Source organism: Mycobacterium sp. IDUB_28 (assembly GCF_055419285.1).
In genome coordinates this window covers 438,934-554,276 of sequence record NZ_JBVAXK010000001.1, presented here as the reverse complement: position 1 = coordinate 554,276, position 115,343 = coordinate 438,934, and the positions used below count along the sequence as shown (strand labels likewise).

General features: G+C 65.2%; 94 protein-coding genes, 1 tRNA gene, 1 pseudogene and 1 riboswitch (2 of these 97 only partly in view). Of the genes and pseudogenes, 51 read left to right on the top strand and 45 right to left on the bottom strand.

What is annotated here, in order from left to right; genetic code table 11:
• Positions 1-72 carry the 3' end of an iron uptake transporter deferrochelatase/peroxidase subunit gene (gene efeB, locus ACZYZ9_RS02550; RefSeq protein ID WP_463824623.1) on the top strand. Its footprint begins 1,212 nt before the window's first position, so the window shows 72 of its 1,284 coding nt (coding positions 1,213-1,284); the start codon falls outside the window, past its left edge; it ends in the stop codon at positions 70-72.
• Positions 73-125: 53 nt separating this feature from the next.
• The gene (locus ACZYZ9_RS02545) at positions 126-932 is read left to right on the top strand and encodes an MBL fold metallo-hydrolase (protein ID WP_463824622.1); all 807 of its coding nucleotides are present in this window, start codon (positions 126-128) and stop codon (positions 930-932) included.
• On the opposite strand, the gene ACZYZ9_RS02540 is transcribed toward ACZYZ9_RS02545, so the two are convergent.
• Genes ACZYZ9_RS02540 through ACZYZ9_RS02525 form a run of 4 tightly spaced genes read right to left on the bottom strand, consistent with a single transcriptional unit; the run spans position 929 to position 4,897 of the window.
• Positions 929-1,915 carry an alpha/beta fold hydrolase gene (locus ACZYZ9_RS02540; protein ID WP_463824621.1) on the bottom strand — a complete coding sequence of 329 codons (987 nt, stop codon included), beginning with the start codon at positions 1,913-1,915 and terminating at the stop codon, positions 929-931. The two genes, ACZYZ9_RS02545 and ACZYZ9_RS02540, sit on opposite strands and share 4 nt — an antisense overlap.
• An 18-nt stretch (positions 1,916-1,933) precedes the next feature.
• On the bottom strand, positions 1,934-3,253 hold the full coding sequence (locus ACZYZ9_RS02535) for a M23 family metallopeptidase (protein WP_463824620.1): 1,320 nt from the start codon (positions 3,251-3,253) through the stop codon (positions 1,934-1,936).
• A complete protein-coding gene (locus tag ACZYZ9_RS02530) occupies positions 3,250-4,122 on the bottom strand; it encodes a sulfurtransferase (RefSeq protein ID WP_463824619.1) in 873 nt (290 codons plus the stop codon). The genes ACZYZ9_RS02535 and ACZYZ9_RS02530 overlap by 4 nt, the downstream gene beginning before the upstream one ends.
• 40 nt (positions 4,123-4,162) lie before the next feature.
• On the bottom strand, positions 4,163-4,897 hold the full coding sequence (locus ACZYZ9_RS02525) for a hypothetical protein (protein WP_463824618.1): 735 nt from the start codon (positions 4,895-4,897) through the stop codon (positions 4,163-4,165).
• 108 nt (positions 4,898-5,005) lie between these two features.
• Here ACZYZ9_RS02525 and ACZYZ9_RS02520 point away from each other — a divergent pair, with 108 nt between their 5' ends.
• Complete coding sequence (locus ACZYZ9_RS02520) at positions 5,006-5,548, top strand: TetR/AcrR family transcriptional regulator (RefSeq protein ID WP_463824617.1); 543 nt, start codon at positions 5,006-5,008, stop codon at positions 5,546-5,548.
• Complete coding sequence (locus tag ACZYZ9_RS02515; protein ID WP_463824616.1) at positions 5,545-6,795, top strand: cytochrome P450; 1,251 nt, start codon at positions 5,545-5,547, stop codon at positions 6,793-6,795. The genes ACZYZ9_RS02520 and ACZYZ9_RS02515 overlap by 4 nt, the downstream gene beginning before the upstream one ends.
• Here the strand turns inward: ACZYZ9_RS02515 and ACZYZ9_RS02510 are convergent, their stop codons facing one another.
• Together ACZYZ9_RS02510 and ACZYZ9_RS02505 are read right to left on the bottom strand one after the other, a co-directional pair.
• Positions 6,796-8,388, bottom strand: a complete 1,593-nt coding sequence (locus tag ACZYZ9_RS02510) for a Na+/H+ antiporter (protein ID WP_463824615.1) — start codon at positions 8,386-8,388, stop codon at positions 6,796-6,798. It lies immediately after the preceding gene.
• Between the two features lie 21 nt (positions 8,389-8,409).
• Entirely contained in the window at positions 8,410-9,498 is a 1,089-nt protein-coding gene (locus tag ACZYZ9_RS02505; RefSeq protein ID WP_463824614.1) for a DUF5685 family protein, read from the bottom strand.
• A gap of 220 nt (positions 9,499-9,718) precedes the next feature.
• Between ACZYZ9_RS02505 and ACZYZ9_RS02500 the strand changes: the two genes are divergently transcribed.
• A complete protein-coding gene (locus tag ACZYZ9_RS02500; protein ID WP_463824613.1) occupies positions 9,719-10,144 on the top strand; it encodes a protease inhibitor I42 family protein in 426 nt (141 codons plus the stop codon).
• On the top strand, positions 10,141-10,839 hold the full coding sequence (locus ACZYZ9_RS02495; RefSeq protein ID WP_463824612.1) for a mycothiol-dependent nitroreductase Rv2466c family protein: 699 nt from the start codon (positions 10,141-10,143) through the stop codon (positions 10,837-10,839). Before ACZYZ9_RS02500 ends, ACZYZ9_RS02495 begins: the two co-directional genes overlap by 4 nt.
• On the opposite strand, the gene ACZYZ9_RS02490 is transcribed toward ACZYZ9_RS02495, so the two are convergent.
• Positions 10,819-11,964 carry an acyl-CoA dehydrogenase family protein gene (locus tag ACZYZ9_RS02490; RefSeq protein WP_463824611.1) on the bottom strand — a complete coding sequence of 382 codons (1,146 nt, stop codon included), beginning with the start codon at positions 11,962-11,964 and terminating at the stop codon, positions 10,819-10,821. The two genes, ACZYZ9_RS02495 and ACZYZ9_RS02490, sit on opposite strands and share 21 nt — an antisense overlap.
• A gap of 25 nt (positions 11,965-11,989) precedes the next feature.
• A complete protein-coding gene (locus tag ACZYZ9_RS02485) occupies positions 11,990-12,550 on the bottom strand; it encodes a TetR/AcrR family transcriptional regulator (RefSeq protein ID WP_463824610.1) in 561 nt (186 codons plus the stop codon).
• A gap of 81 nt (positions 12,551-12,631) precedes the next feature.
• Between ACZYZ9_RS02485 and ACZYZ9_RS02480 the strand changes: the two genes are divergently transcribed.
• The 5 genes from ACZYZ9_RS02480 to ACZYZ9_RS02460 all read left to right on the top strand — a co-directional run bounded on the left by ACZYZ9_RS02480 (position 12,632) and on the right by ACZYZ9_RS02460 (position 17,582).
• Entirely contained in the window at positions 12,632-14,119 is a 1,488-nt protein-coding gene (locus ACZYZ9_RS02480; protein ID WP_463824609.1) for a serine/threonine-protein kinase, read from the top strand.
• Between the two features lie 262 nt (positions 14,120-14,381).
• The gene (locus tag ACZYZ9_RS02475; RefSeq protein WP_463824608.1) at positions 14,382-15,608 is read left to right on the top strand and encodes a M24 family metallopeptidase; all 1,227 of its coding nucleotides are present in this window, start codon (positions 14,382-14,384) and stop codon (positions 15,606-15,608) included.
• Entirely contained in the window at positions 15,605-16,765 is a 1,161-nt protein-coding gene (locus tag ACZYZ9_RS02470; RefSeq protein ID WP_463824607.1) for a M24 family metallopeptidase, read from the top strand. Before ACZYZ9_RS02475 ends, ACZYZ9_RS02470 begins: the two co-directional genes overlap by 4 nt.
• Positions 16,765-17,217: a VOC family protein gene (locus ACZYZ9_RS02465; protein WP_463824606.1), complete on the top strand. Its 453-nt coding sequence runs from the start codon at positions 16,765-16,767 to the stop codon at positions 17,215-17,217. Before ACZYZ9_RS02470 ends, ACZYZ9_RS02465 begins: the two co-directional genes overlap by 1 nt.
• A 98-nt stretch (positions 17,218-17,315) precedes the next feature.
• A complete protein-coding gene (locus tag ACZYZ9_RS02460; protein WP_463824605.1) occupies positions 17,316-17,582 on the top strand; it encodes a hypothetical protein in 267 nt (88 codons plus the stop codon).
• A 23-nt stretch (positions 17,583-17,605) separates the two neighbouring features.
• Here the strand turns inward: ACZYZ9_RS02460 and ACZYZ9_RS02455 are convergent, their stop codons facing one another.
• The 4 genes from ACZYZ9_RS02455 to ACZYZ9_RS02440 form a co-directional block, all read right to left on the bottom strand.
• The gene (locus tag ACZYZ9_RS02455; RefSeq protein WP_463824604.1) at positions 17,606-19,177 is read right to left on the bottom strand and encodes a serine/threonine-protein kinase; all 1,572 of its coding nucleotides are present in this window, start codon (positions 19,175-19,177) and stop codon (positions 17,606-17,608) included.
• Between the two features lie 350 nt (positions 19,178-19,527).
• The gene (locus tag ACZYZ9_RS02450) at positions 19,528-20,883 is read right to left on the bottom strand and encodes a hypothetical protein (protein ID WP_463824603.1); all 1,356 of its coding nucleotides are present in this window, start codon (positions 20,881-20,883) and stop codon (positions 19,528-19,530) included.
• Complete coding sequence (locus tag ACZYZ9_RS02445; RefSeq protein WP_463824602.1) at positions 20,861-27,286, bottom strand: SNF2-related protein; 6,426 nt, start codon at positions 27,284-27,286, stop codon at positions 20,861-20,863. The genes ACZYZ9_RS02450 and ACZYZ9_RS02445 overlap by 23 nt, the downstream gene beginning before the upstream one ends.
• A complete protein-coding gene (locus ACZYZ9_RS02440; RefSeq protein ID WP_463824601.1) occupies positions 27,279-32,516 on the bottom strand; it encodes a RecQ family ATP-dependent DNA helicase in 5,238 nt (1,745 codons plus the stop codon). The genes ACZYZ9_RS02445 and ACZYZ9_RS02440 overlap by 8 nt, the downstream gene beginning before the upstream one ends.
• Positions 32,517-32,671: 155 nt before the next feature.
• On the opposite strand from ACZYZ9_RS02440, the gene ACZYZ9_RS02435 reads away from it, so the two are divergent.
• From ACZYZ9_RS02435 to ACZYZ9_RS02425, 3 genes are read left to right on the top strand one after another with little or no spacing between them, the layout of a single operon-like run.
• Entirely contained in the window at positions 32,672-33,295 is a 624-nt protein-coding gene (locus tag ACZYZ9_RS02435; protein WP_463824600.1) for an AIM24 family protein, read from the top strand.
• 9 nt (positions 33,296-33,304) lie between these two features.
• A complete protein-coding gene (locus ACZYZ9_RS02430) occupies positions 33,305-34,003 on the top strand; it encodes an AIM24 family protein (RefSeq protein WP_463824599.1) in 699 nt (232 codons plus the stop codon).
• A complete protein-coding gene (locus tag ACZYZ9_RS02425) occupies positions 34,000-34,764 on the top strand; it encodes an AIM24 family protein (RefSeq protein ID WP_463824598.1) in 765 nt (254 codons plus the stop codon). The genes ACZYZ9_RS02430 and ACZYZ9_RS02425 overlap by 4 nt, the downstream gene beginning before the upstream one ends.
• 22 nt (positions 34,765-34,786) lie before the next feature.
• Here the strand turns inward: ACZYZ9_RS02425 and ACZYZ9_RS02420 are convergent, their stop codons facing one another.
• Genes ACZYZ9_RS02420 through ACZYZ9_RS02410 form a run of 3 tightly spaced genes read right to left on the bottom strand, consistent with a single transcriptional unit; the run spans position 34,787 to position 37,226 of the window.
• On the bottom strand, positions 34,787-35,455 hold the full coding sequence (locus tag ACZYZ9_RS02420; protein WP_463824597.1) for a TerD family protein: 669 nt from the start codon (positions 35,453-35,455) through the stop codon (positions 34,787-34,789).
• Between the two features lie 31 nt (positions 35,456-35,486).
• On the bottom strand, positions 35,487-36,623 hold the full coding sequence (locus ACZYZ9_RS02415) for a DUF475 domain-containing protein (protein WP_463824596.1): 1,137 nt from the start codon (positions 36,621-36,623) through the stop codon (positions 35,487-35,489).
• Between the two features lie 27 nt (positions 36,624-36,650).
• Positions 36,651-37,226: a TerD family protein gene (locus tag ACZYZ9_RS02410; protein WP_463824595.1), complete on the bottom strand. Its 576-nt coding sequence runs from the start codon at positions 37,224-37,226 to the stop codon at positions 36,651-36,653.
• Positions 37,227-37,480: 254 nt separating this feature from the next.
• On the opposite strand from ACZYZ9_RS02410, the gene ACZYZ9_RS02405 reads away from it, so the two are divergent.
• The 6 genes from ACZYZ9_RS02405 (at position 37,481) to ACZYZ9_RS02380 (ending at position 43,803) form a co-directional block, all read left to right on the top strand.
• Positions 37,481-38,581, top strand: coding sequence for a hypothetical protein (locus ACZYZ9_RS02405; RefSeq protein WP_463824594.1), 1,101 nt, complete (start codon positions 37,481-37,483; stop codon positions 38,579-38,581).
• Between the two features lie 23 nt (positions 38,582-38,604).
• The gene (locus ACZYZ9_RS02400) at positions 38,605-39,765 is read left to right on the top strand and encodes an HpcH/HpaI aldolase/citrate lyase family protein (protein WP_463824924.1); all 1,161 of its coding nucleotides are present in this window, start codon (positions 38,605-38,607) and stop codon (positions 39,763-39,765) included.
• Positions 39,762-41,033, top strand: coding sequence for a phosphoribosyltransferase family protein (locus tag ACZYZ9_RS02395; RefSeq protein WP_463824593.1), 1,272 nt, complete (start codon positions 39,762-39,764; stop codon positions 41,031-41,033). The genes ACZYZ9_RS02400 and ACZYZ9_RS02395 overlap by 4 nt, the downstream gene beginning before the upstream one ends.
• Entirely contained in the window at positions 41,030-42,139 is a 1,110-nt protein-coding gene (locus tag ACZYZ9_RS02390) for a cysteine protease StiP family protein (RefSeq protein ID WP_463824592.1), read from the top strand. The genes ACZYZ9_RS02395 and ACZYZ9_RS02390 overlap by 4 nt, the downstream gene beginning before the upstream one ends.
• Positions 42,136-42,939: an HAD family hydrolase gene (locus tag ACZYZ9_RS02385; RefSeq protein ID WP_463824591.1), complete on the top strand. Its 804-nt coding sequence runs from the start codon at positions 42,136-42,138 to the stop codon at positions 42,937-42,939. The genes ACZYZ9_RS02390 and ACZYZ9_RS02385 overlap by 4 nt, the downstream gene beginning before the upstream one ends.
• A 162-nt stretch (positions 42,940-43,101) precedes the next feature.
• Positions 43,102-43,803, top strand: coding sequence for an HNH endonuclease family protein (locus tag ACZYZ9_RS02380; protein ID WP_463824590.1), 702 nt, complete (start codon positions 43,102-43,104; stop codon positions 43,801-43,803).
• A gap of 88 nt (positions 43,804-43,891) precedes the next feature.
• Here ACZYZ9_RS02380 and ACZYZ9_RS02375 read toward each other — a convergent pair whose 3' ends face one another.
• Together ACZYZ9_RS02375 and ACZYZ9_RS02370 are read right to left on the bottom strand one after the other, a co-directional pair.
• A complete protein-coding gene (locus ACZYZ9_RS02375; protein WP_463824589.1) occupies positions 43,892-45,886 on the bottom strand; it encodes a serine/threonine-protein kinase PknD in 1,995 nt (664 codons plus the stop codon).
• A gap of 396 nt (positions 45,887-46,282) precedes the next feature.
• Entirely contained in the window at positions 46,283-46,705 is a 423-nt protein-coding gene (locus tag ACZYZ9_RS02370) for a DUF6636 domain-containing protein (RefSeq protein WP_463824588.1), read from the bottom strand.
• Between the two features lie 85 nt (positions 46,706-46,790).
• On the opposite strand from ACZYZ9_RS02370, the gene ACZYZ9_RS02365 reads away from it, so the two are divergent.
• The 5 genes from ACZYZ9_RS02365 to ACZYZ9_RS02345 all read left to right on the top strand — a co-directional run bounded on the left by ACZYZ9_RS02365 (position 46,791) and on the right by ACZYZ9_RS02345 (position 51,473).
• The gene (locus ACZYZ9_RS02365; RefSeq protein WP_463824587.1) at positions 46,791-47,540 is read left to right on the top strand and encodes an Rv3717 family N-acetylmuramoyl-L-alanine amidase; all 750 of its coding nucleotides are present in this window, start codon (positions 46,791-46,793) and stop codon (positions 47,538-47,540) included.
• Between the two features lie 13 nt (positions 47,541-47,553).
• The gene (locus ACZYZ9_RS02360) at positions 47,554-48,411 is read left to right on the top strand and encodes a serine hydrolase (RefSeq protein ID WP_463824586.1); all 858 of its coding nucleotides are present in this window, start codon (positions 47,554-47,556) and stop codon (positions 48,409-48,411) included.
• A gap of 53 nt (positions 48,412-48,464) precedes the next feature.
• Positions 48,465-50,012, top strand: a complete 1,548-nt coding sequence (locus ACZYZ9_RS02355) for a serine/threonine-protein kinase (protein ID WP_463824585.1) — start codon at positions 48,465-48,467, stop codon at positions 50,010-50,012.
• 77 nt (positions 50,013-50,089) lie between these two features.
• Positions 50,090-50,818, top strand: coding sequence for a potassium channel family protein (locus tag ACZYZ9_RS02350; protein WP_463824584.1), 729 nt, complete (start codon positions 50,090-50,092; stop codon positions 50,816-50,818).
• 64 nt (positions 50,819-50,882) lie between these two features.
• Positions 50,883-51,473 carry a class I SAM-dependent methyltransferase gene (locus ACZYZ9_RS02345; RefSeq protein WP_463824583.1) on the top strand — a complete coding sequence of 197 codons (591 nt, stop codon included), beginning with the start codon at positions 50,883-50,885 and terminating at the stop codon, positions 51,471-51,473.
• A 5-nt stretch (positions 51,474-51,478) separates the two neighbouring features.
• Here ACZYZ9_RS02345 and ACZYZ9_RS02340 read toward each other — a convergent pair whose 3' ends face one another.
• The 3 genes from ACZYZ9_RS02340 to ACZYZ9_RS02330 all read right to left on the bottom strand — a co-directional run bounded on the left by ACZYZ9_RS02340 (position 51,479) and on the right by ACZYZ9_RS02330 (position 54,682).
• Positions 51,479-52,843, bottom strand: coding sequence for a flavin monoamine oxidase family protein (locus tag ACZYZ9_RS02340; protein ID WP_463824582.1), 1,365 nt, complete (start codon positions 52,841-52,843; stop codon positions 51,479-51,481).
• A 66-nt stretch (positions 52,844-52,909) separates the two neighbouring features.
• Positions 52,910-54,238, bottom strand: coding sequence for a cytochrome P450 (locus ACZYZ9_RS02335; RefSeq protein ID WP_463824581.1), 1,329 nt, complete (start codon positions 54,236-54,238; stop codon positions 52,910-52,912).
• Positions 54,239-54,331: 93 nt separating this feature from the next.
• Positions 54,332-54,682, bottom strand: coding sequence for an MmpS family transport accessory protein (locus tag ACZYZ9_RS02330; protein WP_463824580.1), 351 nt, complete (start codon positions 54,680-54,682; stop codon positions 54,332-54,334).
• Positions 54,683-54,776: 94 nt separating this feature from the next.
• Here ACZYZ9_RS02330 and ACZYZ9_RS02325 point away from each other — a divergent pair, with 94 nt between their 5' ends.
• Positions 54,777-55,874, top strand: a complete 1,098-nt coding sequence (locus ACZYZ9_RS02325) for an NAD(P)H-dependent amine dehydrogenase family protein (RefSeq protein WP_463824579.1) — start codon at positions 54,777-54,779, stop codon at positions 55,872-55,874.
• A gap of 121 nt (positions 55,875-55,995) precedes the next feature.
• Entirely contained in the window at positions 55,996-57,846 is a 1,851-nt protein-coding gene (locus ACZYZ9_RS02320) for an Hsp70 family protein (RefSeq protein WP_463824578.1), read from the top strand.
• Between the two features lie 6 nt (positions 57,847-57,852).
• Here the strand turns inward: ACZYZ9_RS02320 and ACZYZ9_RS02315 are convergent, their stop codons facing one another.
• From ACZYZ9_RS02315 to ACZYZ9_RS02300, 4 genes are all read right to left on the bottom strand, one after another.
• Positions 57,853-58,695, bottom strand: coding sequence for a hypothetical protein (locus tag ACZYZ9_RS02315; protein WP_463824577.1), 843 nt, complete (start codon positions 58,693-58,695; stop codon positions 57,853-57,855).
• 179 nt (positions 58,696-58,874) lie between these two features.
• A complete protein-coding gene (locus tag ACZYZ9_RS02310; RefSeq protein WP_463824576.1) occupies positions 58,875-59,822 on the bottom strand; it encodes an SDR family oxidoreductase in 948 nt (315 codons plus the stop codon).
• A 296-nt stretch (positions 59,823-60,118) separates the two neighbouring features.
• Positions 60,119-60,742 (bottom strand): MBL fold metallo-hydrolase, encoded by a 624-nt coding sequence (locus ACZYZ9_RS02305; protein WP_463824575.1) that lies wholly within the window; start codon positions 60,740-60,742, stop codon positions 60,119-60,121.
• Positions 60,742-61,827 (bottom strand): S-(hydroxymethyl)mycothiol dehydrogenase, encoded by a 1,086-nt coding sequence (locus ACZYZ9_RS02300; RefSeq protein ID WP_463824574.1) that lies wholly within the window; start codon positions 61,825-61,827, stop codon positions 60,742-60,744. The genes ACZYZ9_RS02305 and ACZYZ9_RS02300 overlap by 1 nt, the downstream gene beginning before the upstream one ends.
• Positions 61,828-61,941: 114 nt before the next feature.
• On the opposite strand from ACZYZ9_RS02300, the gene ACZYZ9_RS02295 reads away from it, so the two are divergent.
• The 3 genes from ACZYZ9_RS02295 to ACZYZ9_RS02285 all read left to right on the top strand — a co-directional run bounded on the left by ACZYZ9_RS02295 (position 61,942) and on the right by ACZYZ9_RS02285 (position 64,424).
• Positions 61,942-62,961, top strand: coding sequence for a class I SAM-dependent methyltransferase (locus ACZYZ9_RS02295; protein ID WP_463824923.1), 1,020 nt, complete (start codon positions 61,942-61,944; stop codon positions 62,959-62,961).
• Positions 62,958-63,797, top strand: a complete 840-nt coding sequence (locus tag ACZYZ9_RS02290) for a serine hydrolase domain-containing protein (RefSeq protein ID WP_463824573.1) — start codon at positions 62,958-62,960, stop codon at positions 63,795-63,797. The genes ACZYZ9_RS02295 and ACZYZ9_RS02290 overlap by 4 nt, the downstream gene beginning before the upstream one ends.
• 114 nt (positions 63,798-63,911) lie before the next feature.
• A complete protein-coding gene (locus tag ACZYZ9_RS02285; protein ID WP_463824572.1) occupies positions 63,912-64,424 on the top strand; it encodes a DUF3145 domain-containing protein in 513 nt (170 codons plus the stop codon).
• A gap of 10 nt (positions 64,425-64,434) precedes the next feature.
• On the opposite strand, the gene ACZYZ9_RS02280 is transcribed toward ACZYZ9_RS02285, so the two are convergent.
• From ACZYZ9_RS02280 to ACZYZ9_RS02270, 3 genes are read right to left on the bottom strand one after another with little or no spacing between them, the layout of a single operon-like run.
• Complete coding sequence (locus ACZYZ9_RS02280) at positions 64,435-64,947, bottom strand: Rv2253 family sensor-like surface protein (protein ID WP_463824571.1); 513 nt, start codon at positions 64,945-64,947, stop codon at positions 64,435-64,437.
• Positions 64,948-64,978: 31 nt separating this feature from the next.
• Complete coding sequence (locus ACZYZ9_RS02275; protein WP_463824570.1) at positions 64,979-65,932, bottom strand: diacylglycerol kinase; 954 nt, start codon at positions 65,930-65,932, stop codon at positions 64,979-64,981.
• Positions 65,929-67,509, bottom strand: a complete 1,581-nt coding sequence (locus tag ACZYZ9_RS02270; RefSeq protein WP_463824922.1) for an FAD-binding oxidoreductase — start codon at positions 67,507-67,509, stop codon at positions 65,929-65,931. Before ACZYZ9_RS02270 ends, ACZYZ9_RS02275 begins: the two co-directional genes overlap by 4 nt.
• A 47-nt stretch (positions 67,510-67,556) precedes the next feature.
• Between ACZYZ9_RS02270 and ACZYZ9_RS02265 the strand changes: the two genes are divergently transcribed.
• From ACZYZ9_RS02265 to ACZYZ9_RS02255, 3 genes are all read left to right on the top strand, one after another.
• Positions 67,557-68,129, top strand: a complete 573-nt coding sequence (locus ACZYZ9_RS02265; RefSeq protein WP_463824569.1) for a TetR/AcrR family transcriptional regulator — start codon at positions 67,557-67,559, stop codon at positions 68,127-68,129.
• Positions 68,129-69,664, top strand: coding sequence for a glycerol-3-phosphate dehydrogenase/oxidase (locus ACZYZ9_RS02260; protein ID WP_463824568.1), 1,536 nt, complete (start codon positions 68,129-68,131; stop codon positions 69,662-69,664). Before ACZYZ9_RS02265 ends, ACZYZ9_RS02260 begins: the two co-directional genes overlap by 1 nt.
• A 102-nt stretch (positions 69,665-69,766) precedes the next feature.
• The gene (locus tag ACZYZ9_RS02255) at positions 69,767-71,083 is read left to right on the top strand and encodes an MFS transporter (protein WP_463824921.1); all 1,317 of its coding nucleotides are present in this window, start codon (positions 69,767-69,769) and stop codon (positions 71,081-71,083) included.
• Between the two features lie 85 nt (positions 71,084-71,168).
• Here ACZYZ9_RS02255 and ACZYZ9_RS02250 read toward each other — a convergent pair whose 3' ends face one another.
• The 8 genes from ACZYZ9_RS02250 to aceE form a co-directional block, all read right to left on the bottom strand.
• Entirely contained in the window at positions 71,169-72,056 is an 888-nt protein-coding gene (locus ACZYZ9_RS02250) for a hypothetical protein (RefSeq protein ID WP_463824567.1), read from the bottom strand.
• Between the two features lie 149 nt (positions 72,057-72,205).
• Positions 72,206-73,627: an acyl-CoA carboxylase subunit beta gene (locus ACZYZ9_RS02245; RefSeq protein ID WP_463824566.1), complete on the bottom strand. Its 1,422-nt coding sequence runs from the start codon at positions 73,625-73,627 to the stop codon at positions 72,206-72,208.
• Positions 73,628-73,697: 70 nt separating this feature from the next.
• The gene (kasB, locus tag ACZYZ9_RS02240) at positions 73,698-74,951 is read right to left on the bottom strand and encodes a 3-oxoacyl-ACP synthase KasB (protein ID WP_463824565.1); all 1,254 of its coding nucleotides are present in this window, start codon (positions 74,949-74,951) and stop codon (positions 73,698-73,700) included.
• An 82-nt stretch (positions 74,952-75,033) separates the two neighbouring features.
• Positions 75,034-76,284 (bottom strand): 3-oxoacyl-ACP synthase KasA, encoded by a 1,251-nt coding sequence (kasA, locus tag ACZYZ9_RS02235; protein WP_463824564.1) that lies wholly within the window; start codon positions 76,282-76,284, stop codon positions 75,034-75,036.
• Positions 76,281-76,628, bottom strand: a complete 348-nt coding sequence (gene acpM, locus ACZYZ9_RS02230) for a meromycolate extension acyl carrier protein AcpM (protein ID WP_463824563.1) — start codon at positions 76,626-76,628, stop codon at positions 76,281-76,283. The genes kasA and acpM overlap by 4 nt, the downstream gene beginning before the upstream one ends.
• A gap of 75 nt (positions 76,629-76,703) precedes the next feature.
• Entirely contained in the window at positions 76,704-77,612 is a 909-nt protein-coding gene (locus ACZYZ9_RS02225) for an ACP S-malonyltransferase (RefSeq protein ID WP_463824562.1), read from the bottom strand.
• Between the two features lie 140 nt (positions 77,613-77,752).
• Entirely contained in the window at positions 77,753-79,066 is a 1,314-nt protein-coding gene (locus tag ACZYZ9_RS02220; protein ID WP_463824561.1) for a PucR family transcriptional regulator, read from the bottom strand.
• A gap of 64 nt (positions 79,067-79,130) precedes the next feature.
• Positions 79,131-81,920 carry a pyruvate dehydrogenase (acetyl-transferring), homodimeric type gene (gene aceE, locus ACZYZ9_RS02215; RefSeq protein WP_463824560.1) on the bottom strand — a complete coding sequence of 930 codons (2,790 nt, stop codon included), beginning with the start codon at positions 81,918-81,920 and terminating at the stop codon, positions 79,131-79,133.
• A 149-nt stretch (positions 81,921-82,069) separates the two neighbouring features.
• On the opposite strand from aceE, the gene ACZYZ9_RS02210 reads away from it, so the two are divergent.
• From ACZYZ9_RS02210 to ACZYZ9_RS02195, 4 genes are all read left to right on the top strand, one after another.
• Complete coding sequence (locus ACZYZ9_RS02210; protein ID WP_463824559.1) at positions 82,070-82,660, top strand: hypothetical protein; 591 nt, start codon at positions 82,070-82,072, stop codon at positions 82,658-82,660.
• Positions 82,661-82,843: 183 nt separating this feature from the next.
• Positions 82,844-83,266: a DUF3052 domain-containing protein gene (locus ACZYZ9_RS02205; protein WP_463824558.1), complete on the top strand. Its 423-nt coding sequence runs from the start codon at positions 82,844-82,846 to the stop codon at positions 83,264-83,266.
• Positions 83,266-83,727, top strand: a complete 462-nt coding sequence (locus ACZYZ9_RS02200) for a peroxiredoxin (RefSeq protein WP_463824557.1) — start codon at positions 83,266-83,268, stop codon at positions 83,725-83,727. Before ACZYZ9_RS02205 ends, ACZYZ9_RS02200 begins: the two co-directional genes overlap by 1 nt.
• A gap of 125 nt (positions 83,728-83,852) precedes the next feature.
• Positions 83,853-83,924, top strand: a tRNA-Val gene (locus ACZYZ9_RS02195).
• Positions 83,925-83,933: 9 nt separating this feature from the next.
• On the opposite strand, the gene ACZYZ9_RS02190 is transcribed toward ACZYZ9_RS02195, so the two are convergent.
• Positions 83,934-84,716 (bottom strand): NUDIX hydrolase, encoded by a 783-nt coding sequence (locus tag ACZYZ9_RS02190; RefSeq protein WP_463824556.1) that lies wholly within the window; start codon positions 84,714-84,716, stop codon positions 83,934-83,936.
• 90 nt (positions 84,717-84,806) lie between these two features.
• Here ACZYZ9_RS02190 and ACZYZ9_RS02185 point away from each other — a divergent pair, with 90 nt between their 5' ends.
• The 7 genes from ACZYZ9_RS02185 (at position 84,807) to ACZYZ9_RS02155 (ending at position 89,769) form a co-directional block, all read left to right on the top strand.
• Positions 84,807-85,550 (top strand): VWA domain-containing protein, encoded by a 744-nt coding sequence (locus tag ACZYZ9_RS02185; protein ID WP_463824555.1) that lies wholly within the window; start codon positions 84,807-84,809, stop codon positions 85,548-85,550.
• Between the two features lie 109 nt (positions 85,551-85,659).
• Positions 85,660-86,157 (top strand): hypothetical protein, encoded by a 498-nt coding sequence (locus ACZYZ9_RS02180; protein ID WP_463824554.1) that lies wholly within the window; start codon positions 85,660-85,662, stop codon positions 86,155-86,157.
• A gap of 13 nt (positions 86,158-86,170) precedes the next feature.
• A complete protein-coding gene (locus ACZYZ9_RS02175) occupies positions 86,171-87,340 on the top strand; it encodes a zinc-dependent alcohol dehydrogenase (protein ID WP_463824553.1) in 1,170 nt (389 codons plus the stop codon).
• Between the two features lie 69 nt (positions 87,341-87,409).
• A complete protein-coding gene (locus tag ACZYZ9_RS02170) occupies positions 87,410-87,661 on the top strand; it encodes a hypothetical protein (protein WP_463824552.1) in 252 nt (83 codons plus the stop codon).
• A gap of 58 nt (positions 87,662-87,719) precedes the next feature.
• Complete coding sequence (locus tag ACZYZ9_RS02165; protein ID WP_463824551.1) at positions 87,720-88,382, top strand: nitroreductase family protein; 663 nt, start codon at positions 87,720-87,722, stop codon at positions 88,380-88,382.
• A 78-nt stretch (positions 88,383-88,460) separates the two neighbouring features.
• The gene (locus tag ACZYZ9_RS02160) at positions 88,461-88,643 is read left to right on the top strand and encodes a hypothetical protein (protein WP_463824550.1); all 183 of its coding nucleotides are present in this window, start codon (positions 88,461-88,463) and stop codon (positions 88,641-88,643) included.
• Position 88,644: 1 nt separating this feature from the next.
• On the top strand, positions 88,645-89,769 hold the full coding sequence (locus ACZYZ9_RS02155) for an epoxide hydrolase family protein (RefSeq protein WP_463824549.1): 1,125 nt from the start codon (positions 88,645-88,647) through the stop codon (positions 89,767-89,769).
• 109 nt (positions 89,770-89,878) lie between these two features.
• On the opposite strand, the gene ACZYZ9_RS02150 is transcribed toward ACZYZ9_RS02155, so the two are convergent.
• Positions 89,879-90,694 (bottom strand): oxygenase MpaB family protein, encoded by an 816-nt coding sequence (locus ACZYZ9_RS02150; protein ID WP_463824548.1) that lies wholly within the window; start codon positions 90,692-90,694, stop codon positions 89,879-89,881.
• Between the two features lie 52 nt (positions 90,695-90,746).
• Here ACZYZ9_RS02150 and ACZYZ9_RS02145 point away from each other — a divergent pair, with 52 nt between their 5' ends.
• The 3 genes from ACZYZ9_RS02145 to ACZYZ9_RS02135 are packed head-to-tail and all read left to right on the top strand — an operon-like array spanning position 90,747 to position 95,353.
• Positions 90,747-91,778 (top strand): cobalamin biosynthesis protein, encoded by a 1,032-nt coding sequence (locus tag ACZYZ9_RS02145; protein ID WP_463824547.1) that lies wholly within the window; start codon positions 90,747-90,749, stop codon positions 91,776-91,778.
• A 21-nt stretch (positions 91,779-91,799) separates the two neighbouring features.
• Positions 91,800-93,569, top strand: a complete 1,770-nt coding sequence (locus tag ACZYZ9_RS02140; protein WP_463824546.1) for an ABC transporter ATP-binding protein — start codon at positions 91,800-91,802, stop codon at positions 93,567-93,569.
• A complete protein-coding gene (locus tag ACZYZ9_RS02135) occupies positions 93,566-95,353 on the top strand; it encodes an ABC transporter ATP-binding protein (protein WP_463824545.1) in 1,788 nt (595 codons plus the stop codon). Before ACZYZ9_RS02140 ends, ACZYZ9_RS02135 begins: the two co-directional genes overlap by 4 nt.
• A gap of 75 nt (positions 95,354-95,428) precedes the next feature.
• Here ACZYZ9_RS02135 and gjpA (ACZYZ9_RS02130) read toward each other — a convergent pair whose 3' ends face one another.
• Positions 95,429-96,655 carry an outer membrane porin GjpA gene (gene gjpA / locus ACZYZ9_RS02130; RefSeq protein WP_463824544.1) on the bottom strand — a complete coding sequence of 409 codons (1,227 nt, stop codon included), beginning with the start codon at positions 96,653-96,655 and terminating at the stop codon, positions 95,429-95,431.
• A gap of 145 nt (positions 96,656-96,800) precedes the next feature.
• Positions 96,801-96,983: riboswitch (cobalamin riboswitch) on the bottom strand.
• A 128-nt stretch (positions 96,984-97,111) separates the two neighbouring features.
• Positions 97,112-98,308, bottom strand: a complete 1,197-nt coding sequence (gene mrf, locus ACZYZ9_RS02125; protein ID WP_463824543.1) for a ribosome hibernation factor-recruiting GTPase MRF — start codon at positions 98,306-98,308, stop codon at positions 97,112-97,114.
• A 112-nt stretch (positions 98,309-98,420) separates the two neighbouring features.
• Between mrf and rpmB the strand changes: the two genes are divergently transcribed.
• The 3 genes and pseudogenes from rpmB to ACZYZ9_RS02110 all read left to right on the top strand — a co-directional run.
• Entirely contained in the window at positions 98,421-98,657 is a 237-nt protein-coding gene (gene rpmB / locus ACZYZ9_RS02120; protein ID WP_463824542.1) for a 50S ribosomal protein L28, read from the top strand.
• A complete protein-coding gene (rpmG, locus tag ACZYZ9_RS02115) occupies positions 98,657-98,821 on the top strand; it encodes a 50S ribosomal protein L33 (RefSeq protein ID WP_463824541.1) in 165 nt (54 codons plus the stop codon). The genes rpmB and rpmG overlap by 1 nt, the downstream gene beginning before the upstream one ends.
• A gap of 2 nt (positions 98,822-98,823) precedes the next feature.
• Positions 98,824-98,965: pseudogene (locus ACZYZ9_RS02110) on the top strand (uS14 family ribosomal protein); the annotation flags it as partial.
• Positions 98,966-99,199: 234 nt separating this feature from the next.
• Here the strand turns inward: ACZYZ9_RS02110 and ACZYZ9_RS02105 are convergent.
• From ACZYZ9_RS02105 to gjpA (ACZYZ9_RS02080), 6 genes are all read right to left on the bottom strand, one after another.
• Positions 99,200-99,934, bottom strand: a complete 735-nt coding sequence (locus tag ACZYZ9_RS02105) for a class I SAM-dependent methyltransferase (protein ID WP_463824540.1) — start codon at positions 99,932-99,934, stop codon at positions 99,200-99,202.
• Positions 99,935-100,135: 201 nt separating this feature from the next.
• On the bottom strand, positions 100,136-101,635 hold the full coding sequence (locus ACZYZ9_RS02100) for a PE-PPE domain-containing protein (RefSeq protein WP_463824539.1): 1,500 nt from the start codon (positions 101,633-101,635) through the stop codon (positions 100,136-100,138).
• Positions 101,636-101,693: 58 nt separating this feature from the next.
• Positions 101,694-103,205 carry a PPE domain-containing protein gene (locus tag ACZYZ9_RS02095; protein WP_463824920.1) on the bottom strand — a complete coding sequence of 504 codons (1,512 nt, stop codon included), beginning with the start codon at positions 103,203-103,205 and terminating at the stop codon, positions 101,694-101,696.
• Positions 103,206-103,533: 328 nt separating this feature from the next.
• A complete protein-coding gene (locus ACZYZ9_RS02090) occupies positions 103,534-104,196 on the bottom strand; it encodes a GAP family protein (RefSeq protein WP_463824538.1) in 663 nt (220 codons plus the stop codon).
• 79 nt (positions 104,197-104,275) lie between these two features.
• Positions 104,276-105,100 (bottom strand): class I SAM-dependent methyltransferase, encoded by an 825-nt coding sequence (locus ACZYZ9_RS02085; protein WP_463824537.1) that lies wholly within the window; start codon positions 105,098-105,100, stop codon positions 104,276-104,278.
• A gap of 95 nt (positions 105,101-105,195) precedes the next feature.
• Positions 105,196-106,386 carry an outer membrane porin GjpA gene (gene gjpA / locus ACZYZ9_RS02080; protein WP_463824536.1) on the bottom strand — a complete coding sequence of 397 codons (1,191 nt, stop codon included), beginning with the start codon at positions 106,384-106,386 and terminating at the stop codon, positions 105,196-105,198.
• A gap of 306 nt (positions 106,387-106,692) precedes the next feature.
• On the opposite strand from gjpA (ACZYZ9_RS02080), the gene ACZYZ9_RS02075 reads away from it, so the two are divergent.
• Positions 106,693-115,343 carry the 5' portion of an amino acid adenylation domain-containing protein gene (locus tag ACZYZ9_RS02075; protein WP_463824535.1) on the top strand. Its footprint extends 496 nt past the window's final position, so 8,651 of the gene's 9,147 nt are visible here — the first part of the coding sequence; it begins with the start codon at positions 106,693-106,695; its stop codon lies off the right edge, out of view.

The following is a 115,343-nucleotide window of genomic DNA, read 5'->3' as shown; positions in this document are numbered from 1 at the left end:
GGGTCGGCGATCTTTGCCGTACCTCCCGCGCCCAGCCAGGGGCACTACATCGGTCAGTCGCTGTTCAGCTGATTGGTTCAGCAGTAGGCGTTTCAGTTCCATTCCTGCGGGAACACGCAGCCATCATGGACATCACCGTGACCTTTGTCGGAAACGCCACGACGCTGATTCGTGCCGGGGAGATCACGGTGTTGACCGACCCCAATTTCCTGCACAGGGGTCAGCACGCGTACCTCGGCCACGGCCTGATCTCCAAGCGCCGCAAGGAGCCTGCTCTCTCCATCGAGCAGCTGCCGGCGGTAGATGTCGTTCTGCTGTCACATCTGCACGGGGATCACTGGGACCGGGTGACATCGAAACGACTGAATCGCGAACTACCGGTCCTGACCACGCCGCCCGCGGCGAACAGGTTGCGGACGAAAGGATTTGACCGGGCGACGGCACTATCGACCTGGCAGACCCACCACCTCGTCAAGGGTGACGTCCAGCTCACGGTGACGGCGCTACCGGGCCGGCACGCTCCGGTGTGGGCCAATCGGCTCCTTCCGCCGGTCATGGGCAGCATGCTCGAGTTCGGCTCCATCCACGCAGCAGAGAGCCGACGCATCTACGTTTCCGGGGATACCTTGCTCATCGACGAACTGGGCGAGATTCCGGTTCGGTTCGATGCCATCGATGTCGGCATACTGCACCTGGGCGGGACCCGGCTGCCCGCCGGTTCCCGATTGCCGTTCGGGCTCACCGTGACGATGGATGCGCAACAAGGCGCCGGACTTGTCGAGCTGCTCGACCTGCCGAAGATGATTCCGGTCCACTTCGACGATTACACCGTTTTCGCTTCTCCGCTGGCGGATTTCACGGCAGAGATGCAGCGTCGCGGCTGGGCGGACCGTGTCATCGAGATCGAACGCGGTGCAACGGTGTCACTTTAAGCCTTCTGATCCACCAACACCGCCCCCTCAGGTCGGTCTCCGAGTGTCTGCAGATGCAGGTTGATGTCTTTGCCCTGTGCGGTGAGCCGAAGGATGTGAGCGAGCTCGGCCGGGGCATCACATTGCAGGTAGTGATCGGCGGTCGGTATCACCCAGTAACGGCTCTGGCCCGGCATATTCCGCAGGTAGGCCTGCCAGACGTGGTTCGCGACCCGCAGCGGGGCTACGGTGTCGTGCAGGCCCCACACCAGAGTGGCGTTGACGGGGATCTTGGAAAGAGCCTCGAGCCAACGCTTTTCATCGGCAGCGCGCTCGTGCAGATACTGGATGGTGTCCGGCAGGACACGGATGCCGTCGTTGTAGGCAAAGCATTTTGCCAGGGCGGAGATCTCGGCATCCCCGGTGGTGCGGCGCGGCATGAAGGTGGTGATCCCGAGTCCGGCGGCCAGTAGCTCCGGGGTGGTTTCGGCGGCGGCTGCCCGTCCCGTTGCGGAGTCGAGCAGCGCGAGTTGGAACGCGGTGAGGTTGGACAACGGCAGGTAGATGTTTGCATTGGTGATGATGAGATCTACTGGCAGTGCGGACTTCTCCGCCAACAGGCCGGCCGCGATCATGCCGACGCTGCTTCCGCGGTCATGGGTGATCATGCGGTAGTCGGTCAGTTTCCAGACCTCAGTGATCGCGTGGACCAGCAGTCGTGCGTCGTCGTAGAGCGAGTAGACGTACGGCTCGGGTGGTTTGTCGGATACACCGTAGCCGGGAAAGTCGAGGGCGAAAATCTCGAAATCTTCGCTCAGTGCACGCGCCAACGGGTAGTAGTCGACACTGGACGTCGGGAAGCCGTGTACGCACACCAATGCGGGCGCCCCCGGTCTGCCGAACCGGCGCAAAAACACCGTGACCCGCTGCCCGTCGTTGGCATCGGTGGTCGATCGCCAGCTCAATTCCGTTCCGCCACTGTGCCATTCCACGAAAATGTCCATGATCTCGGCCTTTCGAGGTTAGGTGTGGGGGAAGGTCACGACGCCCAGCAGCAGGGGCAACTGATTGGTTTTCAGGACAGGTGCCGGCAGCATCGCGGGCCCGAAAAACGAACCGCTGAGGTAGTTGTCGGCATTCCACACCTGATTCGCGTCGAGCTGACCCTGGTAGCTGAAACCTTCGATGACGTACGGCAGGGCGTCGGCCTCGAACAACGACGGGCCGCTCATCAGCTGGAAATGCAGGTGCGGGGCATTGGAATTGCCGGTATTGCCCAATCTGGCGATCTGCTGACCCTTCTTGACCTGGTCACCGGGCTTGACCATCAGCGAACCCTGGATCAGGTGGGCATACATGGCATAGACGCCACTACCGAGATCCATGATGATGTGGTTGCCGTCGACATTGTCCACGGTCAGCTTCGCGGCCAGTTCGGGCACGGACGCGGGCAGGATGCCGGGTACGTTGGCCTCGAGAGCGTCCAGCGTCGAGACGATGGTTCCGTCGGCCACGGCGTAGATGCCCGAGCCGTAGTCGCTGAAGCTCTCGTTCCTGGTCCGGTCACCGGTATAGAAGTTGCCCTGGTCGTTCATCCGCATCCAGTCGATCGCGAAGCGCTGGCTGTTGTTCAGTTTCATGTTGAGCGGCAATATCGCGTCGCGATGCGCCCAGCCGGGATCGCAGCAGCCGTTGAAAGCCACCCAATTGTTGCCCCGCACCGGCGGCGCGATGGCACGCGGCGTGCCGGCCGAGATGTCGAACGGGGCGCCCAGCATGTCGATCGGGCCCGGAACCTTGGAGGCGCCCGGATTGGTCACCCCGGTTCCGTGCAGCCGCAGCATCACCGCCCGGGGGAAGTCGGTCAGCTTGTCCAGGCGGAAATCGAGCAGCAACGACCTGGACGTCGCGGGTGCGATGGTGAAGTCGGGTGCGGGTGCGGCTGGCAGGATCCGCAACCGGTTGCAGTTGCCGAAGGTGCAGGCGGGATCGACCAGCTGGTTGCCGGAGAACGACGCCAGCACGCGTTTGGGGTCGCGGGCGTCGACGACGTCGACGGCGGTCAGGGCGGAGGGTTCGGCACTGGAGTTGGTGACCTGCATGTCGAAGGCCAAGTGATATTTGTCGTCGGTGCCGGGAAACGGAAACGTCGGCCGGCTGATCGGGGCAACTGTCAACGGAGTGAAGGCATCGGGCACCGTGATTCCGGCCAGCGGATCCGTCCTATCCGGACTGCTCGTCCCGCCGGATTGTTTCGGAGAAGCTGCGCAGGCAGTGAGGGCGAGCACGAACCCGATGACTGCCAAGCTTTTCCGTGCTTGGCTGCGCCGATCGGACGTCATTGTGCCTCCTCGATCAACCCGGGTGAGCGTTGCACGGGACGCGTCGGGTCCGAGCTCCACTCCGACCACGAGCCGGGAAATAACGCCGCCGGATAGCCGGCAGCGGCCAGCCCGGCGACCACCACGGCGGCGGTCACCCCGGACCCGCAATACACTCCGACAGCCGTATCCGGTTCAATACCATTGTCGGACAGGTGTTTTCTCATAGTCTCTGTCTCGAGGAAGCTGCCCTCGGGGGTCAACAGTGTCCCGAACGGCAGGTTCTTCGCGCCGGGAATGTGGCCCGCGACGGGGTCGACGGGCTCGCTGTCGCCTCGGTAACGTTCGGGAGAGCGTGCATCGAACAATTGCACGCCGCCCGCACCTGCTTCCTCGGCCGTCAGGGTTGGTCGGCCGCCGGCGTACAGATCATCATGTGGCACAGTCACATTCCCGGCCGGCGGTTTGACAGGCCCGGTCTCTACTGCGCCCCCGCATGAGCGCCACGCAGCCAATCCACCGTCCAGGATGCGCACATTGGGCAGTCCCGCCGCGGTCAGCACCCACCACGCGCGGGCGGACCCGGCGCGGTTCCAGTCGTCGTAGACGACGATGAGCTCGCCTTGGTGGATACCCCACCGGCGCGCGGCCGCCTGCAGCTGAAATCCCGACGGCAACGGATGGCGGCCCCGGCCGGCCACCTGGTGGTCGCTGAGATCGTCTTCGAGCGAGACGTAAACAGCACCGGGTAGGTGTCCGGCCAGGTAGGCCGAAAGTCCGTCCGGGGTGCCGAGTTGCCAGCGGACGTCCAGGATGGTCAGTGGATCGCCGGCTTCGATGAGGTTGACCAGCTCGGCTGCACTGATCAGCACCTCGCTGCGCACGTTCACTGCTCAACTCTAGCGCCGGGCGCACGGCCAGTCCTGAGGGTCAATCTTCTTCGGGCCAGGCCTGCCAGCTGATCATGCTTCGCAGGGGACCGGCAAATAACGGTTGCACCGCATCGGAGCGCCAGCGCTCCTCGACCAGGGGTGCCACAGCAGCCGCGACAGCCAGCGGGTCATTGTCGAGGTAAACCACAGTGATGTACTGCGGCTCGGACCGCCAGCCGCGCGGCGCCGGATTCCATGTAGGTCCGAACATCCAGGCACCCGCGGTCCCGGGTGCCGCCAGCAGCGCCGGATAATGTTCGGCGACAGACCAGTTCAGCCACTGATCGAACCGCGGGCCGCGCGGTTCCTCGACGATCAGCAACACGCCGCGGTGCGGGCGGAACGGCACTACCTCGGCGGAGACCGCCGATTGAGGCGCGGCGTGGCACTGCAGTAGAGGCAGGCCGCCGATCTGCAGCAGCGGCCGCATGCTGGGCATGCGACCGATGTCCCGCAACGTCCGACCGAGGTCGATGAAGTCGTCCAACGTGTCCTGGACCGGGTCGCCGACCAGGTAGTGCACGGCGTTGCCGATCTGGCCCAGCGGGCCGTGCGACGCCAGGCGGGCCGATGGATAGGCACCGTCGGCGATCCAGCGCAGTCCGTACACGATGCCGGGCAACCGATACTGCTCGGGCATGTGGTCCAACAGGTGCCAGCGCAGATAGCTGCCGTCGTCACCGGGTGGCGCCGCCGCGGTGAAGCTGAAAATGCCCGCCTTGACGCGGTTCACGAGGTACTCACCGCGCAACACCCCTCGTGGAACTCAGTCGGCTTTGCGGTCCCGGTGCTCATCGCGGTAGATTCTAACAGTGCTCGAATTAATCCGAACGAGGATTCAATGACCTCCGCGGTACGCCGTCCGTACGGGGAGCTGGACCGTGACCAGGTGGTGGCCTCGCTGCACACTCTGGCGCGACGTGTCGGCGTGCAGCACGTCACCATGCGGGGAATCGCGGCCGAACTCGGGTCGGCGGTGCCGTCGGTCTACTACCACGTGCCGGGGAAACAGGCCGCTCTGGACCTGCTGGCAGAATCGGTACTTGCCGACATCCCGGTCCCGCAGGACGGCCCGTGGGATCAAAGGGTCGCCGAACTGTATTGTGCGGCAAGGGAAGTGATACTGGCGGTTCCAGGCATCGCGAACATTCTGCAGACCGGCGGGGGTGGGGAGCGGGCCCGGCGGTTGGACCGGTTGAGCCGCTCGCTGCTGGCCGAGGCCGGTCTCGCCAAACCCGTTGCCGCGGCCGCTCATACGGTGCTGTACACCTATCTGCTGGGTTCGGTCAGTCTGGATGAGACGCGGCCGTCCAAACGCCCGTCCACCGCGCGCTTCCGTGCCGGACTCGACGTGATCATTGCCGGGATCAAGGCCTCCTCATGACCGTTCCCAAGCTCGGCTCGTTGGTCGTCGAAAATCAACACGGCCCCGCCGACCGGGACGCCGCAACGGTGCTGGATCCCGACACCTTCGTCGTCGGCGCGCCGTTCGACGCCCTGCAGAGACTGCGAGCCACCGCACCGGTCCATCCGGTGCAATTGCACGGCCTGCCCCGGGCGTGGCTGCTCACCCGGCACGCCGACGTGCGACTGGTCAGCCGCGACACCAACACCTTCACCAGCAACAGAGGCAACACGCTGGTCGAGGTGGAGGCAGCCCCGACCTCGGCGATGCTGCCGGGGATCGACCCGCCGCGCCACGTCAAGATCCGCAAGCTGATCAACCAGGGTTTCACCGTCCGCAATGTGCAACGCCTGGAACCGCACATGCGCAAGGTCGCCCGCGACATCGTCGCCACTATCACCGACAAGGGTGAATTCGACGCTGTGCCAGACATTTCCGCGGAGATGTCGCTGCAGGTGATCGCCGACGTACTGGGTGTGCCGGCCGAAGACAGGTTGGACGTGTTCCGGTGGAGCAACGCCATCGGCAGCCTGGGCATCGAAGATCCCGACTACGCGCCCACCCCGGAAGCGCTGGGTCAGGCCGCCGCTGAAATGTTCGCCTACTGCAACCAATTGGTGAAGCACCGACGCACGCACGGGCTGACCGACGACATCCTGTCGGCGTTGCTGGCCGCCGAGGTCGACGGCGAGAAGCTCAACCGCGACCAGCTCAACGAATTTTTCTTACTGCTGGCCGTTGCCGGCAACGAGACCACCCGAAATACGCTCAGCCACGGCATTTTGGCGTTGTCGCAGCACCCGGAACAACAAGCGCTGCTGGCCCGCGACCCGTCGGCGGTCAAGCCTGCCGTCGAGGAACTGTTGCGCTGGGCCACGCCGGTCCTGCACTTCCGCCGTACCGTCACCTGCGATGTCGAAATCGGCGGGCAAGAGATCCCCGCCGGCGACTGGGTGCTGATGCACTACCTGTCGGCCAATCGCGACGAGGACGTGTTCGACCGGCCCGATGAATTCGACATCACCCGGACCGATGCCGGTCATGCCGCATTCGGTGGCGGGGGAGTGCACTTCTGTCTGGGCGCTCAACTCGCGCGTCTGGAACTGCGGGTGATGATCGAAGAGCTGTACGCCGGCGTGCCCGGTCTCACCGTCACCGGCGAGCCGGAGCGCCTGCGGTCCTCGTTCTTCCACGGCATCAAACGACTTCCGTGTAGTACCGGCTAGCTACTCGACGTCTGCCGGTCCGAGCAGTCGGACCTCTTCCAGGTCCATGGTGGCCTGCACCTCGCGCAGCACGATGTCGTCAATCTGTCGTTGGTCGCGCAGTTTGGTGACGGCTTGACGTTTGCGGTCCAGGACGCGAAGACGCACCTCCCGGATCAGGTCGACCTTCTCTGCCAGTTCGTTGGTGCCGGGGTCGTCACCGCCGGCCGCCACGAGTAGGGCGTGCTCCTGGTATTCCTTTTCCAGACGCGCCAAAATTTTCGGTTCCACGTCGAGTTCGGCGGCGACTTCCGGCAACGCCTCGAGAGCTGCCTGCGCCCCGCGCGTTCGGGCCAGCTGCACTTCGTCGGCGCGGTCAACGTCTTCGGGCAACCGTGCCCACCGAACGACGGCGGGCAGGGTGCTGCCCTGGACCAGAACCGTCACCAGGATCACCACCGAAACGACGAAGATGATCAGGTTGCGGTCGGGAAACGGTGCGCCGGTGTAGGTTTCGAGCGGTACGGCCAGGGCTGCGGCCAGCGACACCGCGCCGCGAAAGCCTGCCCAGCTGGTGACGGTCCGTTGGCGAAAGTCAACATGCCGGCTCCGGCGTCGCATGCTCTTGTCGACGGCACGCCCCAGGACGGTGGTGAGTTCGACCCAGGCGAACCGCGTGACGATGACCACGCCGGTGACGGCCAGTGCCAGCATTGTGGCGCGTCGCAGCCCGTCGCCGTGGTCGTTGATGCCGCGCAGCGCGCCGGGCAGTTGCACACCGACGAACACCCACAGCGATCCGTTGATCAGGAACGTCGAGATGTCCCAGAAGGCGAAGGACTGCAGTCGCGACCGGGCCCTGATGACCCGTGGACTGACATAGGTGATGACGAGAGCCGAGACCAGCACCGCGACCACACCGCTGCATTCGACCGATTGGGCAAGCAGGAAGGCCGCGAACGGCGTCAGCAGGCTCAGCGCCCCCTCCTCGAGCGGTGCGTCGATGCGGCGACGCAATAGTGTCACCAGGAACCCGATGATCAGCCCGGCGGAGATGCCACCGAGGTAGGAGTAGATGAACCGCGCGGTCAGCGCGACCGGGCCAACCTCGTGGCCACCGACGGCGACGGAGACGGTCACCCCGAACAGCACCAGCGCCGTGCCGTCGTTGATCAAGCTCTCGCCCCGCAGCACGGTCAGCGCGCGCCGCGGTAGCTTCTTGGCCAGCCCGGCGACCGCGGCAGCGTCGGTGGGCGAGAGCACGGCACCCAGCACCGAGGCGGCATGCGACTCCATGCCCAGCGCCCGTGCGGTCCAAGACACCGCGAACGCGGTGGCGATCACCAGTCCGATGCTGGTCATCACGATGATCCGCATGTTGGCCTTGATCTCGCGGAAGCTGGTGTTCAGACTCTCCCAGTACAGGATCGCCGGCAGGAAGAGCAGCAGCACGAGTTCGCCATCGATGTGCACATTGCCGAAGCGAGGAATCAGCCCCAGCAGCACACCGAGAAAGATGAGCAGAACCGGTGGGCCCACGCGGTAGCGGCGGCCCAGCAGCGTACCCAGGACGACGGTGGCAACCAGCGCGACGATGACGACAAGCGCAAACACCTGCCCATCCTTGCCTATGGGCTACGAGCAGTCGCAGCAGTCTCCGCAGTCGCAGCAGCAGTCGCAATCGCAATCGCAATCGCAGCAGCAGGCATCGGTGCAGCGGTCCCAGCAACCCCGCTTCTTCTTCGGCTCGGGAGGAAGCTGGCCGGGAGGCGGGTATCCGCCGGGTCCGTATATGCCGTATTGGTTACCGCCGAAGTTGATGCCGTCCTGTTCGCCGTGCGGGCTGCCATACGGGTAGTTGGCCCGCGGGACGGCACCGGCGAAGGTGCGTGAGACCGAGCGGCGTATTTCTTTGGTCAACAGCCGGCGCGGCAGGCGATCGTCGGTGAACTCGACATCGGCCAGTGCCAGTTCGATGCCCAGCACCGCATCATCGCACAGCGTGCGGACCTCGGCCATGGATATCCCGGTGGCGGCCAACGGATTCCACTTTCCATGTGTCAAATCGTCGTGGTAGTCCTCGACCGCGTCCAGCAGATGCGCGACCCGTCCGAAGAGTTGTCCGACCTCGCGCAGCGGTGCCGCATTGGCAGGGCGGCCGGCCAGCACCGCGGTGTGAGCGAATGCGGCGGCCACGGCCGTCTCGGTCGGCTCGGTGACGGTCAGCAACGGACTGCCCGGACCCGTGGTCGCCTCGAGTTGCATCTGCCGGTCCATGGCGCGGACCAGCACGGCGGTGTCGAAACCCAAGCGGCGGCCGGTATCAGTGCCGCGGCGGACCCACCGTTCGGCGACGCGTCGCGCAGCCGGACGTATCCCCGCCATGCCGACTACGCCGTCGCGGTCATCCACGTGGTCACGGACCTTCGCCGCGGCCAGTGCCAGCGACACCACAGCGGCCAGACGCACGCATTCGCCGGTCGCGACGTCGGCGCGTTTCATACCGCGCAGCGGGCAGGGCCCCGCGGTGCGACGCATCGGCTCCGCCTCCGACTGGGCTTCAACGAGCAGCGAGACGATCAGGCCGTCGTAGTTGGTGGCGATCCGCGCCGCTTGCCCGTAGTCGTCACGCAGAGCCAGGCACAGACCGCACAGTTGGGCGCGCCAAGCCGCGGTGAGTTCGCCGCCGAGATGATGACGACAGGGCCGAATGATGCCAAACACGGATTGAAGTTACCTGACCAGGCTGCGGTGCGTCCGCAAACGCGTATTCGATGTGGCGCGCGAATGGCTGCCGCACTGTGGCTATTTCACCAAACACGTTGTCCGCCAGGGTTATCCAAGTGCACTCAGTGCGTAGCACCGATGATCGTGCCGCAACGGAGGTGCACCAGATCCGGTCAGCGCGCACCGGACTGGGGCGGTGAACGGTTAGGGTGCACTGATGAAGGTCAGGCTGCTGGCGGTGGCGACCGTGCTGGTGATGCTATCGGGGTGTTCGAGTCCGGGCAGGGCATCGACCAACGCCATCGACGTGTCCATGGACGAAGTGTTGAAGCAGAACGCCATTACTCGGGATGTCACTCTGTCGGTGGGCGACACACTCAAGGTCTCGCTGGGCGCCAACCACAGCACTCCTTATCGTTGGACACCCGATCCGAAGATCGCCGACGGCGCGGTCCTGACGCAGACCGGTCACGAATACGTCCGGGGTAGCACCGACCGGGTGGGTGCACCAGGCACTGAGGTCTGGACGTTCACCGCGTCGACCGCCGGGACGACCACACTCGTCGCCGATTACGGTTCCATCGTCGGTGATGCCCCGCCTACATGCACGTTCACCGCCAATGTGGCGGTGCGCCAGCCGTGACCACCGTCGATTTCCACTTCGACCCGATGTGCCCGTTCGCCTTCCAGACGTCGGTATGGATCCGTGCAGTGCGTGCGCAGCTGGGGATCACCATCGACTGGCGGTTCTTCAGTCTTGAAGAGATCAACCGGGTGGAGGGCAAAAAACATCCCTGGGAACGGGATTGGTCATACGGCTGGTCGCTGATGCGGATCGGCGCGTTGTTGAGACGCTCGGATATGGACCTGCTCGATCGCTGGTATGCCGCAATCGGACACGAACTGCACACGTTGGGTGGCAAGCCGCATGATCCCGATGTCGCCCGCAGGTTGTTGGTTTCGATCGGTGTCGACGACACGATTCTCGATGCGGCACTAGCGGATTCGACGACCCACGATGAGGTACACACCGAGCATCAACGGGTCGTCGACGCGGGAGGCTTCGGGGTGCCGACGCTGTTTATCAATGGCCAGTGCCTGTTCGGGCCGGTGTTGGTAGATCCGCCGACAGGGGACGGGGCGGTCAAGTTGTGGAACGTCGTCACCGGCATGGTGGAATTGCCGCACGTCTATGAAATTCAGCGTCCCAAGTCCGCCGTCGACGCCGAGTTGATCGGCCGCAGTTTGCGGCCCTACCTGGACGGTCGTGACTGGGTCAGCATCAACCGCGGTGAGGTGATCGACTTGACGAGGATTTCAGACCATGGCCAGCGGTGAGATCTTAAGCCCGATTGCCAAGGCGCCGGCCAGTTCTCGGCTGGCGTCGTAGTCGAAGATCACATGGCCGCTGAGCACGTCGATGTCGCGCTTGGCCCGCTGCAGCGGATTGTTCAGAAAATGTGCACTCGCGCCGGAAGCCTCGAGTAGGTGGCCGACCACCGCACGGGATTCTGTCACGACATGGGCGGCGGCCAAGCGGGCGTCAGCCCGCACGGTACGCGGAACCCGTTCTCCGGCTTGCAGAAGCGTCTCGATCCGGTTAATCGTGTCGGCCACCAAACCGTGTAGCGCGCGCAACCGAACCCGAGCTTCACCCAGCCTCGCCTGCGCCGCGGGCCTGTCTTTCTGCTTGCTGCCCTCATAGGCGATGACGCTCTCGCAGAGCCGGTCGGTGAACAGATCGACCACTCGCTCGGCAGTACCCAATGCCGGCATCGACGCGAGGAATGCCAGGGCGGGCACCATCGGCCAGCGATAGAGGGTCGTGTCGTGCAGCAGCGCTCCCGGCGCGGTGCCGCCGTAGATATCGGTGACCTTGACGAGTCGGTGCTCGGGAACGAAGGCGTTCTCGACCACGATGTCATTGGAGCCGGTGGCGCGCATGCCGTCGGTCTGCCAAACGTCGACGATCTGATAGTCCTCGGCAGGCACCAGCACCAACGCGGGATAAATCCCGTCGTCGGGTCCGCAGAGCGCACCGACGATGGTCCAGTTGCCTTCCATCACCCCGGTGGCCCACGACCAGCGACCGGTGAGCCGGACGCCCCCGGCAGTCGGTGTGCCGCGCCCGGTCGGGGCCAGCGGCGAGGAGGCCAGGAATGGAATGGATGCGAAACCGTCCGCCTGCGCCCGCTCGCCGAACAGTGCCAACATCCAGTTGTGCAGAGTGAAGAAACCCGCTGTCCAGGCGGTCGAGGTGCAACCGTGGGCGAGCCGGCGGACTGGATCCAGGATCGCCTGGAAGTCAGCCTGCTGACCGCCGAATCGGGCAGGCTTGAGCAAATCGAGCAGACCTGACTCGTGCAATTCCTTGACGGTGTCAGCTGGTAGTCGCCGAAGTTCTTCGGCCTCTCGGGCGCGTTGCTGAATCCGTTGCACGAAGTCGTCGGAAATGACGGTCACTGCGACACCATACCTTTTGGTATGTTCACTGCCGCAACATGAAGTCGAGAAAGGCCTCATGGTGCAACCATTTCCGGGGCGACGGACCGGTCAGGTGCAGCAGTCCCACGCCGGCGGCGAAGGTGGTGTTAGCGCGCAGTTCGGCTTCATCGTCGTCGAAGCCATAGTCGCGGAATGCTTGGCGCACTGCGCTGAGTAGCCGGCGGTCCGCCTTCTGGACCGCATCGGCGACGGCCGTATCAGAGCGAGCCCATTCGCGCATGGCCCGTTCCAGTGACCATTGTCTCGGCTGTACCAGCGACGTCATCATCCGGGACAGGCGGTCCCGCGCCGGGATGTCGCGCAGCTGTTCGATATCGCGACGGTCTTCATCTTTGAGCTGGGCCCAGGATTCGATCATCGTCTGACGGTAGGTCGCCATGTCGACGAAGTGCCAGTAAAAGCTGCCTTTTGTGACGTGCAGTCGCGCGCAGAGGCGGTCGAGTTTGAGTGCGTTGAGGCCTTCGTCGGCGATGATCGCGTAGCCGGCCTGCAACCAGTCGTCGACGGTCAGCCGACTGCTGCTCGACGTGCGACCGGTCGCCATGGAATCGCAGCCTACGTATCGTCGCCGAATAACGGGGGCCCTGGATGGGAACCCTGGTATCTGCCAGGAAAGGACACGTGCATGACGTCGCCGCACAGCGGCTCACTACTCGGTACCCGGTTCGGACCCTATGAATTGCGGTCCCTGATCGGCGCGGGCGGAATGGGCGAGGTGTACCGGGCCTATGACACCGCCCGAGGGCGCATGGTTGCGGTCAAATTGCTGCGCCGAGAACTGGCGGCGGACCCGGCGTACCAGGAACGTTTCCGGCGAGAGTGCCGATTGGCGGCGCGGCTGCAGGAACCGCATGTCATCCCCGTGCACGACTTCGGTCAGATCGACGGCGTGCTATTCATCGACATGCGCCTGGTCGACGGAGGCACCCTCAAAGACCTGCTGCACGAGCGCGGTGCGCTCGATCCGGCACACGCGGCGTTGATCACGACGCAGGTGGCCTCGGCTCTGGATGCGGCGCATGCCGACGGCCTGGTACACCGCGACGTCAAGCCGGAAAACATCCTCCTCACCGCCGACAACTTTGCCTATCTCGTCGATTTCGGCATTGCTCAGGCGGGCGGTGACCCGAGTATGACGGCGGCGACAGGCTCGTTGCTCGGCTCGTGCGGTTACATGGCGCCGGAACGGTTCACCGGTGACCGGGTGGGTGCGCAGACCGACGTCTACTCGTTGACGTGCGTGCTCTACGAATGTCTCACTGGCGAAAAGCCTTTCGAGGTACCCGAGATTCACCAGCTGATCAGTGCACACATGTTCTCGGCGCCGCCCCGACCCAGCATCATGCGCCGGGGAATCGACCGGTCCTTCGACGACATCGTCGCCACCGGAATGGCCAAACAGTCTGCGGCACGGTTTGCTTCGGCAGGTGAGTTGGCGACGGCGGTTCGCTTGGCGGCCGGGTCCAACGTGGCACCAGTTCCCGCCCCGGTTGCGGCCATCGCACCGGCTGTGCCACGTCGCACGGTGCGCACCCGGCCGTTCCGGGTGCAATACCCGAACCCGGACGCTACCGGCAACAGTCCTTACCCCGTCCCGCCACCGCCACGGCCGGTGGTCCAGAAGTCTGGCCGGGGACCGGTTCTGGTGGGCGGGCTGGCGGCGGCGATGCTGGTCGTCGCGGCTGTGCTGGCCGGCATCTTGGCGTTCGGCTCCGGATCTGTACGCGATACCGCGGTGCCGGGTGCATCGACATCGCCTGCGTCGCAGTCGTTGTCGCTGTCCGGCCCGGTCGATGGTGCCGACGAATTGGGCTTCGTCGGCCACCCGGCAAGATGCGACGTCGGAAACCCTCCGGCAGCGGTGGTGCGAACCGCCCAGTCCCTGGCGGTGATCTGCCAAACCGGGTCGCAGAGCTACTACTACCGCGGTGAACGGATCCGGGACGGGGCCAACATCGAACTCCGTAACGCGGTGCGGGTCTCCGATGGATTCGATGTGACCAACCCGTCCAACGGAGTTCGTTATGAGATTCGGCCGCGACAGCTTTCGATCATCAGCGGCGATCATGTGGATTCCGCCGAGCCGGTGTTGCAGTACGCCACATCACGTTAGCGGCGATATGCGTGTTGAGAATTCTTGCGCCTGTTCCGCCAGGAACGGCTTGAACTTGTGGCATGTGCCAGGCGGTAGGCGCCGTCGACTTCGTTGATGTCCAGTGCGGGTTGGCCCTCGGGCCGCGGGACGCCCATCGGATACCTTCCCGGGCGAACTAGTGGACGCCTCCGCGGTTCGTCGGCGGTGCCACGCCTCCGGCGCTCGATTGTCACTGGGCTATCTTTGCGTTATTACGCTGTTCGGCCGCGCGGAGAAGTGGGTGGGCGTCATCAAGGACTGGGCAGCGGGAGCCACCATCGGCGGATTGCAGATCCCTGACCGGCCCGATCTCGCACGGATGCGGCGGGATCGGTATGCCCGGCTACAGTCCCAGCTCTCGTCGCAGCGGCTGGATGGCCTGGTCTTACTCGCATCCACCTCGGTGACGTACGCGACCGGTGCCGCGATGCCGGCCATGGACGGCGACCGGGCGGCACTGTTCCGCGCGGTCGCGATCGTGGTCAAGGGCGAGCCGATGCCCCACCTCTACTCGATCGTCGCCGACGGGGTTCCGCTCGGTGTGCACCTGCACCCACCGTTGTTTCCCGATCTCGACGACGGGATCGATGCATTCGCCGCTGCTGTGGCAGACCATTTCCCGACTGGTGCCCGGGTGGGAATCGACCACTTGTCACACGCGATGGTCCGCCGATTGCAGGGTGTTTCATGGGTGGACGCCGCCGGCGTGATGGGTGCGGTCAAATTGGTCAAGACGGTGGACGAAATCGCGTGCGTCCGGGAGGCGCAGCGGCTCAACGAACTGGCGATGGAAGCAGCGTTGCAGGCGTTGCGGATCGGACTGCGCCAGAACGACTTGAGTGCGGTGTTCCTGCGCCACGTGTTCGAGTTGGGGGCTTCGGCAGGCGGCATCGACCCGATCTTTCAGGTGATGCCACCACGGCGGTCACAGGGCCCATGGACGTTGCACGGTGACCTCGCATACCCGACGGTCACCACCGACCGCTTCCTGCGGTACGGCGACGTCATCTGGGTGGATGCCGGGATCATGTGGGAGGGGTACGCATCGGGCTACGGACGTACCTGGATCACCGGACGACACCCGAATGCAACTGAGCTCGCCCAGTTTCGCCGCTGGCGCGCCGTCGTCGATGCGTGTCTGGAGGTCCTGGCACCGGGACTGAATGGCCAGCAACTCTGTCAGGCGGCCATCGATGCCAACAATGGTGTCCGGCCGTGGCTTTCGCACCTCTACCTGGCACACGGGGTGGGCGTCGACAATGCCGAAATGCCGCTTTTCGGAACCGACCTGGGCAACGAATTCGACGCGGGCTTGGCTCTTCAGCCGGGCATGGTCGTGGTGCTGGAACCGGTGATCTGGGAGGACGGCGCGGCGGGATTCCGCGCCGCGGACATCGTGGCCGTGACCGATCGGGGCTGGGTCAAGCTGAGTGGTTCCAACTACCAGCCCTTCGGGTGTGCCCCGTGACCCCGGTGCCGCGCGATCCAGGGGTGCGCGTCGGGACGATGAGCCTGGAGGACGGTGCCCGGATCGACTTCGGCTGGCTGCGTGGCGAGCGGCGGCTGAAAGTGCTGTCGGGCATGGAAACTCACGATCTGGATGCGTTGATTCTCAGCGGTCCGGGAAACGTGCATTACGTGTCCGGTGCCCGGCTGCTGGGCCGGGCCGGGGTGCTGCCCTTCACCCCGCTGGCCGTGGTGGTGCGCTCGACTGGACGTGTCCATTTGCTGTCGTCGTGGGACGAGGGCGTCCCGCCGGAAATCGGTCGCGAGGACCTGTACGGGATGAGCTGGAACCCGAGGAAGCTGATGGCGTCGGTGGCGTCGATACCCGGGATGCGAAAAGCCAAGCGGATCGGTACCGATGGAACCTCGCCGTCGTTCGTGTTACTGGCCGGGCTGGCCAAACTCGGGGAGATAGTGGACGCCGGGCCGCTGATGGAGGCCGCACGCCGGGTGAAGACGGCTGAGGAGATCACCTGTCTGCACGTGGCATCCGCAATATCGGAGTCGGCCCTGGGTGCGCTGGAGGCCGCGTTGCAGCCAGGCGTTACCGAGCGGGAGTTGCTCGGGGTCTACTACGCGTCGATCGCGGCGCTGGGATCGCCCGTTGCACCCTCGGAAAGTGTTTGTTTCGCAACGCCTTTGAGTGGATCGGTGCCTTTCCGGCACCTGGCCACAGACCGACCAGTGCGGGAGGGGGAGTTGATTGTCCTGGCGCCCGGGGCACTGTATGCGGGATACGAAGCTGGGTTGGCCTGCACGCGGATGGTCGGTGGGTCGAGGTCTGTTCGGGCTGCCGCGCTGCTGACGGCGTGCTCGTCAGGTTTGGATGCGCTGGTGGCTGCGTGCCGGCCCGGGGTTACCGGTGCCGATCTGTATCGGGCCTGGGAGCGGTTGGGTCGTGGTGAGCCGGCGGTGTTGTTGGCCCATGGGCTGGGCTTGGGTGCGGAGGCGCCGGCGATCGGCCTGGGACGCGGTCTGAACGCGTCATTGGCGGAAGGGATGGTGTTGAGCGTGCAGTCCTGGGTGACCGAAGCTGGTGTCGGAGGGTGTCTGGAACGTGCCACGGTCCTGATCGGCAGTGCGCGTGGCACCGTGTTGTCCCGCTACGGGAGGTCGTAATGGGTTCGCAGTCGGTCGTTTTCAACCATGTCGGTTTGTGCGTCCGGAGCAGGGAGCGGTCGCGCAGGTTCTACGAGGGCCTGCTCGGATTCGAGTACTGGTGGGAGTTGGACGCGCCGGAGGAGGGGACTGCTCAGCTGCTGCAGCTGCCCCGGCCGGTGGGGTTGCATGCGACCTATCTGGTCAGGGACGGGCTGGTGCTGGAGCTGCTGGACTACTCGGGGCGTGTGGTGTCCGGTGGCGGCGAGCGGACCATGGATCAGGTCGGGTTGACCCACATCTCCTTCTCGGTGTCAAACCTGGCGGCGGTACTGGATCGCGTCGGCGACTTCGGGGGCGAGGTGGTCGACGGTACGGTGTCCGCGGGATCAGCGATGGTCAGGGATCCGGACGGGCAGTTGCTGGAGTTGTTGACGGACGGGTGGATGCAGGTGTTGCCGGCGCGTCCGTAGGGCCGCTTCGCCGCCCGAACCGAAATCCCCGGACATTTTATTCTTCCTTGCGCGCGCCTCACCGAAAAGTCTCAACTAGAGCTTTAACCTTTCGATCCATGACCGTTCGGGGGTGCCTGCACTTACCAGAGCTCGAGATTCTCTCGGCACTGGACTTTGACACCGAGATTCCGTGTATCTGCCAGAAGTTCTGCAACGAAGCTGAGCATCCGGCCGATTGGTGGATCACCCTGTCGTGTGGTTGCCGATACCCGTTCTGCAAGAAAGCGTTACAAATCTCCAAGATCCGGTTGAAAGTGCGGTCGCTGACGTGCCGGTTGTGCTCGGCACCGGACATCACCATCCGGAGCGTGAAGCGCGCCTAGCCAGCTGGGCTCTGACTGGCGATTCAGTTGTACGCCGTGCTCTGCGCCACCGGGTGCGTCGTGCTGATGAGCTTGGCGATGCAGTGATCGCGGTCGAATCCCCTGCTGCTGCACCATGACAACGCGCCCCTGGCGTCGCTGAAGCTGTACCCCGCGATGGTCACCCAGTAGTTCGATTCTGAGAACGTCGACCAGTCGCCGGACCACAGCAGCTTGGCGTTGTAGAGCGATCGCAGCCGCTCGTGCTCCTGTAACGCCATCGCGTTGTCCCAGGCGACGCCACCCTCGACGGTGCCCGGACGCTTGGAGCTGAGCTGCGGAACCCATTTGTTGGCGGCTTCCGATGCAATCAGGGAGCGGTCGAGGTTGACGTATTGGCGCAATTGCTGCTCGGCCGTCTGTGCCTGCGCCGCGGTCGTGGTCGGAATCGCCACCGAGCGTGTCGTCGTCGGCGTCGTAGTTTGGTCAGTCGGCTGAGCCGTCGTCTCGTAAGCGGGTTGCGTCGAAGTTGGATAGGCGACCGCCGAGGAGGGGTAGTCCGAACCCGAGTTGCGGTTCGCCACGACCGCGACCGTGAGGACGACGACGACCACCACCAGTGCGGCCGCGAGCGCGGCCAGCGTGGGCACCAGGTACCGGCGCGCATCCTGCCCCGGTGGGGCAGCGAAATATGTTGGCGCAGAGCTGAATTGCCTGTTGAAATGCTGATTGTTGCGCGGTGGGGGTTGATACTGCGATGCGAAAACCGTGTGATCGGGACCCGCTGTCGGCCTGGGTGTCGACAAGGCGCGCTTGGCCGCGCGCGCAAATGCGCCGGCGCTGCCGTAGCGATCGTCGGGGTGTTTGGCCATGCCGCGGGCGATCACCTCGTCGAGGGCCGGCGGAATCGTGGACCTGGCCATACTGGGCCGCGGCGGCGGCGACGACAAGTGAGCCGCTATCACCTGCTCGGTGTTGCCGACGAAGGGCTGACGACCGGTCAATGCCTCGTAGAGGACACAGGCCAGCGCATACACGTCCACCGCCGGTGTTGCGGGCGCTGCGCTGTTCAGTCGTTCGGTCGCCATGTAGGCGAAGCTGCCTACCTGATAGCCCGTGACGGTCAGATGACTCTCTCCGGGTGTCTCGGCGATGCCGAAGTCGACCAGGTACGCGAAGTCGTCGGCGGTGACCATGATGTTCTGCGGCTTGACGTCGCGATGGATCAGCCCGTTGGCATGCGCGGCGTCCAGCGCTGCCGCCACCTGGCTGATGATCTCGACGGCACGTGTCGGCGTGAGGACCTGCGTGGCGATGATCTCGTGCAAGGTCTGGCCCTGGACCAGCCGCATGTCGATGTACAGCGTGTGGTCGATCTCGCCCCAGTCGTGAATCGGAATGACGTGTGGCTCCTGCAAGATCGCCGCCGCCCGCGACTCACGCAGGAATCGCTCCCGGAACGTCGCGTCGCCGGCCAACTGTTCGCTGAGTACCTTCAGCGCGACGGGCCGGCGCTTGTCGGTGTCGAATGCCTCATACACCTCACCCATACCGCCCTTGCCGAGCAGTCGGTGAATCTCGTACTTACCGAACGTCCCGCCCACAAGTGTTTCCATCGGATTCTGCCTTCCTCCCCGCAGTCAGTATGCGACAGGGGTGTGACACCCGTCAGGCGTTTGCCGAGAAAGCTCGGCCGCGGATGCTCAGTGGTGTGTTTAGAGCTGAGTGCCGCTATCAATTTTCGTAGAAGCCGCTGTCAGGGAGGTGCGGAGGGCTGGGTTTCCGAAACGGGTGTGGCTGATGTGACACTTGTGCCGTGGTGGCCGTCGGTTTGCTGGCTCTCCCGTCGCGGCGGCCCGATGTGAGACGGCTCGGACGGATGCCCGTCGCCAGGTCGTAAGCAACTCGAGTCAGCGACGCCGGCGGCGGGTCAGAGCGGACGTTCATCCATGTACCGACGGGCGCGTCAGCGCAGGTCCACCCAGGACGTCGCAACCTGTATGTACTTGCCATGAGTCGCGATCTGGGACCAGTCGACGTTGTCGCCGAAGGGCAGGTATTCCTCGGCGCGGTTGGTGACCGTCGTGTACCAGTTACCGGAGTAGTCGCCAGTTTCACAGATGTTTATTGCGGCCAAGTACAGACCGGTGATGGTGAAGCGTACGACTGCCAGGTGTTGGACCACCCGTTCGTCGTAGCCGGGAGTTATTGGCGCCCACGCGGTAACGATCCTGAACTGACGAACTTTTGGTGCCAGGTCGCGCCACGTCATGACTTCGTTGACTGATCCCCAGTCGTCAGTGGCGGTGGTCACCCATTGATCACCGCGGCGTACGGCGACATAGTTGTAGCGGCCACCACCCTTGTCGAATCGAACGACTGATCCGTCGATGGGCTCCACCGCAAACGGCCTCGTTGCCGTGCCTTTCGTCGGGAGGGGAGCAAGCTCCTTCTGCATTGCGCTGAGGTCGTAACTCAATGGATCAGCCCGCTCGGGTACGAGCGCGGGCACCGTGCGGGGATCACCGTCCAATAGTTCAGGCGTCGCTTCGCTTGCCTTGATTGCACAGATCCGAACCTCGGCGGCGACCTTCGATCCCCTGATGTCGGCCCAGCACACGGTAAGCAAGCCGCGGTCTCTCAGGTGCTTGATCATCGGAAGAAACTTTTGACTGGTCTGGGGCGTGAGTTGACCGATCTGCTCGTTGTTGATGCGTACTCCCACAAGCGATTTCCGGCCTTCTCTGCCAAGCTCGCGGAGCGTGACGAACAGAACTCCACGGCCGCTTTTCGGAACATGCTTCAACAGGGCGTCGTAGTGCTCGTCTTCCCGGGTGACCTGGACAATCGACGAGCGCGGCAGCATCGTGTAGGGCTCTGTAGGCGGAATGTTGAACGGCAACGCACTTTCGGGATCGCCCAACGAAATCTGCGCGGTGGCATGGAATTCGATCCCGTCCCAATTGTCATATTCGGATGCCCACACCCTGCCTTTGGTCGTGGGCAGGAATCCCGAAGCGACAACTCGCCGCACGACTCCGGCCCAGCGGGGCGCAACCTCAGCTCCGAGGTAGCCGATCGTGTGCCCGTCGACGCGAACTGAGATAGCCGATTGCCCCCGTGACCCGTTTGGTTCCGGTACCAGAACCGCTGTGATGTCGAATGTTTGTCCGTCGCCCGCCCAGTCCGCGGGTAGGAGACTACGGAGCGCCGGCAAGAAAGCCGGTTCCACCTCCAGTTCGTGATCGCACCAGCGCTCATCGGTCCACAGGCTGAAGAACCTCGGCATCTGCCACTCCTTACAGCTGGCCCGCTCGCTCATCGAAAAACCTCGACACCGACGGAGGCACCGGAGTCGACTTGTCGTTGCCCTTGCGCAGCCATTGGTGATCGGACTTCTCAACGACGATTACATGATGCGCATCAGCACCGATCAGCATGCCTTTGGTCGAGACGAAACGACCGTGCTGGCGCGCTTCCTTATGCGTGGGCGGACGAACGTTCAGACATGCCGGACAAAGCAGTAGGCTTTCGAATGATTTTGTCGCACAACGTTTGCAGAGCGCTGACTCGCAGCAGTGGCACGCGGTCATCCCCTCCGTGCACATCGCGCAAACTCGTTCGCCGCAGTAAATGCAATACCCGTTGTCAGGGCCGAAGTGGCCCTCCCTGTCAATGACACCCACGTCGAGCGGACACCCGGTGGTGCAGTCGAGTTGGCGTGCATCGGTCCGGGCAGGGCCGAGATCGACCGCATGCCACCAAAGACGACCTCGTTCGTCGGTGACTGATTCCTCGACGCGAGCCGCGATTGTCAGGGCGGCCCGATACCGTCGGTTCTGCCATCGTATTTTCATGGCAGTGGCGAACCTCGACGGCAGCGCACCGAACTCGGGAGTAGATGCCATTGCGTCCGGCATCCAGATAGCGAACGCACGCTGGGTGCTGTCAGGCGACACACGCATACCCGTTGGTTTGATCGACCCGACGGGTCGCACCTTTCGATCAAACTCGACCGCGTTGAGCACAGACGAGTAGGTGATCTTGTTCGGATCGATGAAGTCCCTGACCTCGTCCGCGTCATCAACGCCCAGTGACCGGGATAGTGCGGTTGCCCATACTGCCAGCGGCGATTCAACAATGGTGTGCCACGATGTTTGCCCGGCGATTCGGATCCCCAGTACGAGGAGTGAAGCGAGACCCGCCACCACGGCCTCGGCAGCTTCCGAAGCTGCGTGGGCATGAATCGTCGGATTCGGATTCCAGCCCTCGCCCACCCACGCCCAGTCGGTTGACTCATCGATCCAGGGGCTGAGCGAATCGTCAAAGCCGGATCGTCCAATGGTCCGATCGACCAGTCCGGACGGTGTGATGATCACGTCCTGCCCGACCCGGTTCCACCACATCGTCAGTTCGATCGGGTCGACCGGTTGCGTACCCTGCAATACGCGTTGCAGTTCGGCAGGTGCCGGTCCTGTAGCGCTGGGCAGCATGCTGGGCGGCTCGAACTCGTCGAGGATCACCTGCGCCAGAACGGCTTCGGTGCTGGGGAACCATTGCAACCGCTTGCCCTGGGCATGATCGTCCAAAGCCCACGACGCATAGAAGAAACGTTGCGACTGCACCACCACATGCGGCGTGTCGAGAGTGGCCTCGGCATCGAGCGGTTCAATCACCGGGGCGACCTGCACGCCGAATCTGCGGCTCGCAGCCAAACGAAGACGATAGTCGTCGCTGATCTCGTTGCAGCCGAATGCAACCCAGCGATCGACTACGCCGTCCCGCAGCACAATCCGCTCGGCAGTCTCACCGCGGTTCAGCACCACGATCGTCGCGTCCGAGTCGGTGCCGATGAGCACCATTGCACCGGCCGCGGCCAGGTCCGTCGGCAAGTCCCGCAACTGCTCGTCCGTGGCGGGAACCAACTGACCGCATGCCGAACATGTTTCGCCCGATCGGCAATCACCGCACATATCTCGGGCGCAGATCGAGCAGGCCCGCACTTGCGGGTCTCGACCACAGTCCGTGCACGCCGCCGCCCCACACACCAGACACTGTCTGGACGAGACCTGGTATGTGGCCGACAAGCAACGCCGACACACCTGTGCCGAACAACCCGGACACGCCACACCAGCCCGCCCATCTACCGGATCACAGGCCCCACATGCCCAGGTTTCGCACGCAGCGCACTGTGCGGACGTACCAGCGGCATAGAAGTGGCCCTCTCGGCAGACACCAAAATCGTTGAGCCGGAACTTGATATCGTCGAGTTTCGGTGCGACGGGCACACCGTCGAAAGTTCGGTAGAGGTGCGCAGCGGTCCCGTGTCCGCGCCATGTCTCGTGGACCTCGTATCCCGTGCACACCACCGCGGTGAATGCGCGACGCGCCCGCTCGAGGAGATGCCTACCGACATCGGGGGGCATCGCATTGGCATCGAGATTGTCTGTCTGTTGACCTGCTACTCCCAAGGCGACAAGTGAGCTACGTTCTGCCGGAACCAATTCGACACCTGGTTCGACTGCGGCGATCTCGGCGACGGGCTCCAGGCGGCGTTCCGCCAGCTCGCATTCTGAGGGGGACAGCACGCCCTTAACCGGCATCCGTTGCGCGTCCGCTAGTTGACCGACACGACCGCCCGGAGCGCCGAGAGTGCACAGCACATTGTGCCAGGCCAGTTGTTCCCCGAGCGAAGCGGAGTCGGGTACGGCGACCCAGTTGGTCACCGTCGCTGCTGCATTGGTGTCGTGCATCGTCACCAGGACGGCCTCGTTGCGGCACTGCACGGATATCTGCAATCCAGCGAGTCCGGCCTCGGCAAGAATCGTGCTGTCTGCGGGTGGGCTGCGCCAGTGCACGGGCACCGTCTGCTCGTCAACCACTTTCCAACCGGATGCGTCGTCGGATTGAACTATCCGCTCGAGGAGATGATCCGGCTGTAGCCAGACTTCATGATGCCGAGGCCGACGGGTCAGCATGATGGCCGGGGGCGTCGGCGGCGGTGCTTCCGCGCGCAGGATCGCCAGCAGTTGGGCCAGCCCAGCGGAACTTTCACCCGCCACGGCCGGCGTCTCATGCGCAGGCAGCTCGCTCGCATCGAAGTCGTCGATCACGGAACCGTCCCGGTCGGCACGGGAGAGTTCGATGTCGACGGTGCCGGTGCTGCGCATCAGCAGGCTGGCCGAGTCCAGAGGCTGCGGGCGGTCGCTCAAGTCCCGCAGTACCAGTCCGATGTCTGCGGGAAACCCATTCTGGGCAGCGTAGGAGCGCAGGCCAATTCGGCGCGGATCGCCGACATCCTCGTCGCGGACAACCAGTGACGGCACCGGGTGCCCCGGTCGCATCAACCGGGCAACACGGTCGCCGACGACAAGCGTCGCACCTCGATTGAGGCGCCACGCCACCCCGAAATTGTCGTCGAGCTCGGGCGCCCGCTCAGGCTCCCCGCACCCAAGACACAGTTCACCGGTGAATTTGCGGCACAGGCCGCAACACGACAGACCGCACACTGTGCAGTCGGCAAACACCCCATCGTCACCGCACGCCCGGCACAGCGTGTTGTCACAGGAGCCGCATTGCACGCCTTCTGATTCGTCGATCAGGTGGGAATCGCAGCACAGGTCGAGAATGGTGATGGTCCGTTGCGACGCAGCGCTTTTGATCTTCGGCGGCCTCGGCAGTCCCCATTCGTAGGTCAATGCGGCCTCACAACCGCGTGGGCCAACCCAGGTTTCTTCGATCAGCCAGTCGTTCTCGTCGAGAATGAAGGCCAGCATCTTGGCGCGGGCCCGGATATCGGGGACCCGGCTGAGTCGGTCTTCCTCGGAACTCAGCGCATTCCGCAGGCGCTGCTGGTCGTCGGGGCCGGCCTCACTGATCTGCGCCAGGTAGGCGGTCTGGATGCGCTGAAGCTCCCGCCGGCGCTCAGCGGTCACTTCTTCTGCCATGTCTTGTCTGAGGGCGTCGAGCGTATCAGCGGCTGCACGCTCGAACTCGGTGATGAGTTGTGTTGGTTTGCCGAATGCCACTGGCAGGGACTCGCCATCCTGCAACGGCCGGCGGGGCAACTTAGCCTTCTTGCGGGCGTTGATGTCGGCGGTGACAACGTATTCGGTCAACTCGGTTTCACCGATGGTGGTCCGGAACGTCGCCTGCCCGCTCCACGTCCCCGCTGAGACAAACCGTCGTTGTACGAGCCTGATGTTGGGGCTATGCCGCAGCGGACTGGGTCCTGGATCCTCCGGAATCACCGGGACGGTCGCGTGCATGTCGCCGCGCATCTTGAGCAAACCGAGCAACTCGTCGAAGATTGGAGACCCGACGGCACACAGTTCGGCGTCCGGATGCTGTTCCATGCCAAGGCGATCGAATGCCACATGCAGCAGCTCGCGTCCGTCGAGTTCCTCGGCGACGACGGCGTTGAACTGGACGGTCAAGAACGCGCCTTCCCCCTCGCCGGTGTCGTGGACGACTTGTGCGTCGAGTGCTTTGAAAACCTCCCGTACCCATTTCTGAACTTTGCGCTGCCGCTTGCGTGCACGTTCGGCGACTTCCGGAGCCAATTCGTTGCTGCCGGCCTTCGTGAGTTCCTTTCGATGCTCAAAAGCTCCTGCCATCCAGCTGCTTTGACCGCTGTCGGCCGCGATCAGCGTCTTTGCGCGCTGACGCGCATCGGTAAGCTCGGAACCCAGCTTTGACAACAGCCGCTCCATCCGAGTGTCATCCTCGGCGAAAAGCGCTTCCAGCACGCGAGATTCGAATGTCGCGGACTTCGACTCGTCGAGCTCACCCAGGATTGTCGTCACCTGTCCGAACAGCAACTCGAACATGCGCAGCTTCTCAGCGAGCAACCGGTAGACCTGCTCGTCGATGGTGTTGCGCGCGAACAGGTTCGCTACGAACACCTCGTCGCGGGGCTGGGTGAGGCGGTCCACACGTCCGATTCGCTGCTCGATTCGCATCGGATTCCAGGGCAGGTCGTAGTTGAGAACGCAGTTGCAGAATTGCAGGTTCTGGCCTTCGGCTCCGGCATCGGTAGAGATCATGATCGGTGCCGCGCCCGATCGGAACGCGGCAACAGTAGCTGCGCGCTCACCGGTGGACATCGAACCATGGAAGGCGCGCGCGTCGAGACCCTCCTGCCCGAGCCGACGCAGCAAGCCGGTCACGGTGTCGGTGTGCTGGGTGAAGATCAACACGCGCCCGTGTTCGCGCACCCACTCGCTGGTGATGCGCAGCGCGGCGTCCTCGCGAGCAGAGTGTTGGATGTCCATGGCGAGATGCCCGAGCTCCTGCAGTGCAACGCGCACCCTCTGATCGGGGTGCCGATCCGCCATGCGCAGCGCAGTCGTCCCCATCGAGAACGGGCTAGCGGTCAACCGCAGTGCCAGGCTGCGCCGGCGCATAGTGTCGGCCGGGTCGCGCATGATGTTGCGCAGTAGCTCAGTGCTCAACGCGTAGAGTTCGTGCTCCCGCGGCCCGAGATCGATCGGCACGTCACTTGGTCGCCGTTTGACGCGATCTACTCCGGCCTGGGCTCGCGTGGTGCGGATCATTGCGCTGCTGATGAGGCGGCGCAGCGCCGCGGGATCGTTGGGTGTGCGGGGGTCGTTGCCGCGCATGTACTGGCGCCTGAATTCGCCTACCGAGCGGAAAGTTCCGGGCCGGAGAAGCTCGATCAGGCGATACAACTCGAGCAAGTCATTCTGTATGGGCGTGGCGGTCAGGAAGAATGCGTAACGGCACTGGGTGGTCAGTGCGGTGATGAGTTCCCGCCTCTTGCGGGCGCCCGAGCCGGCGGCGCGGTGGGCCTCGTCGACGATCACGATGTCCCAGGCCTTTGTGGTGAGTTTGTCGACCGCGCGGGCGCCCAAGGTCAGGCTGAGGATGAGCTTGTCCTGGTTGCCGAGTTGAGTCCCGCTGAGTGCCACGTCGAAGGACAGATCAAACTTGCTGCTCATCTCGTCGCGCCACTGTTCACGCAGGGGGGCGGGGCACAAGATGAGGACACGCTTCGCCAAACCGCGCAGCGTGAGCTCCTTGATCGCGAACCCGGCCTCGATGGTCTTTCCCAGCCCGACTTCGTCGGCCAATACTGCGCGGCCGCGTAGCCGGGAAAGCGCATGACGTGCAACGGCTTCTTGGTGCGGCATTCGTTCGACGTTGGCGACGTCCACCGCCAGCAACTCGTCGAAGTTGTCCAGCGTTGCCAGCTTTTCGCCCTGCAGCCGAAGCTTCACCAGATCCAAGGTGTCGAATCCGGCGCCCTCGAGCTGTTCGGTGAGGAGCTCCCGCGCTGACGTAAGGAACCCTACGGCTCTGTTTTCCTTCGTACTCCAGTCATATTCGGAGTCGGGGTGAAACTGCCGGTCTACTGTCCTCCTGCGAGCCGCCTTACGAGCGGCTCGGGTCTTCTTTCGCGGCACATCACGGTCATTGATCAGCGTTGCCGTGCCCGGCGGGAGCACCGCCAGTCGATATACCTGATCGACTGCCCGCAGCCGTAGCAGACCATTATCCTGACCGTGCTCTTGGAGCCGCTCAAGCAGCATTTCACCACTGATTTTGCGGCTGCGCCCGCTCCATTGAGCGATGAATTGTTCTCCTTCGAGCTCGATGGTGATGCTGGTGCTGTGCTCGGGCAGCAGTAGCGCTGTGCGCTCATTCGCGGTTACAACGAGCTCGCCGGTCTCGAGCAACTGGTGGGTGATTCGCTTCTCAATCATGTTGCGTGAAGGGAACTCCGAGGGTTTGTGCACCCAGTTCGGTCACCACGAGTGATTGGTATGCGCTCGTAGATCCATCGCGTTGGACCGCTCGGCGCTGGATCAGGTTCTTGCCGATGCACTGTTGCACTGCCGTGTCCCAGCGCTTTTCACCATTGCGGACATGTCGCAGCGAGCCGAACTGTGGGCAGCTCAGGACACCCTGGCCCAGCGGCCGGCCTTCGCCGAGAGACTCTTTGCCGAGCACCGCTGCCCGCAGGCTGGCCTCGCCGTAGCTGCCGCGTTTAAAGCTTGACGCCCAGGCCACTGCTTGCAGGACGATGAGTTCGGCGTTGACGAGCAGCTCGGGATCGGCGACGAGATGATCCGGTAGTGCGGACCACGGCGCGGAAGCTCCGTTGCAGACATCGCATTCGGTGATAGCGCGACTGGCGCAATCGGCGACTTCGTCACCGAAGTGCTTAGCCACGGCCACTCGTCGGCACATCGATTCATCGGTGGCATAGTCGATAATCGCCTGGAGGCGCCGGCGCTGCCATTCGTTCCAGCGCGCCGATTCTCTGGCCAGCTCGACCCGAGGCGCGACCCTGCTGAACAACTCGACCCGGCGCAGTCTGCGGGAGCTGGAGAAGGTGACGAGCCGATCGAGGCTCCACTCGATCAGTCGCTGCTCCAAAACGTCCGGGTCGTAGCCACGCTTGTCCTTGAGCTCCTGGAAATCCAGCTGCACGCGGACATTGGGCCGAGCCCGATTGGCTTGATAGAACAACTCGCGAAACAGACGGCGTTCGTCTCCGGAATCAGGTTCCTTGAAACCGACATCCACGGTCCCACGTGCAGAGCAGTCGAGGCCCTGTTTGAGCACCCCGACCCGTTCGAGCCGCGCGATATTGATGTTGAGTTCGTCGTCGTCGATGGCGAGCGCGTCCGCCATCTCGTCGACGTCGAAGACGCGGCTCTTGCCGCGTTCCGGGCACTCCCACAATGCGGTGAGCAACCGTTGGGTCAACTCGGCGTCCGCTGTCGACTCGTGAGAACTGATCAAACCTCTGCGGAAGCCGATGTCGCGCCGGGTATACAACAGCAGGCAGTCTCCGGTGAGGTCACGTTTGCGTGCGGCTCTGCCGGCCTCCTGCGCGTATCCGTCGAGGGAGTCCGGCAAGTCGTAATGGACGACCCAGCCGATATTCGGCTTGTTGATACCCATCCCGAAAGCCTTGGTGGCGACGATGATTCGGGCGGTGTCAGAGTCGAAGTCCTCTTGCACCGCGTCACGTTGCTCGGGGACCATCCCCGCGTGGTAGGGCCGTGCGGCGTGGCCGGCGCGCCGCAACAGCGCTGCGATCTCCTCGGCGAGTGCACGCCGGGTGACATAAACGATTCCCGGTTGTTTGTCCGCCCAGGCGACAAACCTGAGCAGTTCGCGGCTGCGTTCCCGGTCGCTGCTGCACAGCACGACCCGGAAACGCAGGTTCGGCCGGTCGCTGGGTTCCCGTACCAATACCGGATCCTGCATCTGCAGTGCGGAGTTGATGTCGGTTTCGACTTCGGGTGTGGCCGTGGCGGTGAGACCAGCTCGCGGCGGCCGCGCGTCGAACGTTGCGACCGAGGCCGGGACCTGACGGAACTCGGGTCGAAAATCGTGTCCCCACACTGAGACACAGTGCGCCTCGTCGACGACCACACGGTTGAGTTGCTGCCTGCCCAATGCTCCGCGCAGCACCGGGTCGCGCGCTAGACGTTCCGGAGAAACGTAGAGGAGTCGCACCCGTCCCTCGGCGGTGTCACGCAAGATCTCGGTCTGCACCACCTTCGACGTCCCGCCGGTGATGCCCTGGACGGGTCGGATGCCGCGGCGGCCCCGCAGGTCGTTCATCTGGTCTTTGATCAACGCGATCAATGGCGACACGATCACCGTGGCACGCGCCTCCGGCGCCAACAACGCAGGCAATTGATAGCACAACGACTTTCCGAAACCGGTGGGCAGCACCGCCAGGAAATCTCTGCCGTCCACGAAAGCGCGCATAACCTCCAGCTGCTTGGGATGGAGATCGGCGATTCCGAAAAGCCTTTCCGCGGCCTCAATGAATTTGGCGGTCGGATCCTCGCCCGGAATGAGGCGCAGATCCTCCAGCAACTGGGTGACGTCGTCGCGGCCCAATGCAATTGCCGTGCTCAAATCGGGTTTAGAACCCGTGACGAACTCGATCGCGCGGGTCCAGGCGTCGTCGCGGTCGAACGCCTCATGGACGGTCGGCCCGGGCAGGGAATCGAGGATCACGCGTTGTGCCTGGGTGGGGGAGTGGAGCCGACGGTCGCACACAAACGCCGCGCCGCGGTCTTGTTCGTTACGGATCAGACGCCCGAAGCCTTGCGTGAACTGCATTGCGGTCAAAGGCAATACGTAGTCGAGGAAGGGGTCACCGCCACGCTCGGCGATCGCTCGCTGCCGGGCGGCCACGAGCGGATTGTCCGGATGCGGGTAGGGCGGCTTCTCCAGGAACAGGTACGACAGCGTTTCGCCGGGTGCGTCGAAGCCTTCCCAGTAGGACTTCAAGCCGTACAGTACGGTTCCGGGTTCGGAGCGAAATCGGTGCAGGATCTGCGACCGCCCTTGTTCACCTTGGACGAGGAGGTCGACGCCGCGTTCCGCCAACTCGGCGGCATGCGCTTTGACCTGCGCCGCAACAATTTCCATGCGTGTGCGGGCGGTGAATAGAGTAAGTGTCTTCCCGCCGGACAGCGAGAGGAATCCGGTCTGGTCGGCGGCCATCTCCTCGCAGAACTCGCGCTCGTTCGACGGGATCGGTACCGGCAGATGATTGGTGAGGATGAACAGCGACTGCTTTGGGTAGTCGAACGGCGACGGCAGGGTCAGAGCCCGGAAGCTCCCGTCCGCAGGCTCTGGGTCGATCCGGATACCCAGTCGCGAGGCGAGGTAGTCAAAGCGGTGCTGCACTGTGAGCGTTGCCGAGCACAGCACCGTCGAATGGGTTTGGTCGACGATCGCCTGCTGAAATCGCGGAAACACGTGAATTGGGATGCGCTCGTACGTCCAGGCCGCGGGATCGTCGGGTTCGGCGGCGATTTGGTAGACCCACAGGTGGTCGTCCGGGAGTTCGTTGAGAGTGCCCAGCACCTCAATGGCTGTATCGAGCCTTTCGATGTGACCGCGCAAGCGCCGTCGCGCAGAGGATGTTCCGTTGACGTCGGTCAGGGACAGACTCAGTGCGGTGACTGCCTTTCGGAACTGGATCAGCCAATACCGGGTACTGGACGCGGTTTGCCGCAGATCCCGGAACTCAGGGCGGCCGGTGACGACACCGCCGCGTAGCACCGCGGAGACCGAGTCCCCTGCGTACTCGTGCAGGTAAGTGGCGATCGCCGCAGCCAATTCGTCTCTGCAACCGAAGATTTCAGCGCCGGCCGACCGCAGGGCTTGAATGTTCTGTCCCACGGTCTCGTCGCCACCCGCCCGGGATCTGACCTCACGCACCAGCTTCGATTGCGGTGAAAGGCTATTGACCAGGATTTGGAGTTCGAGGGCATCCACGCGTTGGGTCCACGCGGCAGTCAGGCTGTCTTCCAGGGCATGTGCCTCGTCGAAAACGAGATCGGCGCGGCCGTCGGTGAGAACATCGCCGGGAGCGCGGCCGCCGGCCTCCCCGGTCCAGCTGGCAATGAGAGCGTGGTTCACCGAGAGCACTCCCGGTGTTTTCTCCATGCCCGTGGTCTGCTGGATGAGTGGGCAGGTATGAGCCCATTTGCAATTCGCGCGGTCACATCCGCTCGCGGTTGTGCGCAATCGTGCCCGGGTGCGCGCGTAGTGTGCGTCTCCATGGCGGAGGACGTGGTCGGTGACGTCATCCCAGGTGCCAGTCGGGGATGCAGTGATCGCGCGGATAGCGACAGCCATCGCGAGCGCTGAGGACTCACGGTCGGACAGCGCGTCTTCGAGTTCTCGTGCGCAGACGTAGTTGCCGACGCCTTGAACCTGTCGGAACGGAGCCCGCAGCAACCCCTCGTCACGCAAGCGTGCGGCTTCGTTGCGAAGCTGACCCTGCAGTGCCTTGGTAGCGGTGGCGACGACCACCGGTCGTCCGGGCCTGGAGGCGCGCCCCAGTGCGGGCAGCAGGTAGGCGAGTGACTTTCCTGTTCCGGTCGGAGCTTCAACCGCCAGGCGCCCACCACCGTCGACGACCTCGGCAACGGCCTGAGCCATCTCACGCTGCGCAGGCCGAGGTCGCCGGTCCGGCCTGGACAGGAGCAGCGCCAGGTCATCGCGAGCTGCCGACCACGCGTCGGAAGCCGGGGAACCCGTTGGCATCAACAACGGATCGGGTGCACGGGCCAAGGCAGTTAATTGCGGTGCCGCTGCCAGCGCCGGCAGCAAGGCGACCAGCGGGTGATCGAACGCTTCGAGCGTCGCGATCACCAGCTGCCAGGCTGGCTGCCGAATATCGACAGCGGCCAGCAGTCGCTGGACGACCGCAGCGGTGGCGATGGCGTCCGACAACGCGTGATGCGGATTAGGGTTGGCGATGCCGTAGCGGTCAGTGAGATCCGCCAACGACCGGTTGGGCATCGCAACGTCGATCAATGTCGAAAGGTGCAGAGAGTCGACACACGCCGGAAATTGCGGCGGATCCAGACCAGCCCGGCGGCTTGCCTTCTCCACGAATTGCCGATCGAACGCGAGCAGGTTGTGCCCGACAAGGACGTCGATGTCATTGAACGCGGCGTTAACCGCGTGTAGCGCCTGGCCTAGGGAAACGCCCCCCTTTGCATCAGGACTTTCCGTCCCTGACAGGACGGTGAAATCCAGGATGGGGATGCCGTCCAGGCGCACCAGCGCGATTTCCACAATGTCGTCTGTGGCCTGATCGAGCCCGGTGGTCTCGATGTCGAGGACCGCGACCCGGTCCGCAGGGACACGACGCACGCGTGTCGGTCGGTACCAATCGGTATCGGTGAGCGTGTCGTTGTTGGAGTGGTCGGCTTCCGAGTAGGAGACGAATTGCTTGGAGGCGACGGCGAGCAACCCGTCTGCGTTCAGTTGGAAGCGATTCGGATATAGATCCGGAAGCTGGGCGAGACGCTCGATTCTTTGGTGGAATCCTTGCAACCTGAGCAGTTCCAAAAGGGCAGCCGTTGACTGCGGGCCCTGCTCCACGAGGATCTGGTGTGCCGCCTGGAAGGCCGGAGGCATCGGCCGACGTAGCTCAGTCATCCACATCCTCCGCTGCGCGGAACAAGAAGCGCATTTCCCGAACCTTACTTAGCGGCGCCGACAAAGTGAGCGGTTTTGCCGACTCGCCGTAGCTGACCCGCGCCCGATGATCAGCTAACGTTTGCGCTGGCAAGTCAACAGGCTGGGGAGCGTACATGGCGCAGTTGTATCAGCAGCACAAAAAGGTGATCGAAGCCCATCTGAACAACACCAGCATCCGCGCATTGACCGGCGCCATGGTGGCCTACGAGGGCAACATCGCGTTCAAGAACGCCGGCTTCGGGGGTGGCTCGGGCATGCTGGCCGGGCTTAAGCAACGCGTCACCGGCGAGGCGCTGAGCCTGATGGAATGCACCGGCCAGGGCCGGGTGTTCCTGGCGGTCAACGCGCAGAACGTGACGATCATCAACCTCAACAACGAGCAGTTGCAGGTGGAGTCGCGCCAGTTGCTCGCACTGGCCGGCAACCTGCAGACTAACGTGACGTTCACCGGTCTGCGCGGAGCCTCCTCCGGCCAGGGGTTGTTCACCACCGTGGTCACCGGTCAGGGCCAGGTCGCGCTGCTCTCCGCGGGCGGCCCGCTGATTCACCTGGAGGTCAGTCCGCAATACCCCCTGGTGGTCGACCCCGACGCCTTCGTGTGCGCGAAAGGCCAGATGCAGCAGTCGTTTATCACCGACGTGTCGTGGCGGACGGCGATGGGCCAGGGCAGCGGTGAGAACTTCTCCCTGCGGTGGGACGGCCAGGGCATCGTTTCAATACAACCGGCCGAGCGCTAGGGAGCCGCAGTGGTATTCACCAAGGTCAACTCGAAGGTCGTCAAGGTCAATGTCGGCCAGGCCGGCGGCGTCGTGGCCCGCACCGGAGCAATGCTGTTCTACACCGGCGACGTCGCCTTCGCGCCGCACCAGGTTCCCGGAGCGGGGCAAATGGGCGGTATGGGCGGCATCGTCCGGCTCGCCGGGCGCATGATGCAGGGCGAACACGAGCGCACCATGATCGCGCAGGGCAGCGGCGAAGCGCATTACGGCTACGCCGGCCTTGAAGTTCACATCGTCGAGATCCAGCCAGGCCAGGTGCTGCGCGTCGAGGCCTCGCGGTTGCTGGCCAACACCGCCGGGCTGCAATCCTCGGTGGTTTCGGTGGCCAGCACCGGCGGTGGTGGCGGCGGCGGGATGATGGGCATGTTGCGTGGCGCGGCCAGTGGCGCACTGACCGGCCAGGGCTTGTGGACGACGCAGCTGTCCGGACACGGCGCCGCGGTGCTGCTGGCGCACGGCGGGGTTCTCGAACTTCAAGTGGGAGGCCCCAATCCGATAGTGGTGGATCCGCAGGCTTTCGTCGGCGTGTACGGCAACGTGCAGACCGAGTTGAAGACAGCGATGAGTTGGCGGGACGCGGTAGGACGCGGATCGGGTGAAGCGATGCAACTGAAATGCCATGGGCAGGGAACCGTTTTCGTGCAAGCGTCGGAGGAGAAGCTGTGAGCACGTTTGGCCAATCGCTGAATCCGAACACGCTGCCCAACGACGACAACATTCCGGACAACGCCTACGCGTTCTGCATCGACCTGCTCAACCCGTGGTTCATCCGTAAGGGCGCCATGATTGCCTACTACGGGCAGATGCAGTTTCGGGCACTGACCCACGGTCTACAGGGTGGGCTGATGCACATGGTCTCGCAACAGTTCTCTGCGCCACTGTATTTCGGTGATTACACGGTCGCCGAGGGTCAGGGCAAGCTCATCATCGGCGACCGCGGCTATGACATCAACTCCTATGACCTCGACGACGGCAACCTGACCATCCGCGCGGCCAATCTGCTGGCGTTCCAACCGGGTTTGTCGCTCAACCAGTCGATCGTGCCGGGCTTCGTCACCCTGATCGGCACCGGCAAGTTCCTCGCGTCCTCCAACGGTCCCGTCATGTTCGTTGAACCACCGGCGCGCGTCGACCCCGAAGCGTTGGTCGGCTGGGCGGATTGCCCGTCCCCCAGCCATCACTACGACCAGCGGTGGATCGGCAGCTTCCTCGCTGCGGGCGCGGCGCGATTCGGCATCAACTCGGGTGAGGAACGTCAGTTCGATTTCACCGGCGCCGGCACCATCCTCATCCAATCAAGCGAGAAGGTGCTCAGCGACTCAGCGGTGGTGCGCACCATCGAATCTCAGCTCTACGGACTGACCAGCGGCGGATTGCAGCGGCTCAACCAGGTGATCACCGCGCAGCTGACGCAACAGCACCACTAGCGCTCGGCGTTGGGGCGATGCCTCAGTCCTTACGGCCGGCCTGCCACTGCAGACCCCAACCGTAGGCCTGGTCGAGAAACCGCTGGCTGCCGCTGATGTATTGCACCTCGCGGTTGACGTGCAAGGCGCCCTGGGCGTAGTAGACCTGGGCGATCGCGCAGATGCGCGCCTCGTTGTTGGGCGAGTCCATCCGGACCTCGATCTGCGGCCCCGATGTCGGGTACAAGGTGACCACGCCGTCGACTGCCGCCCAGTTCGGTGCGCCCTCGTAGATCATCGCGAAAATCAAGATCCGCCGAAAGCGTTCGGGCTGTTCGAGATTGATGCGCATATTCTCCCCACCGGCCGCTGATCCGGTGCGGTCGTCGGCATCCAGGGCGATGTAGGGAGCCCGGTCCAGCGACCCGTACGAGTTCCCCAGCGCCTGGACGACACCTTTTTGTCCGGTGGACAACTCATAGAGACAACCCAGGTCGAGGTCGACGGCACCGGCGTAGCCGCCGGTGTTCCAGTTGAGGTTGACCCGCATAACGCCTTGTTGCTCACCGGCTTTGGTCAGACTGATCCGCGGGGCATCCTTGGTCAGTTTGATTTTGGACAGGTTGACTCCGCTGGGGGCCGACGGAGGTGGTGGATGCGATGGCGCCGCAGCTGGAGTTGACCGGGGCCGCTTGGTGTAATCGATTGCCATTGCCGGCCTTTCGGTGACGTTGGACGTGCCGCTATTCAATCTCGGCAGGCTGCGGTTCCGGTGTTTCCTCGGCCGCTTCGCGACGGTTGCGGACCACGCTGGTGAGGAACGCCGCGCCGATGAGCACCACGCCGATCATGCCCGTGACCACCTCGGGCAGCTCGTATTTGGGGTTCACCGACACCAACAAGATCACCGCCAGGGCGCCGATCGCCCAGTGCGCGCCGTGTTCGAGGTAGACGTACTCCGACAGCGTTCCCTTGCGCACCAGGAAAATGGTGATCGAACGAACGAACATCGCCCCGATGAAGCCCAGGCCCAGCGCGATCAGGATGGGGTCGGCGGTAATCGCGAAGGCACCGATCACTCCGTCGAACGAGAACGACGCATCGAGTACTTCCAGGTAGAGGAACAAGAAGAAACCCGCTTTGCCCGACGCCTTGGCGAGGTCGGAGGGCCCGACCCGGGCCGGCTCGTCGGATTCGTCCCCGTCCCCGTCCCCGTCCTCGTCGACCTCGAACATGGACCCGAGACCGTCAATGACGATGTAGGTGATCAGGCCCAACAATCCCGACAACATCACCGTGGCGCGTTTGTCGGGTTCCGCGGCGAACTGGGAAGCCAGCAGGATCGACCCTGCGGCCACCGCGACCGCCAGCTGGTCGAGCTTGCCGGCTTTACCCAGCGGCCGCTCCAGCCACGACAACCAGGTGATCTCGCGTTCGCTGAAGATGAAATTCAGGAACAGCAGCAGCAGGAACGCTCCGCCGAACGCGGCGATCTGGGGGTGCGCGTGGTGCAGTGCGGTCTCGTAGCTAGGAGTGCCGTCAGCAAACGTCTCGGCGTGGTTGGGCGGCGGATTGAGCGCTCGGTCGATAGCCTCGCGCGGCCCCATGTGAGCGGTGATCCACACCACCAGCAGTGGAAAGACCAACCGCATACCGAACACGGCGATCAGGATTCCGATAGTGATGAAGATCCGCTGCCAGAATTCGTTCATCCGGCGCAGCACGGTCGCGTTGATGACCGCGTTGTCGAACGACAGCGACACCTCAAGGACGCCCAGGATGGCGCACAGGATCAACGCATGAACACCGCCGTAAAACCAGGCGACGATGAGCGAAATGATCGTGACCAGAAATGACGGCCAGAAGATCCGCAATGCCATACCAGCCCCCCTACCAGGCCGGACGCCCTAGACGTTGACGCCGTAGTCGCGAGCGATGCCGGCGAGGCCGGATGCGTAGCCCTGCCCGATGGCGCGGAACTTCCACTCGGCGCCGTGACGGTAGAGCTCGCCGAAGACCATGGCCGTCTCGGTGGAGGCGTCTTCGGAGAGGTCGTAACGGGCCAGCTCGCTGCCGTTGTTGCGGTCGATGACGCGGATGTAGGCGTTCTGGACCTGCCCGAAGCTCTGGCTGCGAGCGTCAGCGTCGTAGATCGACACCGGGAAGAAGATGTTGGTGATGTTCGGCGGGGTGGCCGCCAGGTCGACGTTGATGACCTCGTCATCGCCTTCGCCCTCACCGGTGAGGTTGTCGCCGGTGTGCTCGATGGTGCCTTCCGGTGAACGCAGGTTGTTGAAGAACACGAAGTGCTGGTCGGAAAGCACCTTCTTGTTCTCGCCGGTGGCGATGGCGCTGGCATCGAGGTCGAAGTCGGTGCCCGTGGTGGTCCGAACGTCCCAGCCCAAGCCGACCGCAACCGCCGTCAGATTCGGCGCCTGCTTCGTCAACGAGACATTGCCGCCTTTGCTCAGACTGACACCCATCGAACACCCCTCCAGATGATTCAAAGAACTTTGTCGGACTAGATACCTGCAAACACCAGTCGTTGCCAACCGTAGTACACCAGCGCTGAGTAAAGCGACGGCTATCGGTAGGGATTCTTGAGCCCCGCTAAGATCGGACTGTGCGCGGGCGGTGGTTCAGACGGTCTCGCGAGCCCGGCAACAACGCGCACCTCGGTCCGGCGCAAGCGGCTCTGACAGCATCGTTTCTGGACCTGGAAAACCGCCGGAACGTGGTGGAATCCCTGTTTGAGGCCGCCGCGGCGGTCGAGCCGCAGCCCTCCCTCGAACCGCAGTTCGACGCCGTCCGCGCGGCGTGTTACGACGCTACCGCTGCCTACCTGTCCGCAACCGGATCGGACAGCGACGGGCTTGGCGCCTCCCGGAAGCCGTACCAGCTGACCGGGGCTACCGAACGGGCGCAGCAACTTATCGATTCGGCGCGGCACGGCCTGGATCAGTTCCATGAACGACACCGCGCGACGATGGACGCGGTGGCCGCTCGCGGCGTTGCTGCGCAAGCCGAGGCTGCTGCGGCGACCACCGAAGCCGATGGTGTCGCGCAGCGGTTGGCGCAGACCGCGCCTGCATTACGGGCCTACCCGTCCGTGCACCGCGCGGGTGAGGAATTGACCGCGGCATACGACAACCTGCAGTCGGTCCGTGCGCAGCGCAACGTGGCGTCGCTGGCCGGTGCCAGCCGCCGACTCAGGGCCGCCGTCCAGGCGGTTTCTGAGGCTCTCGACGCGGCGCCCCAGCTCGACGAACGGGCACAACAGACGGTCGCCTCGTTGCGCACCCGGCTGGATGCGTTGCGCAACCGGGTGGACAGTGTCGACGCCAACCGGTCAGCGCTGCTGCGGGAATTTCACGCCAACAGTTCGAAGGATCTGCTCGACAACGGCCCGGCGAGTCAGAAGCATCTCGAACGCGCCGACGAACTGCTGGCGCGCGCCTCCGCCGTTCAGCGCGAGCGCCAACCGGAAGCGGTGCTGGACCTGGCAACCCAGGCGCGCGCCGAGCTGTCCGCAGCCGAAGAACGCATCGATGCCGTCGCCGACCGGCTTGTCATGCTCCGCGAGCTGCGCAAGGATCCGGCTAGCAAAGAAAAAGAGGTGCGTTTCCGGCTGCGGGACGCCCAACGGTTAGCGGTCGACCGCGGCGCCGCCAAGGAATGGGGTACGGCGTTGGACGCCCAGGCCACCCGCATCGACCTGCTGGTCGAGGGTCTCGGTGTCCCGCACCCGGACTACTGGGGCTATTACCGCGGGATGGAGGACGTATCGAAGTTCATCACCACGATCGTCAACCGGATCCGGCAGGGAGCGGCGAAGTGAGGCACCCGTCGTCGGCGACGGCGATTCGACATTTCCACCATCTGGCGCCAGCCGAACAGGAACGGCTGTTCATCCGCCCTCCGGAGGTGCTGGCCGTCGACGGCGACCGTGAGCTGCTTGCCGTCGGGTTGGGAGCCACCCTGTACATCCCCGCTGACCGGGCCGAACTCGCGGCGACCGTCGCCAGGCGTGCCGCCGAGGGGGTGTGCTCGATGGTCTTCGACCTCGAGGACGCCGTCGACGAGGGTGCGGCAAGTGGTGCACTGAGCAACGTCGTCGGCGTCCTTGATGAGCTTGCCGTGACCGCAGATGCGACGCAGGCAATGCTTTTCGTGCGGGTCCGTAGCGTGGAATGCATTTCCCGCATCGCGGAGGCATTGGCCGACGGACGGGATGTGTTGACCGGATTCGTGATCCCGAAGTTCTGCGCGGCAACTGGCGAGCGGTTTCTGCAAGAGATCACCAACGCCGGCCGAACCCTCGGCAGACACCTGTATGGCATGCCGGTGCTGGAGTCGGCGGAGTTGGCTTTCCGCGAAACCCGCAGTGGTGAGTTGACGGCTATAGCCGAGGTCCTTGCCGGGCACCGGGATTCAGTGTTGGCTCTGCGCATCGGTGCGACCGACATGTGCGGGCTGTTCGGGATCAGGCGCGATCGCGACCTCACGATTTATGACGTGCGGGTGATCGCGGACGCGATCAGTGACATCGTGAACTACTTCGGTCGTGCGGACGGTACCGGATACGTGATCACCGGTCCGGTATGGGAGTACTTCGCCGATCACGAGCGATTGTTCCGGCCGATGCTGCGGACGACGCCGTTTGCTGAGCACGACGCGGTGCGGTTCCGTGATCAGTTGGTGAGCCGCGACTTTGATGCCCTGCTGCGCGAATTGAGCCTCGACCGAGCCAACGGCCTGCACGGCAAGACCGTCATCCACCCCTCGCATGTGCCTGCTGTGCACGCACTGGCCGTGGTGACTCACGAGGAATACCGCGACGCCCTGGACGTTGCCGAGGCCGAGGTGAGTGGAGTGCGCCGCTCGGAATACCGGAACAAGATGAATGAGCCACGGCCGCACCGTATTTGGGCCGACCAAGTGCTACGTCGTGCTCGCGTCTTTGGTGTCACGCGGCAGGGCGTGTCCTTCGTCGACCTGCTCACGGTGCTTGCTGGACGATGACCCGATCGCATTGGGCAACAAACTCTTTCGGTTTCGCGGTCCTGGACAGCGATGGGACCGATCCGGTCTCGGTGACTGATCTGGTGTTGCCCGGACTGCGCCGCAACCCACGCCGTGCCCACTTGCTGGTCTCGACCGTGCTGGGTAAGCACATCGCTGCGTCGCCGGCCTCGGTGACTGGGGCGGGGCACCGGCTCGGCGACCGCATCCGTGATGGCATCGACGGTGAACTCGACGTGCTCGGAATGGCGGAAACCGCGACAGGATTGGGGCATTGTGTCGCCGATCGCGTCGACGCCGCCGTCTATATCCACACGACCCGGCGACCCGCGGCGCCGGAGCTGATCTATGCCGGGTTCCAGGAGGGGCACTCCCACGCCACGGATCACACGCTGCAACCCAGCACCGGCGACTTGCTCGAACAGCGACGGACCTTGGTCATCGTGGACGACGAAATCTCCACCGGTAGCACGGCGTTGGCCGCCATCTGCGCTCTGCAGCGTCGAGCACCCCGATCACGTTACGTGGTGGCCTCCCTGGTGGATGTCCGCGAGCCGCACCACGAACACGCGGTGCAGCGCACCGCCGCGGAACTCGGTGTGCAGATTGATCACGTGAGCCTCGCCAGAGGGCGGGTCACTCTGCCGGACAGCATGGTTGACGACGTGAATGCGTTGCCGTCGCCAACGCTCAATGCCGCGTTCGGTGCTCGCGCCGGCTCCGCCCGCCGGATCGAGGTGGCCTGGCCCGACTCGATCCCGGAAGGAGGCCGACACTGCTTCACCCGGGCGGACCGCCCGGCGCTGGACCGTGCCTTGGAGCATGCGGTGGCCCAGGTGGCTGACGGGTTGGACGCCGGTCGCCCGGTGTTGGTGGTGGGTCACGAGGAGTTCATGTACCTGCCGCTGCGGGTGGCAGACGGGCTCGCGGGTGCGGGGCTTGCCGTGCGCTACCAGTCCAGTACGCGGTCGCCGGCCTACGTGCGCGATGTGCCGGGCTATCCGCTGCGCCGCGGGTACCAATTCAGTGCGTGTGAGCCAGGCGACGACGCGCCCCGGTTCCTCTACAACGGGTGGGCTCCCGAGGAATCGGGTGGTGAAACCCAGCTGGTCCTGATGGTGGACTCTGGCGCCGACACGCTGCGCCTCAACGAATCTGGCGGCATCGTCGATGTCTTGACCACAGCAGGCTACGACATGCTGGTGGCAGCGGTGCACGGACCGGACGTGGCCGGACTGGCCGTCGCGCGTTGCGGTGCGCACTCGTGAAGCCGCTGCGCGGGCCGGCTTTCGGGTCCTACACCGCCGAAGAGGTGAGCTGGCTGCTCACCGACCTGTCCGAGGTTGCGCTGGAGGCGGACACCCTCGAACGGGAGCGGGAGATCCAAAGCGGCCGCGCGCATTACGCCGAATCCCTGCCCATCGAGTACCAGCCCGACCACGACTACCGCGAGCTGTTCACCACCGTCTTGGCGGAGAGCGCGAGACGGCTTGCCGTCGCCGTCGGCGTGGTCACTGAGTTGGTACTGGCCGAGCGCGGCCGCGACGTGGTCCTCGTATCGCTGGCCCGGGCCGGCACGCCGATCGGAATCCTCATGCGGCGCTGGGTGCTGCGCCGGCACGCCAATGCCGTTCCGCACTATGCAATTTCGATCGTCCGGGATCGGGGGATCGACACGGTGGCATTGGATTACCTTGCCGCTCAACATGCTCCGGAGACGGTCGTGTTCGTCGACGGTTGGACTGGGAAAGGTGTCATCACCCGCGAACTCAGCGCCGCCTTGACGGAGTATCACCGGGTGACCGGCATCAGGTTCAACGATGACCTGGCCGTGCTGGCCGACCCCGGGCACTGTGTGCGCACCTACGGAACTCGTGACGATTTTCTGATCGCATCGGCCTGCCTGAATTCGACCGTCTCGGGTCTGGTCTCCCGTACCGTGCTCAACCCCCACCTGCTGGCCCCGGGGGAGTTTCACGGCGCCAAGTTCTATCGTGAGCTGGCCGCCGACGATCAGTCCGCGACCTTCCTCGACGCAGTGTCGGTGCACTTCGAGGACGTCGCCGAGGACGTCCGGCAGGGCGTGGCAGCGGTCCGCGGCAGCGACCGGGCGCCGACCTGGTCGGGGTGGGCGACAGTCGAGCGGATACAGCGCGAATACGGCATCGCCACCACCAACTTCGTCAAGCCTGGCATCGGCGAGACGACGCGCGTCCTGCTCCGGCGGGTGCCGTGGCGAATTGTGCTGCGCGACAACGACGATCCTGCCCATCGCCATATCCGGATGCTGGCGCAGGCCCGCAATGTGCCGACCGTGCACGATCCCGACCTGGCCTTTGCGTGCGTCGGGCTGATCAAGGACATCACCGCATGACGGCGCTGATCGCCTGCGACCTGGACCGCACCCTGATCTACTCGCAGCGCCACTTCGGTGCTGAAGACCGCACCTGTGTGGAGATTTACAACGAATCGCCGGTGTCTTTCATGACTACCGAGGCGGAGGCCGGGCTGCGGGCACTGGCCGCTCGGGTGACAGTGCTGCCCGCCACCACCCGCACCGTTGTCCAATACCAGCGAATAAAACTGCCGGGCGGCCCTTTTCGTTATGCGGTGACGAGCAACGGTGGCAACATCCTGGTTGACTCGGTGGCCGACGCCGAATGGAGCAAGAAGATGGCCGCCCGGATCAGCGGCGGCGGGCCGCCGTTGACGGACATCGTCGCCGCGTTGAAGGCACGCATCAGCGATGACTGGGTGCTCAATTTGCGCGTGGCCGAGAATCTCTTCTGCTACCTCGTGGTCGACGAGGCCTCGATGCCGGCCAATTTTTTGGACGACTGGGCGGGTTGGTGCGGGGACCGCGGCTGGACGGTGTCCCGGCAGGGCCGCAAGATCTATGCGGTGCCCGAGAGCTTGCGCAAGTCGCATGCTGTCGCGGAAGTACGCCGACGCCTGGTCGATGAAGGTGCGTTACCGGAAACGGCGCCGGTGCTGGCCGCCGGTGACGGTGCACTGGACGCCGACTTGCTGAGCTACGCTGACAAGTCCATTCGCCCCGCGCATGGCGAATTGCATGTACTCCACTGGCAGTCACCGCGCACGGTGGTGACCGCCTCCAGCGGCGCCCGCGCGGCCGCCGAGATACTGACCTGGCTGGCTCGGCAGGCGCGCTGACCCGGTGTGACCAGCGGTTCGGTGCGATACGCGGCGGCTCCGTCAGACGGGCTCCACCACGCGACACCGGCTGCGCCGCACTGTCGGTGGCCCGCGGTAGAACTGCGATATGTCACATTGTGCGGGGACCGGGTGAAGCGGCGGAGGGTCGCCGAGGCGTTGGTGATCATCGGGGTCTTGCTGGCCGTAGTGGTCGGCTGCGCGTCGCCGGTCACTCAACCCAAAGCGGTGCCGCCGAATCCCGTGGCGGCGCCTTCGCCCACCACGTCCAGCGCTACCCTCGCCCCGGGCATTTCTCAACACATCGCTCAGTTGTTGAGCTCAGCCGTCGTCATCCCGCGGCTCGCGAACGTCCCGGGATATGAACGAAGTTGCAAGGCGGGCAAGGGTTGTGTGTTCGGGCCGGCGTGGGCCGATACCGAACACACCGGATGCGATACCCGTAATCGGGTGTTGGGGGCGCAGTTGACCGACGTTGTGTTCAAACCCGGGACCAGGAATTGCAAGGTAACCGCCGGAATCCTCCAGGACCCGTATTCCGGCGCGACCCTCGTGTTCGGCGGCCCCGCCCGCGACGCCATCGAGATTGACCATGTGTTCGCGTTGAAACGGGCGTGGGATGCCGGCGCGGCGCAGTGGTCCGCTGCGCGGCGCCTCGAATTTGCCAACGACACCAAAAACCTGCTCGCGGTGTCGGCGGCGGAAAACGGGCGCAAGTCCGACTCCGGCCCGGACGAGTGGCTGCCAACCAATCGCCAGTTCACGTGCCGGTTCATTGAGATCTACCTCGGCGTCGCGGTCAAGTATCAACTCGCCGTCACTGCAACGGATAAGTCTGTCGCTGAAAGTAATTGCCCGCCATGACTGTTCGGGTTCAGTGCGAATGCGCCCGCAGTCGCGTGGTAAAGATCGCCAAATAGCGACTGCTGCATGACCGCTGTCGCAAGTATTACTACTTCGGCTTCAGTGCCACGATCTGGCTGTTGTGTCCTCCGACATAAACGGTGCCGTTCCTGTCGACCGCCAAACCCCACGGATTGTCGAGTCCGGTGAAGCGCAGCTCGACTTGTTCTGAGGATCCTGGGGGCAATTTGAGGGTTCGATTGTGCCCGGCGTCGTTGACGTAGACCGCGCCCTGACCGTCCAGCGTTACGCCGCCGGGTTTCTTCAGGTTTTCGAAGCCCACCTCTTGCTGGTCCTTGCCGGGAGCCAACATCAGCACCCGATTGTTTCCCCCGTCAGCGACGTACACCGTTCCACCGCTGCTGACCACCAAACCGGTCGGACTGTTCAACCCGGAAAAAGGCACTTCTTCTTGCACGATCGACCCGTCGCGCAGCATCACCACCCGGTTGCGCGCGGTGTCGGTGACATAGACGGTGCGGCTGCCGTCCACCGAGAGGCCGGTCGGGTCTTGCAAGTCGGTGAAATGCAGCTCCTCTTGTTTCTGTGATCCGGCGCGGAGCACCAGCACGCGCCGGTTGCGGGCGTCGTTGACGTAGACCGAGCCGCCGGGGTCGGCGGTCACCCCGGTCGGATAGTTGAGGCCCTCGAAGGGCAGCGGGTGCGGCGCGTCCGCGCCCGCGAACAGCGCCAGAATCCGGTTGTGCGGGCTATCGGCGACGTAGACCGTGCCGGCCGCGTCGACCGACAGCCCCTGCGGTTCGCTCAGCCCGCGAAACGGCAGCGTGATCTGGTGAAACTCTTCGGTGGCGGGACCCGAACTACCGAAGGCGACAACCCCGGTCAGGATCGCTGCCACCGTGACCAGGACCGCCGCTGCGACGGCCTTGCGCCGCCACCACGGCTTCGACGGTTGCGGCGGTGTGGTGGCCGGCCGTGCGGCAACCGGCGCAGGGGTGGGAGGTGGAGTTTGCGCCGGTCGCGCCATGGTGGGCGGGCCAGGGTCATGCTGGGGCAGCGGGGTCCGCGGGCCAGGGTCCTGCTGTGGTGGCGGGGTTCGCGGAGGCGGCATCCGCGGGGGCGGCGGCGGCGGGGGCTGCGGTGGCGGGAATCGAGGCGGACGCGGGTCCGGGCGCGCGCCGAAATGGTCGTGGATCGGGACAGCCGGCCGCATCAGCGTGGGTTCCGCTTGTGGCGGTGCGACGAGCGCATCGTTGGCGGCTTTGGCCAACTCCACCGCGGTGTCGTACCGGTCGTCGGGGTGTTTGGCCATGCCTTTGGCGATGACGACGTCCAACGCCCCCGGCAACCCGGGATTGGTGCTGGTGGGCCGCGGCGGCGGCGCAGTGAGGTGACTGGTGACCTGTTGCTGCAGGGTGGTGCCCGGAAAAGGGTGTTGCGCCGTCAGGCATTCATAGAGCACACACGACAACGAGTAGACATCCGAACGGGCGTCGACGGTTGATGTGCTGAAGCGCTCCGGGGCCATGTAATGCCACGTTCCGACAAAGTCTCCCGCCTTGGTCAACGCCAGATCGCCTGCCGCGCGGGCGATTCCGAAGTCGATCAGATATGCGAAGTCGTCGGGGTCGAGCAGGATGTTGGACGGCTTGACATCGCGGTGCAGCAACCCGTCGCGGTGGGCGGCGTTGAGGGCTTTGGCGACCTGGTTGATGATGCCGACAGCGCGCGCGGGCGCCATGGGCCCGGTGTTGAGTTCGGCCTGCAGGTCGCGCCCCTCGATCAAACGCATGTCGACGAACAATCGACCGTTGATTTCCCCGTAGGTGTGAATGGGAATCAGATGGGGATTGTTCAGCCGTGCGGTCGAGTGCGCTTCGCGTCGAAAGCGTTGCTGGAAAATCGCGTCGTTGGAGATCTCGGCGGGCAGGATTTTAAGCGCGACGACTCGTTCGGTGGCGGAGTCGTACGCCCGCCACACCTCGCCCATGCCGCCACGGCCCAGCAACTCGATGAGCTGGTATTTCCCGAACGACGTGCCCTCCAACAAGCCCTCCATCAATTTTGCCAGCAACCCAGCCAAACCATAATGCTCCTTTTCCATGGTCGACCGCTAGGCTGCCCCTGTTTAGCTGCATCAAGTCCGGGCCGGGTGGCGCGCGCTCATCACCCCTTGATCCTCCGGGTCCGCCAATAAGGTTGATTCACAACACAGCTCGTGAATCGGACCCGAAGATGATGCGAGGCAACGTCATCGCTCACCTGTGCGCTGAGCGCGCAACTGGGATCGGTAAGCGCACCGGTTCGGTCCCCGCAGACCGTGCACGGAGCTCATCGTGCCCATAGTGCTGGACGTCGCCGCTGTCCTTTGGACGTCGAGAGCGACCTCGGCCGTTCCCGTAATTCCCGGACCGACCCCGAGCAACACCTGCGCGAGGCGCTTGACAGCTGAAATTTGCTGAGCGCCAATGGGAATGGGCTACCCGAGTTCGAAGGAGTCCCGCGACACTCGGAAGAAGTGCTTGCTGGCGGTGTCGGTGCAGCGCACCCCCGACTGCTCGCTGAGGCACGTCAATGTCCCGGCGCTGATGGTTTTGCCGTAGTCGAGAGTCGGTTCACCCGGCACTTCTGTGGTGTCACCGTGACAGGTGACCGCTCCGGGTTTGCCCGGCGACAACGTGAATCGGTTGCCCCACTTGATGTGTTGGGCGCACTCGGGGGGTGGCGGCGGAGTGAAGGTGTAGTCGCTGATGTCACACTGGACCAGCGTGCTGTCCAGAATGCAGGTGATGTTGCCGGACGGGGATTTGAAGTTCTTCGAGTCCGCGTGTGCAGTGGCCGGTAGGGCGAGCGCCGTCACGGCCGACACCGTTGCAATGGAACCGAGCATCACGATCCGCATTTTTCAGAGCTTAGCCCCCGCGGTTCACAGCTGCGACGGTTCAGGTGAGGGGCGTGAGCAGGCGCCCGGTTGTTACCATCGCGCGGTGAGCCGAGTATCCAGGCGCGACGTGCTGAAATGCGCCGCCGCAGCACCGCTTGTCCTCGCCGCCACGGTCACCGGTCCACGCGCCGCGGCCGCCGGGATCGCCGGCATGAGCGTGTTCCTTGACCCCGGTCACAACGGTGTCGCCGACGCGTCGATCAATCAGCAGGTGCCGAACGGCCGCGGCGGCACCAAGCCGTGCAACACCTCGGGCACCGCGGCAAGCAACGGATATCCCGAACATGCGTTCACCTGGGATGTCACCAACATGGTGGCGGCGAATCTGAGCGGTTTGGGCGTCAACACCCAATTGTCCCGGGGTGACGACAACTCGGCCGGGCCCTGCATCGACGACCGCGCCGCGCGTGCCAACGCCGCGCACCCCGACGCGATCGTCAGCATCCACGCCGACGGCGGCCCCGCGTCCGGACACGGCTTCCACGTCAACTACTCCAGCCCGCCGCTGCGACCTTCTCAAGAGGGACCGTCGATGCAGCTTGCCAACGCGATGCGCAGCGCCCTGATTGCCGCCGGCTTCCGCCCGGCCAACTACATCGGCTCCGACGGTCTGTATGGCCGTGCGGACCTGGCCGGCTTGAACTTCGCGGAATACCCGGCCGTCCTCGTCGAACTCGGCAACATGAAGAACGCCGAGGACGCCGCCCAGATGGAAACCGCCGACGGTCGGGCCCGATACGCCACCGCGGTCACGCAAGGAATAGTTTCTTATCTCCAAGCCAAAGCGGGGTAGCGCCCGACGGGTGATGACGGTGGCCGCAACGCTGGTTGCGGCGGCCGCGATTGTCACGCTCACCGCCGTCTACACCTACCGGCACGGACCGTCGCCGCCACGCTCGGACCCTTCAGTGCCACCGGTGCCGCCCAGCGCACCCACCCCGCACGCGGCCGACCTGGCCGGCGATTTCACCCAGCTGGCCCACCGGCTGAACGCCGCGATGGGCCTGGCGGTGGTCGCCGTCGGAAGTGCAGAACCGCCATTGACATACGGCGACTGGCAGCAGGGCCCGGCCTGGTCGACGATCAAAGTACCGCTGGTGATCGCTGCCTACCGCGCGCAGGGAAAAGTCACCGACCAGATGAAGGCCGCGATCATCGAATCCGACAACGCCGCAGCCGAAGCGCTTTGGCAGCAACTGGGCGATCCAGCCACCGCCGCCGCCACAGTGCAGCAGGTCCTGCAGGAGACCGGTGACCCGACGACCGTCGAATCACGAAGGCTGCGAAGGGAATTCACCATATTTGGACAGACGAATTGGTCGCTGACCAATCAGGTGCGGTTCACCGGCCACGCATTCTGCAACAAGGCAAACGCGCCGATTTTCGCTCTGATGGGCGACATAAGCCCGCAGCAACGCTGGGGCATCGGCCAACTCCCCGGTGCTCAGTTCAAAGGCGGTTGGGGTCCGTCGCCAGCTGGCAAATACCTTGCGCGTCAACTGGGTGTCCTTGACACCCCGACCGGCAAGGTCGCCGTCGCGATCGCCGCGGAGCCCGAGTCCGGCCTGTTCGACGACGGCAAACGCGCACTCGACGCCGCCGCCAGCTGGCTGACCAGTCACCTAGCCCAGCTTCCCGCCGCCCAGTGCAAGGCCGACAGCTAGACATCCCGTGTTGTGCCGCATAATTCCTACGGGAGGCGATGACGGTGTCAGCGGTGGATCAGCGTGTCGGGACGACCTTCGGCAAATACACGATCACCGGTGTCCTTGGCAAAGGCGGCATGGGGGAGGTCTACGAGGCCTACGACAACCAGATCGGCAGGACCGTCGCCCTCAAGATCATCAAGAGTCAGTACGCCAACGACCGCAAGTACCGCACCCGCTTCGAGCGGGAATCGCATGCCGCGGCGACTTTGCAGGAACCGCATGTCATCCCGATACACGGATTCGGCGAGATCGACGGTTCGCTGTTCATCGACATGCGCCTGGTTCGCGGCAGAGACCTAGAGACTTTGCTGGCCAACGGCCCGCTGGATGCGAACCGGGCAGTGATGATCATCAACCAGATCGCCGCGGCCCTCGATGCCGCGCATGCCGACGGCCTCGTCCATCGTGACATCAAGCCGCAGAACATTCTTGTCACCCCAGCTGATTTCGCGTACCTGGTCGACTTCGGAATCGCCGAAGTGGTGGGCGAGCATACCCGGCTGACCGCCACCGATATGCGCGTCGGCTCGTGGGCCTATATGGCGCCCGAACGTTTCACCGGCACCGAGATCACGCCTGCCGCCGACATCTACTCGCTGGCCTGTGTGTTGTACGAGTCGCTGACCGGCCAGCTACCTTTTCCAGCGCAGACCCAGGGTGGTCTCGTCGCGGCCCATATGTCGTCGCCGCCGCCTCGACCCAGCCTGGCCAACCCGCGGGTCCCGCCGGCGCTGGACGAGGTCATCGCGCGCGGCATGGCCAAAGAACCTGACGATCGCTACGGCAGCGCCGGGGCATTCGGTCGCGCTGCCGAACGGGCGTTGCGCAGCGGCGCGCGCACCGCGGTCGACCCCGTCGATTGCACCGAAGAGATGCCGACCCGCGCTGCGGCATGGTCGCCCGTGCCCCCGCCGCCGCGTCAGTATGTCTATCCGCAAACTGTGCCGCCGTCGGGTCCGCAGCCGGTGTCGGTGCCGGAACCTCAGCAGCCGCCGCGGCGGCGCTGGGTCGTTCCCGCGGTGGTCGGCGCATCGGTGGTGCTGATTCTCGGCGCAGTCGGCATGGTTGTCGGCCTGCTGGCGCAACCGGACCCGCCGCACGCCCCGTCGTCAGCGACGGTGCCGCCGACCATTCCGCCCTACGCCGGCGAAAGCGCCCCAACGTCTATTCCGCAGGAATCGATCCCGCCGCGCCCGGCCGATGCCACACCTCCGCTGGTCACGGGACCGGACCAGAGCGCCAGTCGCCAAAGTTGCGACCAGGGCTTCCAGCTGAGCAACACCACCGGGTTCGGGTCACACGGGGGGCGTGGCTCACCCCAGACGTCGTGCTATTTCGCCAACACCGTCCTGCGCACGTACTGGAATACCTACGGCAACGCCACCAATGGGCAGCGAACGGTATCGGCGCCGGGAGCGGTCGACTGCTTCACCGTCCCGGGCGCGAACTGCGATCCGAAGAACGCCGCGAACTTCCTGATGCAGTGCGCCGGCGACGGCGCGAACCCGTGGATCAGGTGCACCGGTGGCAAGGACGCCGTGGTCTACCTCTGGTGAGGCTGTGACCCGGCGGCCTCGCCCGGACCATGATCTGGTCGAAAGTCTTTGATATTCGCCGGGATACGCTGTGCCGCATGACCGAGCCGAGCAAGGAAGAGCTGTGGGTGCGCCGCACCGAATGGCCCTTGGCACTGATCGCCCTGGCCTTTCTGGTCATGTACTCGGTGCAGGTCCTCACCCGGCCCGCTGGTGAGGAGGCCCGACTCCTCTGGCTGGCGACATGGCTGGCGTGGAGCCTGTTCGTCGTGGACTACATCGCGCGCCTGATCCTGGCCACCGACCGCCGCCGGTGGTTCTTCCAGCACCTGATCGACCTGCTGGTGGTTGCGCTTCCGCTACTGCGCCCGCTGCGCGTGCTGCGCCTGCTGGTGTTGGTCGGCGCTTTGCAGCGGGCGGTCGGCGACGTCATCCGCGGCCGCATCCTGCTCTATACGCTGTCCGGTGTCACGCTGCTGGTCTATGTGGCGTCGTTGGCCATGCTCGACGCCGAACGTGGTCAGCCGGGCGCCACCATCGCCTCATTCGGCGACGCGGTGTTCTGGTCGATCACCACGGTGACCACCGTCGGCTACGGCCACCTGTATCCGGTGACGGTCACCGGACGCGGCATCGCCGTCGTGCTGATGATGGGCGGCATCGGTCTGGTGGGGGTGGTGACGGCGTCGCTGGCCTCGTGGATCGTGCAGCGCGTCGAAGAAACCGACACCGCGAACCAGGCGGCAACGGCCGCCCAGATCGAGGAATTGCGCAGCGAGATCGACGCGCTGTCCCAGCAACTCCGACACCGGGACGCAACTCCCTAGTTCAGTCCGAGACGGTTCACCGACTGGGAGAACCAAGAGTTGAGCGTGCTACGTTCTGGCCCAGATGTTTCGTCGCAAACTTTCTGAAGTCCAGCATGTCCTGCAACCCGCCGTGCGGCTGCGCGAGCAGGCGGAGGCGCTGGCTGAGTACGTTGGTCACGGGGACAGTGTGCTCGACGTCGGGTGCGGCAGCGGACACCTCTCGGTGTACCTGCGCGAGATGTATGGGGCGGTGCCCACCGGCATCGACGTCAAGGACTCCCGCTCCGTCGACATCCCGTTCGCCGAGTTCGATGGCACGTCAATTCCATTCCCGGACAAAGCATTTGACAACGTGATCCTCAGTGAGGTACTGCACCACAGCCACGACCCGGTCAGACTGATCACGCAATGCCGGCGAGTGGCGCGCCGGCGCATCATCGTATTCGAAGACATGCCCGACGGGCCCATCGGCAAGCTCGCCCTCTACGCACACGTGCACGCGTTCGCGCGCTACCACCGATATCCCTTCGCGCCAGCGGGTTTTGACGAGTACCGGGAGGCGCTGGCGTGGCTGGGGACGACCGCGACGAGCGTCACGCGCATTCCGCAGCCACCGGAATGGTTAACGGTGTACCCGCGGGTGTTGTTCGTCTACGAACTGGACTGCAACTGAGGCGATCAGGTGCCAGGCAGGGCGTGGTCGACCAGGACTTCGTTCGCGGCCCGTTCGCCGGAACGCACGGCGCCGTCAATCCAGCCGCACATCACCGCCGAACTCTCGGTGCCGGCCCAGTGGATGCGACCACACGGTCGGCGCAGCGCGTGACCGAATTCAGTCAGCACACCGGGCGGAGCGTGGCTGAGCATCCCACCGCCCGAATACCGTTCGCGACTCCAATTCTGCTCGACGTAGTCGACCGGCCTGGCCGCTTTCGGCCCGAACCGTTCCACCAGTGCGTCGAGGACCGCCTGCCGGCGTTCGTCCTGGTCGAGGCATTCGTATCGGCGTGCGATCGGGCCTTCGATGATCACGCACAGGATTCCAGGTGTAGCGGAGTCGGTACACGCATCGATGGTGATGGTCGCCACCGAGCCCGGCGCTGCGGACTGTCCGCACAGGCCGTCGGCCCGCCAGAACGGCTCGTCGTAGACGATGGAGACCTTGACGACGGCACCGCTCGGCATCCGCTGATGCAGAAACGAGCGGTCGGTGGGAAGCATTGGCTCGTAAGCGATTTGGCTGGCGATGGCGATCGGGACCGCAACGACTGCATGCCGGGCGCGGACACTGCCGTGGTCGGAGCGCACGGTGACGCCCTCGAGATCCTGGGTAATGGACCGCACTGGTTGAGACAGCGCGATCGCGTCACCCAGCTCGGCGGACATCGACCCATAGAGGGCGCCCATCCCGCCGACCACCCGGGAGTCCTGGGAGGCGCCGGGGCCGCCGAGCACGAAACCGGGGCCGCCGGCCGAGCCCATCTGGTACAGCATGAACAGCATCGACACCTCCGAGGCCGCCGAGGTGTAGCAGCCCGAGATCGCGGCGTCGAGCAGGTCGTGCGCAGCCTTGGACTTGACGTTGCGGTCCAACCACTGAGCGAGCGTCATGCGGTCCCACGTGGCGGCCTTCTTGGCCTCCCACGGCGCATCCAAGGGAATCGTCTTGCACATGTGGCCGAGTTCGAGGAAACTCGCCCCGAGATTCAGCGCGGCCCATGGGCTCATGCTCCACGGGATGGTGCCCTCGTAGCGGTACTGCTTGCCGTCGACGAACATCATCGCGGCCCCGTCGTGATACTGCTTGAAAGTCTTGACGCCGAACTCATCCAGCAGTGCGAGGATCCGGTCCTGGGTGGGGCCCACCCACGCCCCGCCCCTGTCGATCCAGGATCCGTCGTCGCGCGAGACGGTGAAGGTGCGGCCCCCGACCCGATCGCGTGCCTCGAGCAATCTCACCGAACAGCCCGCCTGCTTGAGTCGCAACGCAGCGGTCAAGCCCGCGAAACCCGCACCTACAACGCAGACGTCGACGTCGGTCATCCTCACAGCCCTACCGGCAAATGGGTTGACAGTCAACGGCGAACAGGTGCAACCGCGCTCGGCGGGCTAAGTCCAGGCGACTGGCAGCGATTTGATGCCGTGAATGAACTGGGACAGCAGTCGCGCCGGCTCTTCGACTGCGACGATGTCCGGTATTTCGCGGCGCAATTCGTCGAACACCACCCGGATTTCGCGACGCGCCAGATTGGCTCCCAGACAGAAGTGAGCGCCGCCGCCGCCGAAGCCGACGTGCGGATTGGGGTTGCGTGCGACGTCGAACGCCCACGGGTCGGCGAATTTCGACTCGTCCCGGTTCGCCGAGCAGTACCACAACGAAACCTTGTCGCCCGCAGCCATTTTGGTACCGCTGAGCTCGAAATCCTGGGTCAGGGTGCGGCGCATGTAGACCACTGGCGAGGCCCAGCGCACAATTTCCTCGACCGCGGTGTGCTCCAACGCCGCATAATTCGCCCACCACTTCTCCCGCTGGTCGGGGTAGCGGGACAACGCCAGCACGCCGTGGCTGATCGCGTTACGGGTCGTCTCATTACCGGCGACCACCAACAGGATGAAGAACATGGCGATCTCCGACGACGACAATCGCTCGCCGCCCACCTCGGCTTCGACCAGCGCGGTGGTCAGATCGTCGTGGTGATCGGTGCTGGCACGGCGGTGATCGTCGGCCAGCTGGGTCGCGTAGTTGCCGATTTCCATTGACACCCGGATGAACTCGTCGTAGTCCGTGGTGAGGTCCGGGTCGCCGAAGCCCAGAATGACGTTGGTCCAGTGGAATACGCATTGATGGTCTTCTTCGGGAATGCCCATCATGTCGCAGATGATCTGCAGGGGCAGCGGCCCGGCGAGTTCGCTGACCAAGTCGGCCCGCCCGTCGGGATGGGCGGTGATCATGGAGGTCACCAGCCGGTGTGCGCGGTCGCGCACCGACGCCTCGATGCGGGCCACCACCTTCGGCGTGAACGCCCGGCTCACGATTGAACGCAGCCGCTGATGGCGGGGGTCGTCCAGCACGATCATCGAACCGAAGTACTCCGCCAACTCCGGGGTCTGATCGTTGATGGTGATACTCGGACTCGAGCTGAACACCTCCGGGTGGCGGCTGGCGAAGAAGACATCGTCCAGCCTGGTCAGCGCCCAGTGCCCCGCACCGGCATCGAATCCTTCCATCTCGACCGCGGGCCAGAACGAGATCGGTGCCTCGCGGCGCAGCGTGGCGAAGGCGCCGTCGCGATAGTCGTCATTGCGCGCCCAGAAATCCAGTGATCCCAACTCGATATCGCAGAGGGGAATCTCCGGTGGCCGCGCCCCGTTGACCCGGGGCGCCAAACTCCTGGAAGCCGGCTTCGCCGCCGCTGCCGGCCTGGTCTTGAGGTCCATTCGATCCTCCTCTGTCCCGCTTCGCCGTTGAAGGGGCCACTCCCGCGAGCCTAGACCTCCGGACTGATCCAGCGTCTGTTTCAAGCCGCGGTGTCAGTGCGAGCAGATGGCCCGACCGGGCGTGCCGGTCGAATGCGCGTCGTTGACCACGTTGCCCGCGACCACGATCTTGCAGGCGATGGTGCCCTGGCCCTGCGCGCTGAGCACGAAGACCTGGCCGCCGAACGCCTGGAACTGGGTCGACCACGGCAACGGCACATTCGTCGCGCGCTGCTGGCCCGACTCGGATTGCCACGAAATGTATTCGGCGACACCGGGGCCGCTCACCTCGTAGCGGACTTGGGGGAACTCGCCGGGTTTGGGGGTGGCGCTGGCTACGCCACAGGAGACCGCGAAGGCGGTACCGACGGCGAAGACGATCGAAGCTGCACGACGACTGCTCATGGTTGTTCATGTTGTCATCACCGAGGGGTGATTACGAGACCCTTTTGACTCAGAAATTATGGTGAACCCGGGGCTGGCTGACTTGGAGGTGCTGATGTCGGAAGTGGGCGCGTTACGCGTTCCTAAGCGGGTCGTGGTGTGGGGCACCGGGTTCGTCGGTCGAATGGTGATCCCCGAGATCGTCAAGCACCCGCTGTTCGAATTGGTGGGTGTCGGAGTGAGCAGCCCGGACAAGGTCGGCCGCGACGTCGGCGACATCTGCGGATCGGCCGAACCGGTCGGCGTCATCGCCACCGACGACGTCGAGGCGTTGATCGCGCTGCAGCCCGACGCGCTGGTGCACTACGGACCCACCGCGATGCACGCCAAGGACAACATCTCGTTGATCACCCGCTTCTTGCGGGCGGGCATCGACGTGTGCTCGACGGCGATGACGCCGTGGATCTGGCCGACGATGCCGCAGAACCCGCCGAACTGGATCACGCCCATCACCGAGGCGTGCGAGTTGGGGGAGTCGTCCTGCTTCACCACCGGTATCGACCCCGGGTTCGCCAACGACCTGTTCCCGATGACGCTGATGGGTCTGTGTTCTGAGGTACGCAAGGTCCGCGCATCCGAGTTGCTGGACTACACCAACTACGAGGGCGACTACGAACGCGAGATGGGCATCGGGCGCGAGCCCGAATACAGCCCCATGCTGGAGAACAGCGACGTGCTGATCTTCGCGTGGGGAGCGACCGTGCCGATGATCGCCCACGCCGCCGGAATCATGCTCGACGAGATGACCACCACCTGGGACAAGTGGGTGACGCCCACCGACCGCAAGTCCGCCAAGGGCGTCATCAAGGCAGGACACGTCGCGGCCGTCCGGTTCACCATCAACGGGCTGTACCAGGGCGAGACGCGCATCCAGCTCGAGCACGTCAACCGCATCGGTCTCGACGCGGCCCCGGACTGGCCGACGGGCCACGACAACGACGTCTATCGGGTGGACATCGAAGGCACCCCGAGCATCTTCCAGGAGACGGCCTTCCGGTTCACCGACGGCTCCGGCCGCGACGCCGCCGCAGCCGGCTGCCTGGCCACCGGCCTGCGGGCGCTGAACGCGGTGTCCGCGGTCAACACTCTGTCTCCGGGCTGGGTGACCGCGCTCGATCTGCCGCTGATCCCCGGGGCCGGCACCATCCGCTGACCGGTGCGGTGGTCGTACAGCCTGCGCATAGCCGACACACAGATTGGCTATAAGTCTTAGCGCAAAGGTTGCGGTTAGGTGAGAATGCAAAGCGTTCCACCGGACACGGGGATTGGACTAGATGGCAGACGGAGTTAGGCCTGCGTTGGGCCTGTCGATCGGTGCCACGAACTTTGCCGCCGTGACACCGGACCACGCAATCACCCGTAAACCCGTGCTGACCCTGTTTCGGCAGCGTGCACCCGAAGTCGGGGTGCCGTCAGAGAATCCCAGACTGGACCAGCCGGGGCTGGTCATCACCGACTTCGTGGACCGGGTCGGCGACCGGGTCGGGATCGTGGCGGCCGACGGCTCGATACACCGCAGCGAAGCGCTGGTGGCCGACGGGCTGCGTGCGCTGGCCTACTCGGTCACCGGCGGACGGCCGTTGCCCGACAATGTGGCGGTCACCTACCCGGCGCACTGGGGCGCGCCCGCGGTGGACGCGCTGGGAGCCGCGTTGAGCCGGGTCTCGGAATGGTCGCACTCCGGCAAGCCGCTGACGTTGATCCCCGACGCCGCCGCAGCCTTATTCGCCGTGCGCGCAAATCCCGGCATCCCGGCGCGTGGCATCGTCGCAATCTGCGACCTCGGCGGCAGCGGCACCAGCATCACGCTGGTCGACGCCGCCGGCGACTACCAGCCCGTTGCCCCGACGGTGCGCCACGACGATTTCTCCGGTGATCTGATCGACCAGTCGCTGCTGACCTACGTGATGTCTGAACTGCCTGCCACCGGTTCGTTCGATCCGACCGCCACCGCGGCGATCGGATCGCTGAGCCGGTTGCGCGGCGAGTGCCGCAACGCCAAGGAGCGCCTGTCGGTTACTACAGTGACCACCCTTGCCCAGGACGCGCCGGGGATGCGCGGTGAGGTCCGGCTGACCCGCAACGAACTGGAGGAGACCATCCGCGGGCCGCTCGACGGATTCGTCCGTGCGGTCGAACAAACGTTGAGCCGCAACGCTATTCACGAGTCGAGTGTGGTCGCGATCGCGACGGTCGGCGGTGGCGCCAACATCCCGGCAGTGACCACGACGCTGTCCGGGCGGTTCGGCGTCCCGGTGGTCACCACACCGCGCCCGCAACTGACCGCCGCGATCGGTGGCGCGCTGCGCGCCGCGCGTGGTCCTGCAGACACCAGCGCGACGGTGCTGACTCCGGCTGCGGCTGTTGCCGCGGCCCCGGCAGCGGCACCGGCCATACGACCGTTGACGCAGCAGGAGGCTCTCGACGGCGGCGCGGAGCTCAACTCCGACGCGCCGGTCTCGCTGATGCAACCGGCGCTGGCCTGGTCGGAGGCGGCCGACGACGCGTCGAGCGTGATGCCGGCCGCCGGCGATCGGCAGGGCTCGGGGCTGACGTCGGCTCGCCCGCAGTTGGCATTCGAGCAGGAAAGTCGACCGGCCGCCGAGCCCAAGAAACCACCGATCCCGTGGTACCGGCTGCCGGCGGTGATCATCGTCAGCACCACGGTGGCGCTGCTGCTGGTGGGTACCGCCGTGGCGATCGGGCTGAGTTCACACAAGCAGGGCGGTACGCAGCCGTCGGTCAGCACGGCTCCCGTCACCTCCGCACCGTCGTCAGCACCGCCCCCATCCAGCACTGAAAGCCCCCCGCCGGAGACAACGCCGCCGCCGTCGCCGACAGCCGAGCCACCTCCGCAGACGCGCCAGGCCCCACCGCCGTCGACTCGGCCGCCGGCCCCCACCACCGAAGCGCCGCCCCCACCACCGCCGACCACGCAACCGCCGGCACCCACACAGCCGCCGCAAACCACCCAGCCCCCGGCCACCCAGCCGCCTGCGCCCCAGCAGCCTACGGTCACGCCGCCCAGCCCGCCGCCGCTGCCGCAGCTGCCGCAGATTCCCGGCCTTCCGCAGATACCAGGAATCCCCGGCGCTTTGCCCGCGCCGGGGATCCGAATCGGCTGAACCGGGTCAGGTCTTCGCCGGTTCCTTTTCGCCTTTGTCCTGCTTGTCGTCCTGCTCCTGCTTGTCTTTCGCGTCTTGGTCAGCCTGGGAATCCTCATCGGAGGCCCGCTCGTCCTTGGCTTCCGCCGACGAGTCGTCGTCGTCATTCTGATCGTCGAACTGGCCTTCTTCCTTGGCCGTCTTGATGATCTCTTCGTTGAATTTCTTGTCCCGCTCGATATTTTCTTCGGCGGTCTTCTTGGCGTCCTCGTACAGCTCGTCGTCGGACTTGTCCGCCAGCTCGGCCGTTTGATCGGCGTTGGCACCCCGGTCGCTGGTGGCGTTCAGGTCCTTCTCCTTGGAACCGTCGTCGCCACCGGAATCCTCTGAGTCGCCGCTGTCGGACTTTGTGGCTTTGTCGCTCTCGGATTTCGCGGAGTCGTCTTGGCGCTGTCCTTCGTCGGAATCTGAATCTGAGTCGGAGTCCGACTTCGATTTGTCCCGCTCGGCCTCAGCCTTGGCGGCCGGCGAATCGTCGTCGTCGGCATACTTGGCGTTACCGTCGTCGTCCAGCCACTCGTTGACGGCGGTGCCGGTGATGGTCCCGCCGGAGCCAGGCAGTACGAGGGTGGGCTGGTATTTGTAGGCCGACCGCATCTCCGCGGCCTTCTCTTTTGCCTCGTCGTCGGGCTTGGGCTTCCCGTCTTCGTCGGTCTCGACTTCGTCGCCGTCGCTGTCCTTGTCGGTCTCGCCCTTGGCCTCGCTGTCCTGGTCTCTTTCCTCGTTGGAGGCCTCGGCAGTGTCCACGCCGCCCCTATCGGTGGTGTCCTTGGTGGCCTTGTCCGCCGATTCGTCGTCGTGTTCGCTCATGCTGATACCCCTTAGAAGTTGCTGATGCGACCCATGCTGTGGGGGAGGTTACCCACTTGGGCATCGCGACGAAACGCACGCTTCCGGCGCGCGCCTCTTGACCAGCACGATCGTGACGATCGGCTGCTCCCGCAAAACGCCGTGCCTAGATCAGCTAATAGCAACAGCGTGCATCGCTGCTACGCGGGATAGCTGACACCCGTGAGACGCTCGGAGGTCTCCCAAAGGCGTTGGCAATCATCGTCATTGGCTGCGCGGCTGGGGATCTTCGCCTCGGCGACACCGCCGCCGGCGGCCTCGTAAAGGCCGCGCGGCCCGTAGAACGCGCCACCTTCGGCCGCCGGATTGGCGGCCGCGTACAACGCCGGCAGTATCCCTTCGTCGATCTCCTGCCACAAGAACGGCGCAAAGCGCCATGACGTCGTATACAGACGTCCCATCAACGTCGGCTTGTCGCGGCCATGGGAGGGGCCGCTGATCTGCAAATTGGTTTTGGTCAAACCCGGGTGTGCCGCGTTGGAGACAATGCCCCAGCCGGCTGCGCGACTGCGCTTGTCCAACTCGCGGGCGAACATCAGAACCGCCAGCTTCGACTGGCTGTATGCGGCCATCGAGGCGTAGGACTTCTCGAACTGCAGGTCGTCGAAGTGGATGCGACCGCGGCGAGCGGCGATGCTGCTCAACGAGACCACCCGCGCGCCCGACGCTGCGCGCAGCAGCGGCAGAAGATGCCCGGTCAGCGCGAAGTGCCCCAGATGATTACTGCCGAACTGTAATTCGAACCCGTCCGAGGTGGTGTCGCGTTCCGGCGGCGTCATCACCCCGGCGTTGTTAATCAGGATGTCGATGGGCCGGCCCAGTGCGTTGAGGTGCTCACCTAACGCCGCGACCGACCCGAGCGACGACAGGTCCAGCGACTTGATGGTCAGCTTGGCATCGGGCACGACTGCGCGGATCTCCTTGATTGCCGCCTCGCCCTTGGCCTGGTTGCGGATGGCCATCAGCACCTCGGCGCCGGCCGCCGACAGGCGCTTGGTCAGGCCGAACCCCAGGCCGCTGTTGGCGCCGGTGACGACCGCTAACTTGCCGGACAGATCGGGCACGGTGGCTATCAGCTCATGAACCATGGGCGCGGCTCCTTCCCGCTGGTGGGTTTCGCGTGCCACCAGTGTCCCCTTCGTGGTGCCGATCCCGCGCGGGGACCCTGGCTCTGCTGGCCTCGCGGTGTCGATCGGGTGGCTGGCGCGCTGCCGACGGCTGTCGCCCCCGAGTCGCCGCTATTCGGTCCCGCCCCCGCCAATTTCCTCCCGCCGGCGCCTTCGCGGCCGAGCGCCGACGGTGTCCGGGTCGAAAGGCCGAAAACACTTGCGGCACTGCGCGATCCGTGGGCACTGACCGAACCCGAGTTCTGGGCGGAGAAACATCAATGTCCGCGGGCGACCCACTCCTCGTAATTGACGATCTCGTCGCCGATCGTCGTGTCGTCACCGTGACCGGTGTGCACCACGGTCTCGCCGGGTAGTGTGCCGAGCTGCTCGGAAATCGACTGCAGGATGGTGGGAAAACTCGAGTAGGAACGCCCGGTTGCGCCCGGTCCGCCGGAGAACAGCGTGTCGCCGCTGAACACCACGCCCAGATCGTGGGCGTACCAGCACACCGACCCGGGGGAGTGGCCGGGGGTGTGCAGGGCCCGCAGTTCCGTTCCGCTCACGGTCAACGTTTCGTCATCGGAGATGTCCCGAAATGCTTTGTCGGGGTGCGTCATTCGCCACAGCACTGCATCGGCTGGATGCAGCAGCACCGGTGCGTCGAGTGCTTCGCCGAGCTCTGGCGCCACAGTCACGTGGTCGTTGTGTCCGTGCGTGCACACCACCGCGATCACATGCCGGCCGTCGACCGCCTCCACGATCGGCGCTGCATCGTGCGCGGCGTCGAACACGATGACATTGGAGTTGTCGCCGACGAGCCAGATGTTGTTGTCGACTTCCCAGCTGCCGCCGTCGAGTTCGAAGGTGCCGTGGGTGACCACGCGATCGATGGAAACCACTACAGCACCACCACCGAGCGCAGAACCTTACCACCATGCATCTTGTCGAAAGCCTCCTCGATGTCTTCTAACCCGATTCGTTCGGAGACAAACTTGTCCAGCGGCAGCCGGCCCTGCAGGAACAGATCGATCAGGGTGGGAAAGTCGCGCTCGGGCAGGCAGTCGCCGTACCACGACGACTTCAGCGACCCGCCGCGGGAGAAGAAGTCCACCAGCGGCATCTCCAGACGCATGTCGGGCGTCGGCACCCCCACCAGCACGACCGTGCCGGCCAGATCGCGCGCGTAGAAAGCCTGCTTCCACGTCTCGGGCCGGCCGACAGCGTCAATCACCACATTGACACCGAATCCGTCGGTCAGGTCTTGAATCGTCTCCACCACGTCCACCTCGCGGGCGTTCACGGTATGGGTGGCACCGAACTCGCGCGCCCAATCCAATTTGGTGCTGTCGGTGTCCACCGCGATGATCGTTCGTGCACCGACCAGCGCGGCGCCGGCGATTGCCGCGTCTCCCACACCGCCGCAGCCGATCACCGCGACGGTGTCGTCGCGGGTCACCCCGCCGGTGTTGATCGCCGCGCCGATGCCGGCCATCACCCCGCAGCCCAACAGGCCGGCCACGGCAGGATCGGCGGCGGAGTCGACCTTGGTGCACTGGCCGGCGGCCACCAACGTCTTGTCGGCGAACGCCCCGATGCCGAGCGCGGGGGTCAGCTCGGTGCCGTCGGTGAGCGTCATCTTCTGCTCGGCGTTGAACGTGTCGAAGCACAGGTGCGGCCGCCCGCGCTTGCAAGCCCGGCACTGGCCGCACACCGCACGCCAATTCAGCACCACGAAGTCACCCGGCTCGACGGCGGTGACGCCGGGGCCGACTGCCTCGACCGTGCCCGCTGCCTCGTGGCCGAGCAGGAACGGATACTCGTCGTTGATGCCGCCCTCGCGGTAAGTCAGGTCGGTGTGGCACACGCCGCAGGCCGTGATATCGACGACGACCTCGCCGGGTCCGGGGTCCGGAATGACGATGTCGACCACCTCGACGGGCTGGCCCTTTGACCGCGAAATCACGCCGCGCACTGTCTGACTCATGCGTTCAAACTACTGTCAGCCACCGGGTGCGGAGTACCCGGTGTGCGCCCACGCTGAGGTGTAGCGTCGCTGTGCGTGACGACAGCCGAAACCACGCAGGAATTCACCGAGCGGATGGTTGAGGTGATCGACAGCGCGGGACTGGCGATCCTGCTCAGCGTCGGCCACCAGACCGGACTGCTCGACGTCATGGCCGATATGCCGCCCTCGACCAGCGCTCAGATCGCCGAGGCCGCCGGTCTCAACGAACGCTACGTCCGGGAATGGCTCGCCGGGATGACCACCGGGCACGTCGTCGAGTACGACCCCGTCGCGGCGACTTATCTGCTACCCGCGTCCCGCGCCGCGGCGTTGACCCGGGCTGCCGGCCTGAACAACATCGCCCGGGTCACCCAGTTCGTGTCGCTGCTCGGTGAGGTTGAACAGAAAGTCATCGACTGCTTCCGCTCCGGTGGCGGCGTGCCCTACCGCGAATATCCGCGGTTCCACAAGGTGATGGCCGAAATGAGTGGCGAGGTGTTCGACGGGGCCCTGATCGACGTGGTGCTCCCCATCGTCGAAGGCCTGCCGGAGCGGTTGCGCGCGGGCGCTGAGGTCGCCGACTTCGGCTGCGGCAGCGGCCACGCCGTTAATCTGATGGCGCAGGCATTCCCGGCCAGCCGCTGCACCGGAATCGATTTCTCCGAACAGGCCCTGGCCGCCGGCCGCGCCGAAGCCGAGCGGCTGGGCCTGGCCAACGCGAACTTCGAAAGCCACGACCTGACCCGGCTGGACAAGGTCGATGCCTACGACGTCATCACCGCCTTCGACACCATCCACGACCAGGCCCACCCGGCCCAGGTGCTGGCCAATATCTACCGGGCACTGCGCCCCGGCGGCGTCCTGCTGGTGGCCGACGTCAAAGCCTCCAGCCGACTGGAGGACAACGTGGGGGTACCGAGAAGCACGTACCTCTACACCGTTTCGACCATGCACTGCATGACTGTCTCACTGGCGCTCGACGGCGACGGGCTGGGCACTGCGTGGGGACATCAACTCGCCACGTCGATGTTGACCGATGCGGGATTCGGCGAGGTACAGGTGACCGAGATCGAGTCGGACCCGTTCAACATCTTCTACGTCGCCCGTAAATGACCGCGGCCCTGGACGCGCTGGCCGACTGGCCCGTCCCGCACGCCGCCGCAGCGGTCGTCGGGCCGGACGGGGTGCTGGTGACGCACGGAGACACCGCGCGCGAGTTCGCGCTGGCGTCGGTGACCAAGCCGTTGGTGGCGCGCGCCGCGCAGATCGCTGTCGAGGAAGGCGTCGTCGACCTCGATACCGAAGCCGGACCGCCCGGGTCCACCGTGCGTCACCTACTCGCGCACGCATCGGGACTGGCCATGCTCACCGGCGATGTGCTGGCCAAACCCGGTGCCCGCCGGATCTACTCCAACTACGGGTTCGCGGTGCTGGCCGAGACGATCGAGCAGGAGTCGGGGATCGAGTTCACCCGTTACCTGACTGAGGCGGTGTGCGAACCGTTGGGCATGACCAGTACCCGGCTGGACGGTGGCGCGGCCAAGGCCGGGTTCGGGGCGGGTTCCACCGTCGATGATCTGGTGCTGTTCGCCGGCGACCTGCTGCGTCCGGCAACGGTGTCGGCGCAGATGCACGACGACGCGATCACCGTGCAGTTTCCCGGCCTCAACGGGGTGTTGCCCGGATACGGTTCCCAGCGCCCCAACGACTGGGGGTTGGGCTTCGAACTGCGGGACTCGAAGTCACCGCACTGGACGGGTGGGCGCAACTCGGCGCGCAGCTACGGCCACTTCGGTCAATCCGGCGGCTTCATCTGGGTGGATCCGGCGGCGGACGTAGCGCTGGTGGTGCTCACCGACCGGGACTTCGGGGACTGGGCGCTAGAGCTGTGGCCAGCGCTTTCCGACGCGGTACTGGCCGAGCAGGCCGCCGGGGAAAATGCACACTAGCGCAACATAGGCATCACAAGGCACAATAGACACGCAAGACACACGAATAATTGCTCTATCGAGTTCACCAGGTCGTTGGGGAAGACGTCCCTCGTGGAACCGAAGGAGCAAAACATGCGTGCGTCGAATCAGTTTGCCGACGTTACGGCCGGTGTGGTGTACGTGCACGCCTCGCCCGCGGCGGTATGCCCACACGTGGAGTGGGCGTTGTCGTCGACCCTGCAGGCCAAGGCGAACCTGGTGTGGACCCCGCAGCCGGCCATGCCCGGGCAGTTGCGCGCTGTCACCAACTGGGTGGGGCCGGTGGGGACGGGGGCCCGGTTGGCGAACGCATTGCGCTCGTGGTCGGTGTTGCGGTTCGAGGTGACCGAGGATCCCAGTCCCGGCGTCGACGGCCACCGGTTCAGCCATACCCCGCAGCTCGGTTTGTGGAGCGGGGCGATGAGCGCCAATGGCGACATCATGGTCGGGGAGATGCGACTGCGGACGATGATGGCCCAGGGCGCCGATACCCTTGCCGCTGAATTGGATTCGGTGCTGGGTACAGCCTGGGACGAAGCGCTCGAGGCGTATCGCGACGGCGGCGACAGCGGTGAAGTGACCTGGCTCAGCCGGGGCGTGGGCTAACAGCTCGCCCTCATCCGACCGGTGTTTCAACGGGTTTCGCCGACACCGGGATGTCGACGTTGCCCGCGCATGCGCCGCTGGCGATGTCGGTATGGAACACACCGGTGAGGATGCCGTATTGCCCCGGCGTGTACACCGTGATCGACTTTGCGGGAGCGTATTCGACGCTGCCGTCGGGCAGGAGGCAGTCCCACTTCCACGTCATTTCGCGCACCCACTGGGCCCCGTTCCAGGTGAATTCGACGGTCTTCGGCATGAATTCGCTCTTCGGTGGCGACGGGTTGATGACGGTGGCCATGCAGACACCCGCCGAGCAACTCGAGGTCAGGGAGACGGTGCTGCGGTGTGCAGATTCGTTCTGTCCGGCCGCAATGCTGGTGCCGGACTTCGCGTTTGCGCCGAGTACCATGACGTATTCACCGTTCCAGGACGCCACTTCGCCCGCCTGAGCCGCAGGCGCCAGGAATGGCGAGGCCAATACGGCTGCCGAACCGATCAACGCGGTCCTACCGAAACTCGACATGCCAGAGACTTCGCGTGCGGTGACCCGCCCGTTACACCTGCTTGGGTCGCAGCACTTGCAGTGCGGCCGGCACCGCGCAGATCTCGGCGGGCAACGGGCAGGCGAAGTCCCCATCGGCGTAGACGTTGATGCCGGGGCACTCGACTTCCACGGTCTTGGCCCGGGCCGTCGTCACGTCGTCGAGTTGCACGTGGGTGCCCTTGATGGCGGTCGGGAAGAAACGGATCAGCCTGGTGCGCGACTGCGATCTGACCATGGTCAGATCCAGCAGGCCGTCGCTGCGATCGGCGTTGGGGCAGATCAACATACCGCCGCCGTAGCTGCGGGTGTTGCCGAAGGCGGTCATGGTGAGGTCGGCCTCGATCTCCTGCTTGCCGTCGAGAACCAGCCGAAAAGGCAACAGGCGCAACTGGGACAGTTCGGCGAGCATCGCGAGGTAATACCGCATCCGGCCGTGCGGCCACGTCATCCGGTTGGCACGGTCGGTCACCAGCGAATCGAATCCCGTCGCCGCCACGGTACCGAACCACTTGACCGAGTCTCTACCGCCGCCACGACCTGTGATCCGGCCCAGGTCAACGGTTTCCGTGCACCCGGCTACCACGATGTCCGCCGCGGCCTCGGGATCCTTTGTCGGGATACCGAATTCGCGGGCATGGTCGTTGCCGGTGCCGGCCGGGACAATGCCCAACGGCACATCGCTCTCGGCGAGCACCTGCAGCGCATTGCTGATGACGCCGTCTCCACCGGTGACCACGACCGCATCGGTGCCCTTCTCGACGGCCGCGGCCAGCAGATACCGGGCGTCCTCGGCGTTCTCGCCGACGATCTCGATGACTTCCACACCGCGATGGTGTAACCGGGCGATCGCACGCTGCGACGCCTCGACGGCGGCGCCGTGCCCGGACAACGGATTGGTCAGCGCGGTGACCTTGTTGATCTCGCGCGTACCCAACCGGCCGATGGCCGGCTTGTCTCGGGTCATGGAATCAGCTTGCCCGGATTGAGGATTCCGGCGGGATCCAGGGTCGCCTTGATCGCGCGCAACAGCTCGACACCCAGCTCACCCACCTCGTCGCGCATCCAGGCCCGGTGGTCGGCACCAACCGCATGATGGTGAGTGATGGTTCCGCCGGTGGCCATGATGGCATCGCAGGCGGCCTTCTTGGCGGCCCACCACTGCTCGATCGGGTTGCCACGTTGCCCCGCGACCACGGTGAAGTACAGCGACGCACCCGTCGGATAGACGTGCGACACGTGGCACATCACCAGTGCGGGGCTGCCCGAGTCGGCCAGTGAATTCGTAATCGCTTCGGTGACAGCGGTTTTCAGCGCCGGGATATTGGACCAGTCGGTGGCGGTCTCCAGCGTCTCACACAGCGCGCCGGCGGCCAGCAGCGAATCGCGCAGGTACGGCGCGCTGAACCGACCGTGCTCCCAGGCCCGGGCGGGTTCGGCGCCCAGCGACGTGCCACCGTGGGCTTCCAGCAGAGCGCGGGTCTCGGCGTGCCGGCTTGCGGTATGTTCTTCGGTTCCTTCGAACAGGGTCAGTCCCAGGCAGCCGCCGGTGTTCTGGTTTTCGCCGATCGTTTCATGGGTGGCCAGGCGGACACCCGTCTCGGCCTCGTCGGAGAGTCGCACGACGGTCGGTCCGGTGCCGGTCTGGGTGATGGCGCGCAACGCTGCGACGCCGGTGGCGAAGTCGGGGAACGACCAGGCCTCGTAGCGGGTGGTCTCGGGCACCCGGTGCACCCGCAACCGGACCTTGGTGATGACGCCCAGGGTGCCTTCCGAGCCGATCGCCAGCTGGCGGAGATCCGGCCCGGCCGCCGACGCCGCCACCCGGCCGAGATCCCAGGTGCCTACCGGTGTCACCATCCGCAAACCCAGGATCATGTCGTTGAACCGCCCGTAGCCGGCCGAATCCTGACCCGAAGACCGGGTCGCCGCGAAACCGCCGATGGTGGCGTACTCGAAACTCTGCGGAAAGTGTCCCAGTGAGAAGCCATGTTCACCCAGCAGGCGTTCGGCTTCCGGCCCCGTGACGCCGCCGCCCAGTTCGGCGATGCCCGACACTTCGTCGAGGGAGTGCAGCTCGTTGAACCGGCGCAGATCCAGCGAGATCACCGCGTTGAACCGACCGCGGGTGGGATCCAGCCCACCGGTGACGTTGGTGCCGCCGCCGAAGGGGACGACCGCGATGCCGTGGTCGGAGCAGTAGCGCAGTATTTCGGCGATCGAGTCGTCGTCGCCGGGCAGTAGCACCGCATCGGGCGCATCCTGGAGGCCCCGGTCTTTGCGGCGCAACATGTCGGGAGTGGACTTGCCGCCGGCCCGCAGCACCCGGTCGTGGTCCCCGGTGCGGAAGTACTGGGCGCCGACGATCTTGGCCAGGCCGTCCTGGTCAGCTTGCGTCAAGGCCGACGGGCGCAACCGAACCTCGTCGAGGCCGAGTTCGGATTCTTGCGAATCCTCAAGTCCGACAACCTGTTTGAGCATAGACCGGATTCCGTCTGAGAGCGGTTTGGCCGCCGCGGGATCCCCCCACGCGTTCCATTTCATCGGCGGAAGGTATTCCTCAGCGTGCGTCATGCGTTACAGTATTACACATGCTGTCAATGAGTAACGACTCCTCGGTGGATGCGGGGGATCGCATACTGGCGGCGGCGGCGAGCTGTGTGGTCGATTACGGCGCCGATCGGGTGACTCTGGCCGAGATCGCCCGGCGCGCCGGGGTGAGCCGCCCGACCGTGTATCGCCGCTGGCCCGACACGCAGTCGATCATGTCGACCTTGTTGACCAACCACATCACCGACGGGATGCGGGACGTGCCGTTCGACGGCGACGATCGTCAGTCTCTGGTGAGGCAGGTTGTCGCAGTGACCGACCGGCTGCGTCGAGACGACCTGATCATGTCGGTGATGCACTCCGAATTGGCGCGCGTCTACATCACCGAGCGACTGGGCACCAGCCAGCAGTTCCTGATCGAGGGACTGACGAAGCGACTGGAAGCAGCGCAGCAGGAGGGCAGCGTCCGCCCGGGCGATCCGCGCCAGTTCGCGACCATGATCCTGCTGATCGCGCAATCGACCATCCAGTCCGCCGACATCGTCAAACCCATCCTGGACGACGCAGCGCTTGCCACCCAGCTCACCTACACACTGAACGGATACCTGTCCTGATGCAGAACCTGACCGCGCTCAACGCCGCCCGACGGACCGGCGACCTGGAGGCCCTCGCCGATGGTGCCGGGATCGACGTCGTGGTCATCGGCGGCGGCATCACCGGGACGGGTATCGCGCTGGACGCCGCGTCCCGGGGGTTGCGCACGGTGCTGGTGGAAAAGCACGACCTGGCGTTCGGCACCAGCCGGTGGAGTTCAAAGTTGGTGCACGGTGGTCTGCGTTACCTGGCCAGCGGCAACGTGGGCATCGCCCGCCGCAGTGCGGTCGAGCGGGGAATCCTGATGGCGCGCAACGCTCCTCACCTCGTGCACGCGATGCCGCAACTCGTCCCGCTGCTGCCGGCGATGAAACACTCCAACCGGGCGCTGGTCCGCGTCGGCTTCCTGGCGGGTGACGCGCTGCGAATATTGGCCGGAACCTCGTCGTCGACGCTGCCCCGGTCGCGCCGAATCTCGGCACGGCGGGTCGTGGAGCTGGCGCCGACGGTGCAGCAGGACGGTTTGGCGGGTGGCTTCCTCAATTACGACGGGCAATTGATCGACGACGCCCGGCTGGTCACCGCCGTCGCGCGCACCGCAGCGCAACACGGGGCGCGCATCCTGACCCATGTCGCGGCATCGGAGGCGACGGCCAACACGGTGCGGCTGACCGATCGGCGCAGCGGACAGTCGTTCGAGGTGCGCGCCGGGGCAGTGATCAACGCGGCGGGGGTATGGGGTGGTGACATCGACCCGGCGCTGACATTACGGCCAAGTCGCGGAACGCATCTGGTTTTCGATGCGGCTTCGTTCGGCAATCCGACAGCGGCGCTGACCATTCCGATACCGGGTGAACTCAACAGATTTGTGTTTGCGATGCCCGAGCAACTCGGCCGCATCTACCTCGGACTGACTGACGAGGACGCGCCCGGCCCGATTCCCGATGTGCCACAACCTTCTTCGCAGGAGATTGCGTTCCTGCTGGACACGGTAAACACCGCACTGGGGACCATGGTCGCGCCGTCCGACGTCATCGGGTCCTATGCCGGTCTGCGGCCGCTGATCGACACCGGCGGCGGCAGGACCGCGGATGTGTCGCGCGACCATGCCATTTTCGAGTCACCGAGCGGAGTAATCAGCGTGGTTGGCGGCAAGCTGACCGAATACCGGTACATGGCAGAGGATGTGCTGAACCGGGCGATCAGCGTGCGAAACCTGCACGCCGGTCCGTGCCGCACGCGCAACTTGCCGCTGATCGGCGCCCCCACCAACCCGGGCCCGGCCGGACCCGGTGCTGGACTGCCGAAATCGCTGGTGGCGCGCTACGGAGCCGAGGCGGCGAATGTCGTCTCGACCGCCACGTGTGAGCGGCCAACCGAACCGGTTGCCGAGGGGATCGACGTGACCCGGGCCGAGTTCGAGTACGCGGTGACGCACGAGGGTGCGCTAGGTGTCGACGACATCCTGGATCGGCGCACCCGGATCGGTCTGGTGCCACGCGACCGCGCGAAGGCACTGGCGGTTGCGCAGGAGTTCCTGGCAGCCGTGGACTAGCGGGTTCAATCCCGCGCGGTTCGGGTACGAAAGGTTTCGATGAAGACCTCCGGGAGCCGCCGATGGTCGCGCGACGAGATCACCGTCACCGATCCGGCTGCGATGAAGCAGGCCATCACGGGCACCGCGATCGGAAACGTGATGGAGTGGTACGACTTCGGGGTCTACGGCTATATAGCCACCACGATCGCGCAGGTGTTCTACCCCGGCAACAGTGTCAGCGCGGTGCACCTGCTGGCCACGTTCGGCACCTTGGCAGCAGCGTTCGTGGTACGTCCGATCGGCGGCATGATCTTTGGTCCGCTCGGCGACCGGATCGGGCGCAAGCGGGTGCTGGTGATCACGATCCTGATGATGACGGCCGGTACGACGATGAGCGGTCTACTTCCGGGTTACAGCGCGATCGGCATCTGGGCGCCGATATTGCTTATCGTCGCCCGGGTGTTTCAGGGGCTGTCCACCGGTGGCGAATTCGTCGGCGCGATGACCTATCTGGTGGAGCAGGCACCGGACCGCAAGCGCGGCATGCTGGTCGGTTTCCTGCCGTTGGGCAACTTGATCGGTTTCGTGTTCGCCGGATTCCTGGTGACCGGGCTGCAGGCCTGGCTGCCTGAGGACGACTGGCTGGCCTGGGGTTGGCGGGTTCCACTGCTGCTGGCCGCGCCGCTGGGTTTGATCGCGCTGTACATGCGGCTGCGGTTGGACGAATCCCCGGCATTCAAGCAACTGAACGAGCGCGCGGAAGCCACCGAAGAAGGCAGCCAGTTCCGGCGCACCGTGGTGGAGCAATGGCGGCCGATGCTGATCTGCGCCGCGCTGGTGCTGACGTCGCAGGTCGCCGATTTCATGGTGACCGGCTACCTGCCGACTTACCTGAAAACCGTTGTGCACGTTAGTGAAACAGCCGCACTGGTGATGATCGTGACTACCCTGGCGATTTTGATGGCGACCATCGTGTTGGTCGCCCGGTTGTCTGATCGGATCGGCGTCAAACCCATCATGCGGACAGGCTGCGTCCTGTTGATCGTGGCCTCGATCCCTGCGTTTCTGCTGATGCGCTCCGGCGGCATTTATCCGGTGATCTTCGGCGGCGTGCTGTTGGTCGGACTGATGGAACTGTGTTTCGACAGCACGACGCCGTCGGCTCTGCCCGCGCTGTTTCCCACCAAGGTGCGCTACGGCGCGCTGGCCATCTCCTACAACCTGTCGATATCCACCGTCGGTGGCATCACGCCGCTGATCGCCCAAGCGCTCATATCGAGCACCGGCGACACGATGGTGCCGGCCTACATGCTGATGGCCGCGGGGTTGGTGGGTGTGATCACTCTGCTGTTCACCCCGGAAGTCGCCGGCAAACCGCTGCCCGGCTCCGGTCCGTCGGTCGAGACCGAGGAAGAGGCCCGCGCGCTGGTGGGTTAGCCCCTTTTGGCGAGCAGACGCAGAATCGCACGACGCGGGTACCCCGCGTGCGATTCTGCGTCTGCTCGGCGAGGCTGGTGCCCCTTCAGCTGGCGATTTCTGCGCGTCTCAAGTGACTAGCGATGCGCTCGACCATGCGGCGCGGTTGGCGCCGGACGTCGGTGATCACGATCGGGACAATCGTCCACCCGACCTCCTGGATCCCCGCGGAGCGCACCTTGTCGTTGAGCATCTCGGTGCGCCCTGCATGCCAGTCGATACTCTCGTACTCGGCCGCGACCCGCGCTTGCGGCCAAGCAAAGTCGACTCGCCACAGTTCGCCGTCGCGACCGTAGATCGGATATTGAAGTTCGGGAACCGGCAGCCCGTTGTCGATCATGACCAACCGAGCTTCACTTTCCATTGCCGATTTGGCGCGTCCATCGGTGAAGGGCAGTAGTTCGCGCACCGCGACGATGCCTCGGCGCCCGCGCTGTTCGGCGACGGCGATCTCAATTTCGTTGCGCGTGCACTGTTTTGAGTGCAATGCGGCATCCAGAGTCGCTAGAGCTCGCGGCCGGCGTAGTTGCCTTGCGACCTCGACGGCTGTCCAGGCGGGGGCGGTTGCCAGACGTCCTGCGACCGAATCCAATCGGGCGCCGTGGCGTTGATGAACCATCAGACCGACAGTGGGACGCATTCGCACGCCAGGATCGAGAACGTGTATAGCGACAGTGTTTTCGGTGTCGAACCCGTATAACGCCGCTGCTGTGCCCAAGCATGGGACAGCTTTCCGTCCCATAAACATGTCAAGTGCTGCCAGGCGGCCCAACAGATCTGGCTGCTGTGCTGCGTAGACGCCGTACCACAAGCGAACGAGTCCGCCATTCTTGACTTGCACATCAAGCTGTTGGCGAGTCATGACCGTCAGCAGTTGTTTAGTGGTGGCGAACCCGCCTGATCTTTCGAGCAGCGATATCGCCTCGGAGTGCACAGCGAAAGCCTGAGGCAGCCGTTTCGCGAGAGCCAGTCACCGCTGGGGATTACTGGTGAGCAGACGCAGAATCGCACGTTTTCACCGGAAAACGTGCGATTCTGCGTCTGCTCGCGGGAGAGGCGGGAGAGGCGGGGGAGGCGGGGAGTTTACAGCGGGATGTTCTTGTGCCGACCGCGGCGAGCGGGGGCCTGGGCCAGCGCCTCAGTGAGCTTGCTGCGGGTGTGCGACGGGTCGATCTTCTCGTCCACCACACCGATGTCGATCGCGCTGTCCACCCCACCGGCGATGCGCTCGTGCTCGGCGGCCAGCTCGTTGTGCAGCGCCTCGCGCTCGTGCTCCGGCGCGGCGGCCAGCTTGCGCTTGTGCAGGATGCCGACGGCTGCCTTCGCCCCCATGACCGCAACCTCAGCGTCGGGCCAGGCGAACACCTTGGTGGCGTTCAGCGAGCGGGAGTTCATCGCGATGTAGGCCCCGCCGTAGATCTTTCGCGTGACCAGGGTGACCCGCGGCACGGTGCACTCACCGAACGCGTGCAACAGCTTGGCGCCGCGGCGGACCACGCCGCCCCACTCCTGGTCGACACCGGGCAGGTACCCCGGCACGTCCACGATAACCACCAGCGGAATGCCGAATGCATCGCACAACCGCACGAAACGCGCTGCCTTCTCGGCACTTTCGGAGTTCAGGCAGCCGCCCAGCCGCAGCGGATTGTTGGCGATCACACCCACCGTCCGGCCCGACAACCGGCCGAGCCCAACGACGATGGACGGTGCCCACTTGGCCTGGAACTCGGCGAACGGCGCGTTGTCGTCCAGGATCGCGGTGACGATCGGATGCACGTCGTAGGCGCGGCGGGCCGACTCCGGCAGCAGCGCTTTGATGTCGGTGTCGCCTGCTTCGGCCTTGCTGCGGTCGAAATGCCCTTGCTGGCAGAACAATCCGACCAGCTCGCGACCACGCTGATAAGCGTCGAGTTCGTCGTCGGCGACGATGTGGCACACGCCGGACTTCTTGTGGTGTGTCTCCGGACCGCCCAACGACGCCATGTCGACGTCCTCGCCGGTGACACTGCGCACCACGTCGGGGCCGGTGACGAACACCCGGCTCTCCGGAGCCATCACGATCACATCGGTCAGGGCCGGACCGTAGGCGGCGCCGCCGGCGGCGAAGCCGACGACCACCGAGATCTGCGGAATGTAACCCGATGCCCGGATCATCGCCTCGAACACCGTGCCGACCGCGTGCAGCGCCCGCACACCCTCGGCCAGCCGGGCACCGCCGGAGTGCCAGATGCCCACGATCGGGCTCTGCTCTTCGATGGCGGTGTCATAGGCGTTGACGATGTGCTGGCAACCCTCGGTGCCCATGGCGCCACCCATCACGGTTCCGTCGGTGCAGAACGCGATGGTGCGGACACCGTTGACCGTCCCCGCCGCAGCGAGCAGACCGGACCGGTCCCGCTCGTGCAGCAGTTCCACGCTGCCGTCGTCGAAGAAGTTGTTCAGACGCAACAGCGGATCGCGAGGGTCGAGCGACTCGCCAACCGCCTCGGGGGCCATGATTGTCATCGCGGGTCTCCTAGTCTCCGGGTGATGCTCTGTTTATCCGACGAAGCTTGGCGTTTCCTTGAGGTGCCGATCAGTAGCGCCCGAAGGCGATCGCCACGTTGTGACCGCCGAATCCGAACGAGTTGTTGATCGCGTAGTTGAAGTTGCCCGACCGCGGCTTGCCGGCCACCACATCCAGATCGATCTCCGGATCCTGGTTGACCAGGTTCAACGTCGGTGGAATCACCTGGTCCCGCAACGCCAGCACGGTCAAGATGGACTCCACCGCGCCGACCGCGCCCACCGAGTGGCCGAGCGCACCCTTGGGTGCGAAGACCGCCGGCCGGTGGCTGCCGAGCGCGTTGTTGATGGCCTTGCCCTCCGCCACGTCACCGACTTGAGTGCCGGTGGCGTGCGCGTTGACGTGGCCGATGTCGGCCGGGGTGAGACCCGCCAGCTGGATCGCCCGCGAGATCGCATGCCCCGCGCGAACGCCGTTGGGGTCAGGCGCCACCATGTGGAAGCCGTCCGAGGTGATGCTGGCCCCCATGATGCGGGCCAGGATGTTCGCCCCGCGCGCCTTGGCGTGCTCCTCGGTCTCGATCACCATCAGCGCAGCCGCCTCGCCGAACACGAACCCGTTGCGGTCTTTGTCGAACGGCCGACACGCACCGGCCGGATCGTCGTTGTTGGTGGACAGCACGATGCGCATGTTGGCGAAGCCGGCGATCGGCACCGCCTCGATCTTGGTTTCCACGCCGCCGCAGATCGCCATGTCGGCTTCGCCGAGCACAATCTGCTGCCACGCGTGCGCGATGCCCTCGGCGCCGGACGCGCACGCCGAGATCGTCGTCATCACCCCGGCCTTGGCCTGCCGTTCCAGGCCCACCGCCGCGGCGGCCCCGTTGGGCATGTACTTCTGCACCGTCAACGGAGAGACCGCCCGGAAGCCGCGCGTGCGCATCTCGTCGTAACCGAAAACCAGCTCCTCGGCCGAGCCCAGGCCGGTGCCGATGGAGACCATCAACCGGTTGGTGTCGACTTCCGGCGAACCGGCGTTCTCCCACACCCGCCGGCCCATGATGGTGGACATCCGCTGCAGGTAACCCGTGCGACGCAACTCGATTCGCGTCAGTTGGTCGTCAAATGACTCCAACAGGTGTCCGCCGATCCGGACCGGCAGGTCGAACTCCTCGACGAACGAATCCTCGAGGGTGCGAATGCCACTTTGGCCGTCGAGCAAACACTTCCAGGTGTTCTCGGCGTCGGTTGCCAAGGCGGTCGTCATGGCAATGCCGGTAACGACCACATTCGGGAAGGATTTCCCGGTAACCAGCTCTGTCATGGCCTGTGCCTCTGTTCCTTCCGTGCTAATGGTGATCGCGAGCCCGGCTGTGCCGGGACACGCGACTCACCACTATTCAGCTTCAGTAGCGCCCAAACGCGAGCGCCACGTTGTGACCGCCGAACCCGAACGAGTTGTTGATGGCGTAGCGGTACTCGCCGTAGCGAGGCTCACCCGCGACTACATCAAGGTCGATCTCCGGGTCGGGGGTCTCGTAATTGAGTGTCGGTGGGATGACACCGTCCCGAAGGGTCAGCACCGTGAGCGCCGATTCGAGCGCGCCGACGGCGCCGATCGAGTGCCCGAGCGCCGATTTCGGCGCATAAACTGCGGCCTTCTCGCAACCGGCTACCCGGATTGCGTTGGCCTCTGCCGCGTCACCGATCGGTGTCGCGGTTCCGTGCGCATTGACGTGGTCGATGTCGTCGGGGGACAAGCCCGCCAGCTCCATCGCACGCTGCATCGCCCGGCCGGCGCGTACACCGTCGGCAGCGGGCGCCACCATGTGGAAGGCGTCCGAGGTGATACCGGCACCCATCAATCGGGCCAGCGGCTTGGCGCCGCGAGCCTTGGCGTGCTCCTCGGTCTCGATGATCATCAGTGCCCCGGCCTCGCCGAACACGAAGCCGTCCCGGTCCTTATCGAACGGTCGCGACGCGCGCTCTGGCTCGTCGTTACGCGTCGACATGGCCCGCATCATCGAGAACGCCGCGATGGGCAGCGCCTCGATGGGCCCTTCGACCCCGCCGCAGACGGCGAAATCCGCATCGCCCATGACGATTTGGCGCCACGCGTGGGCGATGGCCTCCGAACCCGAGGAACAGGCTGACACCGGAGTGATCACCCCGCCACGCGCCCCGAGCTGCAGGCCCACCACCGCCGCGGCGCCGTTGGGCATGATCATCTGAACGGCGAGCGGCGACACCTTGCGGGGGCCGCCCTCGTTCATCAGGTCGTAGCTCTCCACGATCCGCTCGGCGCCACCCAGGCCGGTGCCGACCACGACGCTGAAGCGATCGGGATCGACCTCGGGTGCGCCCGCGGTCTCCCACAGCTGCCCGCTGAGCAATTTGGCCAGCCGCTGAACGTACGACATGCGCCGCAGGTCGAGACGTCCCATGTGGTTGTCGACGGGTTCCTTCAGGTGCCCACCGATTTTGGCCGGTAGGTCCCATTTGGTGACGAACTCGTCTTCGAGGACGTGGATGCCGCTCTCGCCGGCTAACAGACCCTTCCACGTGCTCTCGATGTCCGGCGCGACCGATGTCGTCGCCGCGACGGCGGTTACCACAACGCTGGGGTAACCGCCATTAGCAGTGGAAGGCTTGGTCACTTGCTGTCCGCTTCCAGCCTGGACTTGACGTTGGCGACCGCCTCGGGGTTCTCGGTCTCCAGCTTGGCGCGCAGCGCCTCGGCGGCCTCGGGGTTCTCTTCCTCGAGCTTCTGGATGTAGGCGACGACGTCACCGACGGTACGCAGACCGGCGAGGTCCTCGTCCGGGATCTTCACGCCGTACTTGTCCTCGGTCTGCACAGCGATCTCGACCATCGACAGCGAGTCGATGTCCAGGTCGTCGACGAACGACTTCTCCGGGGTGACCTCGGAGGGCTCGATGCCGGTGACCTCTTCGATGATCTCGGCGATACCGGCGATGATTTCTTCCTGACTGACGGCCACAGTTAGTTCCCTTCGTAATATGTTGTGTGTAAACCGATTTGACGTGCTGTTGATTCTTCTGGCGGGAGCGGGCGGCTAGAGATTCGCCAGCTCGTCCAGATCTGCGGGTGACTTGACGGCTCGCGTCGGAACCCCCCGAAGTTCGCGTTTGGCGATCCCGGTCAGAGTGCCCGCGGGCGGGAACTCCACGATCGCCGTGACTCCGTGCTGACCGAGAGTCGCGGTGCACAGATCCCAGCGCACCGGCCGGGTCAGTTGAGAAACCAGGGACGACATCGCCGCGGCGGCGTCGGCGACCGGCTTGCCGTCGTAGTTGGACAACAGCACGGTGGTGGGCTCGGCGGTGGCGATGCCGGCTGCGGCTGCGGCGTACCCGTCCAGGGCCGGAGCCATGAACTCGGTGTGGAAGGCGCCGGCGACACCCAGCGCGCGCACCCGGGCCTTGGCCGGCGGGTCCTCGGCGAGTTTCTCCAGTGCGGTCAACCGTCCGGCCGCGACAATCTGACCGGCGGCGTTGCGATTGGCCGGGACCAGGTCGAGTTGGTCGAGTCGGGTGAGCACCTCGGTCTCGTCGCCGCCGAGCACCGCGGACATCCCCGTCGGTTCGGCGGCACAGGCCTTGGCCATCTCCGCGCCACGGGTGGCGGCCAGCATGACGGCGTCATCGGCGGCCAGTACGCCGGCGATGGCGTAGGCGGCGATCTCTCCCACGGAGTGACCCGCCACGATGGTGTCCTGGCCGGCGAGCAGCCCGCGCCTGGTCAGCTCCTGGTGAGCGAGCAGCGTGGCCGCCACGATCAACGGTTGGGCGATCGCGGTGTCAGTGATTTCCTCGGTCGACGCCGTGGTACCCAGCCGTGCCAGGTCCAGGCCGCTGGCCTTCGACCAGGCGGCGATCTGGTCTGCGGCGCCGGGTAGTTCCAACCACGGCGACAGCATTCCCTCGCTCTGGGAGCCCTGTCCGGGCGCAAGCAATGCAATCACGTGTCTAAGAGAACACTGTGAAGACGCTTTTACGGGGTGTAACAGATTATGAACCTCGTCTTAGGTTTTTGTATACCTCCTACAAAATAGCTCCGTAAGCTACATGTTTGAGACACACCCGCGATCTGTTGGCTAAATCACTATCGGCCGGAAGGCGCGACAATACCCGCTCTGACCGGGGACGGAAGCGGCGGGATGGAAATAGTGGTGGCGCCAGCGGGATGCGTTGGATAGTTCAGCTGGCCCACCGTCGCCGCCACGCGCAGCACGTACGCATCCCGTGGTTGGGTGGGATCGCGGCCGGTGAAGTCGGTGATCCGCTTCAATCGGTACCGCACCGTGTTTGGATGAACGAACAACTTCCTGGCACAGGCCTCAATCGCGCCGCCGGAATCTAAGAAAGCGTCCAAGGTTTCGACGAGGGTGGGTCCGGCGTCGGCCAGCGGGCGCATGACATCGGTGTGCAGGGCCACGATCGACGATGCGTCCCCCATCAAGGCCCGCTCAGGCAGCAGCTCACGGGCCAGAACGGGGCGCGGCGCACCACGCCAGCCGGCGACGGCGTTCATCCCGGAGATGGCCTCGCTGGCGCTGTGGTAGGCCGCGGTCAGCATCGGTGCGGTCGGGCCGATCACCACCGGGCCGTCGGAGAACGCCTCCAGAAGTTCCTTCAAGAACTTGTCGGTGGGGGTCAACTGACCGGAGACGATGGCCACCAGCCAGGTGCCGTGCACGTCGGTGAGGGCCGCCCGGCCGTGTCGGGCGGCGATGTCGCGGACGTCCTGGCTGGCCCGCTCGCTGTCGCCGTCGACCCCGTCGCGGCCGGGTCCCGGAGTGCCCACCACCACCGTGGCCGGTGCGGTGGTGTCCCAGTTCAGCGCGGCGGCTCTGGACAGCAGTTCGGGGCCGGTGTCCCCGCGCACAATGGCGTCGACGACGCTGGCCTCCATCCGGCTGTCCCAGGCGCCACGCGCCTCGGCGGCGTCGGCGTAGGCGGTGGCGGCGGTGAAGGCCAGATCGCGGCTGTACTTCAGGATGCCCACGGTCAGCGCGGTCAGCTGCTCTTCGGAGCGGGCCAGCAGCGGCACCACTTCTTCGAAGAACTCCATGGTGACCCGCACCATGTCCACGGTGTGGCGCAGCGCGATGCGCCTGGTCAGGTCCTGCGGGACCAGCTCGAAGGCCTGTGCGGTGTAGCTGACGTTGCTGTGCGGGTCCTGCATCCACTCGACGAAGTTGACCACCGCCGTCTGCACCACCAGCGCGACGCTGGCGCGCTGCGAGGCTTCCAGGTCGGCGAAGAACGGCAGCCGCTCGTGCATGGCCGAAACGGCCTCGGTGGACAGCCTTCCCGAATACTGCTTCAACCGCCGCAGCAGCGAGTCCGGCACGGCGTCCAACATCTCCAGTGGTGACTTCGGGCGCTCCCGCGGGGCGGACTGTTTGTCGTCCATCCCTAAAAGCTACGCCGCTTTTCTGGAAGGTTCCCCCAATGGCCGGCGCGACGTTCCGGCGGGCTCAGGCCACGCCGGGATCGGAGGTCTGCTCCGGAGCGGCCAGGACGTCGTCGATCTTGTACTGCTTGGCGGCCTTCACCGCCACCGACTGGTCGATCTCGCCGTCGCGGGCCAGCGCTTCGAGCACCGCGACCACCTGCGATTCGGCGTCGGTGTTGTAGTAGCGGCGCGCCGCAGGCCGGGTGTCGGAGAACCCGAACCCGTCCGTGCCCAAGGTGACGTACGTGCCCGGCACCCAGGGCCGGATCTGTTCGGGGACCGCGCGCATCCAGTCCGACACCGCGATCACCGGGCCGCGGCAGTCGGCCAGCACCTTGGTCACATAGGCCTCGCCCGGCGGCTGGTCCGGATTACGCAGCCGGTGTTTCTCCACGGCGACGCCGTCGCGGTTCAGCTCGCCCCAGCTGGTCACCGACCACACGTCGGCGGCCACGTCCCACTCCTCGGCGAGCATCTCGGCCGCCTTCAGCGCGTCCGGCATCGCCACCCCGGACACCAGGATCTGCGCACTGCTGCCGAGTTCTTCCTTGGCGGCGCGGTAACGGTAGATGCCCCGCAGCAGGCCGTCGGGGTCGAAATTCTCCGGTTCTGGCGGCTGGGCGTAGGGCTCGTTGTAGAGCGTGATGTAGAAGTACACGTTCTCCGGGTTCTTGCCGAACATCCGCTCCAGACCGCTCTCCACGATGTAGGCGATCTCGTAGGCGAACGCCGGGTCGTAGGACACCACCGCCGGGTTGGTGGCGGCCAGCAGCAACGAATGGCCGTCGGCGTGTTGCAGGCCCTCGCCCACCAGCGTGGTGCGTCCGGCGGTGGCGCCCAAGGCAAACCCGCGAGCCATCTGGTCGGCCGCCGCCCACAGACCGTCGCCGGTGCGCTGGAACCCGAACATCGAATAGAAGATGTAGACCGGGATCATCGGCTCGTTGTGCGTGGCGTACGACGTTCCGGCCGCGGTGAACGAGCCCACCGAGCCGGCTTCGTTGATGCCCTCGTGCAGGATCTGGCCGACTTCGCTTTCCTTATAGGCCAGCATCAATTCGGCGTCGACGGCGGTGTACAGCTGGCCGTTGCGGTTGTAGATCTTCAGCGACGGGAACCACGAGTCCATCCCGAAGGTGCGCGCCTCGTCCGGAATGATCGGGACGATACGCTTCCCGATTTCCTTGTCGCGCAACAGTTCTTTGAACGTCCGCACCAGCGCCATGGTGGTGGCGACTTCTTGTTTGCCCGACCCCTTCTTCAGCGCCTTATAGGTGTCGCGACCCGGCAGCGTCAGCACCTTGGCCTTGGTGCGGCGCTCGGGCACGAAGCCGCCGAGGGTGCGGCGACGGTCCAGCAGATAGCGGATCTCCGGGGCGTCCGGACCCGGGTGGTAGTACGGCGGCAGGTACGGGTCCTCTTCGAGTTTGTCGTCACTGATCGGGATGCGCATCGAGTCGCGGAACCGCTTGAGGTCTTCCAGCGCGAGTTTTTTCATCTGGTGGGTGGCGTTGCGGCCCTGGAAGTGGGCGCCCAGCGAATAACCCTTGATGGTCTTGGCCAGGATCACCGTGGGCTGGCCCTTATGGGTCAGAGCGGCGTGGTAGGCGGCATAGACCTTGCGGTAGTCGTGCCCGCCGCGCTTGAGGTTCCAGATCTCCGAGTCGCTCATATTCTCGACCAGCGCCTTGGTGCGCGGGTCGCGGCCGAAGAAGTGGTCGCGCACATAGGCGCCGTCGTTGGCCTTGTACGTCTGATAATCGCCGTCCGGGGTGCTGTTCATCAGATTCACCAGCGCACCGTCGCGGTCGGCGTGCAGCAGGGCATCCCACTCGCGGCCCCACACCACCTTGATCACATTCCAGCCGGCGCCGCGGAAGAACGATTCCAGCTCCTGGATGATCTTGCCGTTGCCGCGCACCGGACCGTCGAGGCGCTGCAGGTTGCAGTTGATGACGAACGTGAGGTTGTCCAGGCCCTCCAGCGCACCTACGTGGGCCAGGCCGCGGCTTTCCGGCTCGTCCATCTCCCCGTCGCCCAGGAAGCACCAGACGTGCTGATCGGAGGTGTCCTTGATGCCGCGGTCGTGCAGGTAGTGGTTGAACCGGGCCTGGTAGATGGCATTGAGCGGCCCGAGTCCCATCGACACCGTCGGAAACTCCCAGAAGTCGCTCATCAGCCGTGGGTGCGGATAGGACGGCAGCCCGCCGCCGGCGTGGCTGTGTTCCTGGCGGAAGCCGTCGAGCCGGTCTTCGCTGAGCCGGCCCTCGAGGTAGGCGCGGGCGTAGATGCCGGGGGAGGCGTGTCCCTGGATGAACACCTGGTCGCCGCCACCGAGGTGCGACTTGCCGCGGAAGAAATGGTTGAAACCGACCTCGTAGAGCGCGGCCGAGGACGCATACGTGGAAATGTGACCGCCGACGCCAACCCCCGGCCGTTGCGCGCGGTGCACCATGATCGCCGCGTTCCATCTGATCCAGGCCCGGTAGCGCCGTTCGACGTCCTCGTCGCCGGGAAACCACGGCTCCAGCTCGGTCGGGATCGTGTTGACGTAGTCGGTTGAGGTGAGCGCCGGGATGGAGACCCGCTGCTCGCCGGCCCGTTCCAACATTCGCAGCATCAGATAACGCGCCCGTGCCGGTCCCGAACGCACCAGCAATTCGTCGAAAGACTCCAGCCACTCCGAGGTTTCCTCGGGATCGATGTCGGGCAGATAGGACGCCACCCCTTCGCGGATCACCCGAACGCGATCGGGTTCGCTTGTGCTGCTTGAGGTTTTGGCCAGATCGTTGCGGGCGAACTCGGTGGTCAACGCACTACTCCTGTAGGTGGCAGGGTCGCTACTTATCGATCGCCCCTCTATCGTGCCGCACTTCCGTCTCTGGCGGATACCCACCGGACGGCACAGCTAAGTCGGTAGGTATGGGCAGTTCGGTTTGTGACCCGGTAACGTCACGTTCCGTGCAAATGGGAAGGCGTGCCGCCCGTCGCGGCCACGTGGGGGAGTTCCCCAGGCGAGGCGCTCTTGCAGTGGGCTGTACCGCCCTGGTCGCGATCGGGATCGTCGGCTGTACGAAGGTCGCCGACGGCAACGGCGCTGCTGATACCAATGTGGCCCCGGCTTACCGGTCCTCGGTGTCGGCGTCGGTGTCGGCGTCGTCAGTGACGTCCAGCTCCCGGGAGTCCCAGCGCCAGCAATCTGTGACGACCAGCATGATCCGCGGCTCGTGCGGGGCGCTGGCAAATGCGGTGTCCGACACGATCGACAAGGTCAACGCCTACGTCGCCGCGTTGAACGCGGGAAAGAACACCGGTCCCACCGAAGGACCGGCCATCGACGCGCTCAACAGCGGCGCCAACGCGGTCACGGGCAGCCTCAACACTGCGCTCTCCCCGGAGCAGCGTGACGCGTTCAACGCCTACGCCGACGCGGCCCGGGCGGTGGCAAACGCCATCTCGACCCATGCCGGGCCCTCGGAGTTCAACAGGCGGGTGGAGGCGTTCAATAAGGCGAAATCCCGAGCGGTGGACTCCTGCCGGGGTTTCATTTAGCGCGCGGGTCTGTCCGATCGCTACCTACGCAGCAACGGCCGAGTTCATCGAATACGTCGACCGTTCAACAACGTCACGGCCACGGCGCAGAAACTGTGCGTGGGCTAGCCGTATCAACTCGGCGATGGCTGTGCGACGATAGCCTCCATCGCTTGTCGTGAGGTCGGTTGAAGGAGGTTCACGGTGGTCGCGGCGGATCACGCCCCGAGCTACGCTCGCAAACTGGGCATCCAACGAGACCAGGTCGTCCAGGAGTGGGGCTGGGACGAAGACACCGACGACGAAATCCGCGCTGACGTCGAGGATGCGTGCGGCAGCGAGTTGCTCGATGAGGACACCGACGAGGTCGTCGACGTCGTGTTGCTCTGGTACCGCGACGGTGACGGTGACCTGGTGGACATCCTGATGGACGCGATCAGCCCGCTCGCCGAAGACGGGGTGATCTGGGTGTTGACGCCCAAGACCGGCCGCTCTGGTCACGTGCTGCCCGCCGACATCGCCGAGGCGGCGCCCACCGCCGGCCTGATGCCGACGTCGTCGGTGAACCTGGGTAATTGGAGCGCTTCCCGACTGGTGCAACCGAAGTCGCGGGCCGGGAAGCGTTGATGCTGGACGTCGGAGCGACTGCCCCCGACTTCACGCTGCGCGACCAGAATCAGCAGCCCGTCGCCCTGAGCAGCTATCGCGGGCGCAAGAACGTGCTGCTGGTGTTCTTTCCGCTGGCGTTCACCGGGATCTGCCAGGGCGAGTTGGACGCGGTGCGCGACAACCTGCCGGAATTCGAGAACGACGACACCGCCGTGCTGGCCATCTCGGTGGGACCGCCGCCCACGCACAAGATCTGGGCGGTGCAGAGCGGGTTCACCTTTCCGGTGCTGTCGGACTTCTGGCCGCACGGTGCGGTCAGCCAGGCTTACGGGGTGTTCAACGACGCGGCCGGCATCTCCAACCGAGGCACGTTCGTAGTGGACCGCTCCGGGATGGTGCGGTTCGCCGAGATGAAGCAGCCGGGGGAGGCTCGTGATCGTGCGGTGTGGAGTTCGGCGCTGGCGGCCTTGCGGGGGTGAGTGGGTGGTTTGTCACAGTGGCCCCGCTGCACCTGGGCCGGGGCATGACTGCTCGTGAAAATCGGTATCGCCGGTGCCGTTTTGGGGCGTCAGCGGTTCGGCGTGTAGCCTGCGCCGGGGCATAAGGGCGCGTAGCTCAGTGGTAGAGCTCTGGTTTTACACACCAGCGGTCGGCGGTTCGATACCGTCCGCGCCCACTTACCGCGTTAGTTGCCAGGGGGCTCTTTCAGCTTGCGCGGACGCCGCACCGGTGGCTGGGTCTGCCACGCGCCGCCGGCGCGGTACAGCTCAGGTGGTCGGCCACCGCGCGGGCTGGATTTGGCTCGCTGCCCCGTCGGCTCGATGTAGCTGTCCGATGTGGCGGCCCGGCCGGCCCCCGGTGTCGGCGTGGTGAGGCTGCGCCGGAAGTTGGCCGGGTCGATGTCGGCCTGCCAGAGCTCCTCGTAGACACTCTGAAGCTCCGACAGCGCGAAAGTTTCGCCGACAAAAGCCGTCGCGAGGTTTGTCTGTTCGAGCTGTTCAGCCGCTCGGTCTACGGCGTCGGACAGGATTCGGCGGTGGTCGAACGCCAGCTCGAGGTGCTGAACCGCGTCAGTGACCGGCCATAACCGGGCCGCTACGGCATCGGTGCCGGCCTGCAGGATGCCGGGATCGGGCGTCACCGCCAGATATGCCACCGTGACGACGTTGGTGCGCGGGTCGCGTCCCGGGTCGCCGTACGCACCGAATTGCGCCAAGTGCTTGGGTGCGGTCACCCCGGTCTCTTCACGCAGTTCGCGTCGGGCCGCATCGTCGAGTGTCTCGTCGGGCCGTTTGAATCCACCAGGCAACGCCCATGTGCCGGCATACGGTTCGCCGCCGCGCTGCACCAGCAGCACCTGCAGGCGGCCATCTCGCAAGGTCAGAATCACGATGTCGACGGTGACGGCGAAGTTCGGATAACGCGACGAGTCGTAGCCTGCCGCGGAGCGCTTTCTCGGGCTCGTCACGAGAGCCATCGTAGGCGGATATTTGTCGAAAAGACAATTACCTGTTATGGTCTTACTGACAATTACTGAGGTTGATAAGGGGGGACTGCCATGGCGGATCAAGCGGATCGTGACGTCGCGCAACTCTTGGCACGGATCGCGAAGTTAGAGGCGTTGCTCGGTCGGCGATCCACCCCGGAGAGCTCTCGCGCAGACATCTGGTTCTTGCTGGACCGGTCCGGATCGATGAAGGTGATCGCCGAAGCCGTGGTAGAGGGTTTCGACGGGTTCATCGCCGAACAACGCAGGGAGAAAGGACAGGCAACCCTGACGCTGGTCCAGTTCGACGGTGCGGACGTCCACGATGTGCTCGTCGACGCCAAGCCGCTGGATCGGGTCGGTTCGATCGCCGGTCGGTTCCTTCCGCGCGGGATGACGCCCCTGTACGACGCGATCGCAGAGATGCTGGACCGCGCCGAGGAATATTCCGAGCGCTCCGGCGCTGACCCGGCGGATCAGTTGGTCGTCATCATGACCGATGGCCTGGAAAACGCCAGCCGGCGGTGGACGGCGCCAGCGATCTTCGATCGTATTGCGCGCCTGCGGAAGTCGGGATGGACCTTCGTTTTCATGGGTGCGAATCAGGACAGTTACGCCACCGGTTCGGAGATCGGTTCGACCGCTGGGAGCACTTCGAACTACACCGCCTCGCGGACGAGCGTGCTGGCCACCCACCGTGGGCTGACGCGGTCCGTACGCGATTGGCGGGGCAAGTCGCGCGACGTTCGGCGCGCCGACGCCGACAACTTCTGGGGCGGCATCAAGGAAGGCGAAGAACAGGGCGCCCGTCAGTGACGCCACGCGAAGGTGGCGAGAGCCGGCGCCTTCGCCGAAGCTGACATCGGCTATTCCGTTTCGCAGGTGCCTGGGCGGGTATCGCACGCCTCAACGGGAGGAGCCCGATGTGAATTCAGCAGTCAGACAGGTGCTGGAACCGGTGAAGAATGTGGTGCGCAAGGTCGCCGACGCGCAGTCTGGCCCAGCCACGGCGCAGACGGTCACCGTCGCGGTCCCCGTGCAGCGCGTCCAACAGTTCTGGACCGACCCCGACCAGTTGTCGGTCGTGCTCGGCGAGATCGCCGACGTCGAGCACACCGACGACGACCGCTACCGGTGGCGCTTACAGCAGGGGCCTGATGCCGGCTGGGAGTCCACGCTGACCGTCGAGTCCGGTCGCATCAGGTACGTCGGTACCAGCGACGGCAACGAGATCGTGGTCAGCTATCAGGCCGCGCCGCGCGACCTGGGTACCGAGGTCACTCTCCGCGTCAAGTCGCCGGTGCCGGCATTGCTGACTGGTGGTGCGATCTACAAGATCCTCTACCGGACGCGTGCGCTGCTGCAGACCGGCGAGGTCCCCACGCTGCGTTCCAACCCGAGCGCGCGGAACTCCGCGCGGTAGAGGAGAGACTGACATGCGCGCACTGTGCTGGAACGGCGTCAACGACCTGTCGGTGGAGACCGTCGACGACCCGAAAATCCTCAATCCGCACGACGTGATCGTCGAAGTCCGGTTGACCACCACCTGCGGTTCGGATCTGCACTTCATCGACGGCTACCTGCCAGGCATGCGCGAAGGCGACGTCTTCGGCCACGAATTCATGGGAGTGGTGGTCGAGACAGGTACGGAGGTACGCGACATCAAAGTTGGTGCGCGCGTTGTGGTTCCGTCGTTCATCGCATGCGACAACTGCTGGTACTGCGACCACGAGTTGTACGCCTGCTGCGATACCACCAATCCCAACGCCGAACTGCAACAGCCGCTGCTCGGCTATCCCTCGGGCGGGATCTACGGTTACACCCACCCATTCGGCGGCTATGCGGGCTCACACGCCCAATACGTTCGGGTGCCGTTCGGCGACGCGAACTGCTTTGCCATTCCCGACGACATCACCGACGAGCAGGCGCTGTTCTTGTCCGACGCGGTGCCCACCGGCTTCATGGGCGCCGACTTCTGCGATATCTCCGGTGGCGACACGGTTGCTGTCTGGGGAGCCGGGGGAGTCGGCTTGATGGCGGCCCGCAGCGCACTGCTGCTCGGCGCTGAGCGTGCCATCGTCATTGACCGATTCCCGGAGCGGTTAGCGCTGGCGCGCAACGGTTTCGGGTTGGAGACGATCGACTACACCGCGGTCGACAGCGTGCACGAAACGATCCGGGAAATGACCGGTGGCCGAGGTCCGGATGCGTGCATCGACGCGGTCGGCATGGAAGGTCACGGCACCGGGTTGCAGCAACTCTACGACAGGGCAAAACAGTTGCTGAGGCTGGAAACTGATCGCGCCAGTGCGCTGCGCCAAGCGATCTTGGCGTGCCGAAAGGGCGGCGTGGTCTCGGTGCTCGGGGTCTACGGCCTGACCGATAAGTTCCCGATGGGCGTGCTGACCAACAAAGGCCTGACCTTGAAGACGTCCCAGCAACACGGGCAGCGCTACGTCAAGCGGTTGTTCGACTACGTCCAGCAGGGCGACCTGGATCCCGCCAAGTTGATCACGCATGACTTGCCCTTGGAGAAGGGCGTGCTTGCCTACGACCTGTTCAAGAACAAGACCGACGGCTGCATCCGGGTGGCGTTGCGGCCTTGACCGGTCGCGTCCCGTTCGATTCGGTGGGTTGGTGCTTAGACTGCCGCGGAGCGGGGCATAGCTGCTCCCATGGCGATCGACGCTGACGACGTCCGGCAATTGCTGGCCCACCAAGACGCGGACGCTGCACTGATTTTGCTTGAGGGCCGCATCGAAGTGAAGACTCCGGCCGAACTCGCGTCGCCGAACTATCGCGGGGCCCTGCAGATCGTGACGCGCGCGGAACTCCAGGAGCGGGCCGGCGGCGTCGACTTCGCCGACCGCGAACTGGCAGAGCTGGCAGCAGACCTCGATACCGCCGTCCAGAACATGGGCGGTTGAGAACCCGCGCGATACGCGCGGATTTCGTCCGGCGCCGTGCCGTGCTGGAATCAACGGCATGAGTCAGCACGAACCCCTGAACATGCCGCTCGAAGAGGCGATGCGCACGCAGCGCGCCATCCGTCGGCTCAAGAGCGACCCCGTCGACGATTCGCTCGTCTTGCATCTGCTCGAACTGGCGATGAAGGCGCCCACCGGTTCGAACGCGCAGAATTGGGAGTTCATCGTCCTCAAGGACCGCGAGGCCGTCGCGAAACTCGCCCGGCTGAACCGCCGAGCCATGAACGTGTTCGGCCCAATCTACAAGCGCGCCTTGGAAAAGCGGATGGACGAGAAGATGCTGCGCATCGAAAAGGCTGTCCGGTGGCAGGCCGATCACTTCGAGGAGATCCCCGTTGTGGTGGTGGCCTGCCTCAAAGGCGTCATCGCGCCGTATCCGACGATCGCAGTCAGCAGTGCCTACGGTTCCATTTATCCCGCAGTGCAGAACCTGCTGTTGGCGGCGCGGGCGGCCGAGTTGGGCGCGGCGTTGATCACCATGCCGCTGTGGAGCACATTCGCGGCTAAGCGTGCTCTGGGTTTGCCCTGGAACATCACGCCGGTCGCGGTGATTCCGATGGGCTGGCCCAAAGGCAAGTACGGCCCCACGTCGCGTCGACCGGTCGGCGAGTTCGTCTCGCTGGACCGGTACGGAAACCGGGCGTTCCGGCAGGCGCCCTGACCCGTCCCGGCACCGCACCGGTGTGGGGGTGGGACAACCCCTTGGACGTGTTTGCCCCGGTATGGCACGCTCGTGGGCGTGAGCGACTCATCTGGCTCTCAGAGCAACAGGCAGACGTCCGGACCGCCGGTGCGGCCACTGTCGTCCGATCAGCAGCCTGCGACCAAAGCCGACCTGTACGCGGCGGTCGACGCCATGCGTGCCGACATGCGCGAACTGCTCGAGCAGATCAGCACCCTGATCAAGGACGCGCAGAAATAGCGTGAAGCCGTTCCGCATCGATGTTCCCGACGACGTTCTCGACGATCTGCAGGCACGGTTGGCCCGCACCCGCTGGCCCGAGGCCGAATGCGTGGACGACTGGAGCCAGGGCATCCCGTTGCGCTACACCCGCGACCTGGCCGCGTACTGGGCCGGCGACTACGACTGGCGCGCCCGCGAGGCGGCGCTGAATCGCTTCGATCAGTTCATCGACCAATTCGACGGCCTCGACATCCATTTCATCCACCAGCGGTCGCCGCACGAGGATGCCTTCCCGCTGCTGATCACCCACGGATGGCCGGGCTCGATTGTGGAATTCCACAAGGTGATCGAGCCGCTGACCGACCCCACCGCCCACGGTGGCCGCGCCCAGGACGCCTTCCACGTGGTGTGCCCGTCGCTGCCCGGGTACGGCTTCTCCGGCAAACCGGGCCGCACCGGGTGGGGCGTGCCGAAGATCGCCCAGGTGTGGGACGAACTCATGCTGCGGCTGGGCTATGCGCGTTACGGCGCCCAGGGCGGCGACTGGGGTGCGGCCGTCACCACCCAGATCGGCCGCAACGGCGGGAACTGCGCGGGGATTCACCTCAACATGCCGCTGGGCACCCCGACCAAAGAGTCGCTGACCAACCCCACCGCGGAGGAGCAGGCGGCGATGGCCGCACTCGCCGAGCACCGTAGATCAGGCACCGGCTATTCCAAGCAGCAGTCCACCCGACCGCAGACGCTGGGCTACGGGCTGGTCGACTCGCCGGTGGGCCAACTGGCCTGGATCGTGGAGAAGTTCTGGGCATGGACGGACTGCGACGGGCATCCCGAGAACGTGCTGACTCGAGACGAGTTGCTGGACAACGTGATGATGTACTGGGTGACCGGCACCGGTGCGTCCTCAGCGCGCCTGTACTGGGAGAGCTTCAAGGTGTGGGGAGACCACACCCGGGTCGAAATACCTACGGGCGTAGCGGCGTTCCCGAAAGAGGTGCTGCGCGCGCCGCGCTCCTGGTGTGAGCCGAACTTCAACATCACGCACTGGACCACCATGCCGCGCGGCGGGCACTTCGCCGCCTTCGAGCAGCCGGAGCTGTTCGTCGAGGACCTCCGCAAGTTCTTTGCGACGGTACGCTGAAACTGCTTCGCCGACTGTGCATTTGACGACGCGACACGCCGGTCCGGCGTCGTGAATTGCGCAGTCGGCGGGTGAACGGGGCGGACGGGCGAACGGGCGGGCCGGTAATTCAGACGATCCGCCGGCCGCGGCGCGCGCGAGACCGCATGTCCCGCAGGTACAGCTCGTAGCCGAGGATCCAGAGTCGGTGCGGTATCAGCCGGTCGGCAAGCCGCAGTGCGGCCAACAGCCACTCGAATCGGCGCTGCTGGGACGGCGACCAGTCCAGCCGCATCATCGCCCGGAACTCCGGGGCCAGGAAACCCGTGGTCGCGAACAGGTTGAAGGGCCCGACCAGCGCCCGCACCGGCCACGGCATGAAGGCCATCGACGCCACCCCGTGCAGGTGCTCGCGCACCGGCGGGTCGATATGCAAATCGTCCAACGAACGCTTCCAGTATTCGTCGAAGGCGACCCGGTCGGCCGGCCACATGCGCTCGGGCACCTGCAACGTGGTGGCCAAGCGCTTGGCGTCCTGATATACGAGCTCGGCTGCGGTGTCGTCGAGCGGGCCGTGCAGGAATTCGTGTTGTTCGACGAAGTAGCGGTACAGACAGGCGGCCACCCACAGCTGCAACTTCGGATCAAAAGCGTTGTAGGACACCGGGCTGGTCGCGGTGGAACGCACCTGCCGGTGCGCGGTGTCGACGGCCTTGCGGATCAGGGTGCGGTCGGCGTCGGTGCCGATGGTCGCCACCGCCAGGTAGGTGCCGGTGGTGCGGGCCCGCTTGAACGGATGTTTGTAGACGTTGCCGCTGTCCACCGGGCTCTCCAGCACGCCGTAGCCGACGCCCGGCAGGGACAACTGCATGATGACGTTCGCCGCCGGCATCAGGGTCGCCGCCGGGTTCAACAGGTCGGCGACCCTGGTCGCCGGCCGCTTCATTGCGGATCCTTGCCCATGGGATCGAGTACATCACGTATGAGACGCTGCCGGAATGCTTGCATCGACCCCACCGGCCCGGATGCTCGGTGTGTGGGCCGGATATCTGGCCGACCTGGTGTTCGGCGACCCGCGCCGCGGGCATCCGGTGGCGTTGTTCGGCGCGGTGGCCGCGAAGCTGGAACGGCTGACCTACCGAGACGCTCGGCTCGCCGGCGCAGTGCACGTGGGTGTGCTGGTCGGCGTGGCGGGTCTGACGGGTGTGATGTTGCAACGCCGCGTGCGCTCGCCGACGGCCGTCGCGTTGGCCACCTGGGTGGCGCTGGGCGGAACGTCATTGGCGCGCACCGGTTCCCGGATGTCGGCGATGCTGGAGCGCGGTGACGTCGAGGGTGCGCGAGTGTTGCTCCCGTCGTTGTGCGGACGTGACCCGGCAGCGTTGGACGAGGCGGGTTTGACGCGTGCGTCGCTGGAGTCGGTGGCGGAGAACACCTCCGACGCGGTGGTGGCGCCGTTGCTGTGGGCGGCCGTGGGCGGTGCGCCGGCGGTGCTGGGATACCGGGCGGTCAACACCTTGGATGCGATGGTCGGGCACCGCTCCCCGCGCTATCTCCGATTCGGTTGGGCCGCGGCACGATTGGATGATGCAGCCAACTACGTCGGGGCGCGGGTGACCGCGGGACTGGTGGCGCTCTGCGCGCCGCTGGTGGGCGGGTCCCCGACAGCCGCGGTGCGGGCCTGGCGTCGCGATGCGGCCCGGCATCCCAGCCCGAACGCCGGCGTCGTCGAGGCGGCGTTCGCCGGTGCGCTGGGGGTGCGGCTGGGCGGACCCACCCAATACCGCCACGAGTTGCAGATCCGCCCGACGCTGGGGGACGGGCATTCGCCGACCGTGATCGACCTGCGCCGCGCCGTGCTCCTGTCGAGGGCGGTGCAGGCCGGGGCCGTCGTGGTCGCCTCGGTGGTGGTCTGGCGACGGCCGGACGCCCGTCCACCCCGGTTACCCTCATCGGAGAACGGACGATCGGGGACTCGTTCAACTCCACTGGTGAGGCGAATCCTGACAGCGATGACCGCAGGGCAGTAATCATTCGGACGGAGGGGATGCGTGCGTCCGCGCAGCGACAGCAGGCCCGCGCAAGCGCCGGCAATCCTGAAATCCGCCCGGGTGACGCTGATCGCGTGCGGTTTGTTGGCCGCGGTCAGCTCGCTGGCCGGGATGGCCCCGCTGTTCGTCGTCGTGGAGGTCAGTCGTCGGCTACTCGTCGGCGACACCGATGTATGGCCCATCGTCATTGTGGCGATCGGTGCGCTGACAGCAAAGCAGTTGGGGGTATTCGCCGCCGGAGTGATGACGCATCTGGCCGATATTCGCGTGTCGTTTCAGATCCGGCGGGAATTGCTGGTCAAGCTCGGCCGCGTACCGCTGAGCTGGTTCGACGAGCGAAACTCCGGCGTGGTGAAGAAAGCGGTCGAAGATGATGTGGCTGCGCTGCACCGCCTTGTTGCGCATTCGATTGTCGAGCTGAGTGCGGCCGTGGTGCCACCACTGGTGGCATTGATCTACCTGTTCTACCTGGACTGGCGCATGGCCTTGGTGACATTGCTTCCGGTGTTCGCCGGGCTGGCCGCATACCAACGCGCGATGGCCAGCGCCGAAACCAAGTATCCAGAGTTCTTGCAATGGTTGGCACGTCTGAACGGCGCAGCGGTGGAATTCGTCAACGGCATCGGCGTCGTGAAATCGTTTGGCACGCCCGGAACAGCGAGCCGGCACTTCCAGGACGTATGTCAAGGATTCGCGCGTTTCTTCCTCGACTGGGCGAAAGCTACCAGCGTCGCGAGTGTGATTGCCGAAATCCTGCTCTCGCCGCCCAGCATCCTGCTGGGCGTCGCGGCGGCGGGCGGAATCCTCACGGCCAACGGCGATCTCTCGTTGCAGAACTTCATCGCCTTCCTGGTGTTCGGCACCGTCATCACGTCCGGTTGGATGTCGCTGTTGATGTCGGTGCAGCCCTTGGTCTCCGCGCTGAAGGTGTACGGGGAGATCCGCGACTTGCTGGCTACCCCGGACCTTCCCACCCCCGACTACCCGGCTGAAATCGACGCCGAGGCGCCCGGCCCGGTGGTGCAGATGCGGGGCGTGCGTGTCTCATACGGAGACACTGTCGCCCTCGACGGGATCGATTTGAGCCTGGCCCGCGGTACCCTCACCGCGCTGGTCGGACCGTCCGGTTCCGGGAAATCCACCCTGGCCAAGCTGCTTCCCCGGTTCAACGATCCGGGCGAGGGCTCGGTCGAACTCTACGGAGTCGACCTGCGTCGCATCGACCCGGCAGAGCTTTACCGGCAAGTCGCCTTTGTGTTCCAGGACGCACACCTGTTGGCGATGAGTGTCCGCGACAACATCCGCCTCGGCTGTCCCGACGCCGACGACGCGACGGTGCGGGAGGCCGCGCGTAAAGCTCAGATCTTGGGGAAAATCGGGCAATTGCCACGGGGGTTCGATTCGATGATCGGACAGGACGCGGCCTTTTCAGCGGGTGAACGCCAGCGGGTCTGCATTGCCCGCGCGATCCTGGCGGACCGCCCGATTCTGGTGCTGGATGAGGCGACCGCGAGCGCCGACCCCGAAAGCGAAGCACGCATCCAAGACGCGCTGACCGAGGTCACCCGCGGCCGCACGGTGTTGGTGATCGCGCACCGGCTCAGCACGATTCAAAGTGCCGACGCCATCGTCGTGCTGGACGGCGGCCGGATCGCCGAACAGGGTGCGCATCGCGACCTGCTGGACAACGACGGCATTTACGCACGGTTGTGGAAGCACGAGAGAGAAGCCGAACACGTTGTTGCCCAACAACTGAAGGTCGACCGTTGATCACCATCATTCGGCATCTGCTCGAGCTGCTCGATGCCCGCGGGCGCCGCCACCTGCGCACCATGCTGGTACTGCAAGGTGCACAGGGAGTTCTCCAGGGCATCGGTTTCTTGTTGGTCGTACCGCTGCTCGGCACACTGTTCGAACGGCCAGTCGCATGGGCCCAGCTGTGGTCATGGATCGCGGCGATCGCGGTAACGGTCGGAGCCCACCACGCGTTGCTCGCGTGGAGCACATCACTGGGGTTCCTGGTCGGCACTGACGTGCTGACCAGTTTCCATACCCGAATCGGAAATCACCTGGCCACCTTGCCGATCGGCTGGTTCGGTGCGGACCGCACCGGTCCGGTCGGACGTCTGGTCAGCAAGGATGCGACCGACGTCGCGGACTTCCCGGCGCATATGCTGCGGCACATCATCGTCGGAGTGACCGCACCGGCCACGCTGATCATCGGCAGCTATCTGAGCGACTGGCGCATTGGCATCGCTCTGACCGTAGGTGCCGTGCTGTGCGCGCTGTCGCTGAAGATGTATATGGGCATCGTGCACCGCAACGACGCCCAGTACGAACACGACGTGGCAGCGACCGCGTCCCGCATCGTGGAGTTCGCCCGCCAGCAGCCGACTTTGCGAGCGTATGGGGTGCTGGACCGTCGATCGCTGGGCGCGCTCGAGGAATCCCTTGTCCAGCAACAACACTCGCAGTCGCGGTTGACTATCCGCGGTGCGTGGGGACTGATTGGATGCTTCGGGACGATGCAACTCGTCGTTACCACGATCATCGGGTTGACGGTCGCCCTGACCTTGCGCGGCGATCTTGCGGTGCCGACGCTGATCGGGCTGTTCATCATCACGTTGCGCATGATCGATCCGATCTCTCAGCTCGGCGACCTGGCCGGTCACGTACAAGTCAACGCCGACGCGATCGTTCGAGTGCGCGAGTTGCTGGCCGTGCCACCGCTGCCGGAGCCCGACCGAGCGGCGACGCCCGCCGGTGCGGACATCGAATTGCGTGGTGTGCGATTCGGGTACCACCACCGCGATTCGAGCCACGAGGTCATAAGCGGCGTCGACGCCACCATCCCGAGCGGCAGTCTTACCGCGATCGTCGGCCCGTCCGGCGCCGGGAAGACGACGTTGCTCAGACTGATTGCCCGCTTCTTCGACGTCGACGACGGCAGCATCCGCATCGGCGGCTACGACGTACGCGAACTCGGCACCAGCGCAGTCGCACACCTGACCGCGCAAGTATTCGACGACGCTTACCTTTTCGACGGCACCATCGCTGACAACCTGCGGATGACCGATCCTGATGCCGCAGAAGCCGAGCTGTCCCACGTTGCCGGCATCGCCCGGCTCGACGAAGTCATCAACCGGCTGCCCAACGGGTGGAACACACGCGTTGGCGAAGGGGGGTCGGCGCTCTCGGGCGGGGAAAGGCAGCGTGTCGCGATTGCCCGCGCGTTGCTCAAGAATGCGCCGGTCGTGCTCCTGGACGAAGCTACGGCCGCGCTCGATGCCGTCAACGAGGCCGCCGTGGCCGCAGCCATCCGCGAACTAGCTCACGAGCGCACGGTTATCGTTGTCGCACATCGACTTTCGACGGTGATAGACGCCGACCAGATTCTTGTCCTCGATGACGGTCGGATCAGCGCACGCGGACGTCACGAGCAGCTGGTCGCAAACCAGGGGACCTATACCAGGTTCTGGGAAGAGCGGTTGCGTGCCCGAGGCTGGCAACTTCGGCGCGATCAGCCGACCCCTGCTGCGTCCGGGTCGGCATAGCCTGCCCCAGCGGAAGATGCCGCGCCGTGTGGGCACCATTTCTACCGCTGAGGCAGGTGTTCGCCGAGAGTTTGCCTACATCTCGACTGGCAGGGGAGGCGGCTCCAAGCCGCCGCCGAATATCTGTCCGACGATGCTGAACAGATTCGCCGTCGCCGCGATCGGACCGACCGGGAGCGCGGGAATCGGCAGGATGCCTTGGAACTCGTCTTCAGTGAAAGTGAGCTCGACTCCGATCGAGTTCAACAGCGAACCGCCGACGCCGTTATAGATCGGTCCGGCGGCACCGTACACAACCTGCCCCGGACTGAAGAGGCCACCGAAACCAAGGCTCAAGCCGGTGACTTGTTCGGTGCCCCCGGTGGGACCGCTGATGAACTGGTTGACTAGCGGCGCAAGGGGATCCAGGTTCAACGTGGCCCCGTTGAAGAAACCGTCAACGACGTTGGCCGGTGTGTTCAACAGGCCGGTGAGCGCCCCCGTCACATTGCCGCCGGTGATATCGGCGAGGACGCCGCCGGCGCTGTTGAGCAGCGCGACGCCGGGGCTTGCGAATGGACCCACGGCACCCATGAGCAGGCCGCTCAAGGGTGAAGCTGCGAAGTTCAGGACTTCAGTGAGCACTACTCCCACCGGCCCGTCGGGGAGGAAACTCTCGATCAGCCCGGTATAGATTTCGTTGTGCGCGTTGGGCACGTACGTCACCGGGTCGGAGATCGTCTGGGTGATACCGCCAAGCGTGTGCTGGGTGACCGCGAGTGCGAGGTCTCTGGGGGCACCGACCAGGGGTATCGCCTGTGCAGCAGCCTGCAGCTTGGCAAAGAAGCCCGCGGGGTTGGTGACGAGGTGGTTGATGCCACCGGTGAACGTGTTCAGGCCGACCCGCGAGGCTCCGAACACCGTCTCGGCGTTCTGCGCCGTCGTCGCGACGACCTGCTCCCACCGGGTGATCGGGTCGACGGCAGTCGCGGCCGCGGGTGCATGGGATGAGCCCAGTGCGCCGAGCAGGTTCTGCTGCGCGTTGGCGACCTCGGCACTTGTGTAGGCCCCGACGCTGGAATTCATCGAGCTGACGAACTCGGTATGAAACGCCAGCGCGTGTGAGTTGACCGACTGGAACTGCCGGCCGAAGTTCTCGAACAACGACGAGATCGCGATGGAGATCTCGTCCTCAGCTGCGGCCGCGATTCCCGTGGTGGGTCCCGAAACCGTCGCGGCGGCATCGGCGAGCGCTCGGCGGATACCCGACAGATTTTGTGCTGCGCTCTGCATCAGATCCGCACTTGCGGTCACAAACGACATGCTTGCTCTCCCTTATTCGTTCGCCAGTACGGTGACCGCCGGTCGGAAAAATTTGCACAGGCGTCGTACGGCCAACCGCACAGGAGGTGGCAAAGGACGCGCAGCATCTGAGGTGGCGGCTTTCTCCGGGGTGCTCCGCCCCGGGTTAGCAGGATGCGATGACACGAGTCTCCTGGCTCTCGGATCGCCGCTCGCCTCGCCTTCCAGCCAAATGGCCGTGGCATGTGAGGGTCGCTCCCCGATGACAGTGGCGGCACCGCGCCGGATTCGCACCGGCTTCCTGCGTCGTCATCGCCGTACGGGCGACATTGTTACACGCCGGGGACCCCCAACGGAACAGGCAGGCCCGCCCCGGCTGCCACGGCGGTGACCTCGTCGGAGCGATGGCATCGCAGCGGCACGGTGTGAGTCCGTCCGTCGCGATTACCGCGCCACCCCTAATTGCCCTCGTTGCAACTAGTTCGCTCGATGGTCGGCGTTCTGAATGGCGGCCATATCGTCGAAAGAATCGGCGGTTTCGGTGAGGTCTTCGCTCCAATCGCCGAACGGATCTGGATAGCGGTCCCAGTCAGCGGGGGAGCAGAGTTCGTCGTCGGTGAGCAGAGCACGGCCGAGACCATCGAGGATTTCGCCGGAGTCCGCGCTGTAGACCAGGATCGTCATTGCCGTGTGCCGGTCGCCGTGCAGGGGGTCCCACCTCAACTGGGCGAGGGCACGGCGTTCGTCGTCGACGCCGGCCAACTCCGCGTCGGTCATGGCAGTGAGCCACTTGTCTGCTGAACCGACCCGCCATCCACCTCCCGCCGATTCCAGCCACATCGCCTGCTGGTCCTGACCGGCTAGCCACAAGCGACCTCGAGTTCGGATCACTCCCTCCAGCAACAGCTCCATGCGGTCGTACAGACGCTGGGGGTGAAACGGACGCTGGGCGCTGAACTCGACAAGTTGGACGGTGCCGGTGGGCTCGAGGGGAGGTTGCCCGGATAGCAACGGGCCGTGCGGATCATCGTCTCGCCCCCGGCGCGCACGACTGTCAAGGCCGGCGAGCACCTGCTCAATTCTGTTCGCTCCGTAGCCGATCCGTGCGCGGGGCGCCAAGCGTCGCAGCACCGTGGCCAGGATTGGCTCCACATCGCTGAGAACGATGACATCCGCGAATTCTGCCTGTCCGACCACCACCTGCGCCTCGGTACGTCCGTCGTCTAATTCGCCCTCACCCAGAACCTGGCGCAGCCACCGCGACGAGTCGACGCACGTCACGACCGCCGCGATCCGAACATCAAGGGCCGCAGGGCCGTCGATGTAGCCGGACGCCACCCTGATCCGGACATTGTTGATCGCCCAGCAGATCGGTTCCGGTTCCAGCCAGGGTGCGAGGTGGACCACGATACGGTCCACATCATCGCGGCGGCTCAGCTGACGCAGCAGCACGAGAAGGTCGTTGCGGATGGTGCAGGAAACACATCCGTGTGCGAGCTCGATGCCGATCTCTGCGGTCGTCAACACGCCGTGTTGCAGATCGACCGTCATGCGGCGCACCGTGTATCCGTCGAAACGATGCTCGACCACGAGCGTTCCACAGGTGCGCAGCAAGGTGCCCACGACCGGATCGGTGTTCTGCTGGCCGGCGACCAAGACTACAGGTTTCCGCATCAGCACCTCTTATCGACAATCATTTTCATTTAGACCGGTCCCAGGGTACCGTCACGGGCAGGGGCTTGTCGAAAACGATTTTCAATAAGCTGGACTGTCAGGAGGTTGTGGGGTGTCTGCTCGGTGTCAGGTCACAGGACGGGAACCCGGATTCGGTAACGCGGTCTCGCATTCACATCGCAGGACGAGTCGGCGCTGGTCGCCGAACATCCAGAGCAAGACGTACTACCTGCCCTCGGAAGGCCGCCGAGTTCGGTTGCGAGTCAGCGCCAAGGGCATCAAGATCATCGACCGCGACGGTATCGAGGCCGTGGTGTCCCGGTTGCGCCGCGAAGGGCAGCGAATCTGATGGCGCGCAACGAGATTCGGCTGATCGTCAAGCTGCGTTCCACGGCCGGTACGGGTTACACATGCATCACCCGCAAGAACCGCCGCAACGACCCGGACCGGCTGGTCCTGCGCAAGTACGACCCCGTGGTTCGGCGCCACGTCGACTTTCGAGAGGACCGCTGACCGAATTGGGCCGTCAGCCCCGAGGCGCCAGTGCCGTACGGGTCCGAAACCGCGACGCCGTCGGCCGTCCCCCGCGGGCATCTGCGCAAGTTCGGCTTGTCCAGAGTCCGGCTGCGCCAATTGGCGCACACAGGCCAACTACCCGCGAACGGCCAGTTGGTGAAACCCGGACGCCGCGGCGGGCCGGCGTGGGCCCGCATCCGGATATCAAACGCGCCAGGAAAACTATGTCAGGTCTGCGCTGCTCGACACCAGGACGACCGGGGTTGAGAATGCGCCGCTTCCTGCGCAACTCGACCGGTATCGGCGATGGGCCGGTCGGGCCGTCCGGCACAACTGATCGGCACAGCAACGGATCTGGGCTCAGGTGACTCTCGGTCACCGCGGCTGCATCAGGCCGATCAGCGGGTGGAGTTCTTGGAAAGTCATGTCGTGTTCTGCGGCCTCGTGGGCAAGCTCTGCGAGACCCACGGTGCGCCAGGTGTAGTTCGTGGTGAATTCCCGAATCACCTGCTGATCCTCGCGCACCACGTAGTGCATGGTCCAGAGTTCTGCATCGGCGCCGGCCGGCTGGCCGGATATGCGAACCTCGTTGTCGCGGCTGCCGATTCGCTGCTGCGCTATCGTCATTTCCGGTATGGCCATGGGCTGGTCGAGCGCCATCACCTCTACGACAACCGGCGCTTGCGGCGTCAGTCGCGAGCGCAGCTGGTCCCAGAATCGATGGCGGGATTGCTTGTCGAGGAATCCGACCACGCCGAAAAGCACTGCGGCGCCCACGCGTTCGGGAAGCTGAAAGTCCTCGACGAAATCGGAATGGACGGTCACGCGGTCAATCAGATCGCTGCGGCCGAGCACGCGTGACACCAGTGCGGCGCGCATGGCGGCGGATGGTTCAACTGCGTGAATAGCTGCGTGCGGAATGGTGTCGGCGATCGTGATCGTCGACAAGCCGGTTCCGGCTCCGATGTCAAGCACGGGCTCGGTCACCTGCCCGCCGCTCTGCAGCGCAGACACCAAGACATCGCGTTTCATCGCCCAGTGGGGCAACGCCATGACTTCGTAGAATTCCGCCGATCGCGCGTACGGATCGACGTCGACAGAGTTGGTCATCTATGCAACAGTCCCAGTCTTCTTGTGCGGCGATGTATTTGCACTGTAGCGCGTGCAATGTCAAAACGAAAATCGTTTTCGATAGCTGTGTGGTAGCGCGAAGTGAGGTGCCGATTGGCAGACGGACAGGTCACACCTCGGAGGAAAGTCATTGCCCGAACGCTCAATTCAGTCCTCGGGCGCTCCCGCCGGGGGTGCAGACTAGCCTGCCCCGAACGGCGGGATCGGAAGCGCGCGTAACAACGAACCAGCGACGGTGGTCACTGCGGACACCCCGGTGATGCTGGGCTGGCCCACATTGATCGTCAACCCGGGATCCAGCGACGGCACAAAGGGATACGCGTTCGGCATGGCCGATGCCGGGAGCAACCCGGCCAGCACCAGATTGGCCTGTATTCCTTGGCCGACTCCTTCGATCAGGTAGCCGCCGACGTTGATCGGGTTGATGAGTGGGAACAGACTGGCCGGTGTGGGCAGGTTTGCATATTCGGTGTTGGGCCCGCCGATATCGCCGTAACCCATGTCGATGAGCACCCGCAACGGCGGCTGGACCATGTTGAGCAGAGGTTGCGGTAGGTTCAACGGCCTGAGCAAGGGCAGGTCCTGCGTCGGGATCATGTAGTAGGTGGTGTTGCCGGATCCCGGAGACACCGGCGCGACGACCGCCGACCCGATCTGCTCGGGCGTGAGACTCATATAAGTGGGCGTCGGCGCCAGGTGGTCGTAGTACAAACCGGCAACGGCGTTCGCTACCGACAGCAAATTGGTGGGGTAGCGGGGAAAGTGCGCGAAGCCGTCGTACTGAATGGTGTAGATGTCGGTCTGGTAGGCCAAGTCGGGTGTTGCACCGCCGAGCGTCTCGTTGAAGCCGGGGATGTAGAGCCCGACGAAGCGTTCGAAGAGGCCGCCGTTGGGATTGTTGGGATTGCCGATGAGGGTGAATCTCAAGTCGGCCGGGTTGGGCGGGTTCGCTATGGCACCGGTGGCGATTTCATTCAGATAGTTGGTGACGACGGTGGCGCTCTGTGAGAAGCCGAACACCGCAGTCTTTGTGCCAGCGGGTTGAGCCGCGATCGCCTGCTTGAGGATCTCCACGCCTCGAGCAACCGAGGTGTCGAACGTCAGACTATTGAGGCCGGTCAGCGGCCAGCCCTGCTGGGGGGTGGTCAGGCCGGTCGGCGTGCCGGTCAGCGGGGCAATCCGAGGAGCGATGTAGGTGTCGTAGACGTAGTTGAGGTAGCCGGAGCCCGGGGTCGGGTTTCCGGTGCCGCCCATGATCAGCGTGGCGTAGTCCGCCGCCGCGAGAGTGGCTGTCGTGCCGGTTGCGGTCGTGCCGATCATCGGGCGACCGAACAACGCCAGGCGGGGCGCGTCGAGCGCGGCGGCCACCTCACGCTGGACCATCTCCAGCGTTGACGAATTGAACGCCTCCGCGGCGCTGTAGGTTGCGGCTGCTGCCCTCAGCGTTTGAACAAGCTGCTGATGATAAGCGCCGACTCGCGCTTCAACGGCGTGAAACTCGGCGCCGAATTCGGCGAACAGCGCCGAGATCGCTGATGACACTTCGTCCGCGCCGGCAGCCATCTGGCCGGTGGTCGACGCCGCAGCCGCCAGCCGCGCGGCATCCAGCTCCGAACGGATTCGCGCCAAAGTCGTTGTCGCCGAACCCAACGCCTCGGGCGTCACCGCGAAAGGCGACACGCCACCCCCCTTGTCGATGTGTCGGGCAGTTGCCGTCGGCCGGTGTAGCCGCGCATGGTCATGTGTATCGCTCGTCGGTGGGCTGCGCAGCAGCGGGCCCGCCGGGTGTCCGCGGCTCCTCGCCGGGCTCACTGCCCCAGGTTTGCGGGAGCATCGGCGCGCGCGCACCGTTGCCGAAGTCCCCGGCAACGGTAGCCAACCCCCCGGGACGGACGTCTTCTGCCCTGGACACCGCGCCGGTGAAGCCCAAGGGTGCGGCGCCCCGCTCGGAGGCACCCGTCGCAGCGCTGACAGGGTCAGGCCCAACGTCCGCACCGTTCATGTCCGCGTACTCGTCCCCGTAATCCCTCAGCACGACACGTCGACGGCGCCGTGCGCGCTGCTGCGCGGACCCCCGGGCCGGCGCTGCTGCCGCCGCGGCGATGTCCGCGGCCGGCGCCTTCGCTGTGCCGCCTTCGGTCAAGGATGGGCCTGCCCCCTCGTCAGGTCCGCCGCTGTAGACCATATAACCGAATCCGGGTGCGCCCGGTGCCGCTGCGGGGCTCGGCGCCGGGGCCGGCGGCGCGGTAGATGCTGGCGACGAAGCGGTGATCCCGCCCGGCGCGGGTGACGGCACCGTCCCGGGTGCCGCGACCGCCGGCAGCGGTCCGAGGGCCGAACCCGGCAGCGCCGCAACAGATTCCGGAAAATCGAAATCGAGCGGAGGCAGCTGCAGCAGTCGATTCAATACGCCCAATCCGCCCAGGCCCGCCAGGCTCAGACCAGCGAATCCCAGCACCGGAGTCGTCAGCAGCGCTGCGGGCAGTCCGAAAGTCACCCCGTCGATGGACAATCCGACAACCATCGCAAAGACGAATGCATTGAGAGTCTCCAGGGACGGAGCCGCCAGAAAGGCTTCCAGGGCCGGAAGTTGATAGGGCACCTCGTTTCCCGGGATTCCGAACAGGCGCAACACCAGGCCCTGGATGAATTGCTGGTAGGCCGTGTAGATGCTCTCCGGGGAGAAGTCGACGGCAGCCGGCGCGGCGTCAGACTTCAGCACCGGCGGTGCCGCATCGGTGACCGGCACCGCAGCCAGGGAGGCCGCGGAAACGTCCTGGTATGTGCTCATGGTGGTGGCGGCCTGAATCCACATTCGCACGTAGTCGGCCTCGTTGAGAGCTATCGGGACAGTATTGATGCCGAAGAAGTTCGTTGCCAACAGCACTGCATGGGTGGCATGGTTGGCAGCTAACTCGGCCAGTGTAGGCATGGTCGTCACAGCGACGGTGTAGGCGGCGGCTTCGGTCTCGTGCTGCAGCGCCGTGGCTGCCGAGTCGGCGGCCTGTTGGGCCAGCCAAGCTACATACGGGGCATTGGCGGCGGCATAGGACTCCGCACTGGGGCCCTGCCATGTTCCGGCCTGCACCGCGCCGACAACTGCGGCGAGTTCCGCAGCCACATCGGCGTATTCGGCGCTCAACGCATTCCAGGCCGCTGCGGCAGCCAGCAACGGCCCAGAGCCCGGTCCGCTGCTCAAGAGTGCTGAATGCACCTCCGGCGGCAGGGCCATCCAGATCGGCGCGGTCACCTCGTGCTCGCCGGCCGTGCCGTTGTTGCGCGGTTGCGGTGAAGCGTGCGGACAACGCGGTCCGTCGGGACGCACCAGCGACAGCTGCCGTCACCACAGAAGTGGGGGACAGACACCGCGGGCTCCTCGGTCGCATAACGGGGCAGAGTCAGACGCGAAACACGTTTATCGTCCTTGCCAAGCTACCCGCTGACGACGCTTAATGAAAGTGGTTTTCATTTGGGGTAACGGCCCGGGTTGTCAAATAATAAGCCAGTGTCAGCCCGTCGGTCGGGAAAATCGGCAGTCCACCGGTGTGTTCGGCACGGCGAATCAAGAATCGACGGATTCACCGCATGCCGGCGCAATGCAGGAGCGAATGTGCGACAAGCACACAACCGGCGCTCAGGCACAACGCGCGTATGACGAGCGGGCCGAAGCGGGTGACGGTTCGTAGGATCCGACGTTGAATACGCCGTGCCCGCGCTGTTCGCCTGCTCCCGAGGAAAAGCACCAGTAGCGAAGGCCATAACTCGATCGCGCAATAGGCGATCACGACTACCGGCCAGACCGAAATCGGAAGCCGATAAGTACTGAGCATCGCGAGGGCGCCCAGATACATGACGTCGGTCGCGGATTGGCCAAAGCCCAGCACGACACCGAAGACGGCAAGCAGCAACGGATTTCGTCGCATAACCGGGAACGTCCAGCGCGGCGCGGCGGAACGCACTCTGGATGGATAGCACGCCACAAAAATGAGTAGCATCCCCAGGGTCAGCTCGCCCGTGTATCGCATCCACGGCGTCAGTCGGATGGTGGTCGGTTCGGTGAAGATAGCCAGACCGACCACGACGGTGATACCGACGGCAGCGGTCGCGGAGAACAACCCGCCTAGGAAGCTCAGTCCGCCGGGCAACGGTGAACGACGTTGCAGCCTACTGTCATACACGATCGCCGAGGTGACGGCTAGATTGAGGACATTGAGAGATTCGACAAGCGCGAACCCCGCCATCGTCAGCAATAGTGCTAGCACGCTTCCGCCCGGGCAATGCGGATGCCAGCCGGCCGGCAACCCGGCCGAGGATGTGGTATCAGTGTGCCGGCGCAGCTCTGAACAGATTGAACTTGTACGTGTTCACCATCCCAGGTGCGAATCTGGCCAGCACCGGCATGCCGTAACGGCGTTGCCACGGCCAGCTTTTGGCGATTTCTGGTTGCGGTGTCGCCAGTGTTCGGCTGTCGAGCAGATCGAGACCGCAGTCCTGGAGTTCGTGCGGGTCGTCGCATACCCATTGCAGACGGGCGCGCACCTGGGCCAGCGATCGGTTGCGGTCCTGGCCGGAGACCATCTTTTCACCCGCCGTGTCGAAGGCGATCAGTGAACCCGGAAAGCGTTGTGCGAGATTGGTTAACGCACTTCGCACCTGATCGCCATTGAGATAGATCAGGACGGCTTCGCTGAGGAACAGGTACGGGGCGGGGGAGTCGGCGATGACGTCGAACCAGTCGTTGTCCAAAACCGAGCCGGCCAGCATCCGGTAACGCTCTCTGTCACTGAAGAATTGGCGGCGCAGCGCGATGCTGTCAGGAAGGTCGAGGTCGATCCAGTGCAGTGTCCCGTTGTCGAGTCGATCGAATCTGGTGTTCAACCCGGTGCCGAGTTCGACTACGGTGCCAGCGGGATTCTCGCGCAGAAAGCGCGCTGCCCAGCCGTCGAAAATCGAGGAACGGTATACCGATCCGGACAGCGAGGGGCCGCGGAAACCGCTGAAGTCGTAGTCGATGGCGTCGACGAGTTCGCGTGCCCGGCGATCGCCGAGCACCGGGCGACTCGACGCGGCGTCGCACGCCCGCGCGTAGAGCGGAATCAGCAAAGTCTCCTGTACATCGCCCAGCTCGGGCGCAGTTCTGCTCATCGATCCGCCTCTCGTCACTCTCGGTTCTAGTAGTCAACCACTGGCACTGCTGCATCCGAGGGCCGGGCGCATGCGTTGGAGCAGTCAGCGTCGGCTCACATCTCGACCGCCGGCGGGAGCGGCAGACCGGGGCCGAGTGCCTGCCCGACGATGCTGAAAAGATTCGCGGCGGCGGCAATCGGACCCACCGGCAGGGCGGGAACCGGCAGAGTTCCGACGAAGTCGTCCGATTCGACGGCAAGCTGCAGGCCCAGGCTGTTGAGCAGCGAACCGCCGACACCGTCGTACCTCGGACCGGCGGCACCGTAGACCACCTGTCCTGGGCTGAACAGGCCGCCGAAGCCGAAGCTCATACCGACGACCTGCTCCTCGGCGCCCGGGCCTGCGAAAAGCTGATTGACCACGGGCGCCAGCGGGTCCAGATTCAGCACAGCGCCGTTGAAGAAGCCGTCGACAACGTTGGCCGGGGTGTTGATCAGACCGTGGAATGCGCCCGTCGCATTGCCACCGGTGATATCGGCGAAGACGCCGTTGACGCTATTGAGCAGTGCCACCCCCGGGCTGATGAACGGCCCCACCGCACCCACGAGCAGCCCACTCAACGGCGAGGCGGCGAAGTTCAAGGCACCGGCGAATAATGCGCCCTCGGAGCCGTTTTCGAGGAAACCCTCCATGAGCCCCTGGTACAGCTGGACGTGAACGTTGGAGACGTCGACGGTTTCGCTGCCGCTCGACTGCGTAATGCCGCCCAGGGTGTGCTGAACTACCGCGGCGGAGAGCTCATGCGGCGCGCCAACCAAGTGCACCGACTGAACTACGGCCGGCAGCTTGCCGAAGAACCCGGTGGGATTGGTGAGAAGTTGGTTGAACCCGGTGGACACGCCACTGACGAGTGTGGTCACTCCGGCATCCCAGGCGCCGAACACCCGCTGGGCATTCTGGGTGGTGCCGGCGAGTACCTGCTGGACACGGGTGACCGGATCGAGACCGCTTGCGGCGGCGGCGTTGGCGATCTCGGCGCGTGAGTAGGCACCTGCGCTGCTGTTCAACAGGTTGACGAACTCGGTGTGAAACGCCTGCGCCTGCGTGCTGACCATTTGAAACTGGCGGCCGAAACTGCCGAACAACGACGAGATCGCGATCGAGATCTCATCCTCAGCTGCGGCCGCGATGCCGGTTGTCGGTCCGGAAACGCTCGCCGCGGCCTCGGTCAACGCCGTGCCGATACCGGACAGATCCTGGGCCGCGCCCCGAACCAGCTCCGTCGTGGCTGCAACAAACGACATCTAGATCTCCTCGGGTGTGGCTGCTGCGAACAAGGCAGTGGTCAGCGCTGAATTGATACCGATTTACTGGTGGTACGGATGCGTGCAGGGTCATTACCGCGGGACAGCGCCGATTCGTGCCTCAGCGTGCCAGCTTCGTCTTCAGGGCCGTTTGCAGAGAGCCGTTGTTGAAAATGATTTTCATGTTATAGGTTGGACCCTGAATGCGTCGCCGTCAACCCTGGAATGCAGGCGGTCCCCGGTGGGAGCCCCAGTCGGCCACCTGACCGGGGCCGCCCGGCGCCGATCAAGTCAAGGAGCAGATGCATGTCCACGGCGACCGGGCAGCGGAATTCGGATCACCATTGCGGTCGGTCCGAGACCGACTTCGCCACGGCGCCAACGGCTCAGCGAGGTATCCACCAGGTCGTTGCCGAGTGGGTGCGCCGACGCCCGGAGTCTGTCGCGCTCCGCATGGTCGGGTCTGCCGGAACAGACGTCTGGACCTACCGGCAGTTCTGGGACCGGGTCTGCCACATCCGCGATGGCGCGTTCAGTGGCTTCCCGTCGGGTTCCCGCGTGGTGATGGCCCGCATCGGCGACGCCGACTACGTAGCCGGATTCGTCGCCGCGATGGAGGCCGGCCTGATCCCGGTCCCGTTGTATCTGCCCTCGGCCGACGCGCCCGAACGGTTTCTCCGACGCGCGGATTATGTGCTGCGGGACTGTGCGCCGGCTGCCGTCTACACCAGTTCCGATCTCGTGGAAGCCCTGGGCCGTGATCCGTTGCTGGACGGGCTCGCCCTGCTCACCCCGGACTCCGTTGCCGCCGGGTCGCGGCAACTGCCGGCCACGGCGGCGATCACGCCCGAACACGTGGCGTTCCTGCAATACACCTCGGGCTCCACCGGACAACCGAAAGGGATTGTCAACACTCACGAAACGATGCTCTGCCAGCTCGGCATCGGCGCTGCGCTGTGGAATCGTCCCGAGGACATCCACACCGTCAGCTGGCTGCCGCTGTATCACGACCTGGGGATCTTCTGGGGTGTGATGCTGGCGCTGACCACCGGCGGGACCGCGACACTCATCCCACCGTTCGACTTCGTGAAGAGCCCACGCATCTGGCTGGAAACCATCCACGCAGTGCGAGGCAACTGGACCGCGGGGCCAGATTTCGCCTACCGCCTCTGCCTCGACGCGTTCGACGAGGCTGCCCTCGCGTCGCTCGACCTGTCCTGCCTGCACTTGGCGATCAATGGTGCCGAACCGGTCCGCGCCGCCACGCTGCGCGAGTTCACGGCGAAGTTCGCGCCGGCAGGTCTCAGGGCGGACGTCATGGCTCCGCAGTACGGGCTCGCCGAGGCAGGTCTGGCAGTCTCCGGCACGGCCCGGCCGCGCCCGTGGGTACAGGCCACCTTCGATGCCGAGCAACTCAACCGCGGCCGCGCGGCCGAGATCGTCGGACCGGTCCCGGCCGGCCACCGGGTGCGCACCCTGATCAGTTGCGGTGACAGCACTTTCGGTTGGGATGTGCGCATCGTCGATCCGGGGTCGCGCGTTGTCCTGTCCGACGGCGATGTCGGCGAAATCTGGGTCGGCGGAGCGGGCCTGCCGAACGGCTACTGGCGACAACCCGAGCTGACCGCCGAAACCTTCGGCGCCACCACCGCCGACGGCATGGGGCCCTATCTGCGTACCGGCGATGCCGGCTTCCGCAGCGACGGCGAACTCTACATCTGCGGACGTTTCCGCGATCTGATCATTGTCGGCGGTGGCAACTATTTCCCCAACGACATCGAGTTGACCGTCGAAGAGGCACCCTGCGGGGTCGACAGCGGCGGCGCGTGCGCGGTGCAACCACAGGATTCCCACGCGTGGTGGCTGGTCGCGGAAACCGCGGCCCCAGCCGAGGACCTCGATGACCTGAGTCGGGTGCTGCGCCGCAGGATTCTCGCGGTGCACCAGACCGCTCCAGAGCGCATTGTCTGGGTCCGCCCCCGCGTGCTACCCAGGACCACCTCCGGCAAGATCCGGCGGCGTAAGACACTCGACATGCTCGACTCGGCGAAATTCGATGTCGTGCACGAGGTTTCGATATCGGCTGGCGGGGCGAGACACGAGCGGCCGACGACCGAGCCGGCCCGATTCGTCGCGGGGTTGCTCGGCGTCGACGTTCACGACCTCGAACTCGACTCCGATCTGACCACACTGGGTTTGACCTCGATGATGACCGCGCAGGTTGTCCAATGGTTTGCGACGATGTCGCGCCAGGTGAACTTCGCCGATCTGTACGCCGACCCGACACTGCGCACGTGGCAGCGTCTCTTCGACTCTGCGCCAACGATTCCGGCGCGGGACTCCGGCACGGCGGGATCCGATGTACCAACGACCGCGCTACAACGCGCGTACTGGATAGGTCGCGATCCGGCGCAGCCCCTGGGCGGGGTGGGCTGCCAAACCTATTTCGAACTCAGCGGCGCCACCATCGACCCGGATCGGCTCGATGCTGCCCTCGGCGAGCTGGTGCGCCGGCACCCGATGCTGCGCAGCAGTTTTCCGGACGCCGGTCGATGTCATATCGGATCTGAAGCTGTTCACGCTCCGCTTCGGGTCCACGATCTGACCGAGGTCGCCGGCACTGCGCATCGGCCGCACCTCGATGAGGTCCGGAACAGACTGCGCCGCCACCGATTCGGTATCGAAAGCGGCGATACCTGGCGGGTGGAACTGACCCGTCTGCCCGACCGCTGCATCCTGCACTTCGCGATCGACCTCATCATCGCCGACCTGAGCAGCATCGATCTTCTGCTGCATGATCTCGCCGCGCTATACCGCGGCGACCGACTCCCCGCCGTGGGTGCGGGTTGTAGCGATCTGGTCCGGGTGCCCACTGCGCCGTCGTCGACCGACAACGTCGAACGGCTGCCGGAATGCCCGCCGTTGCCCTTGGCGGAGGAACGTGCTATCGCGTTCGCTCGCGAACAACACACGTTGAGTGCTCACCTGTTGGCCGCTCTCGACGAGATGTGCCGCGCCCACGGAGTCACCCGCGCGGCGGTGTTCCTCGCCGCCTACACCGCGGTGTTGCACCGCTGGAGCAACAGCGACGAGTTCTTAGTCAACGTGACGACTTTCGGTCGTCCGCCGGATGCCGCGGAAGTGATCGGAGATTTCACCGCGACTCATCTCTACCGGGCGGGCATGGACACCGAGGACGGATTTGCCGACCTGGTGCGCCGCGTCCAGCAAGGACTGCGCGCCGCGTTGACCGCTCCGGAATCCACCGATCTGCTTGCGGCACAGCTGCAGGCCGGCACCGGACACAGCGGGATCGCACCGGTGGTGTTCACCTACGCCGCTGCGACGACCGCCCAGCGGCAACGCGACATCGACACCCTCGGAGCGTTGGGCGAAGTATCCTCGATGACCCCACAGGTGCTCATCGACAATCAGATTGGTACCGTACCCGATGCCTCGGGCGGTCTGATCGTGTCGTGGGATTACCGGGCCAGCTGCTTTCCTCCCGGCGTCGTCACAGACATGTTCGGCGCCTACGTCGGGCTCCTGGAACATCTCGGCAACCGCGAGTGGTCCACCGCGGCCCGCATCGAACTTCCGCAACGTTCGCGACTGATTCGCCGGCAACGCAACGCCACTGCAGCTCCGCGCGCCGACGGGTTACTCTACGACGCGTTTCGGCGACAGGTGCAGGCCGATCCCGGCCGGGTCGCTTTACGTTGGGCAGCGGACGAATTCAACTGCCAGGGTGACGGTGACCCGATCGCCGCGACATACCCGCACCTGTCCTACGGCCACCTCGACGAGCTCGCGCGCCGGGTGGCGGGAGTGCTCGCTGAACGACATGCGCCGGGCTCGGTGATCGGCATTCGACTGGCCAAGTCCCCCGCCCAGGTCGTCGCGGTGCTCGGGGTGATGATGGCCGGTTGCAGCTACCTCCCGATCGGGGTGGACCAGCCGGGCGAACGGTTCGAGCGCATCTGCAGCTTGTCGGGAATGGCCGGGTTGATCGGTTCACCTGAGTTGCTGCACAGTCTGACCGCAGCCCCGGTGCTTCATGACCTCGAATCGCTACTCCAGGGTGTGCCGAGGGATCCGATCCGGGTGGACCCGGACGACACCGCCTACGTCATCTACACCTCCGGATCCACCGGCCAGCCCAAGGGCGTGCTGATTTCGCACGCAGCGGCGCTCAACACGGTGCATGATGTCAACCAGCGCAACGGGATTGGCTGTGCCGATGCACTGCTGGCGATTTCGGCCCTGGACTTCGACCTCAGTGTCTACGACATTTTCGGCCCGCTCAGCTGTGGTGCGAGCCTGGTGATTATTTCCGAGCGATCTCGCCGCGATGCGTTCCGCTGGCGCGCGCTGATCACCGAATTCAAGGTCACGGTATGGGATTCGGTGCCACCTCTGCTGGACATGCTGCTGATTGCGGCGGGCGACAATGAGGAGACGCTGCCGAGTTTGCAGTCGGTGTTCCTGTCCGGTGACTGGATTCCGTTGACCATGCCCAGCCGCCTGCACCGTGCCGCGCCGAATGCGCGGCTGGTCGCGATGGGTGGCGCCACCGAGGCCGCGATCTGGTCGAACGAGTTCGTCTTGCCGGCGACAGGTGGAGTCGATCCCGCATGGGTATCGGTGCCCTACGGATACCCGTTGTCCAATCAGAGGTTTCGCGTTGTCGACAACCGGGGTAGGGACTGTCCCGATTACGTCGCGGGAGAGATGTGGATCGGTGGCGCAGGTGTCGCCCAGGGCTACCTGAACGCGCCGGATATGACCGCTGAGCGCTTCGTCGTGGATGAGATCGGCGACCGCTGGTATCGCACCGGCGACCTCGGTTGTTACTGGCGCGACGGCACTTTGCAGTTTCTGGGCCGGATCGATTCTCAGGTCAAGATCGGTGGTCACCGCGTGGAGTGCGGTGAGGTCGAGCACGCCCTGCGTGGGCATGCCCTGATCGACAGCGCGGCGGTGGTGCCGATCCACGGCAACGCCGCTCTGGGGGCGGTCGTAGTGTGCAGCGGGAGCGCCGGATTGACCGATGCGATCTCGGCCGAACTGCGCGCATATCTCGCAACTCGCCTACCCCACTACATGGTGCCCAGACATTTCGTCCGCGCCGCGGAACTGCCGCTCACCGGTAACGGCAAGGTCGACCGGCGCCGTGCCGTCCGAGAGGTGGAATCCGCGATACGGACGGCGGCGACCGAGCATCCGGGCGCCGAGTTGAGCACGGTGGAGCAGCTGATCGCCGACACCTGGTCAGTGGTGCTGGGACAACCTGTCGCACGTCGAGACGACAACTTCTTCGCTCACGGCGGCGACAGCCTGCGCGCGACGCAGGTGGCCGCGGATCTGAAGCGCCGCGGAGTGCTCGGGGCGGAGGTCGGACAACTGTTGCGCCGCCCCACGCTCGGCGAGTTCGCCGCCGGGTGTGTCATCGGTGCGATGACGCGGCACCCGGCTGAACATGTCGCCGGGCCGGCAATGAGTGATACCGAGTTTCCGCTGACCCGACTGCAGCAGGCCTATGTGCTCGGCAGTGCCGGCCTGAACGGCAGCACCCGTGCGCCAACGCACTTCGCGATCGTTCTGGGTGTCGATGCCACCGACGGCCGGATCGACCTGAACCGGTTCGTCGCGGTAGTGACCTCGTGTGTCGAGGAATTCGCGGTCCTGCGCTGCGGATTGGAGTCCGACACCGGCCAGCGCGTGCACCGCCACACCCCGGACGTGAGAGTCGAGCTCGTGGACGCCGGTGATCCGGATACCCTGCTGCTGCGCATGACCGACGGGGACTTCGATCCACGCGAGGTTCCGGTGATCACCTGTTTCACGCCGTCGGGCTCGGCGCGTTATGTGGGTCTGTTGATCAACTATCTCAGTCTGGACGCCCGCAGCCTGGCCACCGTGATCGCCACGATCATCGCCGATTACCAGCAGACACCCCGGCCGCGGCGGGTAGACCCCAGCGCCGACGTGTTCGTCCGCTTCGCCAGCGAAAAAGCAAGCGGCGAAAGCGATTTCGATGTTGCGTGCCCGCCGCCGACGCTGCCGCTGCGTGACCAGCGACCCGACTCGGCCACCCGGGTCGGCTTCCAGCGCTGCAGCTTCACCCTGAGTGCGGGCGAGTTCACCGGCCTGCGGGATCGGGCAGCTCAACTGCGGGTCACACCGACCGCGCTGATCTTCGAGGCCTTCACGGCGGCGTTGCATGCGGGCGGTGCCGGTGACCGCTTCGCCGTCGTCGTACCAATGTCACACCGACCCGGGTACGCACCCGCTGACCGCGAGGTGCTGGGGAACTTCACCCGGTTAGCGCTGTGCGAGGCCGACTACGGTGCCGCGGGACCGGGCTCGCCGGAGGCAGTGGCCGCCGCGCAGCAGCAACTGTGGCGTGCGGTCGGCAGCGGCACTGATGCAACTGGGCACCTCGCCGCCCTGCGCGCGCGCGGTTCTGCCGGCTATCCGGTGGTGTTCACCAGCACGCTCGGCCTCGTGCCGCAGAGCCCGGCGCAGTTGTCCAGTATCCGCACGATGACGCAGACCCCCGGGGTCTGGTTGGACTGCCAGATCGAGGACGACCGCGGCGGAGCCCGGATCAGCTGGGACACAGCCACCAACCTGATTGCCGAAGATCATCTGGCAGCGGTCTTTTCGTGTTTTCGCCACGCAGTGCACAACCATGCCGAAGCGCCGGCGGGTGAGCCTGATGTGGCCCGGGCGCAGCAGCCGCTGTTAGACGAATCCGATTGGGCCGCAGCGGTCATCGCCGCCGCGGGCGGTCTCTGCGCACCCGGGCACGTCAGACCGGAATATGCCGAAGTAGTGCGGCGGTGGCAGCAACTTCCGCTGTCGACCGGCCACGACACCGCCCGTGCCGCTGGGCGATTGGCCGATATCGTCACCGGAGCGGCGTCGGCGCAGACCTTGATCGGAGACCCACGACTTGCCCCCGAGGCGATGCTGCTGGCCGAAGGGCGGCTGCAGTGGGCGCTCGACGATCTCACCGAACGCATCTTCGGACATGCCCGCGCTGTCGGTCGTCGGCTGCGGATCCTGGAAGTCGGTTCGCGGACCGGATTGGTCACCCAACGGCTTACCGACATGATCGGTGCGGTCGTGGCGGACTATCTGTGCTTCGAGCCCAATCCCGTCCTGGCCGACATCGCGGCCGGCAGGAAGCTGCCCTCCGCCGTGCGGCATATCGTCTCGCCGCACCAAATCCCTGCTGTGGCAGCGGATGTCGTGATCTGTTGCGGATCGCTGCACCAGCTGCCGGACGCGGGGGCCGTGCTCGACGCGCTGACGGTGACCGATACCGGCTGGCTGTGGGCGGCCGAAATCTGTGAGATCACTGCGGCGACGTTGGCCAGCGCGGCTGTTCTCAATCCCGGTGTCCTGTTGCCCGGAGCGTTGCGAACGCCGGACCAGTGGTGGCGGTTCATCGCGCAACACGGCTGGCAGCCGGGACAGATGACGCAGGACGGTGCGGGCCTGACGATCGTGGCGCAACCGCGGCAGCGGATTTCGCCGCGGCGAGCAGCGCTGCGCTCGAGCGCCGCGACACCCGCGGCGGTCCCTGCGCAAACCTCCGTCGCCGACCAATCGGTCCAGGCCACAATCGCCGAAATATGGCGACGGCACCTGAATCTCGCGGATCACATCCTGCCGAGCGCCTCCGACGACTTCTTCCTGCTCGGCGGCGACAGCCTGGTGGCGACCCGGGTCTACGCCGATCTACGGACCGCCGGTTTCGGACGGCTGGCCCTGGTCGACTTGTTCAACTACCCGCTGTTGGGTGAACTTGCCGCGCACGCCGGCGCGCCCGGGACACCGCCGCCTACTCCGGCGCCACCGCCGCTGCACAGCGAGAGCGAAGTGCCGCTGACCGTCGTCCAGCACGCGTACCTGGCCGGCCGCGAAGGTGGATTCATGCTGAGCGGGGTCGCCGCACACTGCTATTTCGAGTTCGAGGTGCGCGACTTCGACCGGTCCAGGTTCGAAGCCGCTGCCCGCCGGCTCGTCGAGCACCATCCAGGACTGCGCACCACCGTGACAACCAAGACGGACGGTGCCGGGTCGCGGTTGTGCGCCACCGTTCACCCGGTGCCGATCGAACCGGTGGTGTGTGATCACCCCGATGTGCGGGGACGGATGCGGGACCAGGTGATCGACCTCACCACCCGTCCCGGAATCGACTTCGGCGTCCAGGCAGGCGTTGGTGACGCCGTCATCGGCATCAGCATGGACAACGTCATGCTCGACGGGACCAGCATGATGATCGCGCTGGCGCAGCTGGATTATCTGTACCGCGGTGGCGATCCCGCCCAATTGCCCACGCTGCAAACCACATTCGCCCAATACGTGCGCGACCACCCCGAGTTGTGGCCGGGTGCAGACGAATCGGTATTGCCGCACCTGGCCGCGGGCCGTGACTATTGGCGCGCGCGCCTGCCATCGTTGCCGCCCGCTCCGCGGCTGGCCCCGACACAGGTGATCCTCGACATCGGAAAACCAGTCTTCGATCGCGTCGAAGCCGTTGTCGCGCGGGATGTCTGGACGAAGATTAGCCAGGCGTGCCGGACCGAAAGGGTCACCGCGGCATCCTTCCTGCTGGCCAACTACGCGCGGGTGCTGGCCGGCTGGGCCGGAACGACGCAGTTCTGCATCAATGTCACGTTGTTCGACCGCGATCCCGGGGTGGCCGGAATCCAGGACGTGATCGGGGATTTCACGTCGCTGCTGCTACTGGAATGTCGAGTCGACGCCGACCTGCCGATCTGGGAGCAGGCGCGCCGGCTGCAGCGGCAGCTGCTCACCGACCTGCCGCACCGCACCGCGGACGCGGTGTGGCTACAGCGGGAACTGCTGCGTCACCACGGTCAACCCGCGAACGCCGTCTTTCCAGTGGTGTTCACCAGCGGGCTCGGGCTGATCGATACGTC

Excerpts from the sequence above, each read along its gene's own strand:
- ACZYZ9_RS02545 (WP_463824622.1), top strand. The coding sequence starts at position 126 with ATGGACATCACCGTGACCTTTGTCGGAAACGCCACGACGCTGATTCGT.
- ACZYZ9_RS02540 (WP_463824621.1), bottom strand. The coding sequence starts at position 1,915 with ATGGACATTTTCGTGGAATGGCACAGTGGCGGAACGGAATTGAGCTGG.
- ACZYZ9_RS02535 (WP_463824620.1), bottom strand. The coding sequence starts at position 3,253 with ATGACGTCCGATCGGCGCAGCCAAGCACGGAAAAGCTTGGCAGTCATC.
- ACZYZ9_RS02520 (WP_463824617.1), top strand. The coding sequence starts at position 5,006 with ATGACCTCCGCGGTACGCCGTCCGTACGGGGAGCTGGACCGTGACCAG.
- ACZYZ9_RS02515 (WP_463824616.1), top strand. The coding sequence starts at position 5,545 with ATGACCGTTCCCAAGCTCGGCTCGTTGGTCGTCGAAAATCAACACGGC.
- ACZYZ9_RS02500 (WP_463824613.1), top strand. The coding sequence starts at position 9,719 with ATGAAGGTCAGGCTGCTGGCGGTGGCGACCGTGCTGGTGATGCTATCG.
- ACZYZ9_RS02485 (WP_463824610.1), bottom strand. The coding sequence starts at position 12,550 with ATGGCGACCGGTCGCACGTCGAGCAGCAGTCGGCTGACCGTCGACGAC.
- ACZYZ9_RS02480 (WP_463824609.1), top strand. The coding sequence starts at position 12,632 with ATGACGTCGCCGCACAGCGGCTCACTACTCGGTACCCGGTTCGGACCC.
- ACZYZ9_RS02465 (WP_463824606.1), top strand. The coding sequence starts at position 16,765 with ATGGGTTCGCAGTCGGTCGTTTTCAACCATGTCGGTTTGTGCGTCCGG.
- ACZYZ9_RS02460 (WP_463824605.1), top strand. The coding sequence starts at position 17,316 with ATGACCGTTCGGGGGTGCCTGCACTTACCAGAGCTCGAGATTCTCTCG.
- ACZYZ9_RS02455 (WP_463824604.1), bottom strand. The coding sequence starts at position 19,177 with ATGGAAACACTTGTGGGCGGGACGTTCGGTAAGTACGAGATTCACCGA.
- ACZYZ9_RS02450 (WP_463824603.1), bottom strand. The coding sequence starts at position 20,883 with ATGAGCGAGCGGGCCAGCTGTAAGGAGTGGCAGATGCCGAGGTTCTTC.
- ACZYZ9_RS02445 (WP_463824602.1), bottom strand. The coding sequence starts at position 27,286 with ATGATTGAGAAGCGAATCACCCACCAGTTGCTCGAGACCGGCGAGCTC.
- ACZYZ9_RS02440 (WP_463824601.1), bottom strand. The coding sequence starts at position 32,516 with ATGACTGAGCTACGTCGGCCGATGCCTCCGGCCTTCCAGGCGGCACAC.
- ACZYZ9_RS02435 (WP_463824600.1), top strand. The coding sequence starts at position 32,672 with ATGGCGCAGTTGTATCAGCAGCACAAAAAGGTGATCGAAGCCCATCTG.
- ACZYZ9_RS02420 (WP_463824597.1), bottom strand. The coding sequence starts at position 35,455 with ATGGCAATCGATTACACCAAGCGGCCCCGGTCAACTCCAGCTGCGGCG.
- ACZYZ9_RS02415 (WP_463824596.1), bottom strand. The coding sequence starts at position 36,623 with ATGGCATTGCGGATCTTCTGGCCGTCATTTCTGGTCACGATCATTTCG.
- ACZYZ9_RS02410 (WP_463824595.1), bottom strand. The coding sequence starts at position 37,226 with ATGGGTGTCAGTCTGAGCAAAGGCGGCAATGTCTCGTTGACGAAGCAG.
- ACZYZ9_RS02395 (WP_463824593.1), top strand. The coding sequence starts at position 39,762 with ATGACCCGATCGCATTGGGCAACAAACTCTTTCGGTTTCGCGGTCCTG.
- ACZYZ9_RS02385 (WP_463824591.1), top strand. The coding sequence starts at position 42,136 with ATGACGGCGCTGATCGCCTGCGACCTGGACCGCACCCTGATCTACTCG.
- ACZYZ9_RS02370 (WP_463824588.1), bottom strand. The coding sequence starts at position 46,705 with ATGCGGATCGTGATGCTCGGTTCCATTGCAACGGTGTCGGCCGTGACG.
- ACZYZ9_RS02360 (WP_463824586.1), top strand. The coding sequence starts at position 47,554 with ATGACGGTGGCCGCAACGCTGGTTGCGGCGGCCGCGATTGTCACGCTC.
- ACZYZ9_RS02350 (WP_463824584.1), top strand. The coding sequence starts at position 50,090 with ATGACCGAGCCGAGCAAGGAAGAGCTGTGGGTGCGCCGCACCGAATGG.
- ACZYZ9_RS02345 (WP_463824583.1), top strand. The coding sequence starts at position 50,883 with ATGTTTCGTCGCAAACTTTCTGAAGTCCAGCATGTCCTGCAACCCGCC.
- ACZYZ9_RS02340 (WP_463824582.1), bottom strand. The coding sequence starts at position 52,843 with ATGACCGACGTCGACGTCTGCGTTGTAGGTGCGGGTTTCGCGGGCTTG.
- ACZYZ9_RS02335 (WP_463824581.1), bottom strand. The coding sequence starts at position 54,238 with ATGGACCTCAAGACCAGGCCGGCAGCGGCGGCGAAGCCGGCTTCCAGG.
- ACZYZ9_RS02330 (WP_463824580.1), bottom strand. The coding sequence starts at position 54,682 with ATGAGCAGTCGTCGTGCAGCTTCGATCGTCTTCGCCGTCGGTACCGCC.
- ACZYZ9_RS02325 (WP_463824579.1), top strand. The coding sequence starts at position 54,777 with ATGTCGGAAGTGGGCGCGTTACGCGTTCCTAAGCGGGTCGTGGTGTGG.
- ACZYZ9_RS02320 (WP_463824578.1), top strand. The coding sequence starts at position 55,996 with ATGGCAGACGGAGTTAGGCCTGCGTTGGGCCTGTCGATCGGTGCCACG.
- ACZYZ9_RS02315 (WP_463824577.1), bottom strand. The coding sequence starts at position 58,695 with ATGAGCGAACACGACGACGAATCGGCGGACAAGGCCACCAAGGACACC.
- ACZYZ9_RS02310 (WP_463824576.1), bottom strand. The coding sequence starts at position 59,822 with ATGGTTCATGAGCTGATAGCCACCGTGCCCGATCTGTCCGGCAAGTTA.
- ACZYZ9_RS02300 (WP_463824574.1), bottom strand. The coding sequence starts at position 61,827 with ATGAGTCAGACAGTGCGCGGCGTGATTTCGCGGTCAAAGGGCCAGCCC.
- ACZYZ9_RS02295 (WP_463824923.1), top strand. The coding sequence starts at position 61,942 with ATGGTTGAGGTGATCGACAGCGCGGGACTGGCGATCCTGCTCAGCGTC.
- ACZYZ9_RS02290 (WP_463824573.1), top strand. The coding sequence starts at position 62,958 with ATGACCGCGGCCCTGGACGCGCTGGCCGACTGGCCCGTCCCGCACGCC.
- ACZYZ9_RS02285 (WP_463824572.1), top strand. The coding sequence starts at position 63,912 with ATGCGTGCGTCGAATCAGTTTGCCGACGTTACGGCCGGTGTGGTGTAC.
- ACZYZ9_RS02280 (WP_463824571.1), bottom strand. The coding sequence starts at position 64,947 with ATGTCGAGTTTCGGTAGGACCGCGTTGATCGGTTCGGCAGCCGTATTG.
- ACZYZ9_RS02275 (WP_463824570.1), bottom strand. The coding sequence starts at position 65,932 with ATGACCCGAGACAAGCCGGCCATCGGCCGGTTGGGTACGCGCGAGATC.
- ACZYZ9_RS02270 (WP_463824922.1), bottom strand. The coding sequence starts at position 67,509 with ATGAAATGGAACGCGTGGGGGGATCCCGCGGCGGCCAAACCGCTCTCA.
- ACZYZ9_RS02265 (WP_463824569.1), top strand. The coding sequence starts at position 67,557 with ATGCTGTCAATGAGTAACGACTCCTCGGTGGATGCGGGGGATCGCATA.
- ACZYZ9_RS02260 (WP_463824568.1), top strand. The coding sequence starts at position 68,129 with ATGCAGAACCTGACCGCGCTCAACGCCGCCCGACGGACCGGCGACCTG.
- ACZYZ9_RS02255 (WP_463824921.1), top strand. The coding sequence starts at position 69,767 with ATGAAGCAGGCCATCACGGGCACCGCGATCGGAAACGTGATGGAGTGG.
- ACZYZ9_RS02245 (WP_463824566.1), bottom strand. The coding sequence starts at position 73,627 with ATGACAATCATGGCCCCCGAGGCGGTTGGCGAGTCGCTCGACCCTCGC.
- kasB (WP_463824565.1), bottom strand. The coding sequence starts at position 74,951 with ATGACAGAGCTGGTTACCGGGAAATCCTTCCCGAATGTGGTCGTTACC.
- ACZYZ9_RS02220 (WP_463824561.1), bottom strand. The coding sequence starts at position 79,066 with ATGGACGACAAACAGTCCGCCCCGCGGGAGCGCCCGAAGTCACCACTG.
- ACZYZ9_RS02200 (WP_463824557.1), top strand. The coding sequence starts at position 83,266 with ATGCTGGACGTCGGAGCGACTGCCCCCGACTTCACGCTGCGCGACCAG.
- ACZYZ9_RS02185 (WP_463824555.1), top strand. The coding sequence starts at position 84,807 with ATGGCGGATCAAGCGGATCGTGACGTCGCGCAACTCTTGGCACGGATC.
- ACZYZ9_RS02175 (WP_463824553.1), top strand. The coding sequence starts at position 86,171 with ATGCGCGCACTGTGCTGGAACGGCGTCAACGACCTGTCGGTGGAGACC.
- ACZYZ9_RS02170 (WP_463824552.1), top strand. The coding sequence starts at position 87,410 with ATGGCGATCGACGCTGACGACGTCCGGCAATTGCTGGCCCACCAAGAC.
- ACZYZ9_RS02165 (WP_463824551.1), top strand. The coding sequence starts at position 87,720 with ATGAGTCAGCACGAACCCCTGAACATGCCGCTCGAAGAGGCGATGCGC.
- ACZYZ9_RS02150 (WP_463824548.1), bottom strand. The coding sequence starts at position 90,694 with ATGAAGCGGCCGGCGACCAGGGTCGCCGACCTGTTGAACCCGGCGGCG.
- ACZYZ9_RS02145 (WP_463824547.1), top strand. The coding sequence starts at position 90,747 with ATGCTTGCATCGACCCCACCGGCCCGGATGCTCGGTGTGTGGGCCGGA.
- gjpA (WP_463824544.1), bottom strand. The coding sequence starts at position 96,655 with ATGTCGTTTGTGACCGCAAGTGCGGATCTGATGCAGAGCGCAGCACAA.
- mrf (WP_463824543.1), bottom strand. The coding sequence starts at position 98,308 with ATGCGGAAACCTGTAGTCTTGGTCGCCGGCCAGCAGAACACCGATCCG.
- rpmG (WP_463824541.1), top strand. The coding sequence starts at position 98,657 with ATGGCGCGCAACGAGATTCGGCTGATCGTCAAGCTGCGTTCCACGGCC.
- ACZYZ9_RS02105 (WP_463824540.1), bottom strand. The coding sequence starts at position 99,934 with ATGACCAACTCTGTCGACGTCGATCCGTACGCGCGATCGGCGGAATTC.
- ACZYZ9_RS02090 (WP_463824538.1), bottom strand. The coding sequence starts at position 104,196 with ATGGCGGGGTTCGCGCTTGTCGAATCTCTCAATGTCCTCAATCTAGCC.
- ACZYZ9_RS02085 (WP_463824537.1), bottom strand. The coding sequence starts at position 105,100 with ATGAGCAGAACTGCGCCCGAGCTGGGCGATGTACAGGAGACTTTGCTG.
- gjpA (WP_463824536.1), bottom strand. The coding sequence starts at position 106,386 with ATGTCGTTTGTTGCAGCCACGACGGAGCTGGTTCGGGGCGCGGCCCAG.